We start from the raw sequence: 111,903 nt of genomic DNA, 5'->3' as shown, positions 1-111,903 counted from the left end.
ACTTCCGGTTCGTGCGCCATGCCAAGCTCATGGGCGGTCTTGCCGCCCTGCTGTGCGTGGCGTCGATCATCGGTTGCTTCTATCCCGGCCTTAATCTGGGCATCGACTTCCGTGGTGGTGCCACCATGGAAGTGTCCAAGCCAGCCGGTCAGGTGCTTCAGCTGGAGCGCGTGCGTGGTGCCGTGGGTGACCTCGGTCTGGGCGACGTTCAAGTTCAAGGTATCGACAGCGAGTCTGCGGCAATCATCCGTTTCCAGATCCCTGAAGGTCAGAACCAGTCCGAAGTTGTGGCGCGCGTCGAAAAGGCGATCAGCGACAGCGTGGGCGAGGTGACCTATTCGGGTGTCAGCGTCGTGGGTTCGAAGGTGTCTGGCGAGCTGTTCCGCTCGGGCCTGTATGCTCTGGCTGCCGCGATCTTCCTGATGTTCCTGTACATCTGGTTCCGCTTTGAGCCGCAGTTTGGCTTTGGCGCGATCATCGGTCTGCTGCACGACGTGATCCTGACCTTTGGTTTGGTCGTGCTGTTCCGCTTCGAGTTCAGCCTGAACACCGTGGCAGCCATTCTGACGGTTATCGGCTATTCGATGAACGACACCGTGGTTGTGTTCGACCGCCTGCGCGAAAACCTGCGCAAGTATAAGACCATGCCGTTGCAGGACGTGATCGACCTGTCGCTGAACGAGACCCTGACCCGTACCATCATGACCGGTGTGACGGCGGTGGGTGTGCTGGCCATTCTGGCCATCTTCGGCGGCGAGGCCCTGTTCAGCTTCTCGATCATCCTGATGCTGGGCATCATCATCGGCACCTTCTCGTCGATCTATGTCGGTACGCCGATCGTGCTTATGTGGGGCGTGCGTCGCGGGAACATCTCGCGCGGTGGCGACGATGACCTCAAGCCGGTGAAACTGGGCATGGCCAGCCGTCCCTAACGGTTCGTCGTGCTGAAACAATCAACCCGCCTGACCTTTTGGACAGGCGGGTTTTTTGTATCCGGTGACGCAGGACGCAGAAGCGGCTTGCGCCGCTCCGCTTCGTGCCGCATGGCAGGGGCAACATGACTTCTGTTGATCTTGATGCTCAGGTACGCGCGGCCGACCTCGACCGCTGGCTGTCCAGCCGGTTTGTCGATGACGGTCAAGCGCGGGCGGATCTGATAACCCTTTATGCGTTCGAGGCCGAACTGGTCGCTATTCCCACGCGCGTGACCCAGCCCTTGCTGGCAGAGATGCGATTTACGTGGTGGGCCGAGCAGATGGACGGGGTGTTCACCAATACACCGCGCGTCGGCCATCCTGTGTTGGAGGGCCTTACAGAACTGGTGAACCGCCGCGGATTGGATCGTGCGCCGTTTGACGCTCTGATCGGGGCGCACATCGGCCGTGTGCACAAGGCTCCGCACGATCTGGACGCCTTTTTCGCCGGCCCCATGGTGCTGGCAGCGCGCATATTGGGGGCAGGGGATCATGCATCGGCAGCTAGGGATGCGGGGCGTGTCTTCGGCATGATGCAGACAGGGCGGGAAGCAGAGGCCAAGGCGTTGAAGCCTGCCGCAAATGCCGCTCTGAAGTCTCTGCCAGCCAAGGCTTTTCCCGCCGTGGCCCACGCCAGCCTTTCGCGTCAGCAGGCCGAGCCGACCAAGCGGCTGCAACTGTTCTGGAACACGGTGAGGGGCCGTATCTAAGATGACCAACGCCAAACTTCGCCGACCCGCCGCCCTGTGGCTGGCGGTGACCACCCTGTTCGGTCTGGCCGGAACATTCGTCGGCCTGATGCCGGTCGTTCTGACATGGGCCGCCTATCGCGAGGGGGCCGTGGGACTGGGCATAGCCTTGCAGACGATGATCCCGTATTGCGCCCTGATGATCTGCCCGCTGGTGGCGTGGTGGCTACTGCTGCGGCGGCAATATGGTCTGGCCATCATCGTCGCGTCGCCGCCGATCCTGATGTGGATCGTGAGCGTCGCCCTGTCCCAACTGAGCTAAGCCCGCCTACATCGCGTTGAGCGGCAGTTTCAGAAACCGCGTCCCGCTCTCTTCGGGGGGCGGCAAGGCTCCGGCGCGGATATTCACCTGAAGCGCGGGCAGGATCAGTTTGGGTGCCGACAAGGTGGCGTCTCGGGCCTCCCGCAAGGCCACAAACTCGTCCTCCGTGCGCCCTTGGCCGATGTGGATGTTGCCGGATTTCTGCGCGCCCACGCTGGTTTCCCAGACATAATCGCTACGGCCCTGCGGCAGGTAGTCATGGCCGACGAATATGCGGGCTTCTTCCGGAAGCGCTAGGATCTTTTCGATCGAACGATAGAGCGTACGGGCATCGCCGCCGGGGAAGTCACAGCGCGCAGTGCCATAGTCCGGCATGAACAGCGTGTCGCCGACAAAGGCCGCATCGCCGATCACATAGGTGACACAGGCAGGCGTGTGTCCCGGCGTGTGAATCACACGGGCGCTCAGTTCACCGATCTGGAAGCTATCGCCGTCTGTATAGGTCTCGTCGAAGACAACGGCATCGTGACTGACATCGTGGGCTTCAAACAGATTGCCGAAGACTTTTTGCACCTTGGTGATGTGCTGACCTATGCCGATAGGTACGCCGGTACGGGTACGGATTTCGTCAGCACCCGTCAGGTGATCAGCGTGGGCGTGGGTTTCCAGAACGCGCACCAATTTGAGGCCACGCTCGGAAACCGTCTGCATAATGGCGTCGATCGATTGGGTTGATGTACGCGCCGCTGCGGCATCGTAATCAAGCACCGGATCGATAATGGCGGCATGTCGCGTTGCAGGATCAACCACCAGATAGCTGACTGTATTGGTCTGAGCATCAAAGAAGCCAGTCACCTCTGGGGTGGGGGTATGGGTCATGATGTCCTCCATTCGGATTACAACATATTAGGTATTGCTAATTTAGCAAGTTCTTATATATTGGCTGCATGGTTGATCTCACGCAAATGAGCCTCGAGCAGTTTCAGGAAAATGCCGGAGAGGCAGCAAAGCTGCTTAAGGCCCTGTCTAACGAAAGTCGCTTGATGATCCTGTGCCAGTTGGGCGAGGGCGAGAAGCAGGTGGCCGAGTTGCAACTGGGCTTGTCCCAGTCCGCGCTGTCACAGCATCTGGCGCGTCTGCGTGACGATGGACTGGTCGAGGCCCGACGACAGGGCACGGCTGTTTTCTACAGCATCAGCGATCCTTCGGCTTTGAAGCTGATCGGTACGCTGGCTGAAATCTATTGCCCGCCGAGCGCGGGCTAAGGCCGAAAGGAATTCGACAATGAATCCTCTTGTGAACCTGCAACCGCAGGACGTTGCTGCACGCCTGAAAGCTGGCAAGGCTGTGCTCGTAGATATTCGCGAGCCTGATGAATATGCCCGCGAACATATCGATGGCGCAGTGCTGGCTCCACTGTCGATCTTCGACAACACCAATCTGAATCTGGAAGCGGACAAGGACACCATCTTCATGTGCCGCAGCGGCAACCGCACCACCGGGGCGTGCGCGCGTCTGGATGCGCGTGTTTCCGGCATGGTCTATGTGCTAGAAGGCGGTTTGGATGGCTGGAAGAAGTCGGGCTTGCCCGTGAAGGTCGATACCAGACAGCCGTTGGAGCTGATGCGTCAGGTACAGATGGCCGCTGGCGGCCTTATTCTGGTGGGCGCAGTTCTGGGCACTGTCGTGCATCCGGGCTTTTATGGTCTGTGCGCCTTCGTGGGTGCTGGCCTGTTTCTAGCGGGAGCGACCGGTTTCTGTGGCATGGCGCGCCTTCTGGCGGTGATGCCGTGGAACCGCGCAATGAAGAAGGCCTAGGGCAATGGAGCCGATACAGTTCCTGCTGGCAGGCCTCAGCGGAGGGCTTGTTGCTCTGTTGCTGACGGTCTTCGGCGGGGGTGGTTCGGTTCTGGCGGTGCCGCTGTTGCTCTATGTTGTGGGGATAGCTGATCCTCACACCGCCATCGGCATCTCAGCAGCGGGCGTGGCCCTAAACGGCCTGACGGCACTGGCCGGGCAGGCACGGGCAGGGCGTGTCCGCTGGCCCTGCGCTGTTATGTTCGCCGTGATTGGCGCGACAGCCGCATGGATCGGATCCAGTGTCGCCAAGACCATCTCGGGAGACGCCCTGTTGATCGCCTTTGCAGTGGCTATGGCGTTGATTGGGGCGTCAATGCTGCGGCCAAAGCGGGATTTGGGAAACCCGGACGCGCGTTTGAACCGGCAGATGGTGCCGAGATTGGCCGGCGCGGCGACGGTAGTGGGTAGCGCAGCGGGCTTCTTCGGGATTGGTGGCGGATTTCTGATTGTGCCGGGCCTGGTATGGGCAACGGGCATGACGCTGGCCGCCGCGCAAGCGACCTCGCTGCTGAGTGTTGCGGCCTTCGGAGCCAGCACGGCAGTCAACTACAGCCTGTCGGGAATGATAAACTGGTGGGCCGTCTTGGCCATGGCCCTCGGCGGCGCAGTCGGCACATGGGCCGGTCTGCCGACTTCCAAGCGACTGGCGGATCATGCCGCGATTAGTCGTCGCTTGTTTGCAGGGATGATCCTGCTAGTCGCCGTCTATGTCTTCGTCAAAACCATAACGGGCGGCTGATCGCTCAGCCGCCCGTTCGGGGTTTTANNCCCCCCCCCCCCCCCCGTTCGGTGTTTTAGAAGTTCACGTCGCGCCATTTCTTCAGCGCATCGAGAGCACGGATGCTCTGCAGGCGCTTCTTGGCACGGCCGCGTTCCTTGGGATGGATACGCTTGCCGTCCTCATCAACCTTGGGCGCCTCCAGCGGCGGAAGCAGGCCGTAGTTGATGTTCATCGGCTGGAATTTCGAGCCTTCCATGTGTCCGCCGGTAATGTGCTCGACCAGCGCGCCCATAGCGGTTTCCGGCGGCGGCGCGTCAATCTGACGGCCCAGTGCCTGAGCCGCAGCCAGACGGCCCGTCAACAAGCCCATGGCGGCGCTTTCGACATAGCCTTCAACGCCCGTGACCTGACCGGCAAAACGCAGACGCGGCATGGCCTTCAGGCGCAGTTGCTTGTCCAACAGCTTGGGCGAGTTCAGGTAGGTGTTGCGGTGCAGACCGCCCAGACGAGCGAACTGTGCATTCTCCAGACCCGGGATCATGCGGAAGACCTCGGTCTGCGCGCCGTACTTCATCTTGGTCTGGAAGCCGACCATGTTATACAGCGTGCCCAGAGCATTATCCTGACGCAGTTGCACGATGGCGTGGCACTTTACGGTCGGGTTGCGCGGATTGGTCAGGCCAACCGGTTTCATCGGGCCGTGGCGCAGCGTCTCGCGGCCACGTTCGGCCATCACTTCGATCGGCAGGCAGCCGTCAAAATAAGGGACGTGCTCCCATTCTTTCGACACTGCGGTCGGGCTGGCCAGCAGGGCGTCGATGAAGGCGTCGTACTGCTCCTTGTCCATCGGGCAGTTGACGTAGGCCGCGGTCTCGCCGCTGGGGCCTTCCTTGTCATAGCGCGACTGCATCCATGCGACGTCGAAATTGATGCTGTCGGCGTGAATGATCGGCGCGATGGCGTCAAAGAAGCTGAGGCCTTCCTCGCCACCGAGTTTCAGAATCTCGCTAGCTAGGGCTTCGGACGTCAGCGGGCCGGTGGCGACAATGACATTGTCCCAGTCTTCCGGCGGAATGCCTGCGATCTCTTCGCGCACGATGGAGATGAGCGGGTGCTCCATCAGGCGCTTGGTCACAGCATCCGAGAAGCCGTCGCGGTCTACCGCCAGTGCGCCGCCAGCGGGAACCTGATGCTCTTGGCCACACGCCATGACGATCGAGTTCAGCTCGCGCATCTCTTGGTGCAGCAGGCCGACGGCGTTGTATTCCCAATCGTCCGAACGGAACGAGTTGGAGCAGACCAGTTCGGCCAGACCTGCGGTCTGGTGCGCGTCGGTGCGGACCTGCACAACCGATCCATCGGCGGCAGTTTCATCGCGGCGCATTTCGTGCAGTATGACAGGTACGCCCGCATTGGCGATCTGCCATGCAGCTTCGGAACCGGCCATGCCGCCGCCGATAACGTGTACGGGGCGAGGAGTAGAGGGGGTGGACATAGGCGCGCTTCTAGCGGGCTATGGCCTCGCTGTCATGTTGTTCGCTTGTGTCGTATGCAGGGATATCAACGGAGGCTGAAATGAATCACACAGACGCGCGCCCATTCGATATGGGTTTGGCCCTTAAGGAGACCTGGCGTCTGATGATCAAGAAGCCGCTCCATGTGTTTGTGTGGGGCCTGTTGCTGACCCTACCGTCAGTGCCTGTCTTCCTCGTTATGTACGGCGTCATGGGCAATCTGACGCTGGATCAGCTTGGCAACGAGAACGATCCGGCCATGCAAAGCGTGGCGATGCAGATCAACATGGTATCTTGGGCCGTTCAGATCGTGGCTCTGGGAGCCATGGTTCTGGTCAGCAAGGCTATCAACGAACACATCATTCGCAGCGATAGCACCCATGCGTGGTTTGGACTGAAGCCGGATATGCAAGCCGTGCGCAGCTTTGTGGTGCTGCTGGCTTTGTGGATCGGTTTCGCCATCGTGATTTTTCTGATCGCTCTGATCGCCGTGCTGATTGGCGCGGCGCTGGCGGCGGTGTCCGGCCAGATCGTAGGCGTCTTGGTCGGCATTCTCATCGGAGTGATAGGACTGGTGGGCCTCATCTGGGCTGCGATCAAAACATCGTTGATTTTGGCCGCCAGTGTCGGCCTGCGAGATTTTGCCTTTGTGCAGGGCTGGCAGGCTACCAAGGGCCATTTCTGGCCGCTGTTGGGGTTGGGCGTGATAGTGGCGTTGCTGTACATCGCGGTGGCTCTGGTGATGTACTTTATCGGCTTCATCGTCATCATCGCCGCCGTATTTGCCATGCACGGTTCACTGGATAGCGGACTGCCGATCAACGAAATAATCGGATGGGGCGGGGTGATAGGCCTGTGTATCGCCTATGCTTTGTTTGCTGCGATTTTCAGCGGCATAGCCTATGTGCTGGCCTTCGGTCCGTTTGCCTCGGCTTGGCACCAAATGGCTTGGCGTGCGGCCAATGCTTCTGCATCCGTACCGACGACTGCGCCCACGCTTTAAGTTTGTAGAGATTTATATGAGTTTTATACCGACCCAGACCGCGCTGGAGGGGTTTCGCCTGACACGGCGTGAGCCCAAAGCGCTCGTCGCGTGGGCGTTGGTCTACTTCGTGTCTATCGTCATCAGCCTGGTGCTCCGCCACCGCATTCTGGCGGTGCTGATGCAACAGATCACGACCCTGTCCAGCGGCACGACCATGGGCGAGGCGCAGCTGATGCAGCTTTTCCCGCTCTATGGGCAGATGATGGCGATCAACTTGCCGATTACCCTGATAGCGACGGCGGTAGTGCATACGGCCATTATTCGCGCGGTCATCGAACCCCAGCAGAGCCAGTACGGTTATCTGCGCATAGGTGCTGACGAACTGCGTATGTTGGCAACGAAGGTTCTTGAGGTTCTGATCCAGGGCGCGGCTGCATTCCTGGGGATGGGGCTGGTGGCCATGGTCGCGGCTTTGGGCGGGATGGTGCACACCGCCCTTTCGGTGCTGTCGGTTCTATTGTTGGTGCCGCTCGTCGCCGGTTTGGTTTGGCTGACGCTGAAGCTCGTACTGGCGGCTCCGGCCACCTATGTCGAGAAGAAGATCGGCATTGCCCGCAGTTTCCAGCTCACCAAAGGCCGTCTCGGGCCCTTGCTGGGCACGGGCCTCTTGGCGCTGCTGCTGTCCCTATTGGTCAGCTTCCTTGCTTCTCTGGTCTTCACGCCACTGAGCCTGATGACGGGCGGTATCGAGAACCTGCTGGTCGCGACGAGCGGTCCGGTTTTGGCCGGGTTGTTCGTCTGGTGTGTGGTGAACGCGATCGTCACATCGGCCCAGATCAGCATCGTGTATGCGCCGTTCGCGTCGGCTTATCGCGATATCGTCGGGCGCTAAGCCACAGATTTGCGATTGGAAATAAAATGGGGCGGGATGATCGGATCATCCCGCCCCATTTTTATTAGGCCTTTTGCTTGGCCTTTGCCGCCTTGGTCCGGGGGGCTGCCGTGGTCAGATCGGCCACGCGCGCCCTGCGACGTTGCTCGTGGCGGTCGAGCACCTCTTTCAGATAGCGGCCGGTCCAGCTCTTTGGATTTTCGGCCACTTCCTCTGGCGTGCCATAGGCGACAATCTCGCCGCCGCCGTCGCCGCCCTCGGGGCCGAAATCAAGCAGGTAGTCGGCCACCTTGATGACATCGAGGTTGTGCTCGATAACCACGATGGTGTTGCCGTTGTCGACCAGCTCTTGCAGCACTTCCAGCAGCTTGCGCGTGTCTTCGAAGTGCAGACCCGTGGTCGGCTCATCGAGGATGTAGAGCGTCTTGCCCGTCGCACGGCGCGACAGTTCCTTGGCCAGCTTCACGCGCTGGGCCTCACCGCCCGACAGGGTGGTGGCAGGTTGGCCCACCTTCACATAACCAAGTCCCACGCGCGTCAGCGTCAGCATCTTGTCGCGGATGGACGGCACGGCATCGAAGAAGCGACCGGCTTCCTCGACCGTCATGTCCAGAACATCCGAGATGCTCTTGCCCTTGAACAGGATTTCCAGCGTTTCGCGGTTGTAGCGTTTGCCCTTGCAGACGTCGCACGTCACGTACACGTCCGGCAGGAAGTGCATCTCGATCTTGATGACACCATCGCCCTGACAGGCTTCGCAGCGACCGCCTTTGACGTTGAAGCTGAACCGGCCCGGGCCATACCCGCGCGCCTTGGATTCCGGCAGGCCAGCGAACCAGTCACGGATCGGGTTGAACGCTCCGGTGTAGGTGGCCGGGTTCGACCGAGGGGTACGGCCAATCGGGGACTGGTCGATATCGATGACCTTGTCGAAGTGGTTCAGGCCTTCGATGCGGTCAAATGGTGCCGGTGCGGCCGAGGCATTGTTCAGGCGGCGCGCGGCGGCCTTGTACAGGGTCTCGATGGTAAAGGTGGACTTGCCGCCACCCGACACGCCGGTAATGCAGTTGAACACGCCGACAGGGATTTCGCCGGTGACGTTCTTCAGATTGTTGCCCGTGGCACCGGTGACCTTCAGCATCCGTTTGCGGTCGACAGGACGACGACCATCGACGGGCAGAGGGATTTCGCGGTCACCCGTCAGATACTGGCCCGTCAGGCTGTTCGGATTGGCCATGATCTGCTCGGGCGTACCCTCGGCGCAGACGTTGCCGCCGTTGACGCCTGCGCCCGGTCCCATGTCGATGACATAGTCCGCCGTCAGGATCGCTTCCTCGTCGTGTTCGACCACCAGCACAGAGTTGCCGAGGTCACGCAGACCTTGCAGGCTTTCCAGCAAGCGGGTGTTGTCGCGCTGGTGCAAACCGATAGACGGTTCGTCCAGCACATAAAGCACACCGGTCAGGCCCGAGCCGATCTGGCTGGCCAAGCGGATTCGCTGGCTTTCGCCGCCCGACAGGGTGCCAGAGGCGCGGGACATGTTCAGATAGTCGAGCCCGACATTGTTCAGGAAGCGCAGGCGGTCGGTGATCTCTTTCAAGATCCGGCGCGCGATTTCGATCTGCTTCTCGGTCAGGCTGTCTTCCAGCGTCGAAAACCACAGGAAAGCCTTGCTGATCGACAGTTCGGAAATGTCGGCAATATCCGAACCACCGACCTTCACAGCCAAGGCCTCGGGCTTCAGACGTTTGCCGCCACAGGCATCGCAGGGCGTTTCGGACTGATAGCGACCCAGTTCTTCGCGCACCCAGGCCGAATCCGTCTCGCGCCAGCGCCGCTCGAGGTTCGGCATTACGCCTTCAAACGGCTTGGCTACCTCGTATTTGCGGGCGTTGTCGTCATAGACGAACTTGATCTTCTCGCTGCCCGTGCCGTTCAGGATGACCTGTCGCGCCGTATCCGGCAGGTCGCGCCACGGCTTGTCCATCGAGAAGCCGAAGTGAAGCGACAGCGCCTGCAGGGTCTGGGTGTACAGCGGGGATTGGGTCTTGGACCACGGCGCGATAGCCCCCTTGTGCAGGGTCTTGTCGCGATCCGGTACAACCAGATCGGCATCGAACGCCAACTTCACGCCCAGACCGTCGCACTTCGGACAGGCACCAAACGGGTTGTTGAACGAGAACAGACGCGGTTCGATCTCGGTGATGGTGAAGCCCGACACCGGACAGGCGAAACGCTCCGAGAAGGTGAGGGTGCGCGGCTTGTCTTCACCCTCGGCAGGCTTGGCCCATTCAGCCACGGCCAGACCGTCTGCCAGACCCAGCGCGGTTTGCAGGCTGTCGGCATAGCGGCCCTCAAGGCCGGCCTTGGTGACAATGCGGTCCACCACGATGTCGATGTCGTGCTTGAACTTCTTGTCGAGGGTCGGTGCGTCCTCGATGGAATAGAACTCGCCATCGATCTTCAGACGCTGAAAGCCCTGACGCTGCCACTCGGCGATTTCCTTTTTGTACTCGCCCTTGCGGCCACGCACGACGGGGGCCAGCAGCAGGATGCGTTCTCCTTCGGGCAGAGCCACCAGCTTATCGACCATCTGACTGATGGTCTGGCTTTCAATCGGCAGGCCCGTGACCGGCGAATAGGGCACACCCACCCGCGCCCACAGCAGACGCATATAGTCGTGGATTTCCGTCACTGTACCCACGGTCGAGCGCGGGTTTTTGGACGTGGTCTTCTGCTCGATGGAGACAGCCGGCGAAAGGCCTTCGATCAGGTCCACATCCGGCTTGCCCATCAGTTCAAGGAACTGACGCGCATAGGCCGACAGGCTTTCGACATAGCGGCGCTGACCCTCGGCGTAGATGGTGTCAAACGCGAGCGAGGATTTACCCGAGCCGGACAGGCCGGTCATCACCACCAGCTTCTCGCGCGGAATATCGATATCGACATTCTTGAGATTGTGCTGACGCGCGCCGCGCACACGGATAAGGTTTTGCTTGTCGGTCATCAGGGCCCATGAACGCGGGGGACGGTAAGAAAGGTCCGGCGGACGCCGCTATATGGTGACTTATTTCCGGATTACATCAAGAACAAAATAGCAACTTTGGTCGCGTTCAGGGCGTCCAACCGCTATCTCGACGGATATAACGTTCGCCGTTGTCCAGCAGAACGCCGGCGGCATTGGCCACGCCCAGTTCCAGACTTTGCGCTATGCGTCGGGCACGCGCGATGAAATGCTCTGCGGCGATCGGCGGACACAAGGTGCGGGCCGTGTCCTCGAACAGTGACAGCCAGCGATCAAAGTGGCGCGCGTCGATCGGCAGCGGCATGTGTTTGGGCATGGGGCGGCCCTGATACACACCCGTTGACAGCGCAACCGATGACCAGAACAGCTTCATCTGCTCCAGATGCGGGCCCCAGTCGCTGATCTTGGCAGTGAACACAGGTCCAATCAGATCATCCTGCCGCACCCGATCATAGAAGCCATCGACCAGAGCATCGATCATCGGTTGGTCGATGCCGGTCTCCTGCATAATGCGGGCGGTCGCCGCCTCACGGCGAAGCTGCGCCTCCTGACGGTTTTCAGGCGTCTGGACAGAAAATTCGAGCGTGGGGCGCGGCGTGGTCATGGTGCTAAATAGGTGTGACTCTTGGGTTTTGGAATATTTCGGACCCGACCCAGGGCAATTGTCCCGTCTGCGTAGGACGTTTTTGCACTTGCACGGGCTGTGCCGAGACCCCATCCTCTGTGTCAGGCCACATTTGTGTAGGAGGCTCGAAGAACATGATCAGCGCAATGGCAACCGCAACACTGCTGTCCGCCACGCTCTTTATGGTGCTTCATGCCAACCAGCCAAAGGCCAAACGCGTCCGCGTCCGCACGCGTGACCCTCGTCTCGACAGGCGTCCGCGCGACTGACGGAGGCGCACTCTTTCAAAATCTGAATGCCAGCTTCGGTTCGGAGCGCGTAGGGCTTGTGGGTGCCAATGGCACCGGCAAGACGACGCTGCTTGATCTGATCACATCCAAACGTCTGCCCGATGAAGGGCATGTGGCGGTGGACGGTCGTGTCTGGCGCTTGGAACAGCAACTGACACCCGACGAGGGGGCCACAGTGGCAGCCGCTTTGGGCGTGGCCGGGGACCTCGCTATTTTGGCGCGCGTTCTGGATGGCGATGCCAGTGACGACGACTTGGATAATGCAGACTGGACGCTGGAAAGCCGTCTGGAGGCGGCTTTGGCCCGCGTCGGTCTTGACGGCATCGAACCACAGCGGCTTCTCGGCACACTGAGCGGAGGCGAGCGTGCACGCGTTGCCTTGGCCGGTATGATAATGGCTGCGCCGGATGTCGTTCTTCTTGATGAACCGACCAACCATCTGGACGCAGACGGGCGAGCGGCGGTGGCTGAACTGGTGGCCTCTTGGGAGGGCTGTCTGATTGTAGCCAGCCATGATCGCGACCTGCTGCGGCACATGGACCGCATCGTGGAGCTTAGGGCCGACGGGCTGGCCAGCTATGGCGGCAACTACGACGCCTATCGGATCCAACGCGATTTGGAACGCGCGGCGCTAGAGGCGCGTCTGGACCACAGCCGCAAGGCCTTGGAAGACGCCAAGGCGCAAGCGCAGCAAACCTATGAGCGGACAGAGCAGCGCGCCAGTGCCGGCAAGAAGGCCTCCGCGCGCGGAGACATACCTAAATTGCTGCTGGGGCTGCGCAAAAGTGCGGCGCAGCAATCGGGCGGCTCAGCCAAAGTCCATGCCCAGAAGATCGTAGACAGCCGCGCTGCAGATTTTGCCGAGGCTGAAGCCGCAGCGCGCCAGCAGCGCGAAGCAAGTATCCGTATAGCGCCGACCGGATTAGCTGCCGGTCGTGATGTGGCGCGGCTGGATAATGTGGTGGTTCGCCGTGAGGGTGTATCCGTGCTGAGCGTCTCATCGCTGCATCTGCGTGGACCGATGCGGCTGGGGGTGACCGGGCCTAACGGCGCAGGAAAGTCGACCCTGTTGGGCGTACTGTCAGGGCATGTCCGACCGGATGAAGGCACGGTGGTGCTCAGTGAAACCGCCGCCTATCTGGATCAGGACGTTAGCCTGCTGGATGAGCAAGAGACTGTCCGCGATGCATGGCTACGCCTGAACCCTGACAATACGGTACAGGATGCACAGGCTGCGTTGGCGGGCTTTCTGTTCCGCAATACATCGGCGCTGAAACGGATCGGTGAGTTGTCAGGCGGTGAGCGTCTGCGGGCGGGACTGGCGTGTGTTCTGGGCGGCAAAAGGCCTGCGCGTCTGCTGCTGTTGGATGAACCGACTAACCATCTGGACCTGCCATCCATTGCTGCCGTCGAAGAAGCCTTGTGCGCCTATGATGGAGCGCTGGTGGTGGTCAGCCACGACCGTAGTTTTCTGCAGGCGATCAATCTCGAAGACGAACTGGTACTGACGAGGCCTTAGCCCCAGGTCTCCGTTGAGCCGCGGCGACGGGCAACCACAGGCGTGGATGTAGGAAGGCGTGGGTTGGGCTCGGCCTCGGCCCTGCCGAACAGCCAGCCTTGCGCATGGGTGACGCCAAGCTCGGTCAGGGCTTGTGCCTGAGCTTCGGTCTCGACCATCTCGGCCACGGTCTGCATTTCCAGCGAGCGGCATAACTCGACCAGATGGGCGATCAAAGTGCGGCTACGGGCCTCGGCCTGGACATCCTTGACCAATGTGCCGTCGATTTTGACGAAATCCACGTTGAGGCCCCGCAAATAGTCAAAGCTGGCGGAGCCCGCGCCGAAGTCGTCAATACAAACCCGAATACCCACTTCGCGCAAAGAGGCCAGACGGCGGTTGGCAGAGGCCAGATCGGCCAAGGCTGCGGTTTCCGTAACTTCGACCAGCAGGCGAGAGCGCAGTTCCGGCGCAGAGGCCGTTAGGGCCAGTAGGGCGGTGATGTAGGCATCATTGGCTAGGGATGCGCCCGAAACATTCACGGCAATCTGCAACTTCCTCGAGGCGGAGGTGCGCAGACGCGTAACGGCCATTTCGGCGACCGTGCGATCAAAGGTCTCGATCAGGGCCAGTTCTTCGGCCATGCGGATGGCCGGACCGGGGCCGTGGCTGCGAGGAAAGCGCGACAGGGCTTCGTAGTGGTGGATGGCCCTTTCGCCTAGGCACACGATCGGCTGGTAATGCAGGGAAAACTCGCGATCGCGGACGAGAGTCCTGAAATGGTCAGCGTCGCGTAAGGTGCGTGCCAGAGTTTCGGCAAAATAGCTCTGTGGCGCTTCCATCGTGTCTTCGCGCAGGCAGGCTTCGATGGCAAAGCGCATGGCCCGCAATGCGGCGGCAGGATCACTGCCCAGAGCCGCCTGCATGGTGCGGGCTGTCAGCTCGATCCCGTTTACCTGCCCAACGGCGTTTATTTCTGCGCTCAGATCCAGCTGCGCGCCGGAAGGGCGGACCAGAGCGTAGCGGTCATTGGTGAGCTGGGTGGCACTGTTCCCGTCCAGTGAAAGACCCTGCAATACGCGAACGATATCTTCGTGCACCTTTTGGCGCGCGGCTGTCGGCAGCTGCTGGTCGCCATCAACATCTATAAAGGCCAGATCCAGACGTTGCAGGCCTTGTGGCGTCTCGTTCATCAGCCGGTGCCGCAGTTGAGCCATGAAGCCCTGCGGATCTTTGATCGGGCCGCTGACAGCCGGTGTGGGGGCGTTGGAGATATCGGCCTGATAGCTGAAGGCCAGAGACAGCGTCGGGGCCAGCTCGGGTAGGCAGAATGCAGATAGCTGTGCGCGGCGTATCTGGCCTTTGCCGCAGTCAATCGTGACGTCCACGCCCGATAGCCGCTGTGCAGGCTTCAGTCCCTCAAGGGCTTCATGGGCGCGCGCGGCACTCTCTGCATCGAAAACATCGATAAGGCGCGTGCCGACCCATTGTGCCATCGGCATGTGTGGAGCGGGGCCGGCGCCAAGCGCGAACCGTACGACACCGTGCTGGTCAACTTCTACCAGTGCATCAGCGGCCGCGAAGGCAAATCCGAGGAGGCGGGATGGAAGCGACATGTGCCGAGTTCGTTAAACGCCGGAATCAGCGAGGCAGGTCATCGAATAGCTCAAGCTTGGCCATAAGGAAAAGCGGCACATGACCTAGTCTTCGCTAAAATCGGAGCTAGTGATCACGGCGCATTCAGGCGGTTCGGTTCAATGCGACAGCGCGTCCGTCGCCTTGTGCAGCTTGCCCGCTGGCCCCGTATCCGGTGCCCAAGGCGCGGTTGCTGGCGACGTCAGTGGCGATGGCGCGGACGATTCCTTCAGATATGCGGCGGGCTGCCTCAACCGTTTCTGAATGGCGGGCGAGGATTTCATCAAACGCCTCGGTGGCCGCGATCAACGCCTTTTTCTCGTCCATGGACGCAGAGGCGATCAACGACGGATCGGCTTTGATCTGGGCGGACTCGCGACGGTACTGATTGGCCAGTTCGGCAGTCTCGGCCATGCCCGCCGCCATGTCGGCGGCGCGGTGGGCGCGCACCAAGGCCATCTCGTTTTCCAGACGCTGGGTCAGGCCTTCGGTCAGGTTCAGAAGACGCTGGATACGCAGCGATGCCATTTCTGCGGTCATACGAGACCCTCCTGAGCTTTCAGCATGTGGGACATGGCCTTGTCGGCGATGCCGACACCACCGGCGCGGGCGGTGTGTTTGGCCATTTCTTCGACCAGAAAACTGCGCCACATCTCTTCGCCGGTACCACCGCCAAAGGGCGCTTCGGTGCTGAGGCTCTCGAACATGGGCTTCAGCATTTGCGACAGGAAGCTGGCTTCGAAGGCCTCTGCTGTCTGGCGCATCTCCGCTTCGGTTTGTCCCTTACGGACGACGGGGTCTTGGGCGAACGGGCGCAGCAGGTGGGGGGAGACGGTATCCATCAGATCACCTCGATATCGGCTTGCAGCGCACCGGCAGCCTTGATGGCCTGCAGGATGGAGATCATGTCGCGCGGGCTGACGCCCAGAGCATTCAGACCGTTGACCAGAGAGGAAAGTGAGGTCTGGCCGCCAACGATCTGCATACGGCGACCGGTTTCTTCCTCGACCGTCACCGACGACTGAGGCGTTACCACCGTCTGGCCATTGGCAAAGGGATTGGGCTGGCTGACTTGCGGGTTTTCTTGAACCGACACGGTCAGATTGCCTTGGGCGATGGCGACCGTCGAAATGCGCACGGCGTCGCCCATGACGATCACGCCATTTACCTCGTCGATAATGACCTTGGCGGGGCTGTCGACCTGAACCGGCAGGTTCTCGACGCGGCTGAGGAAATGGGCCACGCCCATCTGCTGCGGCGCGCGCAGGGCGATCACAGTGCCGTTCTCGGCAAAGGCCGTATTCGGGAAGGTTTCATTAATGGCGGCGGCCATGCGCTGGGCGGTGGTGAAGTCCGGATTGCGCAGAGCCAGACGCAGGACCTGCATGTCTTGGAGGTTGAAGCCCGTCTCGCGCTCGACCACGCCGCCCGATGCAATGCGACCGGCCGTAGGCACGCCGCGCGTGATGGAGGAGCCCGAACCACCCGAAGCCGAAACCGCGCCCGTTTGAACGGCTCCCTGGGCTACCGCATAGACCTGGCCATCCGCGCCTTGCAGCGATGTCACCAGCAGGGTGCCGCCCAGCAGGCTTTTGGCATCACCCATAGCCGAGACGCTGACGTCCAGTCGCGCGCCCGGCATGGCAAACGGTGGCAGGTCTGCTGTGACCATGACTGCAGCCACATTCTTGGTGTTGAGGTTGGTGCCGCGGATGTTGACGCCTTGACGCTCCATCATGCCTTCCAGCGACTGGCGCGTGAAAGGCGAGTTGCGCAGAGAGTCGCCCGAGCCATTCAGCCCGACCACCAGGCCATAGCCCACCAACTGGTTGGTGCGGACACCCTCGACAGAGGCAATGTCCTTGATGCGCGATTGGGCCTGTACCGCAGAAGGCAGGGCCAAAACGGCAGCAACCGAGAGGGCTACGACAGGAGCCAGGACGGTGGTAAGAAACTTTTGCATGCGGCGGACATCCCGTGGAAGGCGTTCGCGATTAACCATGCGAGAAACGTGCCGTATAAAAAGTTCTGCGTTTTCAAGGTGTAGTCTGAGTTTCGAGCTTGCCGGAAGGCAGATTTTGCCGGGGCGTTAACCAAGATTTCAGCCCTATGGCACAGGTTACGACCCATGCAGGAGTGTTGGCGATGAAGGTCAATGGAGTAGGCGGTCCTACCGCAACCCCGACGTCCCGAACGACGGCGCGAACCGGCGCGGGCTTTAGCCTGCCGGGAGCCAGCGGCGCGTCGGCCACTCAGGCGGCTGCGGCCACAGCATCGACCGGCAATGTGGCCGGCGTCTCGGCCCTGATGGCTCTTCAGGGCATCGAAGATCCGACGGAGCGTCGTCGCCGTGCTATTCGTCGTGGCTCTAGCTTGTTGGACCGCCTGGACGAGTTGAAACTGACCCTTCTGGGGAGTGGCGGCGACAGTGTCGCCATACTGGACCGCCTGTCGCGGAACTTGGCCGAAGAGCGCGAAAAAGACGCCGATGAGGGTCTGAATACCGTTCTCGATCAAATCGACGTGCGCGCTGCGGTTGAATTGGCCAAGGCAGAGATGGCCCGTAGCCGCCGGTAGGTGACCGCGGCAACGGCCCGAGAAAGCGTCCGTAAGGTCAAGCTTTTAAAGGCAGAACGGCTATCTGTCGCACTTCATATGGCACCAGGCCCGATTATCCACTCAAAGCTGAACCTTTGCCGTATCACGGTGACGCGAATGGGTTGCGGTGGTTCACGACCTTCAATATAGGGCGCATGGCGTCTGTTGGGGGCGCGTTAGAATCGAGCGTTGAGGCCATGACTGCATTGGCGTCTGTAGTCCAACTTGAGTCTGAGACCTATCGGCCGTCCGACGACGAGCCGTTCATGAATGAACGCCAGCTCGCGTACTTCAAGGCCAAACTGTTGGCTTGGAAGGATGACATCCTGAACGAAGCGCGCGGCACGGTCACCAATCTGAAATCCGAGACCGAGAACCACCCTGATCTGGTGGATCGGGCCTCGTCGGAGGCGGATCGCGCCTTGGAACTTCGCACCCGTGATCGCCAGCGTAAGCTGATCTCCAAGATCGACGAAGCGCTACGCCGGATCGAGGATGGCTCCTACGGCTATTGCGAAGAGACCGGCGAACCGATCGGTCTGGGTCGCCTTGAGGCCCGCCCGACGGCAACCCTGTCGGTCGAAGCCCAAGAGCGCCATGAGCGCCGCGAGCGCGTTCACCGCGACGATTGAGATTTGGAGGCGGCCATACCTTGACGGTGTGGCCGTTTTCTTTTCCTCTCGTGAAGCGGTCGATTTATCCGGCAGGTGACGCTTTAATGGGTCGCGCGCCTTGACTTCGCCTCACGGTGGCGCGACCAAGCCGCCTCGTTTTGAGGTCAAAGGCTGTCATGTCCGTCAAGGTTCGTTTCGCCCCGTCGCCCACGGGTAAGCTGCACGTAGGGAATGTTCGCACCGCTCTGGTGAACTGGTTGTTCGCCAAGGGGCAGGGCGGCTCGTTCGTGCTGCGCATCGACGACACCGATCTGGTCCGTTCGACCAAGGAGTCGGAAGACAATATCGAGATCGACCTGAAATGGCTCGGTCTGGAATGGGATGAGCGCTACAACCAGTCCAAGCGATTTGACCGCTATGAAGAAGCTGCCGAGAAGCTGAAGGCTTTGGGTCGCTTGTACCCGTGCTACGAAACGGCTGATGAGCTGGATCGCCGCCGCAAGGTGCAACTGTCTCGCGGTCTGCCGCCCATTTATGACCGCGCCGCGCTGAACCTGACAGAGGAAGAAAAGGCCGCCTTTGAAGCCGAGGGGCGCAAGCCGCACTGGCGCTTCAAGCTGGAAGGTAAGCGCGTGTCGTGGGAAGATCTGGCCCGTGGTCATGCCGAGGTGGACACCGCCTCGATGTCGGACCCGGTGCTGATCCGCGAGGACGGGCTGTTCCTCTACACCCTGCCGTCGGTGGTCGATGACATCGACATGGAAATCACCCACATCATCCGCGGGGAAGACCACGTCACCAACACCGGTGCGCAGATTGAAATCTTCGAAGCTCTGGGTTCCAAGGTGCCGGGCTTTGCGCACATGCCGCTGCTGGTAGGAGCCGACGGTTCGGCTCTGTCGAAGCGTCTAGGCTCGCTGTCCATCATCGACATGCGCAATGACGGCTATGAGCCGATCGCTATCACCAGCCACCTCGGCAAGATTGGCACTTCGGACAATCTGGAGATCGCCGGTTCCATGCAGGAACTGGGCGAGGGCTTCAGTTTCTCCAAGATGGGCCGCTCGCCTGCGCGTTACGATGAGGCCGATCTGGGCCGTCTGAACGCTCAGGCGTTGCAAGCCATGGATTATGCGACCGCCAAGCCGCGTCTGGCCGATTTGGGCGTGGATCTGGGCGAAGACTTCTGGAACGCGGTGCGTCCGAACCTGCACTTCTTCAATGATGTGGTCGGTCTGGCCGCCATCATCAGCGGCCCGATCACACCGGTGATCGAGGATGCAGCTTTTGCCGAAGCCGCGCTGAAGTTGCTGCCTGAAGAGATTACCGCCGACGTCTGGTCGGTGTGGACCGGTGCCGTGAAGGCCGAGACTGGCGCCAAGGGCAAGGGCCTGTTCATGCCGCTGCGTCTGGCGCTGACCGGCCAACCGCACGGGCCTGACATGGGGGCCATCGTACCGATGATCCCGCGCGACAAGATCGTGGCCCGCTTGAAGGGCGAAGCGGCCTAGGGGCTGCTGGTAGATATAGAAAAGGCCGCCCCGAAAGGGCGGCCTTTTTTGTATCCCGCACCAAAGCGCGAAGCCTTGGCTATACCTGCCTTAGGCGTTGCAGGCGGCCAGTTCTTCGGCCGACAGCTCGTGGCCCTTATAGGCAAAGGCCGACACCTTGCCCATGCGGGCAACAACGCGACGGCAAGCACGGGTAGCCGGTTGGGCCGAACCGCCGGTCGCGGTGCATTCGGCACCTTCACAGCGCCAGGTGGCACCGTCGACGATCAAGCGACCCGAAGGGGCCGAAGCTGCGTCCACGAGAGTGGCGCGGGTAGCTGCCGGTGCATCTGCAACGGCGGGGGCGGCTGCGAACAAAGCAGCAGCAATGGCGATGGCACGCATCAATTGATTCTCCTGACCAAAAACCGGGGAGGCACACGCGAGGGATTTGTGCGTTGTTTTTGGCTACTGTCAACACAAGTGAACGGCGTTTTCTAAACAGTGTTCACTATGCCGCACTTTTTAACGAGGATCGTGGCGCACGTGCGGCGTTGATTCGGCGGATTTCATTAATTCGACAGCCTCAGCGACAGAATTGACCACCTGATACGCGTCAAGGAAGGAGGCGGGGGTCATACCGGCGTCTACCGTATCTTTGACTAGTTTGAAGAATCCGTCCCAAAAGCCGTCGAGGTTCAGGAAGATGACCGGCTTGGCGTGCAGGTCCAGACGTTTCCACGACAGCAGTTCGACCACTTCTTCGAGAGTGCCGATGCCGCCCGGAAACACGACGAAAACGTCGGATTCGTCGTACATCATCATCTTGCGTTCGTGCATGGAGGTGACGACCACGGTCTCCACCTCGTCGAACAGGCGTTCACGGCTGCGCAGAAAGCCGGGCATGATACCCACGACGCGCCCTCCGGCGGCATGGGCCGCGCGCGCTGCTCCGCCCATCAGCCCCACGCCGCCGCCGCCGTACACCAGTCGCCAGCCCGCCTCGGCCACCAAGGTGCCAAACTCGCGCGAAGCGGCGACATACTGCGGGTCATTGCCGTCCGACGAGCCGCAGAACAGGCACACGGAGCGACCGTCATAGGGATCTACGGTATTTTTCAGTTCGGCCATGTCGACTCTATCTATGGGGGAAGGGCAGGGTGCCCTTAAGCTACTCTGTGTAAGCCACTTCATAGCCGGAGCCAGAACAGCATGAAACGGTATCAAGGCCATAAATCTGCGTTCGTGATCGCGGCCTTGTCGGGTGCCTTTCTGATGGGGTGCGATGAGGCTGCCATGCCCGCGCCTGTCGAGAAACAGGATGAGCAGTGGCGCGAGCCCCCTTCGGTCACGGACGTGAACTGGAAGGGTGAGACCGCCACCGTGAGCGGCGTGGCCGATCCGGGCGGTCGTGTCGTGTTTATTGTGGAAAGCGGCCAATCCTACGCGGCAACAGCCGATACACAGGGTAACTTTAGCCTGTCTGTCATGGTGCCGCCCGAAGGTCTGCTGCTTCAGCCGCGTTTGCAAACGGGACGCTCTACTGTCGGAGGGCCGGGCCAGCTGTTTATTGCGCCGCGCGAGGTGGGATTGGCTGCGGTGCTGTTTCCCGGGGACCCGTCGTATCGGCTTACGGGGAACGGGCCGCTGGACGCGGTGGATCGTGACGGAGAGGCGCAGGTGATATCAGGCCGCGCAACAGGAGACAGGGCCACTCAGCTCGACGTCAACGGCCGGGCCATAGACGCCCATTCAGATGCAAACGGTCGCTGGGCCGTGGTTGTCCCGTCTTCCGGCGCGCCATCGCGCGTCGTCGTGGCTGGGCGCAGCTATGATGTGCCAGGACATAGCGCCGACACGTCTGATTTCAGCGGGCGAGTCGGCCATGGCTGGCTGGTGCGTCGAAATTTCGGGGATGGGGCTGTGCAATCCACTTGGTTCCCGCTGGATAAGTAGCGGAATGGTAATGAAATCTTTACCGTTAACCTTCTGTTAACCAAAGCAGATGGAACTAGCCATGTTCTCTTAATCTTAGAGGGCACCCACCATCACCGAATACCTTTCACCCGGCGCTCTCCAGCGCCGGGTTTTTTCTACCCCCGATGCCAATAGCGCACTCAGTAGACAGCAGAGGCTCGAACAGTTGCTGCGCCAGATAGCGCACGGCAGGCGCGACTACGCCATCGCCCATCAGGTGGTAGGCGTCATTGTAGTTGGCAGGCAGTCGATAGCTGTCAGGCAGGCCCATTAACCGCGCAGCTTCGCGTGTGGACAGCAGGCGTGTGCGTACGCGCCGTCCATCAACCACCATAATGATCTGGCGACTGGAACCGCCCGACGGCGTGCGTAGGCAGCCGGCCACGTTGTCAAAACGTACCTCGGCACGCTGCACCTTGTTGCCATCGGCATCGCGACGGGTACGGCGATAGATGCCGCCAACCATCCGGCGACCCGCACGCTTGGCGGCCACCACCTTGGCCTTGTTCACGTCCGACATCATGGCCAGCAGGGCGCGGGTCTCCTCGGCGCTGTGCCAATCCACGCTCTTGGGGCGATCCTCGACCACATCCGCGAAATCGAGCGCGCGACGGGCAGGGACAGGCAGGTTCCACCACAGCCATGACTGGCGGGTCTCTTCCGACAACCGGTTTACCGCGCGGCGCAGGGCGGGGGTGTGAAAGACGTGTGCGGCATCCGGCGCGATGAGGCTGTCGTCTATAGCCACATCGTCTCGCACGCCGATCACAAACAGGCGCGGGCGTGACTGTGGCACGAAGCGATCGGCATTGATGACCAGGGCCCCATAACGATAGCCATTGCGGGCAAAGGCGCTGCAAATGGTTTCAAAGTCGGCCCCCGCGCGCGAGGTCAGTGCGCCGCACACATTCTCGACAGCGACGATGGGGGGCGCGCGGCCTTCCGCACGCAGGCGGGCCATGATCGACCAGAAGACGTGGAAGGTGCCCGAACGCTCTCCGTTCAGCCCCCTGCCCATGCCGGCCAGTGACAGGTCCTGACAGGGAAAGCTGGCCCATGCCATGTCGGGATCGCCCGGCATGTGGGCTGTATCCAGATTGCGGATGTCGTCTACCAGCAGTTCGCCGCTGGTACCCCAGTTGGCCTGATAGGCCAGCCCCTTCTTGCCGTCGAAGTCGTTGGCAAAGGTGCAGCGCCACTCAGGGCCCAGCCCTTGCCGCACCATGCCGCCTCCGGCGAAGAATTCGTAGAATGTGGGCATGACCGCAGTTCAGGGGTGAATCAGTTGATATCGAGTGTGACCCCCTGATCCAGCCCCGTAAACCCGCACCCTTGGCTCATACGGCGTGTAATCCACGGCCAAGATCGGCAATCAGGTCATCGACATCTTCCAGACCGATATGAAGGCGCATGATCTCGCCTTCCAGCGGCGGCTGATGCTCGCGCCACGCCAGTTGGGATGTGTCATTGGTGATCAGGCTCTCATACCCGCCCCATGAGTATCCCATGCCGAACAGGCTGAGCGCTTTCATCAGGCGATGGGCGGCGGAGCGATCGCCACGGAGCACAAACCCTATCAGCGACGCCGCGCCATCGTACTGGCGCTGCCACAGGTCGTGATAGGGCGAGGAGGGCAGTGGCGCATACATGACGCGAGCTACCTGCGGCTGTTGCTCCAGCCATTGGGCGGCCTTCAGCGCCGAGCGCGCCTGGGTGGCATAGCGAAGTGGCATGGTACGGATGCCTCTAAGCGCCAGCCACGCATCGTCGGGTGACACATGCCAGCCGTGATCTTCAATCGCCTCGAAAATCAGGCGCGCCAGTTCGGGATCGCGTGTGGCGATGGAACCCATCAGCAAGTCGGAATGGCCACCTACATATTTGGTCAGCGCCTGCACGCTGACATCGGCACCGACAGCAAGAGGCTTCAGTGCGATGCCCGCGCCCCATGTGTTGTCCACCACGCTAAGCACGCCCTTGTCGCGGCAAAGGCCGAGCAGCCTTTCCAGATCCACCAGTTCAAACGTGAGGGACGCGGGGGTTTCGACGAGGAGAAGTCTGGTTCGCGCCGAGAAGCTGGCGGCTATCTCTTCGGCCGTCCAAGCCGCCGGATGGAAACGTGCCGTAATGCCCAAGCGTGCCAGCGTACGGGTCAGGAAACGTCGTGACGGGCCGTAAACTGCGTCTGTGCACAGCACCTCGTCGCCGGGTTTTAGCAGGGCGAGCAATGGGACGGTTACCGATGCCAGACCCGACGGTACGATGAATGCGTGTGTTGCCCCTTCCAGATCTGCCAGAACAGTACGCAACTGTCGCGCGGCAGTCCCCCCGTCCAAACCGTAGATCGGCCCATCGCGGTCAGAGCCCATCATCGCAGGATCGTCGCTGAGCATGGTCGAAGCCCGCTCGATCGGCGGATTGACCGGACGGCGGCCACGTCCACGTTCGGTAGCGGGAGAAATCAAGCGAGTGGAAAGACCAAGCTTGTCAGAAAGTTCGGACATAGGTTTCACTGTGTTGCGAATGTGCCCATAGAGGGCTCTAAAGCGAATGCAGACGCAAGCGCGGAGGATATGCTGATGACCAAGCCCGTCGTTGTCCGGCTCTTCGGAGCTATGGCTATGACCTTGGGGCTACTTGGTCTTTCAGCTTGTCAGCGAGGCGGGGAAGAGCCGCAAGGCGAAAATACCGTCTCGGCTGAAGACATCGCGGCTTTGCGTGAGCTGGGAGAGACCAGCCCGACCTTGGCGCGGGTCAAGGCGCGCGGCTATTTGAACTGCGGGGTCCACGGCAATCTGATGGGCTTTGCCTATAAGGACAATCGGGGCCAGTGGCGTGGCTTTGATGTCGACTTCTGTCGCGCGACGGCTGCCGCGGTTCTGGGTCGCCCCGATGCCGTGCGTTTCTATGCCTTGACCGCCGAGGAGCGTTTTCCGGCACTGGTCTCAGGTAAGGTGGACGTGCTTTGGCGAAATACCTCGTGGACCATGGAGCGCGATTCCACCGGTCAGGTCGCATTTGCAGGGATCAACTACTACGACGGTCAGGGATTCCTGACCCGTCGTGCCCTGAATCTCTCCAGTGCTGCCGAGCTTACCGGCGCGCGCATATGCGTCAATGGAAACTCGACCAGTGAACTGAATGTCGAAGATTATTTCCGTACACGCGAAATTGAATTCAAGCCGGTAATCCTCGACACCGAGGAAGCGGCCCGTCAAACCTATGCGCGAGAAGAATGCGACGCTCTAACCGGCGATATCTCGTCGTTGGCCGCAGCCCGTAGTGTGATGAATGACCCGCGACAGCATGTCATTTTGCACGATTTCATTTCCAAAGAGCCTTTGGGGCCGGTGGTCCGGGCAGGCGACGAGCGCTGGGAAGCAGTTGTTCGTTGGACGCTTAACGCATTGATTTCTGCTGAAGAATTGGGGGTCACCAAGTCCAATGTCGCGCGCTTGGCGCAGGACGGTGGTAGACCGGAAGTCAATCGATTACTGGGGCTTGAAGGAGACTTCGGTCCCAAGTTGGGTCTAGCCCGTACCTGGGCCAGGGACGCCATTGCGGCTTCGGGCAACTATGGCGAGATTTTCGAGAATAACGTCGGTCAACAATCAACGCTCGATTTGGATCGCGGATTAAACCAGCGATGGAACGCCGAACAGGGTGGCTTGATTTACGGACTGCCAATCCGCTAGGCGGCGAACTCAAGTTTTTATAGGGGGACTTATGGATCAGGCATCCAAAAAAGGGCTGCCGCTCCACGTCATGATGTTGATTGGCTTTTCCGTCGGCCTTATCGGCGGATTGCTGGTGAACAGCTTCGTGGGCAGCGAAACGGGATGGGTCTTGTGGATCACCACAAACATCACCGGCCCGATTGGTCAGATTTTCCTGCGCCTGCTCTTCATGCTGGTTCTGCCCCTGCTGTTCTCGGCGCTGGTCATTGGCGTCGCGGAAATGGGCGACCTCAAGGTGTTGGGGCGCGCGGGTATCAAAAGCCTGCTTTTCACTGTCTTCGTCTCCGCCATCGCCGTCGTCATCGGCATGGTTATGGTCAATCTGTTCCGTCCGGGGGCGGGCGTTGACCCGCTGGTCGCCCAGCAACTGCTGGAACAGGGCAAGGCCGGTGCCGCCAATATCGTGGAGAACTCCAAGTCTGCCGAGGCTGGTGGCAACTTCTTCATCGAACTGATCCCGACCAATGTCTTCCGCGCCGCGGCTGACAACGACATTCTGCCGGTCATGGTGTTCGCCATGCTGTTCGGCATCGGTGTGGTCATGGTCCGGTCCAGCGCCACCGATCACTTGCTGAAGTCGATCGAAGGCCTGTTCGAAGTGATGATGAAGCTGATCGGTCTGGTCATCAAACTGGCCCCGTACGCCATCGCCTGCTTGATGTTCAACCTGTCGGCGCTGTTCGGCTGGGACCTGCTGATGCGTCTGGCCGCCTTTGTGGGCGTCGCCGTGGGGGCCATGGCGATCCATATGTTTGTGGTCTATCCGCTGTTGGTTTGGACCATGGGCGGAATGAACCCGCTCAAATTCTTCAGCAGCATCCGCGAAGCGGTCGTGGTCTCGTTCTCGACGGCCTCGTCAAACGCCAGCTTGCCGGTGTCGATGCGGGTTGCCGAAGAGCAGTTGGGCCTCCCGCGCAAGATTGCCCGCTTCGTACTGACCGTGGGGGCGACAGCCAACCAGAACGGTACCGCCCTGTTCGAAGGTGTCACGGTTCTGTTTCTGGCCCAGTTCTTCGGCGTGGACCTGAGCCTGAGCCAGCAGTTCGTCGTGATGCTGATCTGTATTTTGGGCGGAGTGGGTACCGCCGGCGTTCCGGGCGGTTCGCTGCCGGTTGTTGCCATGATCCTTGGTATCGTCGGCGTTCCGCCGGAAGGTATCGGCCTGATCCTGGGTGTCGACCGTCTGCTGGACATGTGCCGCACCACGCTGAATGTCACGGGCGATCTGGTAGTCGCGACTGTAGTGTCTCGCGGCGAAGAGGATTCGCCGGACGAAGACACTCCGGCTGCGGTGACGGCCTAATCGGTTTCGATGGGGGTGTCCTCGCGGCTCCCCCATTCGGACCACGATCCGTCGTAGAGGCGGGCCGACTTGCCCAGCAGGTGCAGGCCCAGTGTCAGGATCGCAGCGGTGACGCCCGATCCGCAGGTGGTAATCACCGGACGGTTCAAATCCAATCCGACCTCTTGAAAGGCGGCCTCCAACGCGGGGCCGCTTTTCATCGTTTTGTCTGCATTCAACAGGTGGTCGAAGGGCAAATTGAATGCGCCTGGCATATGTCCACCACGCATGCCGGGACGGGGTTCTGGCACCTTGGCGTTGAATCGGCCCGCACCACGTGCGTCCAGAATCTGCGTCGGCGATGCCAGTGCGGCCCGCACGTCCTCCAGAGACGCCACCGCATCGCCGTCGTAGATTGCCTTGAACGTCACTGGCGACGGAGCTTGAGGGGCGGACGTCTCGACAGCGCGGCCTTCAGCCTTCCATTTGGGAAAGCCGCCATCCAGCACGGCTACGTGCTGTGCACCCATCAGCCGGAACATCCACCAGACGCGCGCTGCCGAAAAAAGTCCCTGATGGTCGTAGACCACGATCGTGTCGGTCTCGCGGATACCGAGCTGGCCTGCAGCTTTCGCAAAATGCTCGCCAGACGGCAGCATGTGGGGAAGGGGGCTATCGGGATCACTAATGCCGTCCAGATCGAAGAAGACCGCATTGCCAATGCGCTCGCGCACGAAATCGGCCCTGGCATCATGGCCATCCAGCCACCAGCTGGCGTCGATCAGCCGCACCTCCGGTTGATCAATGATGCGGGCGAGTTGTTCCGTCGAGATGAGGGGAGCATTCTGGATCATGGCCATGGTCTAACACGAGAAAGGCGTCTGGCTGCCGGTGGCGTCACCAATGTTTCGCGTGATAGGTTGAACAAAAGCCGTTGAATCGCCAACTACCGGTTTGACTATGCGAGACCCGCTGTCTTGCCTCCCATGTTGAAAGATCTCCCCGTGACCCGTCCGAACGCTGTCATCACTCTCTCCGAAGGCCTGCCGAAACCCGTGGTGATCGGCGGCGGCAACCGCATCGTCTTCATCGCTGGTCCATGCCAGATGGAAAGCCGCCAGCATGCGCTTGAGACGGCGCACCGCCTGAAGGAAATCGGCGAGCGTCTGAACGTCGGCATCATCTACAAGACCAGCTTTGACAAGGCGAACCGTACCAGCGCCAGCGCCGCGCGGGGTATCGGTCTGGCTGGCGCGATGCCGATCTTTGCCGAGATCCGCGAGACCTACGGCCTGCCGACCCTGACGGACGTGCACAGCGAAGCGCAAGTCGCGCCCGTTGGCGAAGTGGTCGATGTGCTGCAAATCCCGGCCTTCCTGTGCCGCCAGACAGACCTGCTACTGGCAGCCGCTGCTACGGGTAAGGCGATCAACATCAAGAAGGGTCAGTTCCTTGCCCCTTGGGATATGAAGAACGTCATCGCCAAGGTAACCGGTGCCGGTAACCCCAACGTTATGGCCTGCGAGCGCGGTGCTTCGTTTGGTTACAACACTCTGGTCAGCGACATGCGTGCCCTACCAGAGTTGAAGTCGATCGGTTGTCCGGTCGTGTTCGATGCGACCCACAGCGTGCAGCAGCCGGGCGGCCAAGGCACGTCGTCGGGCGGGCAGCGGCAGTTTGTTCCGGTGCTGGGCCGTGCCGCGGTCGCGGTGGGTGTGGACGCCGTCTTTATGGAAACCCACGAAGATCCGGACAACGCGCCATCGGACGGGCCGAACATGGTGCCGCTCGACAAGTTCGAGGCGCTGGCTGCCGAGCTGATCGCGTTTGACGATCTGGCGATCAAGGTGGGCGCTAAAGCCCTATTGGCTCATTCGGCTTAAATCCGTTAGTTCAGTCCAATGGCTGAACGCTCATTCGATCTTTTGACGCTGCAACGACTGTTGGAGCGTATTCGTGGCCTGAAGGTCGCCTGTGTGGGCGACCTGATGGTCGACCGCTTCGTTTATGGCGAAGTGAGTCGTATTTCGCCCGAGGCTCCCATTCCGGTGCTTAGGGCGCAGCGCACAGTCTCCATGCCCGGGGGCGTGGGTAATGTGGCCCGCAATATCTCGGCGCTGGGTGCTACGGCGCGTCTGGGTGCCATCATCGGAGCTGACGCGGCAGGGGCCGAACTGGCTGACCTGATCCAACAAGACGCAGGCGTCGAGAACTGCCTTTCCACGCCCGATAACGCCCGGACCATCGTCAAAACGCGCTATGTCTCCGGCGGCCAGCAACTGATGCGGTTGGATGAGGAAGACGGTCGCCATCCCGGATTTGCCGATCCCTCCGTGTTTAACGGTGCCAAGGCTATTCTGCTTTCAGACTACGCCAAGGGCGCGCTGGACGATGCTGCCATCAAGGCCGCTCTCGATGCTGGCCGCAATATGGGCGTGCCGGTCATCGTTGATCCCAAGGGTGCCGATTTTGCCCGCTATGGTGCGGTTGACCTGATCAAGCCCAATGCGGCTGAACTGGCGGGTGCTACGGGCATGCCGACCAAGACTGACGAAGAGGTCGAAGCCGCGCTGGCCTGCTTGTTCTCCAAGACGACGGCCAAGGCGGTCATGGTCACGCGAGCAGGCAAGGGCATGTCACTGGCTCGGCGTGGAGAGGCCGTGGTGCATTTTCCGGCCCGCGCGCTGGAGGTGTTCGACGTGTCGGGCGCGGGCGATACCTGTCTGGCCGCATTGGGCTTGGCGCTGGCCTCGGGCGAGAGCCTGGAAGTGGCGGCCCAGTTTGCCATTCTGGCGTCGGGCATTGTGGTCGGCAAAGCCGGCACCGCCGTGGTCACCCCCGACGAACTTCTGGAGGCTGAGCGCGATGGACAGAGCCTGGCAATTGGCACCGGTCTCCTGTCGCTTGACGACGTGGCTGTTCGGGTCGAGAGCTGGAAGAAGCAGGGCCTGCGTGTCGGCTTTACGAATGGCTGCTTTGATATTCTGCACCGCGGCCACGTTTCCTATCTGGCTCAGGCCCGCAGTTGGTGTGACCGTCTGGTGGTGGCGCTGAATACAGATGCATCCGTACGCGCTTTGAAGGGCGAAAGCCGTCCCGTCAATGATCTGGAAAGCCGTGCAGAAGTCATAGGCGGACTAGCCAGCGTGGATGCCGTCACCTGTTTTGCTGACCAGACGCCGATTAATATTATCAATCGTTTACGCCCGGATGTTCTTATAAAGGGTGCAGACTATACCAAGGACAAGGTCGTGGGGGCGACCGAGGTGGAAAGCTGGGGCGGAGAGGTCAAGCTGGCGCAATTTGCTGATGGTTATTCCACCACCCGAACCATTCAAAAAATGACCGGAGCCGAGGGATGAGCAAGCGCATAGTCGTCGTGACGGGAGGAGCCGGTTTTATCGGCTCGAACATCGTGGCGCGACTGTGCGACAGGGCAGAGTTTGACGTGGTGGTCGTTGACTGGCTGGAAACAGCCGACAGCGGCAAATGGCGTAATCTGTCCAAACATCCTGTGTGCGATATCTGGGCACCGGAAGAGCTGTTTGAAAAGCTGGATGCCGTCAAAAATCGCGTGACGGCCATCATCCATATGGGGGCCATATCCTCCACGACCGAGCCGGATGCCGATCTGACCCTGCGCACCAATTTCGGTCTGACGCGCGATGTCTGGAACTGGTGCGCACAGTCCGGTGTGCGGCTGATCTATGCATCCTCTGCGGCCACCTACGGTGATGGCGATCTGGGCTTTGACGACGACAATAATTTTGAAGCGCTGAGTTCGCTTCGTCCTCTAAATGCTTATGGCTACTCAAAATATCTGTTTGATCAATATGCGATCAAACAAGCAGAGGCCGACCATGCGCCACCGCAGTGGGTGGGACTGAAATTCTTCAATGTCTACGGCCCGAACGAATATCATAAGGGCAGCATGAAATCGGTTGTCGCGCAGATCTTCCCCGACGTGCAGGCGAGCAAGCCGGTCAAGCTCTTCAAATCCCATCGCGAAGGTTTTGAGGACGGGGGACAACTGCGGGACTTCGTCTATGTCGACGATATCGTCGACATCGTCGACTGGTTGATGGATCGCCCTGACATAAGCGGCATCTATAATGCGGGCTCGGGGCAGGCGCGGTCCTTCGCCGATCTGGCGCGCGCGACCTTGGCCGCCGCCAGCAAGGCTGAAGCTATCGAATATATCGACATGCCCGAGAGCATCCGCGACCGGTATCAGTATTTCACCGAGGCCCGCATGGAGCGTTTACGTGCTGCCGGATATGACAAGCCAATGACCTCCCTGGAAGAGGGCGTGCGTCGCTATGTGCAAGATTTCCTGTCGCAACCGGACCCTTACCGCTGATGGCTAGAAAACCGCTCACGGCCGGCAGATGGCTTGGTATCTTCACGGGCAGCATTGTTCTGGTGCTTCTGGTGGCGGTGCTGATCTGGCGGGGGGACATCCTGCGAGCCATGCTTGATCCACAGGTGCCGTTCCAGACCTATACGCCGCCGCCCGCGCCCGATTATGCCAACCGTTCGTCATGGGCGTTGTGGGATGCCAAGTCGGACCGTTCGGCTGACGCATCGGTATTCTTCGTCAGCTCCACCACCTTTAACGGCGGCAAGCACTGGAACAGCCCGATCGGCGACCGCACGGCCAATGCCTATTTGCATCGCGTCGTGCTGCCGAACTTTGCCGGACCATTTGCACTGTCGGGCGATGTAAGTGCGCCGTTTTATCGTCAGGGCAGCCTCTACACCCGCCTCAGTCTTCGTGATGATGCGCGCGAAGCCCGAGCCTTTGCCTATCAGGACGTGGAGGCCGCATTCGAGGCGTGGCTGAAGCGCCATCCGGACGGTCCAATATTACTGGCCGGTGTAGAGCAGGGGGCCGACCTGTTGGCACGCCTGTTGCGTGACCGGGTGGCTAAGGATCAAACGCTTAAAAGCCGACTGGTCGCTGCGTATCTGATGGACACTATCGTCCCGCAAGGTGCGATTGACCTGCCCGTATGCGCCACGCGCGATCAGGCGGGCTGCTTTGCGGCGTGGTCCATGATCGACGAGGGCAAGGAAGGCGTTGCCAGCCGCCGTATGCGCCGCGCCTTGTTCTGGGATGATAAGGGCCGACTGGAAGAAATCGGATCGGTACCGATTGTCTGCTTCAATCCCGTCAGCGGTGCGGCTGATAATGTGCCTACGGAGCCGCGGCGCCATCTCGGGGCGGCCAATGCCACCGGATTGGAATGGGGGCTGCGTCCGGCGTTTATTGACCGTCAGGTAGGGGCTGTCTGTCGCGACGGCTTCCTTCGCAATACGCGGCTGAAGACAGAGTCATTCCGTGAAAACCGTAGCTGGGCCAACCGTCGTAAGGCTACGCCCTACAATCTGTTCTATGCCGATACCGAGGCCGACGTTTTGGCCCGCCTGGCGGTGTGGAAAGCCAATCAAACCACCGATTTGACGCATTAGCCCCCAACCATGCTGAAACGCGGGCTAGACTTCTGGCCTCTGATCTCCGATTCGAAATCGTATGACCGTTCACACCACTCCGCCGGAAGGCGGCCGTATCGTCGAAGAACCGATGGCCGAGGCGCTGTCGCGCCGTTATTTGGCCTACGCCCTGTCCACGATCACCAACCGCGCCCTGCCGGACGTGCGTGACGGCTTCAAGCCGGTGCACCGTCGCATCATGTATGCGATGCACCAGATGCGTCTGAACCCGCAGTCTGCGGCGCGTAAATGCGCCAAGGTCGTGGGTGAGGTCATGGGTGGCTATCACCCGCACGGCGACGCCTCGATCTATGAAGCGCTGGTGCGTCTGGCGCAGGATTTTGCCCAGCGTTATCCGCTGGTCGACGGTCAGGGTAACTTTGGCAACATCGACGGCGATAGCGCCGCGGCCATGCGTTACACCGAATGCAAGCTGACGCCGGCGGCGGTTCTGCTGCTGGAGGGCATCGATCAGGATGCCGTCGATTTCCGCCCGACCTATGACGATCAGGACGAAGAGCCGGTCGTTCTACCTGCCGGTTTCCCGAACCTGCTGGCCAATGGTTCGTCGGGCATTGCCGTCGGTATGGCCACCTCGATCCCGCCGCACAATGTGGGCGAGTTGATCGACGCATGCCAGCTGCTGTTGGACAAGCCCAGCGCCGATGTTGACGAGCTGATGCAGCTGGTGCCGGGACCGGATTTCCCGACCGGCGGCGTGTCGGTCGAAGGGGCGGCCTCTATCCGCGAAGCCTATGCCACGGGCCGCGGCGGTGTACGCGTGCGCGCCCGCTGGGAGACCGAAGACCTCGGTCGCGGTGTCTGGCGCGTGGTCATCACCGAGATTCCGTATCAGGTGCAAAAGTCCAAGCTGATCGAACAGCTGGCTGACCTGATCGAAAACAAGAAGGCCCCGTTGCTGGCCGATGTGCGTGATGAGTCGGCGGAAGACATTCGTCTGATCCTCGAGCCGAAGAACCGCACCATCGAGCCTGACATGCTGATGGAAAGCCTGTTCAAGCTCTCTGATCTGGAATCGCGTTTCCCGATCAATATGAATGTGCTGGATGCTACGGGCACGCCGCGTGTCATGAGCCTGAAGGAATGCCTGCAAGCCTTCCTCGATCACCGCCGTGATGTGCTGAACCGCCGCTCGAACTGGCGCATTGAAAAGATCGAGAAGCGCCTGCACCTGTTGGAAGGTTTGCGTATTGCCTTCCTCAATCTGGATGAGGTTATTCGCATCATCCGTGAGGACGAGCAGCCCAAGGCGACCCTGATTGCGCGCTTCAACCTGACGGAAGTTCAGGCCGATTTCATTCTGGATACCCGTCTGCGTCAGCTGGCCCGTCTGGAAGAAATGGTCATCCAGCAGGAGTACGATAAGCTGGCCGAAGAGCTGGCCAATCTGAAGGCGCTGACCTCGTCTGAAGCCAAACAGTGGAAGGCCATCGGCAAGGAACTGCAGGCGGTCCGCAAGGCGCTGCTGTCGCCGCGCCGCACCACCATGGCAGACGCCGTGGATGCCTCGGCCTTCGTAGCACCGGAAGCCTTCATCCCGCGCGAAGCCATCACCGTCATTCTGTCCGATCGCGGCTGGATCCGCGCAGCCAAGGGCAAGGTAGACGATCCGTCAGAGCTCAAGTTCAAGGAAGGCGATAAGCTGGCCTTCCTCGTTCCGGCCTTTACGACGGACAAACTGCTGATCGGGGCCTCGGATGGCCGTATCTTTACGGTCGGGGCCGACAAGCTGGCCTCTGGCCGTGGCCATGGCGAGCCGCTGCGCTTGATGATCGACCTCGATGAAAAGGCCGAGATCATCAATGTGGTCGCGCACGAGCCGAACGCCAAACTGCTTGTCGCCTCGACGGCGGGCTATGGCTTTGTGGCCCCTGAGAATGATCTGCTGGCGCAAAAGCGCGGCGGCAAACAGGTTCTGAACGGCGAGATGAAGTCTATGCTGCGCGTCAGCGGCGATCACGTCGTCACCATCGGCGAGAACATCAAGACACTGATCTTCCCGATTGCCGAACTGCCGGAAATGGGCCGTGGCAAGGGCGTGAAGTTGCAAAGCTTCAAACAGGGCGGACTGGCCGATGTGGCCGTGTTCAATGCCGAAACCGGTCCGGAATGGGTCGACGGCGGTGGCCGCAAGCGCAAGTGGGACGACTGGCGCGATTGGCTGGGCAAGCGTGCCGGTGCCGGTCGCCAAGGCCCGCGCGGTATGCGCAAGTTCCGCTAGCGAAAATGAAGAAGGGGACCGATCCGGTCCCCTTTTTTTATGTTTCAGGTCAGGGGAGACGCTGCCAACCGAACAGTCCCAAAGCTTCCAGCGGACGATACTGGGCCTTGTAATCCATGGTTTTGGAGCCCTGTACCCAATAGCCCAGATAGACATAGGGCAGGGTGACGGTCGCGGCCTGGTGGATGTGGTCCAGAACAATATAGCGACCCAAGCTGCGCTGTGGCAGGGTCGGATCAAACGCGCTGTAGACCATCGACAGACCATCGCCCAACACGTCGATCAGGGCAAAACCGATCAGGCGGTTGTCTTCGGACGGCAGGCGGTATTCGCAGACGTGTGTCCGTACCACCGAATCCTCGATCATGGTGACGAAGTCGGCTTCGCCCATCTCGTTCATGCCACCGTGGGGATGGCGGGCGGCCAGATAGCGCTTCAGCAGATCATATTGCTCTGCGGTCGCAATCGGATCGACGATGCGGCGTTGCAGATCGCTATTGCGCTTGATCAGCTTTTTGGACGTGCGGTTGAGGTCAAACTCGGCCACCGGAATGCGCACGGATACGCAAAGGGCACAGGTCTCGCAGGCAGGACGATAGGCGATGTTCTGGCTGCGCCGGAAACCGGCGTGGGTCAGGCTGTCGTTGACGACCGCGCCTTCGCTGAGCGGCAGATTGGCGAAGATCTTCCGCTCCATCCGGTCCGGCAGATAGGCGCACGGCGACTCTGCCGTCACGAAGAAGCGCAACTGTCTGGAGGGGATATGCTGGGTCATCGCGCAGTTCTCGCACCCAAGGTTTGACCACGCGCGCGACGAACGACGGGGACGATCATTTCCGGATATAGCCCCCCATCCTTCATCTTTCGCAAGTGCCCACCTTTGGACTAGAGGCTGGTATCGGCTGGCAGGACCGGCGCTTCACGCAGCAAAACGATGGCGATGCGGCGATTGCCTGCCAGTGACGGGTCGTCAGGATAGAGCGGATCAGACCCTGCCTTACCTGCAACGGAATAGACGCGGTCCGGGTTCACGCCGGAGTTCTGCAAAATCACACGGGAGGCGTCGGCACGGGCCGATGACAGCGGCCAGTCGCCCGGTGCGTTGGCACGATTGGAACCCGCAACGGCGCTGGTGTGGCCGGTGATGCTGATACGGTTTGGCAGGCGATTGATTGCCCGCGATACGGCACGCAACAGGGTCTGGGCGCGCGGGTTCGGGCGGGCCGAGCCGTTCTCGAACATGGAGCGACCTTCCTGGTCGACCAGCTGGATGCGCAGGCCCTCTGGCGTTTGGTCAATGATCAGCTGTTTCGACAGTTCAGCCAGTTCCGGCATGGACTGCATGGCCTGACGCAGAGATTCGGCGGCGCTGGCGAAATCGGCAGCTTCGCGGCGGGCGATCTCGGCGCGCAAGGCGGCTTCGCTGGCAGAGGACAGGTCTGACGATTGACCCGCGGCCTCGGGCGATTCCGGCGCGGGCGGGGCCAACTGCTCGATGATCATATTCGATCCGGCACCCTTGGCACCTTCATCATCCCCCAGCGAGGTTCCGCCCAGAAGGCCGCCAGAGCCAGAGCTGGCGGCCGAAACCGACGAGGGCGCGAAATACTCTGCGATGCCGCGCTTTTGCTCCGGATCGGTCGTGTTGATCAGCCACATCAGCAGGAAGAAGGCCATCATGGCCGTGACGAAGTCGGCGTAGGCCACCTTCCACGCACCACCATGGTGGCCGTGTCCCTGCACCTTCTTGACCTTCTTGATCAGAATGGGGCGATCGCTTTGCGCCATGAGGTCCGTCTGCCTTAACTATAAGCTTGGCCCTAAATGCCACGCGGCCCGTTAAGAAGCTGTTGCGGCCTTTCGCGGGCTTGCCGCTGGGGGCAGGGCGGCCTAGTCAGGGGTGTGACCGGACTGATTGATAATACCGACGATTTTGATCCGCGCGCCTATCGCAGGGCGCTGGGCGGCTTTGCCACGGGCGTATGCGTGGTGACGGCGCATACGGTGGATGGCCCGCTGGGGATCACCGTAAACTCCTTCACCTCTGTGTCTCTGGAACCGCCGCTGGTGCTGTGGTGCATGGACATCAAGTCGGACCGTCACGACGCCTTTGCGGGCGCGGACCGTTTCGCCGTGCATATGCTGCCTGTCGAAGATCAGGCCATGTCGGATCGTTTTGCCTGGGGGGCGGCACGCCTGACCGAGCAGGAGTTCGAGACCGGAAATCCGGCCCCGCCGCGTCTGCGCAATGCGGTAACGCGTCTGGATTGCCTGACCCATGACCGCATCGTCATGGGTGATCATCTGGTGATCGTGGGGCGGGTGACGGCGTTTGATACACGGCCGGGGGATGCCCTGACCTATTTCCGTGGCCAATACGGCAGCGCGGTTGATCCGACAGCCTAGGGCTGCCGGATCGGACCTGACGCAATTTAGTCGTTCAACATACGCGCGGCAGTCGGCGCGAAATAGCTGATGATGCCTGCCGCACCGGCGCGCTTGAACGCGTGCAGGCTTTCCAGAATGACGCGATCCTTGTCCAGCCACCCCTTGGCGATGGCGGCCTGCATCATCGCGTACTCGCCCGACACCTGATAGGCGAAGGTCGGTACATGGAAAGTCTCGGTCACGCGCTGGACGATATCTAGATACGGCATGCCCGGCTTAACGATGACGGCGTCTGCGCCTTCGGAGATGTCCATGGCGACTTCGCGCAGGGCTTCCTCGGTGTTGGCGAAGTCCATCTGATAGGTCTTCTTGTCGCCCTTCAGCGCCGTGGCCGACCCGACCGCATCGCGGTACGGACCGTAAAAGCCCGAAGCGAATTTGGCGGCATAGGAGATAATCATCGTATCCTGATAGCCGTTGGCCTCCAGCGCATTGCGGATGGCCTGAATGCGGCCATCCATCATGTCGGACGGCGCGACGGCGTCGGCACCGGCGTGGGCGTGAATGAAGGCCTGTTCTTCAAGACGTTCGATGGTGGCGTCGTTGGCGATTTTATCACCTTCCATCACGCCGTCCTGACCGTGGTCTGTGTAACAATCCAGCGCCACATCGGTCATGATGCCGACTTCAGGAGCCGCATCTTTCATGGCGCGGATCACTTCGGGAATCAGGCCGTCCGGATCGGTCGCGCCCGAGCCGATGTTGTCCTTGGGCGTGTGAGCGATGTTCGGGAACAGGGCGATCATCGGAATACCGAGGTCGCGGGCCTCTAGAGCAGCGTTGACCGCTTCTTTTCGCGACAGGCGGAATACGCCGGGCATGGACTGCACAGCGACCTTGTCGTCCTCCCCGTCGTGCACCACGACCGGCCAGATCAGGTCGCTTGCCGTAAGCGTGGTTTCAGCCACCAGACGACGCACCCATGGGGCTGTCCGCAGACGACGCGGGCGGGCATAGGGGAAGGCAGCGGGCTGGAAGGGAGGAGTGCTCATGACAATAGTCCTTGGAACGCGAAGGCTTCTGCTAAACCAATCCGCAGCACGGCGCAAAACACGCTGAGAAACCGCTTCTTTCAGCGGATTCTAGTTACAGTGAAGCGTAGCTTTGGATGCGAACCATTATCAGTTGGTCGAACTGGGGCATTTTGTCCTGACGCGAACGTGGACATCGCGTTATCAAGGGCGCAAATAGGCCGCAGCCTTTATAAAGAAAAGAAACGCACTCGTGTTCGATTATAAATCCGCCTTTCAGAACTCTGTGGAGCAGGTGCGCGCCGAAGGCCGCTATCGCGTGTTCGCTGATCTGAAGCGGGTGCGAGGCCAGTTTCCGCGCGCTGTGCGTCGTCGTGAAGACGGCACCGAGCAGGACGTCGTGATCTGGTGTTCGAACGACTACCTCGGCATGGGGCAGCATCCGGTTGTGCTGGAAGCTATGCACGAGGCCATCGACACGGTGGGTGCAGGGGCGGGTGGTACCCGTAATATTTCCGGCACCACGCGTTCGGCTGTGGACCTCGAAGCCGAACTGGCCGACTGGCACAAGAAGGATGCGGCTCTGCTGTTCACGTCGGGCTACGTCGGTAACGAGGCAACGCTTTCGACCCTGCAGAAGATTCTGCCGGGGCTAATCATTTTCTCTGACGCTCTGAACCACGCCTCGATGATCGAAGGCATCCGCCACGGCGGCGGTCCGCGTCATATCTTCCGCCACAACGATCTCGAGCATCTGGAAGAGCTGCTGGCCGCCGCTCCGGCCGATGCGCCCAAGCTGATCGCGTTCGAGTCCGTCTATTCGATGGACGGCGATATTGCCGATCTGAAGGGCACTATCGCTCTGGCGCGCAAATACAATGCGCTGACCTATCTGGACGAAGTTCACGCTGTAGGCCTGTACGGTGCCACCGGCGCAGGCGTGGCAGAGCGCGACGGCGTGCAGGGCGAGATCGACATTATCGAATGCACCATGGGCAAGGCCATCGGCGTGATGGGCGGCTATATCGCTGCCGACGCCATGATCGTGGACGCAGTGCGCAGCTGGGCTTCGGGCTTTATCTTTACGACCTCGCTGCCGCCCGCACTGACTGCGGGCGCGCTGGCGTCGGTGCGTCATCTCAAGTCGCACCCTGAACTGCGTGAGCAGCACCAGGAACGCGCTCAGGCGCTGAAAGACCGTTTCGCGGCCAAGGGCCTGCCGGTCATGCCGTCGGAAAGCCACATCGTGCCGGTGCTGGTGGGCAACCCTGTCCACTGCAAGAAGATTTCCGACATGCTGCTGGACGACTACGGGATCTACGTCCAGCCGATCAACTATCCGACCGTGCCCAAGGGGACCGAGCGTCTGCGATTTACCCCGTCGCCCAACCATGACGACGACATGATGGACAAGCTTGTCGACGCCATGGACAAGCTGTTCTCGCACTGCAACGTGGCGCGGCGTCCGGTCGCCGCATGATGTCGCGCGATAGTGAACTCGGCGATGTGATCGTCGAGTTCGTGCGCAACGGGGCCTATTTAAAATGTTCGGCCATTCACGTCGCCAGCGGGCGCGAGGTGAGTGCGCTTGGTCCTGCATCCGATCCAAAAGGCGTGGAACGGGTGGCGATCGCCAAGCTGAAGCGGGTACTTGAAAAACGCTGACCCCCTAGATGTTGTGGTTATGGTCGGCGCAGCCTAGAAGGAAGCACCAACCAGCCGCTCAGCCTTGGGGATTCCCACAGTGACCGCATTCACCCACGATTCTTATTTTTCCCAGTCTCTGGCCGACGCCGACCCGGAAATCTTCAAGGGCATTCAAAGTGAGCTGGGACGCCAGCAGGAGCAGATCGAACTGATCGCTTCTGAAAACATCGTCTCCAAGGCGGTGCTGGAAGCGCAAGGCTCGGTCCTGACCAACAAGTACGCCGAAGGCTATCCGGGTCGTCGCTACTATGGTGGTTGCGAGTTCGTTGATATCACCGAGGATCTGGCCCGCGAGCGCGCCAAGCAGCTGTTCGGTGCCGAATTCGTCAACGTCCAGCCGCACTCGGGTGCCCAGGCCAACCAGGCTGTCTTCTTCGCGCTGCTGCAACCGGGCGATACCTTCTTGGGTATGGATCTCGCCTGCGGTGGCCACCTGACCCACGGTTCGCCCGCCAACCAGTCGGGCAAGTGGTTCCGTCCGGTGACCTATAAGGTCCGCGAAGACGACCACACCATCGACTATGACAACGTGGCCGAAATGGCTGAGCGCGAGAAGCCCAAGCTGATCCTTGCTGGTGCATCGGCCTACGCCCGTCAGATCGACTTCAAGCGCTTCCGCGAAATCGCTGACTCGGTCGGTGCCTATCTGATGGTGGATATGGCCCACTACGCCGGTCTGATCGCCGGTGGCGTCTATCCTGACCCGCTGCCACACGCCCACGTCGTCACCACCACCACCCACAAGACCCTGCGTGGCCCGCGCGGCGGCATGATCCTGTCGAACGATCTGGATCTGGGTAAGAAGATCAACTCGGCCGTCTTCCCGGGCCTGCAAGGCGGCCCGCTGGAGCACGTCATCGCTGGTAAGGCTGTGGCTTTTGGTGAAGCTCTGAAGCCCGAGTTCAAGGCCTATGCCCAGCAAGTGGTGAAGAACGCCAAGGCCCTGTCTGAAGTCCTGATCGAGCGCGGTCTGGCCATCGTCACCGGCGGCACCGACAGTCACCTGATGCTGGTCGATCTGCGTCCGAAGGGCGTGACCGGCAAAGCCACCGAGCACGAGCTCGAAAAGGCGCTGATGACCTGCAACAAGAACGGCGTGCCTTTTGACACCGCGCCGTTCACCGTTACCTCGGGTATCCGTCTGGGAACACCGGCTGGCACCACCCGCGGCTTTGGCGAGGAAGAGTTCCGTCAGATTGGTCACTGGATCGCCGACGTCGTTTCGTCGATGAACGGTGGCGACGAAGCCGATCCGGCTGTGATCGCTTCGGTGGCTGCGCAGGTACGCGAGCTAACCCATCGCTTCCCGATCTACCGCTAAGGGATTGATTTGAATGAAGTGCCCCTTCTGTGGAAATGGCGACACTCAGGTGAAGGACAGCCGGCCATCGGATGATGGCTCGGCGATCCGCCGCCGTCGGTCGTGCCCGCAATGCGGGGGGCGCTTCACCACCTTCGAACGTGTGCAGTTGCGTGAACTGGTCATTCTGAAACGGAATGGCCGCCGCACGCCGTTTGATCGCGATAAGCTGGAACGCTCACTGGGCATTGCCCTGCGCAAACGTCCGGTTCAACCCGATCAGGTCGAGCAACTGGTCAGCCGCATCGTGCGCCAGCTGGAAAGCCTCGGCGAAACTGAAATCCCGTCCAGCGTGGTGGGTGACTTCATCATGAAGGCGTTGAAGGGTGTCGATGAAGTGGCCTATGTCCGCTACGCCTCGGTGTACAAAGATTTCCGCCACACCAGCGACTTTGCCAAATTCCTCGGTGACGAGGGTTTTGACGAGAACAAGCTGAACGCCGGACAGGACTGATGCGCCCGCGCGTCACCCTGAAACTGGCGACGTCTCTGGACGGTAAGATCGCCATGGCCTCTGGTGAAAGCCAGTGGATCACCGGGCCTCAGTCACGCCAGCAGGGTCATCGATTGCGTGCCACCCACGACGCCATTCTGGTGGGCGTGGAGACCGTGTTAGCCGATAATCCGCAACTGACTGCTCGGCTGGAGGGCGAAACGCCAAAACAGCCGCTTCGCGTGGTGCTGGACAGCCAGTTGCGCACACCGGCCTCGGCGCATCTAGCGGACGGGGCCGTGATCTACACCGCCGCCGAGCCGCGAGACGTGGGACAGGCCGAGGTGGTCAGGGTTGAAATATCCACGGACGGGCGTCCGTCTATCGAGGCGGTCTTGGCCGATCTGTCGGCGCGCGGCGTGTCATCCTTGCTGATCGAAGGTGGGGGCAAGGTGGCTGCCAGTTTCCTGCGCGGCGGATTAATCGATGCCATTGAGTGGTTCCGTGCGCCGATGATCTTGGGTCAAAGCGGCCGTTCGGGTATTGCAGAGCTGGATTTCCTGAAACTTTCCGACGCTCCGCGTTTCCGGCGTCTTGCGGTCGAGCCCTTGGGTGACGACTTGTGGGAACGCTACGAGAAGGTCTGACTATATGTTTACCGGTATTGTTACCGACATCGGTCGCGTTCGCAGTGTGCAACGCACCAACCGCGACTGGCGCTATGAGATCGAGACCGTCTGGGATGTGTCGACGCTGGATCTTGGCGCGTCGGTGTCTCACGCAGGCTGCTGCCTGACGATTACCGAAAAGGGCGACGGCTGGTTTGCTGTCGAGGTATCGGCGGAAACCCTTTCGAAGACCAAGCTGGGCGAGTGGGCAGAAGGCTCGCGCGTCAATCTGGAACGTGCCGCCAAGCTGGGCGACGAAATGGGCGGCCATATCGTCTCGGGCCACGTCGATGGTCTGGGTACCGTTCGGGACATCACGCCGGAAAACGGCTCTCACCGCATCCGTTTTTCTGTGACCGAACCGATTCACCGCTTCATCGCCCCCAAGGGGTCGATCACGGTTGATGGCGTGTCGCTGACCGTTAACGAGGTCGAAGGCACCACCTTTGGCGTCAATATCATCCCGCATACGTGGGAAAACACGACCTTGGGGTCGCTAAAGGTCGGGGATAAGGTCAATCTGGAGATTGATATGCTGGCGCGTTACCTCGCCCGGTGGCAGGAGACGGCCTGATGCAACTGGCTTCCAACATGACCGACAGTCCGATCAGTTCGATCGAAGATATTATCGACGACGCCCGTAATGGCCGCCCCTACATCCTTGTGGATGCCGAGGACCGCGAGAACGAAGGCGACGTTATCATTCCGGCCCAGTTCGCCACGCCGGACCAGATCAACTTCATGGCCAAGCACGCGCGCGGCCTAATTTGTCTGGCCATGACCGCGGACCGTGCCAAACAACTGCGTCTGCCGCCGATGGCTGCGGAAAATCGCGAAAGCATGGGCACGGCCTTCACCGTCTCGATCGAGGCGAAGGAAGGCGTGACCACGGGCATCTCGGCGGCTGACCGTTCGCGCACGGTTCAAGTGGCGACCGACCCGACCAAGGGTGCCGACGACATCGTCTCGCCGGGCCATATCTTCCCGCTGGTGGCGCGTGATGGTGGTGTGCTGGTCCGTACTGGCCACACCGAGGCGGCTGTCGATATCAGCCGTATGGCGGGTCTGATCCCGGCGGGCGTGATCTGCGAGATCATGAATGACGACGGCACCATGGCCCGCATGCCGGATCTGGTTGCCTTTGCCCAGAAGCATGGCCTGAAGATCGGCACCATTGCCGACCTGATCGCCTACCGTCGTCGCACCGAACGCTTTATCGAGCGCGTGCTGGATACGCCGTTCGAGAGCGTTTACGGCGGCAATTTCCGCATGGTTGTTTATCGCAACACCATCGAAGGCCATGAGCATGTGGCGCTGGTGAAGGGGCGTATTACGCCTGAAACCGTCACCCGCGTGCGCATGCACCAGATCGACTTCGCGGCGGACCTGCTGGGCCATATCGAGGCCCGTCAGGACTATATCCCGCGTGCGCTCAAGGCGTTGAGCGAACACGATGGCCCCGGCGTTGCCGTATTCCTGCGCGATCCGGGCCTGCATCGCCTTTCGGAAAGACTGGTCGGCGGGGACAAACCCGCTGCCGCTGACCGTGCTCTCAAAAACTATGGCGTGGGCGCGCAGATACTGCTGGATCTGGGCGTGCGCGACATGACCGTAATGAGTTCCAACCGCCCCAATCCGACCGCGCTGGATGGCTATGGCCTGCGCATTGTCGGCTGGTGCGACATGGACGGAGAAGACCAATCCTAAACGACCCCTATCGCGTGCTCATTGTTGAAGCGCGCTTTTACGATGATCTGGCTGACGCCCTGCTGGATGGTGCGACCGACGCCCTGCGCGCCCAAGGCGTGCAGTATGACGTGGTGACTGTTCCCGGCGCGCTGGAGATCCCGACCGTGATCGCCATGGCCGAAGAGGCTGGTCGCCTGCCGACCGCCCCGCGCTATGACGGCTATGTGGCGTTGGGTACCATCATTCGTGGCGAGACCTATCACTTCGAGATCGTGGCCGACCAATCGGCGGCGGGCATCACCCAACTGGGTCTGAAGGGCATTGCCATCGGCAACGGCATTCTGACGACCGAAGACGAAGACCAAGCCTGGCACCGCGCCAAACGCAGCGAAGCCGACAAGGGTGGTTTTGCCGCCCGTGCCGCGCTGGACCTGATCAACCTTCGCAAGCGACTGGCGAAAGGACTGGCTTCGTGACCGACGTCCCTAAACCCGCAACCGTAGCCGAGGTCATGGCCCAACTGGCCGAGACCGAGAAAGCCAATGCCGAGCCGCAACTGACCAGCCGTCAGCGCCGCGCCCGCACCGTCGCCCGTCTGGCTGCCGTTCAGGCCCTGTACCAGATGGAACTGGTGGGGGAGCCGGTCGAGAAGGTGGTTCGCGAGTTCCGCAACTTCCGCTTTGACGGTGATATTGACGGCCAGACCATGGCCGAGGCCGATGAGGACTGGTTCGCTGACATCGTGCGCGGTGTGGTCGAAGACCAGGCGGGCATCGACACTCTGGTGAAGTCCCATCTGGCGTCCAACTGGCGCATGGAGCGTCTGGACTCGACCGTTCGTGCCCTGCTGCGCTGTGGCGCGTGGGAGCTGAAGCATAAGGTCGAAGTGCCGCGCGAAATCGTCATCGACGAATATGTCGAGCTGGCAAAGGCCTTCTTCGACGATTCCGAAGCCAAATTCGTGAACGCGGCGCTGGACGCCGTGGCTCGCGATGCCCGCGATTGACGTCGTCGGCGAATTCGAGACGATCCAGCGGCTGCTAAAGCCGCTGGCCCATCCCGAGTGGGCGAGGGGGCTGGTCGACGATGTCGCCGCCCTTCCGTCCCGCCCGGGGTATGACCTGATCCTGACCAAGGATGCCTTGGTCGAGACGGTCCATTTCCTTCCAGAAGATCCGCTGGACACGGTGGCGCAAAAGCTGTTGCGCGTGAACCTGTCCGACATCGCTGCTAAGGGCGCGGTGCCGTTCGGCTATCTTCTGGCCTGTCACTGGTCGGAGCGCTGCGGCTGGCCCGAGCGTGAGGCTTTTGTGGCGGGACTGCGCCGTGATCAGGCCATTTTCGATATTCATTTGATCGGCGGCGATACGGTGAAAACGCCGGGTCCGGCGTCGTTTTCTGTCACCATGATGGGCTGGGCCCCTGCGGGCACTGCGGTGCATCGTGGCGGGGCCAAATTGGGCGACGATGTCTATGTTACCGGCGTAATCGGTGACGGCTGGCTGGGGCTTCAGGCCTGTCAGGGTGCGCTGTCGCTGGCCGAGGAAAGGCTGGAGGCGCTTAGGGCGGCCTATCGCCTGCCAACGCCGCGGGTGGATTTTGCCGATGTGGTGGCAAAGTGGGCGACGGCCAGCTGTGACGTGTCTGACGGTCTATTGGCCGACACTGAGCGTCTAGCCAAGGCGAGTGGTGCGGCCATCGAGCTTGACCTCGCGGTCACGCCCATGTCGGCGGCGGCGCAGGCTTGGTACGAAACGCGCGTCGACGAGCAGGCCGCACTGGAACAGTTGGCGACCGGCGGCGATGACTATCAAATCCTGTTCACCGCCCGCGCAGGTCAAGAAGAGGCTTTGCGCCGCGAGGCCGAGCGCCGTTTCATCCGCCTGACCAAGGTGGGCAAGGTGGTGGCCGGCGACGGTCTGTCGGTGCAGTTTCGCGGCCAATCCATACTGCCAGCGCGAACCGGCTGGACCCACGACTAGGCCGGAAACCATATCCTAACGGGCAAGCGTCACAGTGGCGGCATGGACCGTCGTCTTTTCCTGTTTGCCGTCCCTGCCATAGCCTTGGCCAGCCGCGCCAATGCCGCGCCCGAGGCTGAAAAGCCGGCCGAGGCCGCTTGGGTGACCATGACAGGGCTAGGCCTGCCTATCGTGGTTGAAGATCGGGTGATCAACCACATCTTCGTTGAACTGAAATTGCACCTGAAACCGGGGCATCCGCTGGAACAGGTGCGAGCCAAGGATGCGGCTATGCGCGATGCGCTGGTGCGGGCAGGGCACGCCACGCCGTTCGTGCTGCCCACCAACTATAACCGGATCAATGAACAGGCGCTGGCCCGATCGCTCATGCAGATTGCTTCGCGAGAGGTTGGACGTGGTGTCGTTAAACGTGTCGAGGTTGTCAGGCAGACGCCACGTATGCGGGTGCGTAATCCGGCCCCGCTACCGCGCTCATAGAAAAAGAGCTCTGGCGGAAACCAGAGCCCTTGATCGTTTGGCTTGTAAGGTCGCGTCCTAGTCGCGGCGCTGTTGGCCCGGAACATCGTCCTCGGTGCGCGGCAGCTGGCCACGACCCACGTTACCCAGCAACTGCTCCAGAATGGTCAGCGAGCGGCCGCGGGTCGGGGTTTCGCGCTGGTTCATAGCGATCTTTTCACCGTCATCGAGACCGAGGGTGCGCACGTTGGACACGGCACCGGTGGCCTCGTTAAAGGTGATCTCCGTCACGGTGCGCTGGGTGACCTTGGGACGGTTATAGGTATAGCGGGCCGTCGATTGCGTCAGATAGTACCAGACGTTTTCCGGCTCGAAGGTCGAGGAAATCGAGGGCGAACCCAGCTTGGTCAGCACGGTCTCGCGGGTATCGGTGCCGACGACGATGTCTTCGGGCTTCTGATCGATGACCTGAAAACCCTGGGTGGCAACGATAGGCGCGCAGGCACCTGCCATCAGCGTCAGGGAAATCGCGGCGAGAAGCGTCGGTGTACGGTTCATCTTCTATGGGCCTCGGCGTAACAAGGTCTTTGACCTAGCCGTCGCAGCGCCTTAGTGCAACGGCACGGCGTAAAAGAGGGCCGTATTTTACATCATGCTGAAATCACTTCTAAGACGTCGCCCGCTGGAACGGCAGGCTCTCGACCTTTACGCACTGGCGGTTGAACAAGCACGCCAGCCCGCATTCTATACCGATCTTGCCGTGCAGGACCGGATCGATGCGCGATTCGAAATCTATACGCTGCACGTGCTTATGCTGTTTGTGCGCTTTCGCAAGGAAGGCGACCGTGGTGCCGAACTGGCTCAGAAGCTGTTCGATCACTATGTGTCGGCGCTGGACAATGTGCTGCGCGAACTGGGCGTAGGCGACGTTTCGGTCGGCAAAAAGATGCGCAAACTGGGCGAGGCGCTTTATGGCCGCATGTCCACCTATGAAAAGGCACTTTCGGATGGTGACATCGAGGCCCTGAAAGTGGCCATGGCCCGCAATATCTATGAGACGGACGATCTGTCCGTCGCTGATGCGCTGGCCCGCTATGCCATGGACAGCCACACCAAACTGGCCAGCCAGACTATCGCCGAAGTTGAACGCGCACCCGAATGGGCCCAGATCGTCCGATGACCAAACCTCTGCCTTATAGCGAACCGCTGCGCCTGCATCAGATTGGTGCGGGCCTGAACCGCACGCTGGAACCGACGGCTGAAGAACGCGCCCGTATCGCCAAATCGCTGGATCTGGTGTCACTGGACAGTTTTACGACCGAACTCACGGTGACGCCGACCGTGTCGGGCTGGCGCATCGATGGCCGCGTGAAGGCCGAACTGGTGCAGGCCTGCGGTCTGACGCTGGAGCCGGTACCTGATTCCATCAACCAGACCTTTCTGGTGAACCTGACCGAGCAGCCGTATGAGCCGGAAACGGACGAGAACGGCGAGATCGATCTGGAACTGGAAGATGATTTCCCCGACGTCGTCGAGGACGGCAAGATCGATCTGGGCCAATATGCTGTCGAGCAACTGGCCCTGACTTTGAACCCGTTTCCGCGTAAGGAAGGCGCTGTTTTCGAACAGCCGCCGGAGCCTGTCGAGTTGTCGCCGTTTGCCGTTTTGAAATCGCTGAAAGATGACAGCAAAGGTTGACCTAGCGTCGCCTTGGCTGCATCCACGCGTGGAATGCTTCCGCGCTCCTAACACTATTCCGTCGGCTTAACCGACGCTGGAGTCCATCTTCACTTGGCAACCCCGATACTGATTTCACTAGACGCCATGGGTGGCGACCACGGTCCTTCGGTCGTGGTGGGTGGTGTAAAGGCGTATCGCGCCCGCTATGACGCGAAGAACATCCATTTCCTGCTTCACGGCGACGAGGCGGCCATTCGCCAGCAGATGCAGGCCCATGGCCTGACCGATGCCGAATGCACGATCCGCCACACCGAAAAGGTGGTGGCTATGGATGAAAAGCCCGCTCAGGCCATGCGTCGCGGCAAGGGCTCCAGCATGTGGAACGCCATCGAGGCCGTGAAGACCGGCGAGGCCCATGCTGTGGTCTCGGCGGGCAACACCGGCGCGTTGATGGCCATCTCTAAGCTTATCCTGCGTATGGCCGCCAGCGGTCTCGAGCGTCCGGCCATCGTGGCCTCTTGGCCGACCCTGCGCGGCACCACGGCGGTGCTCGATGTAGGGGCTAATATCGGTAGCGATGCCAAACAGCTGATCGAGTTCGCTATCATGGGCGAGGCTTTCCAGAGCGCGGTTTACGGCGTCGATAAGCCGACTGTTGGTCTGCTGAACATCGGCTCCGAAGACATCAAGGGCAACGACGAGGTTCGCGAGGCCCACGCCCTGCTGCGCGAAGACAAGCTGCCCATCAACTATCACGGCTTTGTCGAAGGCGATGATATCGCCAAGGGCACGGTCGACGTGGTGGTGACTGACGGCTTCACCGGCAATATCGCACTGAAGACTGCCGAGGGTACGGCCCGCTTTATCGGCACCCTGTTGAAGGATGCCCTGAAGTCCGGCATCCAGTCGCGTCTGGGCGCGCTGATCGCGATGCCGGCGCTGAAGCAGATGGCCAGCAAGATTGACCCCAGCGCCGTCAACGGAGGCCCGCTGCTGGGTCTCAACGGTCTGGTCATCAAGAGCCATGGCGGCGCGACGCCGGAGGGTTACGGCAATGCCATCCGCGTGGCCGTTGATCTGGCCCGCAGTGACTATCTGACAAAGGTTGGCACCAATCTGGCCCGCATGGGCGAGGTGCTGGAAACCGCCGGCAAGGCGGAGGGGGACGCCGCGTGAGTGTGATTAGAACCGCAGTAACCGGTGTAGGCTCCTTCCTGCCCGAGCAGGTCATCACCAATGCCGAGCTGAGCAAGACGGTCGATACGTCAGACGAGTGGATCGTCGAGCGCACTGGTATCCGCCAGCGCCACAAGGCGCGTGATGATCAGCCCACCAGCGATCTGGCGGTCGAAGCCGCCAAACGCGCGCTGGAGGATGCCGGAAAGAGCGTCAGCGACGTCGATCTGATCATCGTGGCGACCACCACACCCGATAAAACCTTTCCGGCGACGGCGGCTCTGGTTCAGCAAAAGCTGGGCGCGCCGGTCGGCATTGCGTTTGACGTTCAGGCTGTGTGCTCGGGCTTTGTCTATGCGCTTAGTGTGGCCGATGGCTTCGTGGCGCGCGGCATGGCCAAATGCGCTCTGGTCATTGGTGCCGAAGAAATGACGCGCCTGATGGACTGGAACGACCGCACCACCTGCGTGCTGTTCGGTGACGGGGCAGGGGCCTTCGTGCTCGAACCGCGCGAGGGTGCAGGCACAAAGGACGATCAGGGCATTCTGGGCTTTGCCTTGCGTTGCGACGGCTCCAAGACAGACCTTCTGTATGTGGATGGCGGCCCTGCCACTACGGGTACTGTCGGCCATCTGCGCATGATCGGGAATCAGGTGTTCCGCCATGCCGTGGTGAATATCTCCGAGGCCATCGTCTCGGCAGCCAAGGCGGCAGACATCACGGTTCCGGAAATCGACTGGTTCGTTCCGCACCAAGCCAACCAACGGATCATCCGTGGCGTGGGCGAGCGACTGGGTCTGGACGAGAACCGCGTGGTCTCCACCGTGGACCAGCACGCCAACACTTCGGCGGCTTCCATTCCGCTGGCTATGGACGTGGCGATCAAGGATGGCCGCATCAAGCGTGGCGATTTGGTGGTTCTGGAAGCCATGGGTGGCGGTCTGACGTGGGGTGCGTGCGCTTTCCGTCTGTAATTTTTCAAAGAATGCTTTGAATTCTTGTCGTTTTGCCCTTCTATGTGTCCCTGATGCATAACGGGGAGACGCAAGTGACGGTCCAGCATACCCTCACCCGAGCCGATCTGTGTGATGCGGTCCACGAAGAAGTGGGCCTCTCGCGTCAGGAATGCTCCGGACTAGTAGAACGTACGCTTGAGTTGGTTGTTGAATCTCTTGAGCGCGGCGAGACCGTGAAACTCTCGGGGTTTGGCGTTTTTCAGGTTCGTGAAAAGCGCGCCCGCATGGGTCGCAACCCGAAAACCGGGGAACCGGCAGCTATTCATCCACGGCGTGTGATTAGCTTCCGAGCCTCCCAGATCATGAAATCCAAAGTCCACGACGCCGTCGTTGAAGAATAAGATTTGTCTAAAAGCCCAAAAGCGTTTCGGAGCATTTCAGAGGCCGCCGATGAAGTGGGTGTGCCCCAGCATGTTCTGCGCTTTTGGGAGACAAAGTTCGACTTCGTCACGCCTGTAAAACGGGCGGGCGGGCGGCGTTTTTATCGCCCCGACGATGTGGAGACGCTGAAGGTCATTCGGCGTTTGCTGCATGATGATGGACTGACCATCAAAGGCGTGCAGCGCCTGTTCAAGGAAAAAGGTCGCGCACAGCTGGCTGATTCGCCGCTGATCGAAGGCGTGGCCGAGTCGGTATCACCCCGATCGTCGTCTCAGACCGCTGCCGAGACGGCCAAGCTGGAGACCGTCCTGATCCAAATCGAGGCGGCGCGTACCCATCTGGAAACCGTATTGCGCCGTTAGACGCAGCTTATTGTTCATAAGCCGTTTTTTGGTTTGCCGAGCGGCCAATCCCCGTCTATACGGAGCCCCTTCGGAGCGTGGCGCAGCCTGGTAGCGCACTTGACTGGGGGTCAAGGGGTCGCAGGTTCGAATCCTGTCGCTCCGACCATTTCCTTCTCGAAGGAAACGGACATTAAAAAGGGCACCTCCGGGTGCCCTTTTGTGTATCTGGATGGTCGTTTTTAGACCGGATCTTTCGGATAGTTCTGCGGTTTGTCCGATGGCCTTTCCGCCCAGCGCAGTAGCGGGATCAACGGCACGCCCCAGCCGATACCGGCCACGGTGAAAAAGATCAGGTCTACCCACCAGATGTTCGGCAGCACGTCGGCCAGACTGACGACACCCCAGACCCAAAACGTCAAAAAGACCAGCACGGCCACACTGGCCACGAATCGGCGAAGGCGCGGCGGCATCAGCGTTTGTTCCTGAACATGAAATAGACCAGCATGGCGATGACGGCGGCAGCCACGGCCCAGATGGGCCAGATCCAGCTGTCATATTCGGACACTGCGAATACCCGCAGGGCCAGAAATGCACCAGCAACTCCGCCTGTGGCACCCACGATCATCATATTGGCCAAGGCCCGACGACCGGTGACCAAATCAGCAACCCAGGCCAACACCGCGATGGCGGCCAATGTGCTAAGCAGTTCGATATAGGGCATAAACCCTACCTCCACGGTTGCTGCGACGCTTTAAACGCCGAATGCGACTCGAAATCGCCACGCGACAGGGGCATACCCTCGGATCGCCGCCTCTTGAAAGAGGCGACACCATATCGGGGCAATAAACGGGCGTCGAATGATGCGAATTGGTGAGACGGATAATAACCGACCGGTGGCCATATGGCTGTTCTTTTGCGCGGCCCTGGTGTTTGCCATGGTCGTGGTCGGCGGCGTCACCCGTCTGACCGGATCGGGCCTGTCCATCACCGAGTGGAAGCCCATCATGGGATCTATCCCGCCGCTGAACCATGCGGACTGGATGGAGGCCTTTGAAAAGTACAAAGCGATTCCGCAGTACCAGTTGGTGAATGCCGGCATGACCCTGCAGGAGTTTCAGGGCATTTTCTGGTGGGAATGGATTCACCGCCTGCTGGGCCGCGCTATCGGGGTCGTATTTGCGCTGCCGTTCCTGGCCTTTGTTATCTTCAAGATGGTGCCCCGCCGCCTGATTTGGCGCTGCGTGGCGCTATTGGTTCTGGGCGGTCTGCAGGGTGTCATTGGCTGGTGGATGGTGTCTTCGGGCCTCAGCGAGCGTGTGGACGTCGCGCCTGAGCGCCTCATGACGCACCTCGGACTGGCGCTGTTGATCTTCTCCGGATTGATCTGGACCGGCATGGAGGCGTGGAGCGGATCGGCCCACAACCGCGCCCCTCGCGGCTGGAGCTGGGGTGCCGGCCTGTTGCTGGCGGCGGTTTTCCTTCAATGCCTGCTTGGTGCGCTCGTAGCAGGCTCCAAGGCGGGGATGGTCTATACCGACTGGCCGATGATGAATGGCGCTGTCTTCCCGCCGGTAGAGTGGGGGCAGGGCGCACTGGCCTTCCTGCATGATCAGGGGCTGGTGCAGTTCAATCACCGTTTGGTGGCTTACGGCCTGCTGATTGGCTCGACGGTTTACGCCATCAATGCTTGGCGCTGGCGTTTGGCCGAGGGCTCGGGCGCTGCGGCGTATCTGCTGGCGCTTTCGGTCTGGGTTCAAGCCGGTCTGGGCATCGTCACCTTGATGCACGCGGTGCCGATCACGCTGGGTGTTCTACACCAAGCGGTAGCCGCGATCGTGCTGGGGGCCGCCACAATGAACTTCTGGCTGGTGCGCCGTTCGCGTCCGCGTCTGTTTAACAGCGGCCCGCGCAGCACCGGCCTGTAAGATTGTCGGGCTAAGCCAGATAAAAAGCGCCGGAGGCTGAAGGCCTCCGGCGCTTTTTAATGTCACGAGCGCGCCGTACGGCGTGCGATCAGCGCAGAATCGACGGTCAGGCCGAACCAGATCGATCCGATCAGGACCAGCAGCCCGTAGTCTTTCGACGGCCAGAGAAACGGAATCACAGCCATCAGGGTGATCATGGCCGGAAAGATAGCGGCCCAGACGGCGGTTGCGGCTGCCATCGGATGAATCATGGCCGTTTGCGACCAGCCCATCTTTTTGCGCCACATGCGGTTCAGCGGAATGGCCGCTGCCGGCACCGCCACGGCGATAATCAGATATTTGAGCAGTTGGCCGGGCGCGCCAAACAGGGTGGCGCTGGCAATCAGGAGAGCCAGGGCGTTTGCCGTTGTGACAGCCAACAGCATGTTGGGCTCGATACGCATCAGGATTTGACCTTCACATAGGACCCCGGCGCGGGCTCGATCACCTTGAGCGGCCCAGCGGACGGATCACGCGCCGTTACCATTTTTCCGGAGTGGCCCGCCAGCCATTTGGCCCAGTGCGGCCACCAGCTTCCGGGATGGGCCTCTGCGGCGTCAAACCATTCCTCGGCGCTGTCGGGCAGGTCGGGATTGGTCCAGTGCTGGTATTTGTTGGCTTCGGGCGGGTTGATCACACCCGCAATGTGGCCCGATCCGGCGAGAGTAAAGGTGACCGGCCCGCCAAACAGCTTGGCCGAGCGATAGACCGAACGCATCGGCGCGATGTGATCTTCCTTGCTGGCCTGAAAGTAGAGCGGGATGGTTACGCGCGACAGATCAACCGCTTGGCCACCTAGTGTCAGCTCGCCCTTGGCCAAGGCGTTTTGCCCGTACATCTGGCGAAGATAGTCCAGATGAAGTGCCTTGGGCATGCGGGTCTGGTCGCTGTTCCACGCCAACAGGTCAAAGGCAGGCGGAGACTTGCCCATCAGATAGTTGGACACGAAGAACGACCAGATCAGATCATTGCTGCGCAGGGCGTTGAAGGTATCTGCCATGACGGCGCTGGGCAGCACGCCGCCCGCTTCATCCATGCGGCGCTCGATATCGGCCAGCCAGTGCTCGTCGGTGAAGATGGCCAAATCACCGGCTTCCACAAAGTCATGTTGGGCCGCAAAGAAGGTCGCGCTCTTGATGCGGGTGTCTCCGGTAGCGGCGGCCCGTCCCAGCGCGCCCCCCAATAGGGTGCCGCCGATGCAATATCCTACCGTATTGATCGAGGCCTCGCCCGTTTGTTCGATGACTTTATCGACCGCGCGGTGAATACCCTTGGTCAGATAGTCATCCAGATTGAAATGCGCCTTGTCCTTGTCCGGATTGACCCACGAACAGACGAACACCGTAAAGCCCTGTGCTGTCAGCCAACGCACCATGGAGTTCTCGGGGCGTAGGTCCAGAATGTAGAATTTATTGATCCACGGCGGGAAGATCAGCAGGGGCACGGCGTGCTGCTGGGCTGTGGTCGGCGTGTACTGGATGAGCTCGAACAGTTCATCGCGCCACACAACACTGCCCGGCGTGGTGGCGACGTTCTCACCGGGAGTAAAATTCTCTTCGTGGGTCTGGCGGATTTTGAGCGTGCCATTGCCACGCGCCAGATCGTCGGCAAAGTTCTGCATGCCCTTGACCAGCGACTCGCCATTGGTATCTGCCAGCGCCTTCAGGGCTACCGGATTGGAGGCCAGAAAGTTGCTGGGCGAAAAGGCATCTGTCAGCAGGCGGGTAAAGAACTCGGCCTTACGGCGGGTGCGCGGGTCCACATCATCCGCCGCGCGGATCAGCCCGTTCATCCAGTCCGACGTGGCCAGATAGGACTGGCGCATAAAGTCGAACATCGGGTTTTCCGACCACGCAGGGTCTTTGAACCGCTTATCGCGCGGGGCCTCGGTTTCGACGGTTTCGCCCATGGCGCGGCGCGTGGCGGTGCTCCACAGGTCCATATAGCGGCCAAACAGATCGGCCTGCGCCTGAAACAATCTGTCCGGCTTGGCCGCCAGACTGCTCATCACCGCGCCCATGGCCGGACCGATATTATAGGGATCAGGCGACAGGGCGGCTGGTCGATCAGCCTGTGCCAAGGCGGCTTCGGCCACGGCGGACTGGGCCAGCATGGCCGCCTTGGCCAAATTGACCGACAGCTGCTCCATCTGGCCCAGTTGTTCGGCGCTGAACGCATTTTGGGCGCGAGACGCCTCAGCCTGTGGTGCGGCTTCGGTCTGGGGAGGCGGAGGAGGCGCGGGCTTCTCGGTTGCCGCGCGTGGCTTTGGTGCAGGCTTCGGTTTGGCCGTGGGGGCCGGGTCAGCTTTGGTCGGCGCGCGCTTTGACGTGGCGGGTTTGGAACCCGCAGGTTTGACGGACTGCGCCTTGGCCGCGCGGGGTTTGGAAGGCGACTTGACCGGCTGTTTCGTCTCAGTGCCGTAGGTCGGGGCGCTGGGTCGTTTGGCCATGTTCGGTCCTCCTTAATCGGCCCATCTGCGGACGAGCCTTTCTCCTGACGCCATGATGGCATATGACCATGAATGAAATGAATGCGCGCGTCCTGAAAAAATCTGTTGTTCTGTCACTGCTGTGCGGTTCTGGCGCAGCGTTGCTGTCGGCCTGTGCCTTCAATCCGGTGACCGACCCGAACTCTCCGCTGGACGCCCGCATTGAGGCGCTGGTTGCCGAGAATGACCAGTATCCCAAGCTAGAAGATTTTCCGGCACCACCTGCCGATGTTCCCACGGCGGGTGATGTGAAGGCGCAGGTTCAACAACTCGCCGCGACGGAAAACCGCCTGTCGGGCGAAGTCGCCAATATCGACTGGCAGGACGATCAGGACCCCGAGGCCTATGCCGCGGCTGTGCGTCGCCGCGTGGACGAAGGCGTGGTCAATGCACCCACGCCCGAAACGCCCGCGGAGATCGAAGCCTTTGCCCAGCAACTGAGAGAGCGTGCAAAGGCCCCTCCGCCGATCGACAGGCCGATGCGCTAACCTCTTTATTGCGTCCGCTTTTGACGGTTGGCCGCCTTATTAGATTGTGCAGGCGTTCGCGCGTTGCGCGGCATCCGTGCAGATGCAATGCGAATCGCTTCTTTATAAACGGCCCAGTTTCAGACAGGTCACTTTATGGCTGACGGCGCATTAGCAGGCGGATTTCTCAACTTCAGGCAATCGCTGTCGGGACGGCAGTGGCGCATGCGACCGGCGGATCCGGCGGTTACGCGTGCCCATATCCAGACACTGGGTCTGGATGAGCCGCTAGCCCGCGCATTGGCTGCCCGCGAGGTCGCGCCCGATGACGGCATCCATTTTCTGAATCCGACGCTTAAGGCGCTGTTTCCCGATCCGTCCACCTTTATGGATATGGACGCGGCAGCCACGGCCATTCTGGATGCCTTGCAGTCGGGCGAGAAAATCCACGTCTTCGCCGACTACGACGTCGACGGCGCGTCCAGCGCGGCGCTGCTGGTGCGCTGGTTCCGGCATCTGGGCGCGGAGCTGCCGATCTATGTGCCCGACCGTTTGAAAGAGGGCTATGGCCCCAGCGCTCCGGCGTTTGACCGGCTGAAGGCGATTGGTGCCGATCTGGTCATTACGGTGGATTGCGGTGCGGCTGCCAATGAGGCGGTGGCCCATGCCGCGTCCATCGGCCTGAAGGTGGTGGTGATCGATCACCACATGATGCGTGAAGAGCCGCCATCCTGTCTGGCTGTGGTCAATCCCAACCGCCCGGGGTGTGCGTCGGGGCAGGGCAATCTGGCAGCGGCGGGTGTGGTGTTCGTTCTGCTGGCCGCGCTGAACCGCGAGGGCCGCAAACGCAATCTGTTCGCCCAGTGCGGAGAGCCGGATATCCGCCAATGGCTGGATCTGGCCGCTATGGGTGCGATCTGCGACGTCACGCGCCTGACGGGCTTTAACCGCGCCTTGGCCAGTTTGGGCCTGAAGGTCATGTCGAACTGGCGCAATCCGGGCTTGCATGCCTTGTTGGCGGCAGCAGGTACTGAGCACGGTCCCGCCAAATCCAACCACGTCGGCTTTATTCTGGGGCCGCGCATCAATGCGGGTGGCCGCATTGGCAAGTCCGATCTGGGTGCGCGCCTGCTGTCTACCGATGATGAGGCCGAGGCCCGCATGCTGGCCAAGGAGTTGGATGCGCTGAACCTCGCCCGCCGCGAGGTCGAAAGTGACGTGACCGAAATGGCCATCCGCCGTGTGGAATCCAGCGGTGCGCATAATGATGACAGCGCCGTCGTGGTTGTCGCGGGCGAAGACTGGCACCCAGGCATTGTCGGCATCGTCGCCGGGCGTCTGCGCGAGCGTTGGCGCAAGCCGGTTATTGTGATTGGCGTTGATCCAGTGACCGGTATCGGCAAGGGCTCGGGCCGTTCTCAGCCCGGAATGAATCTGGGGCGCGCCATTCAGCAGGCGTGGGAGGATGGCGTGCTAATCGCTGGCGGCGGGCACGCCATGGCGGCGGGGCTTACGGTCCTGGCGGACCGCATTGACGAACTGCGCGCCTATTTGAATGACAAGTTGTCGGGCGAGCAGGAGGCTGCGCAGGCTCTGGACTGGGTAGAGGTCGATGCCCTCATCGATCCGCGCGCCGCCACGCGCGAGCTGTTCGAGGCCTTTGAGCAGTTGGCCCCGTATGGTCCGGGAAATCCGGAACCGCTGTTTGCTATGGAAAACCTGCAGGTGCGTGAGCCCATGGCGATGAACGGGGGCCATGTTCGCTGCCGTTTGGTGGGGCCGGACGGGGCTTCGGTTCGGGCGATCGCATGGCGCTGTGCCGATTTGCAGACTGGCAAGACGCTTTTGTCAGGGCAGGGCGGGCTGTGCGTCGCCGGTCGTCTGAAGGCGGATGACTGGAACGGTCGTCGCGGCGTTCAACTCGAGATCGAGGACGTCGCCGACCCGCGTATGGCCTGATTATGAGCCTTTGCCGTTGGCACGTCGCAGGTCTTTGAAAAAAGACGCAGAAAATCGTTTTTGGGCAGTTGCCATTCTCGGATTCGGCGTCTATCTAACCGTCCTCCGCGCCGCGGTCCCTTCGTCTATCGGTTAGGACGTCAGGTTTTCAACCTGAAAAGAGGGGTTCGATTCCCCTAGGGACTGCCACGCGGGCCTGCCTTTCATCCTCGGATGAGGGGCAGAACATAAAGGCCTAGTTCGCGCTGTGGTCCCTTCGTCTATCGGTTAGGACGTCAGGTTTTCAACCTGAAAAGAGGGGTTCGATTCCCCTAGGGACTGCCACGCGAACTTGCCCTTTGATCGGTGTTCTTGCCGCTGGTTTCTTTGCGAAGAAATGACAGGGCAGGGGTTGCATCCGCATCAAGAGGCATGTAACAGGCCGCTCCTTCGCGCTGCGGTCCCTTCGTCTATCGGTTAGGACGTCAGGTTTTCAACCTGAAAAGAGGGGTTCGATTCCCCTAGGGACTGCCACGCGGTTATTTATTCCCTACAATCTAGGTTTGTTGAACGCATCAGTCGCCTGAGTGCGCCATTTCGCGTTTTCTGTACGCCTCAAGAGAGGCAATGCAACCTTGATACGTAAAACCATCATTTTTCACTCTGCGGGACAGTAAAGCTGTGTTACGTTTCGCTGTTCGTTCAGAATGACTGATTGTTTGCTTGGTAGGGTGCTTGGGGATGGACGATAACGAGACAGTTCGCGTCGAGGGGCGCGTGAAATGGTTTGATCCGGGGAAGGGCTATGGTTTCATCGTTCCTGACGAACCCACGATCACCGAGACAAAGGATGTGCTGCTCCATGTGAGCAGCCTGCGGGACAGCGGTCGCGATGATGCCGAAGAAGGCGCTCGCGTAACGGTTGAGTGCGCGCGCCGTGCAAAGGGCTGGCAGGTCGTACGCATCATCGACATAGCGGAAAGCCCTGAAGGCGTGCGGGCTGTGCGTCCGCTGGTTCAACGTCCGTCAGCGGCGGTCACCCCTGCGGGTGAAATGGAGCCGGCAGTGGTGAAATGGTTTAACCGCACCAAGGGCTATGGCTTCGTTGTTCGACATGCCGCCGAAGGCGATATCTTTGTCCATGTGGAGACCCTGCGTCGAAACGGGCTTGAAGATTTGTTGCCTGGTGACGCGGTCGATGTACGCTTTGCCGAGGGTCCCAAGGGACTGGTTGTGGCGGAAATCCGTCCAGCCCAGTAACATGGCCTCATTGTGAAGAGGTGATTCCTATGGCTCTGTCCCGTCGTGCCATCGTGGTTCTGGCTGCTGGTTTGATGCTTGGCGCATGCGCTGGCGCGAAGACTGTCACCGACGATAGAGGGCGTCCCCTGGAGCCGTTGACGGTCGTCACGGCTTCTGGCGACCACCAATTCATGGTCGAGATTGCCGACGATGAAGCCTCGCGGGCGCGTGGACTGATGTTCCGACCGCCGCTCGAGGATGATCGGGGGATGCTGTTCCAGTTTCCTGCAGCACGTGAGCAGTCCTTCTGGATGCGCAACACGCCCAGCTCGCTGGATATTCTTTACATCGATCCGCAGGGCCGGATCGTGTCCATCGCCAAGCACACAACGCCCTATTCAGAAGAGCCCATCCCTTCGCGGGGGGCGGCCAATGGCGTTCTGGAGCTGCGCGCCGGACGCGCAGATGAAATCGGGGCCAAGCCCGGCGACTTGGTTAAACACAGCTTCTTCAATAACTAACGCTGTGATATGATTTTTCCCTGTTGCCGTACGGATTTAACCGTGGCATCAGGGCGCATCCGTCGGTTCGGGGTATGGCGCAGTCTGGTAGCGCACCTGTTTTGGGAGCAGGGGGTCCAAGGTTCGAATCCTTGTGCCCCGACCACGGTAACTCCCCAAAAATCTTTCGCCTTAGGCCCAGCGGCCATTCAGTGCATAGCTGAATCCGATGGGCAGCGAGTTGCGAATTTGGGTGAAGAAGGCGGCCAGTTCGCCCAGTCCTGTCTTCGGTACATAGATAATATCGCCCCGCTGGATCATCGGCATGTTGGCGTTGCGATGGCGCAAGTCGATGGTCACCATCATGCGCTGGCCGTCTGGTGCGCGGCGGATCAAGGCAGCCTTGGAAGAGCGTCCGCTGGGTAGAATGCCGCCGGCCATGATCATGGCCTGATAGGCGTCCACATCCGCTAGCGGCAGATCATAGACGCCCGGGTTGCGCACCTGACCATCGACCCAAACCTTGCCCGGGGCCACGCGCCGGAGCGTGACCTCTACCGCCGGACGCAGCAGATGCTCGGCATAAGCGCTTGAAATTACGCTTTCGAGTTCGGAAACGCTGCGATCCGCTGCCATCACATGGCCGATCATGGGCAGTGATATCCGGCCATCAGGCCCGATGGCCAGTTGTCGGTTTAACTCCTGCGCGGATGGGAAGGCGATATCCAGTTCATCGCCGGCGAACAGGGCATATGATGACTGATCCGACCATGGGGAAAACGCGTCGGCGGGAATGTCATCGCCTGTTAGCGGCCGGGCAGAACGGCTAGACGCGCATCCGGCCAATATGGATGCCAAGCCGGTCATCATGATCCGTCGGTCCATGCTCAAAGCTCCCCCTAGACGTAAGTGCATTCTGTCCGCGCCTACATACACGCCGGTTATGTACCGATGATCGAAATTTATGGTTCACGGACGTTTAACGGTCTTGCCCCATTAAGAAACAGACTTAGCAATCGTCCGTAAGGAAATGCTCGCATGAACACGGCAGGGACAGGCACAAGACCCCGATACGGGGTGTTGGACGTTGTAGCTCTGCTGTTGCGGGAATGGATGGTCATGGGCGCGGTCTTTCTCGCGATCTGTGCCATCGGTCTGGGCGCGACCTTTCTGCTCAAAAAAACATACACGGCCGCTGCCAGTCTGTTTGTCGGCGTAGGTCAGGAATATGTCTATCAGGCCCGCGTCGGCACGTCGCAGCCGTCGATTCCGCCGTCAGCTGCCGAAGTCGCCCAGTCCGAAGCGGCCATTTTGAACAGCCTCGAGGTCAAGCAGCGCGTCGTGCGCGCCATGGGCATCGAGAGTTTTCAGGACAAGCCGGTTACCAACCCTACGGCCGAAGACGAGGCCAAGGCGGTTAAGGCCATGACCAGCGCACTGAGCGTCGACATCACGCCGCTGAGCCCGGTCATCGCCCTCAGCTATAAATCGGATGATCCCCGCCGCTCGGCGCAGGTTTTGAACACGGTTATTGATCAATATCTGACCTATCGCCGCGAAGTGTTTCAGGACCGCGCGACGCCAGCCATTCGGTCGCGACGCGAAGCCTTTGAAGACGAGCTGGAAACCGCCGACCGGGCCTACGAAGAATTCCTGCGCAGCCACCAGATCGGGGATTTCGCGACCGCGCGTGCCACGCTGGCGGCCAGCTATCAGACAATCTTCACCGAGCGACTGTCTGTTCAGGCTCAACTGAACCAGACGGCGCAACGGCTGACCACGCTGTCGAACCAGTTGTCCAATATGGATCGCGAAATCCCGTTACAGCAGGATTTGAATGTGTCTGCACAGGACCAGATTCTGCAGCTTCGCACCCAGCGCGAACAACTGTTGTCACGCTATCAGGCTGATGCAGCGCCGGTTCAGGAAATCGAAGCGCAGATCCGCCGTCTGCAAACCTATGTCGATACAGGCACTGCGGTCGGGGCCAAGGAAGTGAGGGTTGGTCCCAACCCGGTATGGGTGCAGCTGGAAGCGCAGCGCGCAACGACCGCAGCCGAGCGCGATTCACTTGGCGCACGTCTGGCGGTGCTGGACCGACAACTGGCTGAAATCAACCAGCGCCAAGCGCGCCTCAATGATCTGGAGTCACGCAATGCGACCCTGTCAGGTAATCGCGAAGTGCTGAGCCAGTCTGTGCGGGAGTTCCAGCTTCGCGAGGCCCAAAGCCGCGCCGACAATGAACTGGTGACCGCTGGCGCAGACAATGTAACCGTTATCGAGCGCGCCCAGCCGCCGGCTGAAGGCAAATCGCTGAAACTGCCGCTGCTGGCTTTGGTCATCCTATTCGCAGGCTTTACGGCACTGAGCGTTGGCTTATTGCGCGTCTTCTTGCGTCGCGGGGTCTGGACGCCGTCATCGGCAGAGCGGACGTTTGGCGTACCGGTTCTTGCTGTGGCCCCCGCAAAGTAAGGCGCAGCATGGATGGCGTGCTATTTTGTCGACCGACAGTAGTTCGGTACTGATTCGTATGGTCGATCTTACAGCAGAGATGGCGGGTCTTTGGACGGCACTTGGTGCTGCGCCATCCCATCGTGGCCGTCTTGTGCTGTTTACCAGCGGGCGACGGGGCGAGGGCGTTTCGATCATTTCGCGAGAGTTTGCCCGTCTGGCCGCTGCCCGCGCGCGCAAGCCGGTGTGGCTGGTCGATGCCGATTTGACGGCTCAGGAACAGGTCCAAGTCATGAGCCGTGAGCCGCAACGCTTTGGCCGCGCGGGCGAATCTGTTGTGGGATCGCCGGACGGATCCAGCTTTTTTGCGATTATTCCGCCGCTATTGAACCGCGAGCGTCAGCCTGTGCGTCCGGCTCGCCTGTTGTCGGCCAAGCCGTTTTTGGGACGACGGCTATTTGTTACCCACTTCCATTCCGAATATTTGACGGCCAGCCATAAGGCCGTGGTGTTGGGGCAGGGGGATTATTGGGACGCTTTGAGCCGACATAGTGAAACCGTCGTCATCGACGCACCTGCGGGCGATGTGGCGCTGGCCTTGGCTCCCTATGCCGACGCTGTTGTGATGGTGGTGCGCGAAGGGCTGGACGTGGCCGAGCATCTGATCTTTAAGTCCCAGCTTGAAGCTACAGGGGCTCAGGTTAAGGGCATCGTACTGAACCGGACCACCTATCAGCCCCCGAAAATTCTTAAAAATCTGATCGGTTAGGTCCGGCGGGCAAGTTCAGCTTGTCCGTAAAGTCTTAGTTCCAAGTTCTTGAACCATAATAGCTTTCCTAGTCCCTCAATGGCTTTGCGGAACTGGGCGTAGGCGGAGGGTCTACGCGTGATCCACATCATCAGGCCCATACTCCCGTGGAATATCAGCTGGGCCACGCCAATAGCCATCCATCGTGCGACGGCGAACGGTTTTCCCTGCTGGGCAGATGTCTGGCTGGGTCCTTGTCCATAGGCGAAGGCCCGTTTCATCACGTAATTTAGGGTGGCTCGATGCGTCGGTGCATGTTCGTCCACCCAGGCATCGGCGGCCCATGCATAGACAGCGCCTTGCGCAGACAATCGGGCAAACAGAATGTCGTCTTCGCCCCCGGTTTCATTGGCTTCCACGGCAAACGGAACGGGGCTGGACAGCGCCGTGGACACCCGCATCAGACTGTTGCCGCAGCCATAGGATCGATCGATTACGACGCTGGAGGTCGGCCCTTTCCGGCTGAAAAACTCTTCTATGAAAGCTCTTTGGGCGGCGGGCGCACCGGGGGCTTGGCCGCGAATAGGACCGAAAACCACGTCGGCCGCAGTGGTGGCCTGAGTGTGTAATAGGCCGCTCAACCAATCAGGGCTGGCGGTCTCGTCGTCGTCCAGAAAGGCAATGAACGCCGCATCCTGAGCTGCCGCAACGCCGGCGTTCCGCGCATTTGCGACGCCGGGATCTGGCGCGTGCACCAAAATCACCGGAAACGGTGCGGTTTTGATAAATGTTCGGACCACGTCGGTAGCGCTGGCCTGAGGATCGTTATCCACCACAATGACGCGTTGGATGAGCGATAGGTCGCGCTGGGCGGCAATGGATTGCAGAGCGGCGCGAAGGCTGTCGGGGCGTCGAAAAGTCGGGACAAGAACGGTCGCCATCACGAGCGGGCATCCTTCGACAGGGCCTGAGCGTAAAGGGCCGCTCGGAAAACGCGCAGGCTAAAGGCGCGTAGGCGCACAGGAAGCCATTCCGCGCGGGCCATGAACTCGGCGACGAAGGCCACGGGCAAAGCCATGTGGCGGTCTTTAATGGCGGTCGCGGCCCTGTAAGAGGGGTAGGATGCGACGATTTCAGGGTGCAACCCGGCTACGCGCGCAAAGTTTGGTGCCGACTGGCGATATTTTTTGATCAGGGCGTCGACCGTATCCAGCCCCATATGTGTCGCCGGAATATCGGGATGGGCGATCGTATGCAGGGCTGAAATTCGCATGCTCCACTCGACGTCCTCCCAGCCCCATCCGTTAAAGCTGTCGTCAAAAGCGTGGGCATCAAACACATCACGCCGGATCAGCAGATTGGAAGTGAAGAGGTGTTTCTCGGCCTGCTGTTGTCGCACCTCGGCGGGTAGGCAGTCGGATCGGAGTGCCATGGCGCGATGTACGCGAAACGCTTTGTGTGTGGAGGCTTGAAGCAGGCTGAAGCCGCCGAAAGCCACCGGTAGATCGGACTGCTCCACCAAATCCACCCAAGTGGAGAGGAACAGGGGACTGTCCGGCATCATATCGGCATCCAGGAACAACAGGTGGCTGCCCCGCGCGTGTTCTGCCAGCAGATTCCGTCCTTTTGCGCGGCCCAGATTATCGGTGCGCGTGATTAGTCGTGCTGCCAGTGGAAGCGTGGCGATTAGCGCCTTTAGATCACGGGTCAGCGATGACGAGTTTGTGCCGTCGTCCAGCACCACGACCTCAACGCGTGTAGCCAGCTGATCCCCTTCGCGCGACAAGGCGGTGAGCAGGGGCGTTGGATCATCGCGCAAGAAGGGTATCAGGACCGAAAGCTGCGGTTTTACGTCCGCCCATTTGGCGTTGACTGTGTCAGCCATGCGGGGCCTGCCGAAGATTGAGCGTATGTCCAAGGTTGGCCAATAAATCGCGCAGACCTGCCGCGTTCATTGCGTAGGCGCAGCCCAGATATGTCGCCGCCCCTGCGGCCGATTTGGTGATTAGCTCCAGCAGCCCCCCCCAGTCGGGGAGCACGTAGACGATGGCGGCCATCGGTACGCAGCACACTCCGCAGGATAAGAGGGCTCTTGTCTGCAACGGCATAGCGATGACGCCCCTAGCGCCCACGACGGAGGCTATAATGGCCACGGCAAAGCTCAGCAGCGTAGCCAATGCGGCACCGTAAATCCCGAGGCGGGGTATAAGCACAACGTTGAAGGCAATGTTGGCGACCGCAGGGACGGCCATGACCGCCAGCAGTCGGTCGGTTCTCTTGCCCAGCACGAAGGCCTGATTGAAATAGTAGAATAAGAGTCCTGATAGAAAGCCCGATGCCGCGATCAACGGTGTGACGCTGGCAGAGGCCTGTCGCAGTTCGGGCCCGATGAGTACGTCAGCGAGTGGTCGCGCCACCAGCGCTACGCCCACGGCCGCGGGCAGGGCAATCAGGATCACGGTTTGACCGTGTTGGAATGCCGCCGCGCGTAAAGCGGAATGGCCGTCTTTTTCCAGCGCCATCACCATGGCGGGAACACCGGCCATGCCAAGCCACACAAACAGGATATCCAGCGTGCGGTTCGCGAGGCTGTAGCTGGCATGGTAAGCCCCCACGGCGGCCTCATCCATGAACCACGCCAGCATGAAACGGTCGGTAGAGTTCAGCACCACAGCCATGCCCAGCGACATGGAAATCGGATACCCATAATGGATAGCGCGGCGAAGGAGGTCGCAGTTGAACCTGCCATTCTTCATAACGGCCCTGTCCTTGGACAGGACCAACGGCAGAGCTAACAAAGGTGCAACAAGAAAACCTATCAGAGGTCCTGCGGCACCCGCTCCGAGCATAATCGCCGCAACGCCCAGGCCGAAGACACCGATTACAAACCAGATGTCGATAGCCGCCGCTGTGCGGACATCGCCACGCGCTCGGAAACCTTCCTTGGCCATGATCAGCGCACTGCGCAGGGGTATGCCGACCAATGCCAGCAGTACCGGCCACACCATGATGGCGGGCAGCGGCTCGAACACTAAAAGCGCGATACAAACAGGGACCAGAGCCAGACTGGCCAGGCCGAGCGCTCGGTAGAGCGTGGAATAGAGGTCAGCGAGATCGCGCGGCGTGCTTTGCGCGGGCCAGAACCGCGCCATGGCCGCCTCTGCCCACGAAAAAAGGCCTACGTGGACAAGCGTGAATACAGAAAACGCCAAGGCGTAGGTGCCGTATTGTTCAGGCGTCAGTAGGTGGGTGAGAACCCATATCGAGGCTACGCCTACCAGGCCTGAAATGATGTTGGCAGGCAGATAGCCCAACAGACCGCGTAGAAACATCAGCGTGCCGCGATCTTGTCGCCCAGCAACACCGGCACGGTGCGCAGCATGATCCACATATCCAGCCAGAAGCTTTGGCGGTCGATGTATTCGATATCCAGTTGAACGCGCGCGCGAACTTCTGCTGCGGTATGCAACGGGCCACGCGAGCCGTGAATGGCGGCCCATCCGGTCAGGCCCGGTTTGATGCGGTGCCGATGCGCGTATTCAGCGACAATCGAAGCCGACTGGACGGCACCGGTTTTCATTCCGATCGCATGTGGGCGGGGGCCGACCAGGCTCATCTCGCCCAGGATCACATTTATCAGTTGTGGCAGTTCGTCGATGCTTGTTGCGCGAAGGAACCGGCCGATACGGGTGACGCGGTCGTCATCCACCGTCACTTGGCGCGAAGCCGTAGCGTCGGCGGTCTCGTGCCGCATGGTGCGAAACTTCCAGACCGTGATGATCTCTTGGTTAAAGCCATGGCGTTGTTGACGGAACAAGGCCGGGCCGGGGCTGTCCAGACGCACCAAGAGGCCGATCACCATCAGCAGTGGGGCCAGAACAGCCAGCGCAAGCGTACCAAATACCAAATCTTGCAGCCGTTTGAAAAACGCGCTGCGGTCCGCATTGATCGAGCCGCTGAGACGCGCTACCGGCGTGCGCGCCAAACGGGCCATGGCATCTGACGGCAGTGCAGCGCCACGATCGCGGAATACGACCAAAACCTGATTTGGCAGGATCGATAATCGACGCGTGATGTCGCGTATGCGATCGCTGGCACTGGGAGATATCGCCACAGCGATGGTGTCTATGTAGGGAACGACATGGCTTTGAATGAGCTGGTCAACACTCCCCAGCACGGGGACGCCCAAGACGCTCTCTGGAGCGCGTGCCCGACGATCATCAAACACGGCGATGACGTTCATGTCGCGATGTTCCAGTGCGTGCTGGATCAGTTGTTGGGCCTGTTCTGTCGCGCCCACTACGACAATGTTAGGGATCAGGGCTCCGCTGTGACGACCGCTCTGCACGGCGGTGGCCCACACCAAATGCAGGCCGCCCATTAAAAACGCGAGCAGCAATAACCATTGCGCCAGATGGGGCAGGGCAGTGGGTTCGAATATCCACTGCAGGCCTATGCCGGGTATCGCACCCGCGATCATGCCGCCCGTCATCAGGGCCGCATGGCTGAGTATCCCTCGGGTCCGGTTGAACCCGTAAAGATCGAGACTGCGCACGAAAGCGAGAGCGCCGAACAGTGCCACGGCGTATGGCAGGACGACGCCTATCGGCACAGTGGCCAAGGCCGCCATACTCGTATGATCTGCAAGCCAATACAGCGTCAGCGCAACAGACAGGGCTATGTCGATACCACGATATATAAATATGCGAAGGCGCAAGGCTTCGCGTCGGCGCGCGCTGACCCAAGCCGACGGACGAAATGGCCCGCGGCGATTCATGTCTGAATCAGCAACTCCGTGCGAATCGCGCAGAGGCTCTTGGGGAGCCAAACTTGGCACCTCAGGATGTGTTATAGCCCCGGCGTTAATGTCATCACCCCTGCAAATTCCCGTTTCAACGGTCCTTATTGCAGTGAAATCTGAATATGACACCACGAAGTTCGGTTAATGTGTGGAAATCTCGAAAACCCCGTTGCGAAGCGGGAACTTACGGGCTATCCACGCGGCCTGCCGGAGACGTGGCCGAGTGGCTGAAGGCAACGGTTTGCTAAATCGTCGTACCCTGTAAGGGGTACCGAGGGTTCGAATCCCTCCGTCTCCGCCAGATACCTTTCCCTACAAGAATACAGACGTTTGAGGCGAGCCGCTGGCTCGCCCCTGAAAAGTCGCCGGTGCTTAAAAGCGCTGCGTCAGGCTCAGGCTAACCACTCGCCCTCGCGGGTCTGCGACAACCGGATCGTAGGCGAGGAAGAACTGCGCCAGGGGTGGTGCTTTGTCGAAAATGTTGACCGCGCCGATGGAAAGGTCGAGGTCCGGATTGACCGTGTAGCGGTAGATCAGGTCCGCTGTGGTCTGGCTGGCGATTGAAGTGTCCGTGATGCCTGCACGGTCATTATGGTAGCCGCTGGTATAGTGGATCAGTCCGGTAAGAGCGTGACGGTCATTGCTCCATGAAGCAGCAAACTCGCCTCTGTTCTTTGGCAAGGACCGCCCCAGCGTGTTCAGATTAGTGGAGCCCACACCTGACACGGCGGGCGATTGCGCGTTCACGCGGATGTCGTAACGGTCGACCAGCGTCCATTTCGCACTCGTGCTGAGCTGGCCTTCCAAAAGCGGACGATGATATCGGGCGGTGAAATCCATGCCCGAGGTTTCGATGGACGAGGCGTTGACGAAATAAAGCTGCACCATGCTGATCGCACCACTGGTGGAACGGGTCACGCGGCGTTGGGCGGCTGTACCGGACAAGCCTGCGGCATCGTCGGCGGCGGCGCGATCGATGATCGGCTGGGGCGCTTCCTTGATAACCAGATCGCTGTAGTCGATAGACCAACCATCGATGCTGAAATCGAGGCCCTGCAAGGGCGTCCATAGAACGCCGAGTGACAGGTGTTCCGACGTCTCGGGGGCAAGTTTGCGGTCGCCGGACGTCAGCGTATTGACGAAGACAAAGCTGCCGCGATCCAGCACAGAGGGTTGGGATGCCAAGGCCCCTTGGGTGGTGAAGACTGACGGCGCGCGATAGCCCTTGCCCCATGAACCACGGAACGACAGTGCATCAGTGGCGTCCCATCGTGCCGCCAGTTTAGGGCTAAACTTGCCGGACTGGCCGTCATAGGATTCATGGCGACCGGCTAACTGGATTTCCAAGAGATTCTGCAGCGACAGCCGCGCCTCGCCATAAGCCGCGAGCGTTTCCTGATTGCCCTCGAAATCGGGCGCATAGCCTGCGGTCAGCAGATCTCCCGCGTTGACCGCGTCGCTCCAGTCGTGTCGGAAGTTACTGCGGCGATATTGAAGGCCGCCCGCCAGATCAAGATAGCCGCCTGACCATTGGGCGGCACGTCCCTGAACGCTGCCATCCAGCGTAATAAGTTCGGAACGTCCACGTAAACGCGTCCAACCTGAAAGGCTGTCTTTCAAGGCCTGGCTGTTAGCTGTGCCGGTGCCCAGATCGGCGCTGCCGAACGGGTTGTAGAAATGGCAAGCACCTGCACCAGCAGTACCCATGGCCAGATCGCAGCCGGTTCCGCCAAAACCGTTCAGGGCGTTTTGCAGGGCATTGCCGAGTACGTCGGGCTTGTCATAGGCAACGCTCTGGCGGCTCATGCTGGCGTTAAGATCCCAGCGCCAGTCATTATTGAGCGCACCGGAGGCGCCGCTGGCCAGTCGCCATGTGTCATAATCAAACTCGGCCGCCGATGCGCCCGCGGCCCCGCCTGACAAGCGTCCACGGAAGGCGACCTCTTCCCCGAACGGATTGTCGGGATGAGTGGCCGGAACGGACAATGTCCGTGACAGAATGGGTAGGGAGGGGGACTGGCGTGCCCGCGTATGTGTCGTTGACCACAGAGCCTGCGCCCATATGTCGACCTCGCCGACATGCTGGCGATAGTCGGCCATCAGTTGCGTGCGGGTTTCCTCCGGCACCAGATCAAAGAAGTCGGAGTAATCAAATCGGCAAAAAGTATCGGTAGGACCGTCGCGATAGCTGCCGGGGAAGGCCGGGTTCACACAATCTGGATCGGAAGCAAAGCTTTGGCTCGACGGGCGGAAGTATGATCCCGGCTGGCCGTAGCTTGAGACGGCGCTCCACGCCGCACGGCCATAGTTTTCGGCTTGGGTAAAGTCGCGCTCGTCCGACCCCAGCGCCGAGCGATGAAAGCGCGAGGCGGCCAAGGTCATGTGGCCTTGCCCGATAGGGAAGCTGCCAATGCCCTCCACAACGGTCTCTTCGGAGCCATCGGTGAAAGCATATTTGGCGCGTATTTCGGGGCGCGCCACGCGGGTGCGGGTAATGAAGTTCACGACGCCTGCGACGGCGTCCGAGCCATAGACGGCTGATGCGCCGTCTTTCAGGACATCAATTCGTTGCAAAGCAATGGACGGCATCAGCGAGTTGATGTCGACGAATGCCGAGCCATCGGTGGCAACCACGGCGCTATTGGTCCAGCGCTGGCCATCCACCAACACAAGCGTCGACCCAAGACCGAGATTGCGAAGATTGAACTGGGCCGTTCCGGAGCTTTGCGGATTGTTCATCTGATCGATTTGGGCTTCTGACCCCGAGTTCGCAGCGAACAGTCGCAAGACGTGCGACATGTCTGCTGCCCCTGCGGCGTCGACTATGTCCAATGTCAGCGTGTCGACAGCAGCCAGTCGATCTCCACCTGCTAGACGTGAGCCCGTCACGATAACTTCGGACACGCGCACGCCTTCATCATTATCGATTATCTGGGCGGCCGCGGGTGCGCACAGGCACGCGCTCATCAGAGCGGAGGCGGCTCCGGTCGTGAGAAGACGGGTCAGGGCAGGGGTGGCGTTCTGCATTATCGATAAAGACGGAAACCTGTTTGACAATGCGGCGGTCTTTGGCTCAAGGGCGCAGCTATGTCTTCGAAAAACGCCATAGATTATCGATAATGCGTGAGCCGACACTCGCCGAGCGGATTGCCGAAACCTTGGCCCAGCGCATCATCGTGGGCCAGTTGCAACCCGGGGAACGCCTGCGCCAGGAGGTGTTCGCCTATGAGTTCAGTACTAGCCATGTCCCGATCCGCGAGGCCTTTTTGCGTCTGGAGATCCGCAAGCTGGTGGTTAGCGAGCCGCGCCGAGGGGTGCGCGTTGCGCCATTGGAAGATCAGGACGCGCGCGAGATCATGAAGATGCGCGCGGCCCTTGAGGTCATGGCGATCCGCGGACTGACCGGCAAGCCCGGTCCGCGTCAGCTGGCCAAGATCAACGAGGCGTTAGTGGCGGGTGACAATGCAGATGATCTGGTGGCTTGGGAGGCCGCCAACCGTGCCTTTCACACATCCTTGGCCGAGCTGTCGCGTATGCCACGGCTGGTGGCCACGGTGGCCGATCTTAATGTGGCTTTCTCCCGTCAGGTTTTTTCGCAGCAAAAGAACGATCAATGGAAGCCGCGTTCGAACCATGATCATCGCCGGATCTATGAGGCGCTGTGTGCCGCCGACGTTGAAACAGCGGCGTATCTTCTGGAAAACCACATATTGGCGGGCGAGCGCTATCCGGAGCGGCGCTTACCGCTGGCGAAGGACTGAAAGGGAATTGCACCATTATCCCTACTGTTTGCAATATTCATCCGACTTGGTGCAATTCTAGAGCTTTAATTGCCGATCGCACGGATCGTTTGTCGTAATGGTGTAAGAATCTTGCCGCAATTTTGATTTTTTCCTTGCTCATTTCGCAGATGCGATAAAAAGTTTGCACATGCGTAATCACAAGGGGGATACCGAAGTGTCGCATGTACAAACACAAGGGAAGGGTCTCCTCGCCCTGTCCTGCTTTTTAGGCGCTCTAGCCGCAGCAGGTGCCGCATGTGCAGCACCTGGCGCGGAGCTCGCCACCACCATTACTGAAGTCGCTACAACAGCGTCGGAGCAGGCTCCGGCGCTGTTTTCACATCAGGTTCCTCTCGAACTGAATGAAGCGTCCACGGCGTGGCTGGGTACATCGACGGCCTTGGTGCTGTTGATGACTTTGCCGGGCCTAGCGTTGTTCTATGGCGGCATGGTGCGCCGCAAGAACGTTATCGCCACAATCACCCAGTCTGTCGCCGCGTTCGCGGTCGTCACTCTGGTCTGGTTCGTTGCGGGGTACTCGATCGCCTTCGGGGTTAACCCAGATGAAGGCCTGAACCGCTTTGTTGGCAGTCTGGACGCTGTATTCCTGAACGGCGTCACCAAGGATACGGCGTATGCGGCACTGCCGGGTATTCCAGAATACCTCTGGCTGTCGTTCCAACTGACATTTGCCATCATCACGCCTGCTCTGATCACCGGTGCCTTTGCCGAGCGGATCAAATACTCCGGCCTGCTGCTGTTCATCGCCCTGTGGTCTCTCATCGTCTATGCGCCGATCGCCCACTGGGTGTGGGGCGGTGGCTTCCTCGGGGCCGATGGCGTGCTCGACTTCGCCGGTGGCGCAGTCGTTCACGTAAACTCGGGCGTGGCGGGCCTGGTGTGCGCCATCTTCCTCGGGGCTCGCAGAGGTTATGGCGTAGAGCCGATCACAGCACACAACCCTGTGCTGACCATGATCGGTGCCTCGCTTCTGCTGGTGGGCTGGATCGGTTTCAACGCCGGTTCGGCAGGCGCAGCCGACGGTCTGATGGGCGTTGCGCTGATCAACACCCTGCTGGCCGCTGCTGCCGGTTCGCTGAGCTGGAAGTTCATCGAACGCATCGAAAAGCGCAAATGGTCGCTGATCGGTGTGCTGTCGGGCGTCGTGGCCGGTCTGGTCGCGATTACGCCGGCGGCGGGCTTCGTCGATCCGAAGGGCGCAGTCATCATCGGCCTGATCGCCGGTCCGGTTTGCTACGTCTCCTCGGTCTGGCTGAAGAAGCTGCTCAAATATGACGACAGCCTCGACGCCTTTGGTCTGCATGGTGCGGGTGGTCTGGTTGGCGCTCTGCTGACCGGTGTGTTCGCCTCTACGGCCATCAATGACCTGTCGGAAGGTGCGACTGTCTGGGCGCAGTTCATGGGTCTGGTCTGGACCATCGTCTGGAGCGCCATTGGCACCCTCATCGTGCTTGTGATCTGCAAATACACCGTTGGTCTGCGCGTGAAGGAGGAGGTCGAAGACGAAGGTCTGGATACCCACCTGCACGGCGAGGCGCTGGAAGCGCACTAATCTACCTGTCCGGTTCCGGCACCACCGGGACCGGACACCCTATAAAGGCCGGCCCCCTGAATAAGCAGGGTGGTTCAAGGCCGCTCGATCTTCTCCCCAGTAACGCTTTTCCAAGTCATCCGAGGACTATCCGGTCTTCGGCAGAGTTCGCGTGCGTCCAAATCTAACGATGTGGGATACGTCATGAGACCAGCGTTTATTGCCGCCACTGTCGCGGCCACCTTCGCCCTTTCCTTGCCGCTGACAGCGCAAGCACAGGAGACCCAACCGGAGTTCTCCTTCAACGCAGCGATCACCAACGACTATGTGTGGCGCGGCGCAAGCCAATCCAACGAAGATCCAGCCCTGCAAGGTGGCATCGACGTCACCTACGGCAGCTTTTACGCGGGCACTTGGGCCTCCAGCGTCGACTTCGGTGATGGCACCGATGCCGAATGGGATTTCTATGCGGGCTTTAACGCCACGACCGGAGCTATCGATTGGGACCTGGGGGTCACCTACTACACCTATGTAGGTGAGCCTGATGAGGCCGATTACCACTTCGTAGAGTTCAAGGTGGCGGCATCACACACCTTTGACCAGTTCACCCTCGGGGCTGCTGTCCACTTCTCGCCCGACTTTTACGGGGTGGATGAAGAAGCCACCTATCTGGAAGGCACCGCCGAATACGCCATCAATGACCGGTGGAGTTTATCGGGTGGGGTAGGCCGCCAGTTTCTGGATGTCACGGGCGACTATACCGCGTGGAATCTGGGCGTTGGCGTCAATCTGACCGACAAGGTTGCGCTGGATGTCCGCTACTGGGATGCGTCGGTAGACGGCCCCCTAACCGATGCGCGGGTGGCAGCCACCTTGGGGGTCGCTTTCTGATCATCAACTTTCATTGATGGTAATAGCTGTGGAACAACGCCGCACCTTACGCTAGGTGATCTTGGCACAGGGATCATCAGGGGCTAACGCTAGGGTTCCTAACGTCTAAGGGATGACGCTCTATGGCTGATGTGGCCGCAATCACCGCTAAAATCCAAGAAGCTATCGCCGCTAACGGCAGCTTCGGCAAGACCATCAAGCTCGACCTGGGCGAAGCTGGCAAAATCTTCATCGACGGCATCAACAACACCGTCACCAACGACGATAACGCCGCCGATGCGACCGTCTCGCTGAAGCTGGAAGACTTCATCGCCCTGGCCGAAGGCCGTCTGGACCCGATGATGGCCTTCATGCAAGGCAAGCTGAAAGTCGCTGGCGACATGATGCTGGCTCAAAAGCTGGCTCCGCTGCTCAAGGGTCGTTGATCCTTGGCCGCTTAGGCCAAAAAGTTCGAAGGCGCGGTTCCTCACGGGATCGCGCCTTTTCTTTTTCAAGCTGACGTCAGATCAGCTGAACGGAGGGATGCAGGAATGGATTTCAAACACTCGGACCGCGCGCTGGAATGGCAGGACAAGCTTTCGCGCTTTATGCAGGCGCATGTGATCCCCCGCGAAGCCGAGCATTTTGCGGCGGTCCACGCCAATCCCAAGGTGCAGTCGCCGGTGATGGAGGCCTTGAAAGCCGAGGCCCGTAAGGCCGAGCTTTGGAACATGTTTCTGCCGGGAGACCACGGGGCGGGTCTGAACAATCTGGAATATGCGCCACTGGCCGAAATGATGGGCCGCCATCTGTGGTCGGCCGAAGTGTTTAACTGTAATGCGCCCGACACCGGCAATATGGAGGTGCTCCACCTCTACGGAAACGCGCAGCAGCAGGAGCGCTGGCTTAAGCCGTTGATGGCGGGTGAAATCCGCTCGGCCTTCCTGATGACCGAACCGGCGGTGGCGTCATCTGACGCGACAAATATCGAGACCCGCATCGAGCGCGATGGCGACCATTACGTCATTAATGGCCGCAAATGGTGGTCCACCAATATGGCGCATCCGAATCTGGCCGTGACCATCGTCATGGGCAAGACGGACTTTGACGCGCCCGTACACCAGCAGCAGAGCCAGATCATCGTGCCCGCTGACACGCCCGGCTTCCGTGTCGAGCGCATGCTATCGGTGTTTGGCTATGACGAGCTACCCATAGGCCACGCCGAGGTGGTGCTGGAGAATGTGCGGGTGCCGGTCGAGAACTTGATCGCCGGTGAGGGCAGGGGTTTCGAGATCGCCCAGGGGCGCCTTGGACCGGGCCGAATCCATCACTGCATGCGTGTGATCGGGGCGGCGGAACGGGCGCTGGAGCTGATGGTGGATCGCCTGCTTTCGCGCACGGCCTTCCGCAAGACATTGGCCGAGCATTCGGTTTGGGAACAGCGCGTGGCCGAGGCGCGCACCAATATTGAAATGTGCCGCCTGCTGGTTCTGAAGGCCGCGTGGATGATGGACGAGGTCGGGGCCAAGGGTGCCAAGTCCGAGATCGCCCAGATCAAGGTGGCGGCCCCCCGCATGGCGCTGCAAGTCATCGACGATGCCATTCAAGCCTTTGGTGGAGCGGGCGTTTCGTCCGATACGCCGCTGGCCGAACTCTACGCCACTGTGCGCACCCTGCGTATCGCCGACGGGCCGGATGAAGTGCACAATCGCACCATTGCGCGGCTGGAGTACGCTGCGCGCGGCGGACGTCGCTAAGACTAATCGCTGATCCTGAGAGGGGAACCAGCCCCTCTCAGGATACGTTTCTTGACCATACGCGCGACCACAAGCGCGGCATGGGACCGGGACGTCATGCGCAATGCGACACAGCCCTTTGCGGGGGCTGATCATCAGGACAGCCTTATCGCGCGTTACCGGGCTGAACGACAGCGTATGCTGGACCTCGTCGAGGGTTTGAGCGCTGAAGACCTTGCGGCCCAGTCCATGGAGGATGCCAGCCCCGGAAAATGGCATCTGGCCCATACCAGCTGGTTTTTCGAGGCGATGATCCTTTCGCGCGAAGACGGGTACCAGCCGTTTGATCCGCGCTTTCAACGCCTGTTCAACTCCTATTACGAAGCGCTGGGGGAGCGCGTGGACCGGTATCAGCGCGGACTGATGACGCGCCCCGATCTGGATGATGTGCTGGCCTATCGCCGCACAATTGATCAGCGAATGACAGACCGCTTGATGCATCCCCTGAGTGAAGAAGAAACCTATCTTCTGGAACTGGGTCTGAACCATGAGCAACAGCACCAAGAGCTGTTGGTTCAGGACCTGACACATCTCTTCTCGCTGAACCCTCTGGCTCCGGCTGCGTGGTCACATGAGCCGCGCACTGCCCCCCTACAGCCCCCCAAAGGCGGGCGCGTAGGCTTTGAAGGAGGTCTCGTCGCCATCGGCAGTGATCCGATGGACGGATTTGCCTTCGATAATGAAATGCCACGTCACCGCCAATGGCTGAATGGCTATCGTTTAGCCCGCGATCTGGTGACGCAAGGCGACTGGCTGCGTTTTATGGCCGATGATGGCTATGCCCGCGCCGAGCTCTGGCTCGCTGACGGCTGGGCCAAGGTTCAGGCCGAGGGCTGGACGGCACCGGCCTATTGGCACCAGACCAAGGATGGCCGATGGGAGGTCTTTGGCCCGACCGGCGTTCAGGACGTCGATCCGTCCAGACCCGTGCGCTACATCAGCTTTTATGAGGCAGATGCCTATGCCCGGTGGGCCGGTGCCCGCCTGCCGACCGAGGCTGAATGGGAGCATGCTGCGACATCACGGCTCGACGCCTTTTCCAACCTCGACACCGAGGTCTGGCAGTGGACCGCCAGTGCCTATGCCCCCTATCCGGGGTTCAGGCCGACGGAAGGCACAGCGTCCGAGTACAACGGAAAATTTATGGCCAACCAGATGGTGCTGCGCGGCGGCAGTTTCGCTACGCCGCGCGATCATGTGCGCCGCGGGTATCGAAACTTCTACTACCCGCATCAGCGCTGGGCCCCCACGGGGCTGCGTCTGGCCTACGATATGACCCAAGACGACAATGAGACGAACCGCGCCTTCAAGGCAGATCTGATTGCTGGACTGTCGGCATCACCCAAGGCCGTGCCGCCCAAATGGTTCTATGACGAGGCAGGATCGCGCCTGTTTGAGGACATCACCCGACTGGAAGCCTATTACCCCACGCGGCAGGAAGCGGCGCTACTTCGCGAGATCATGCCGAAATGGGTTGAGGCATTTGGCCCTGATGCGGTGCTGGTCGAATTTGGCTCTGGTGCCAGTGAGAAGACCCGTATCGTACTGGATGAGGCGGCCAAGAGTTTGGCGACCTATGTGCCGCTGGATATCAGCGAAACGGCTTTGTACGAGGCAGCTGATGCTATCCGGGCCGATTATCCCGATTTGAAGGTCGTGCCGGTCGTAGCTGATTTCGAAAACCTGCCGGAACTGCCGGAAGGTTTGGGGCAGGGGCGTCGCATCGGCTTCTTCCCCGGTTCGACCATCGGCAATCTCGACCGCGTGCAAGCCGAAGCCTTGATGAGCCGCGCCCGTCAGATGTTGGGACCGGACAGCTATTTCATCCTGGGTACCGATCTGATCAAGGATGAACAGACGCTGGTTCGGGCCTATGATGACCCTGAAGGCGTGACCGCCCGCTTCAACAAGAACCTGTTGGTGCGCGCCAATCGTGATCTGGGGGCAAACTTCGACGTCGACGCATTTTCACATCATGCCGTCTGGAATGCCGGTGAAGCACGAGTGGAGATGCATCTTGTCGCCACGCGACCGATGCAGGTCATGATTGACAGTGTGGTGTTTCGATTTGCCGCCGGCGAAACCATACACACCGAAAGCTCGCGCAAGTTCGACAAGGAACGCGTGCAGGCCTTGGCTGCCTCGTCCGGCTGGACGGTTAAAGCTTTCGCCGCAGGTCCGGCGCCCTCTGTCGCCGTGAGTTTGCTGGCCTAGAGTCTCGCTGGCACCCGGACACCAAAAAGGGCGGTGCCAGATCGACACCGCCCTTTTCAGCGTTTGAAAACGATAGGGAGTTTAGGACACCTTGCCCGATGCTTGGGCATTGGCCGATGCATCGGCAGCCGGAGCGTTTTTGTTGCGCGCGCCATGCGAGGACTCACCACCCTTACGGCCCGCTTGAGCTGCCAGGTTGCGGTCCTGCGAGAAGCTACGCTTTTCAGACGGCACACTCGCGCCACCCTTGCGTGCGATCTCGCGCTGACGCTCCGGATCCATGGAAGCAAAACCCCGCTTGGAAATACCAGACGCGCGGGACGGCGAAGTATCAGCCATGTCGCAAACTCCATTCAAAAGACTGTGGCACTACACAGCTTAGAAGTTGGAACGGCCGCTAAGGTTCCGCAGTTTTCCCAAAGTTGTACAACTTTTACGATTGCTTATCGTACTTACGTTCGGATTAATAATCGCAACGCCGAATTCTATGCGGGGCCTGAAGCCGGTCGAGCCAGCGGCGTGCCCCTCAAAGCCGTATCTGAGACGAAGGGATTGCTGCGACGCTCGTGGCCAAATGTAGAGTGCGGACCGTGACCGGGTACAAAGGTTACGTCGTCGCCCAGCGGCCAAAGCTTGGTTACAATTGCGTTCAGCAACGCTTGGTGATCGCTTTGCGGAAAATCGGTCCGGCCGATCGATCCTTGGAAAAGGACATCTCCTACCTGAGCGAATCGCGCAGCACGGTTGAAAAAGATCACATGTCCCGGCGTGTGGCCGGGGCAGTGGTAAACCTCCCACAAGGTTTCGCCCAAGGTGACGGTGTCGCCATCTTCCAGCCAACGGGTGGGGGTGAAACTGCGCGCATCGGGCAGGCCCCACTTCAGGCCTTGTTCGGGAATCATGTCGATCCAGAACTTGTCCGCCTGTTGCGGGCCAATAATGTCCACGCCTGACAAATCCTGCATGTCCTGCGCGCCACCGGCGTGATCCAGATGGCCATGGGTGATCCAGATGGCGTCGAGCGTGAGACCACGCCGGTTGATTTCAGCCAAAATAGCGTCGGCAGAGGCACCGGGGTCAATCACGGCGGCCTTCAGGGTCTTGGTGCACCACACCACAGTGCAGTTCTGCTGGAGAGGGGTGACGGGGCTGACGAAGACGCCAATCGGGGCAGGTGATGTGCTCATGACCCATCCAAATAGCGAGGCTTTCTTGCCAAAGAAACCCGTGCGCGTTGACGTAGGCGGCTCATATCGACATAAGGGCGGGCTTCGAGGTGCCGCTCCGATGGGCGGTCCTTTTGCTTTATTCCACTCGCGCGCCTTTTGGGCGTCGCCCCAGAGCGTCAGATATCCGACCATGCAAGTCGTCGAAAAGTCGAACGAAGGCCTCAGCCGCGTGATCGCGGTGACCGTTCCTGTTGCCGAGCTGAACGAAAAGCTCGAAGCCCGTATCAAGGAAGTCGCCCCGCAGATGAAGCTGAAAGGCTTCCGTCCGGGCAAGGTGCCGGCCTCCTACGTGAAGAAGACCTTCGGTCGTGACTTCATGGGCGAAATCATCAACGCCTCGCTGAACGAAACTAGCCAAGGCGCTCTGGACGAGCTGAAGGTTCGTCCGGCTGCTCCGGCCGAGATGAAGCTGGTCTCGGACATGGACAAGGTGGTCGCTGGTGAAGAAGACCTGACCTACGAAATGTCGCTGGAGATCATGCCGGAATTCACTCCGGTTGATCCGAAGACCCTGAAGCTGTCGCGCCCGACCTATGAAGCTTCGGACGAAGACCTGGAAGAGGCCCTGAAGGAACTGGCTTCGCAAGCCAAGTCCTACGAGGACAAGAAGGGCAAGACCGTCAAGGCTGCTGACGGCGACCAACTGACCATCGACTTCGTCGGCAAGATCGACGGTGAAGCCTTCGACGGTGGCTCGGCCACCGACGCTGATCTGGTCATCGGTTCGAACCGCTTCATCCCGGGCTTCGAAGAGCAACTGAAGGGTGCCAAGGTCGGCGAAGAGAAGACCATCGAAGTCACCTTCCCGGAAGACTACCAAGCCGCTCACCTGGCTGGTAAGGCCGCAACCTTCGACGTGACCGTCAAGGCCATCAAGGCTGAAGTCGAAACCGCTATGGACGACGAGTTCGCCAAGCGCATCGGTCTGGAATCGATCGACAAGCTGAAAGAGCTGCTGAAGGCCAACCTGAACCAGCAGTACGCTGGCGCAGCCCGCTTCAAGCTGAAGCGCGCCCTGCTGGACGTGCTGGACGAAGGCCACGACTTCGCTCTGCCGCCGAAGATGGTGGAAGCCGAGTTCGACGGCATCTGGGCTCAGGTTTCGGCTGACAAGGACGCTGGCCGTCTGCCGGAAGACGATGCCAAGAAGTCGGAAGACGAGCTGAAGGCCGAGTACAAGAAGATCGCAGAGCGCCGCGTGCGTCTGGGTCTGGTGCTGGCTGAAATTGGCCGCGCCAACAACGTGACCGTCTCGGACCAAGAGCTGTCGAACGCCATCATGGCCGAAGCCCGCAACTATCCGGGCCAGGAGCGTATGGTTCTGGACTTCTATCGTCAGAACCCGAACGCCGCCGCTCAACTGCGAGCTCCGATCTACGAAGAGAAGGTCGTGGACCTGATCGTCTCGGTCGCAGACGTGACCGACGCTCCGATCACCAAGGAAGAGCTGCTGAAGGACGAAGACGAAGCCTAATCGGTTTTTCTCTTTTTCGAAAATCGAAGGGCGGGGCTTAAGCTCCGCCCTTTTATTTTTACCGTTTTGACGGAGACGGGGGTTACAATCGCATGGTTTAGGTAGGAGCTGCACCAGAGCGAAACCTAAAATGCGTCGAGCTGGTATAGCACTCGGCCCGATGGCGGGAGCCCATTCTTCGCCACCGAAAGTGTTTGCTTGTTTGTAACTATGTTCGATCAGCGAGGTGTTGCTAAAAGCCGTCCTGGATCGAGGAGAAGCTTTTATGCTTTTGGCGTTCGCAACGGCAGCTCTGATAATGTTCTCGGGTGATGCGCAGCAGGAGCCGACGCGTCTGGAAGATGTCACGGTCACCGCAGAGGCAGGCCGGCATGCCGCGCGCGTACGAGTCGAAAGCTTCGTTCAGCAGGCCACCCGTTCACCACGCGGTCGCCCCTTAGCGCGCTGGGACGCTCCGGTCTGCATTTCCGCAGTGAACTTCCAGCGCCAGTTCAGTCAGGCCCTAATTGATCGAGTGGCCCGTCGAATGTTGGAAGCTGGTCTCGACATAGAGGAGACCGGCTGCAAGCCCGACCTAATGATCATAGGCAGTGATGATGGACAGGGACTAGCTCGCCGGATGGTCGCCGACTTCGCACAGGGGTTTCGTCCTTCGCGGGCAAATACCGACCTTGGAAGCGCCGCATTGAGAGCGTTTCAAGAATCAGATGCTCCTATTCGTTGGTGGCACGTGAGCATTCCTGTCGTTAGCGACACGGGAGAAGAGGCCATTCGACTGGACGGCGAGGATGCACCGCAAGTTCGTGTGCGGGACGCCTCGCGCCTGCGTTCTAATATACGTGATAAGATGCACCGCGTTGTTATCATCATTGAACCCGGGCGTTTAACGGGTGTTCGTGGCACGGCGCTGGCCGATTATGTGGCGTTTATCTCGATGGCGCAGGTGGACCCTGTCACACGCATGGAAGGGTTTCCGACGATCCTGAACCTGTTGGATGATCCTGCGGGCTACGATTCTATGACTGAATGGGATCAGGATTTCCTCGCAGGCCTCTATGATGTCGTCCAGCCACGGGTCACTTCAGAGCAGCAGCGAGGAGATATTGCCGCAGCGGTCTTGCGCCGTCGCGACGCCGTGGCCAAATCTGATGCCCAACCGGTGCCGCAGGATTAAACTGTCTGCGCCCTTGCATACTCCCGTTGGTGGGATGCTAATCTGACCGGCGAAGCAGGGTGGCTATGAGTCGCCCCGAGATTCTCGAAAAGGCCCACATGCGCGATCCGATCGACTACATCTCCAATAATCTCGTTCCTATGGTGGTGGAGCAATCCAGCCGTGGCGAGCGGGCGTTTGACATCTTTTCGCGCCTGTTGCGTGAGCGGATCATCTTCCTGACCGGCCCGTTCGAAGACGGGATGGCCTCGCTGATCTGCGCCCAGCTGCTGTATCTGGAATCGGAAAATCCGAAGAAAGAGATCAGCATGTACATCAACAGCCCGGGTGGTCAGGTGACCTCGGCGCTGGCGATCTATGATACCATGCAGTACATCCGCTCGCCGGTATCGACCGTGGTGATGGGCATGGCTGCCTCGGCTGGTTCGCTGATCCTGACGGCGGGTGAAGCCGGTCAGCGCATTGCTCTGCCGAACGCGCGTGTGATGGTCCACCAGCCTTCGGGTGGTTTCCGTGGCACGGCTTCAGATATCGAACGTCACGCCGAAGACATCATCCAGACCAAACGTCGTTTGAACGAAATCTATGTGCACCACACCGGTCGCACCTATGAGGAAGTGGAGCGCACGCTGGACCGCGACCACTTCATGACTGCCGAAGAAGCCAAGGCCTGGGGCATCGTGGACCACGTCTACGACCGTCGCACCCAAGCCGATGCCGATGGCGTAAAGGCTCCCTAAGCACGGACACTATTTCCGACAGTAGACGGGGCGGTTCGATTATCGAGCCGCCCCGAATCGTGTTTGGACATCATCCGTCACGGCGAGGGGACCTTTTGCATGTTCGACAGTGGTTTGAAGTACGGTCTGGTTACGCGTGCCCTGCATTGGGCCATTGCGGCTCTGCTGATCTATCAACTGGGCGGCGTAGTCGCAGGTGCCGCGTTGGGCGAGACCCCACTGACCGAAGCTTGGGGATCGCTGCACAAGCCCGTGGGCTTGCTATTGTTCATATTGGGCGTGCTGCGCGCCTTATGGGGGCTGATAAACCTGCGGCGTCGCCCGCCGCTGCATCACGGTCTACTCGGCAAGCTGGCCGTGGCTGGCCATCTGGTGCTGTACGGGTTGCTGCTATTCGTGCCGGGCGTGGCGTTGATCCGGCAATATGGCTCGGGGAGAGCCTTCGAAGCCTTCGGTGTGACGATCATGCAGGGCGGTCATGACCGAATCGAATGGATGACCAAGCTGGGTGGTGACTTCCACGGCGAGTTTGGGTGGGTGCTGCTCGTGGCGATCCTGATGCACATCATCATGGCGCTGGTTCACCAGTTTGTCTGGAAGGACGGAACGCTGAAGCGGATGGCCTGATCGGATTCTGTGCTATCAGGCGGCCATGAACTACACGAACGAAAGCCGTGGCACGATCGAGGTCGACGGCGAAACCTATGTTTGGGAAATCCGTCGCCAACCGCGTCCTGTCGGCAAGAAGGAGTGGGAGGGTATGGCCGTCTGTTTCCGCCATCAGGAATTCAAGCGTGAAGCCGTGGCGCAGTATCCGATGGTTTACCGCCCCAATGGCTCGCCCAATCTGGAAAAACAGCGCGTTGATCTGGATGTGCTGAAAAACACGGTCCGCTCGATCATCGAGGCCGGATGGGATCCGGCCTCGCGTGGCAAGGTGGTCAACTTCGACGTGGACGCCGAGGGGAACTAAGGCTCCGGACAGGGATCAGGGCTTGGCAGTGAAAACCTGAAAGCCCTTTTCCTCGGCGGCGGCGATCATCTGCTCGTCGCCCGATGTATCGCCATAGGCGGCCAAAATACGCACATCGTCTCCATAGACGGCGCGTATGCGATCAACCTTCTCGCCGCACCGGCAATTGGCGCTGGCAAACCGGCCGGTGATGCGGTCGTTGGCGTCAAACTCCAGCCGTGTGCCGATCAGGTTTTCCGCGCCGAGACGCTTGGCAAACGGCGCGATGGTGATTTCCGGTGAGGCCGTCACGATCACGCGGTGTACGCCCTTGGTACCCCAGTCATTCCAGCAGGCGAGGGCGTCGGGACGCATGAATTGCTCGAAAACAGATGTCATGTAGCGCTCGGCATCAGCAGCCAATTGTTCGCGCGACACGCCTTTCAAGAAAACCTCGACCGAGGCAGCCTTTATGGCTCCGCGGTCACGGTCGAACACATATCGCATTGCCGCGGGGATCAGCTTGACCATTCCTAACCCCCAAGCGGCCGGTCCGGCACGCCATTTCAGGAAATCAGTGAAACTGTCCCGAATCGAAAGGGTACCGTCAAAGTCGAAAGCGACGATTTCTTTCGGCAGGCCATTGTCTTGCGCCATAATTTTCTTTCCGGGGGACTGGCGGAAAGCAGATGCAATTCCCATCTGCTGATCAGCCCATCTTCCCCAATATCAATCCGTTACGCCAGCGATCTGTATCGTCTGGGTGTCAAAGAGGGTTGTGGCGGAACCTCTGATGGGTGATTGTTATTTTTTGAAGACCTTGCTGCTTAGATTCTACGATCTAACATCAGGGAAGTCGCCTTTTCCCCCAATCCCGGTGGAAATGGCGGAGAGTGAGATGGGTCTATGACCAAAGCCGCCGGCACCGACGCCAAAAGCACGCTCTACTGCTCTTTCTGCGGAAAGAGCCAGCATGAGGTCCGCAAACTGATTGCGGGCCCGACCGTGTTCATCTGCGATGAATGCGTCGAGCTGTGCATGGACATCATCCGCGAAGAGCAGAAAATCACGCTCAAGACGTCGAAGGATGGCGTTCCGACGCCGAAAGAAATCCGCGACGTCCTGGACGATTATGTGATCGGCCAATCGCACGCCAAGAAGGTGCTGTCGGTGGCGGTTCACAACCACTACAAGCGCCTGGCCCACGCGGCGAAGAACAACGACGTCGAACTGGCCAAGTCGAACATCATGCTGATCGGCCCGACCGGTTCGGGTAAGACGCTGCTGGCCCAGACGCTGGCGCGCATTATCGATGTGCCGTTCACCATGGCTGACGCCACCACCCTGACCGAGGCCGGTTACGTGGGTGAAGACGTCGAAAACATTATTCTGAAGCTGCTTCAGGCCTCCGACTACAACGTCGAGCGCGCCCAGCGCGGCATCGTCTACATCGACGAAATCGACAAGATCAGCCGTAAGTCTGACAACCCCTCGATCACCCGTGACGTTTCGGGCGAGGGCGTTCAACAGGCTCTGCTGAAGATCATGGAAGGCACGGTCGCTTCGGTGCCGCCGCAAGGTGGCCGCAAGCATCCGCAGCAAGAGTTCCTGCAAGTCGATACCGCCAACATACTGTTCATCGTCGGCGGCGCGTTCGCTGGTCTCGAGAAGGTGATTTCGGCTCGTGGCGATGGCGTGTCCATCGGCTTTGGTGCCAAGGTCAAGGAAGTTGACGAGCGTCGTACCGGCGAAATCCTCAAGGGCGTCGAGCCGGACGATCTGATGCGTTTCGGTCTGATCCCGGAATTCATCGGCCGTCTGCCGGTTCTGGCGACGCTGGAAGACCTGGACGAAGAAGCGCTGATCAAGATCCTGACCGAGCCGAAGAACGCTCTGGTCAAGCAGTACAAGCGCTTGTTCGAGATGGAAAACGTGAACCTGACCTTCACGGACGACGCCCTGTCGGCGGTTGCCAAGAAGGCCATCACGCGCAAGACGGGTGCGCGCGGTCTGCGCTCCATTCTCGAAGGTGTTCTTCTGGAGACCATGTTCGACCTGCCCAGCTTCGAGGGCGTGGAAGAAGTGGTGGTCAATGCCGAGGTCATCGAGGGCCGCGCCCAGCCTCTGTTGATCTATTCCGAGACCAAGAAGAAAAAGGCCGATCCCGCCGCCTGATCGGTGTGACGCCAAAAAACGGGGCAGGGCGGTCCAATCGGGCCGCCCTGTTGCGTTTAGGGCCCACATTTACCCTCGAAATCCCGACTCCTGTGAGTGGTTCCAAGGCAAAGCTTGAACCGCGAGGTTTGAGAACCACATAGTTTTATGAAAGCCGCCAGTGGCGGGCCGAGTCGGAACGAAAGGTGCCATTCTGGGTACCTCTCCTACGACCCGAGCGGGCCGGAGATTCACAAAGGCCCCGGAAAGTAAGCACCATGACCGAGAGCAAAATCCTCCCAGTCCTGCCGTTGAGAGACATCGTTGTCTTTCCGCACATGGTCGTGCCGCTGTTTGTCGGCCGCGAAAAGTCCGTGCGCGCCCTTGATGAGATCATGAAGGGCGAGAAGCAGATTCTGCTCGCCACCCAAAAGAACTCGACCGACGACGATCCCGCCGTTGACGCCATCTATCCGACCGGCGTCTTGGCCACTGTGCTGCAACTGCTGAAGCTGCCCGACGGCACCGTAAAGGTGCTGGTGGAAGGCAAGTCGCGCGCGCGTCTGATACAGTTCACGGACCGTCAGGACTATTATGAAGCCGAAGCCGAAGAGATTGCGGACGAAGAGGGCGACGCCGCCCAGTCTGAAGCTCTGGTGCGCGCGGTTGTCGAACAGTTCGAAAACTACGTGAAGCTGAACAAGAAGGTCCCGCCCGAGGCCCTCAGCTCCATTCCGCAAATCACCGATGCTTCCAAGCTGGCTGACAGCGTGGCGGCCCATCTGGCCGTGAAGATTGCAGAAAAGCAGTCGCTGCTGGAGACCGTCAGCATTCCGGCACGTCTGGAGAAGGTCTATGGCCTGATGGAGGGAGAAATCTCCGTCCTGCAGGTCGAGAAGAAGATCCGTTCGCGCGTGAAGCGCCAGATGGAGAAGACCCAGCGCGAGTACTATCTGAATGAGCAGATGAAGGCCATTCAGCGCGAACTGGGCGAAACCGACGACCAGCGCGACGAGCTGATGGAACTGGAGAAGCGCATCGCCAAGGCGCGCTTGTCCAAGGAAGCCCGCGCCAAGGCCGATGCGGAGTTGAAGAAGCTGCGCAACATGAGCCCGATGTCGGCGGAGTCGACCGTGGTCCGCAACTATCTGGATTGGCTGCTGTCGATCCCGTGGAGCAAAGCCAAGGCCAAGCCGATCGATCTGGACAAGGCCGAAGCCATTCTCGAGGCCGATCACTACGGTCTGGAGAAGGTCAAGGAACGCATCATCGAATACCTCGCTGTGCAGGCCCGTACAGGCTCGCACAAGGGCCCGATTCTGTGCCTCGTTGGCCCTCCGGGTGTGGGTAAAACCTCGCTGGCACAATCGATCGCCAAAGCGACGGGGCGTGAATACGTCCGTATGTCGCTGGGTGGCGTACGTGATGAGGCCGAAATCCGTGGTCACCGCCGCACCTATATCGGCTCCATGCCGGGCAAGATCATCCAGTCGATGAAGAAGGCGAAGACAACCAACGCCTTCATCCTGCTGGACGAGATTGACAAGCTGGGTGCCGACTGGCGCGGTGATCCGTCTTCGGCTCTGCTGGAAGTGCTGGATCCGGCCCAGAACTCGACCTTCGGTGACCACTATCTGGAAGTCGATTACGACCTGTCGCCCGTCATGTTCGTCACCACGGCGAACAGCCTGAACATGCCGCAGCCGCTGCTGGACCGCATGGAGATCATCCGTGTCTCGGGTTACACCGAGGACGAGAAGGTCGAGATTGCCAAGCGTCACGTTCTGCCCAAGCAGATGAAAGATCACGGCCTGAAGGGCGGCGAGCTGATCATTCCGGAAGACACGATCCGCGACCTGATCCGCTATTACACTCGCGAAGCGGGTGTCCGTAACCTTGAGCGTGCTCTGGGTGGTCTGGCCCGTAAGGCAGTGCGCGAAATGGCCAAGACCAAGGCCACCTCGATCACCGTCGATACGGCCAAACTGGCCGAGTACGCCGGCGTGCGGAAATTCCGACACGGCGAGACCGAGTCCGAGGATCAGGTTGGCATCGTCACCGGTCTGGCCTGGACCGAGTTCGGCGGCGACATCCTGACCATCGAAGCCCTGAAGATGCCGGGTCGCGGTCGCATGACCGTCACTGGCAACCTCAAGGACGTGATGAAGGAGTCGATCTCGGCGGCCGCATCCTATGTCCGCAGCCGCGCGCTGAGCATTGGCGTGAAGCCGCCGGTCTTTGAAAAGACCGACATTCACGTGCACGTTCCGGATGGTGCGACGCCCAAGGATGGTCCGTCGGCGGGTGTGGCCATGACGGTGGCCATGGTGTCGGTGCTGACGGGTATTCCGATCCGCAAGGACATCGCCATGACGGGTGAAATCACCCTGCGTGGTCGTGTCACGGCGATCGGCGGTCTGAAAGAAAAGCTGCTGGCCGCTCTGCGCGCTGGCGTGAAGACTGTACTGATCCCGCAAGAGAACGAGAAAGACCTCGAGGACGTGCCGGAAAATGTGAAGGCCGCTCTGGAGATCATTCCGATCTCGACCGCCGACGAGGCTCTGAAGTGGTCGCTGACGGGTACGCCGCAACCGGTGGAATGGGATGAGGTCGCCGAGCCGTTGAACCCCGCGCCGGTGACTACGGGCACGGGTCAGGCACCGTCCATCAGCCACTAAGGCCTAGACGTCAAAGCTATAGGAAATGCGGCCTGAGTGATCGGGCCGCATTTTTTATTTCCCCAACAGCGCTATACGAATGGCCGGTGCATAGATTTGTTTGGGGGATAGTCGTGAGTAAGTCGGAAATCATCGGTCGTATGGCGCAGGCTTCGGGAATCAGCCGCGATCAGGCCAAGCTGGCTCTGGAGGCGCTGACGGATCACATCGCCATGACCTTGAAAGACGGTCGCGATGTGCGAATCACCGGCTTCGGCAGCTTCCATCTGTCCGAACGCGCCGAAGGAACGGCCCGAAATCCACGTACTGGAGAGACTGTTTTCCGCCCCGCATCGCGCACAGCGCGATTTAGAGCTGGGGAAGGATTAAAAAGCGTCTTGAACGGATAGCAAATCAAGGGCAAAGAGGCGGTCCGCAGCGGCCAAGGCCGAATGCGAACGGGCGGCTAGCTCAGCTGGTCAGAGCATCTCGTTTACACCGAGAGGGTCGGGGGTTCGAATCCCTCGCCGCCCACCATCCTAAATCCCGAAATGCTGATTATTGACTCTGGCGTTGTGTCGGATGGAAGGCTGCCATACACGTCAGCATCCAGGCTCGGTCAGTTTTACGAATGTAGTTCGTGACGCAGCAGCGCAGCGACGAGTGACAGCCAATGAGCTTGTTTTTACCGCTGTGAGTCACGTACTTGAAGCTGAGAACGCGCAAGCAGCTTAGACCTGCGAGTCCGATTTAATGGGAACCGAGTCCAATAATATCGGCACCATAAATTCGGTCCGAACCCCAGTCTCACTGTGAGTCTCAGAAAACTGGGACTCTGACACGAGTTCTAATCCTCAGAACTCCAGCACATTTCGCAGACTGCACAGGTTCGGAAAGTGTTGCAGCCATAAATGGCTGTTTTAACGGCAAGATAGATACAGATTCAGTAATGTAGCCGTTGCAGTCGTCGCCTGCATTTGTGTTGCAAGTCCGAAATCGCTTGGGCGATTTGTGAGGTGTGAAGAGTGTGAAAACACTAGGCTTCAATAGCTTGTGGATAAGCGGCAAAAGCGAGACGAGCGTCCGCTTCTGACTCTTTGCAGCCACTAGGAAGGTCCGCATTTCGCGGCCTGATGCGTTTCTTGAACACCATCTCCAGTGTTTCGACCGGAATGTGTGCCGCTGGAAGCGAGAGCCGGTGGGAGACGTCGCCTCCGAATCGTTTGAATAACAATGAAATGGTAATGGGGGCTCAGGAATGGACGACTATAAACCGTTAACGGTGGAGAGATACGCCGCAGATGCGGCAAGAACGGACCGCGGTGTGGAAGGCCAATCGCTCGCCTTTCCCCTTCTCGGGTTATTCGGAGAGGTAGGAAGCCTACTGAGCGAACTGAAGAAAAAGCAACGCGATCCTGCCTCATATCGCAGCCATTCCGACGCCGTTGCCGAGGAGTTGGGAGACGTCCTTTGGTATCTCGCGGCAGTGGCGCGACGCGGGGGAGTGGCCCTTAGCGCTATCGCCGCCCATATCTATAGACAAGATACTCAGTGGAGAGGTGTCGGCGATCCGACGCTGACCTTTGAGGCGCTCCAACCTCATCCGATCGCGCCGGGAGGCGAGCCGACCGCCAACTTCGAGGAAACGTTACTTAATCTCTCTTCTGACGTGGGCCAGCTCATCGGGGATTTCCAGGCTCACCGACTTGAGGTCGATGAGAGCCTTCTGCCTACTCGACTGGCGACGATCTTTACTCGTCTGCTGCGGGCGTCGCGCGAGGCTCGCCTGACCTTGGAGGGGGCGGCTGTCAAGAACACCTACAAAATCTTTGATAGATGGCCGGAGAAGAGGGAGTATCCGGAGCCGTTCGACGCTGACGCGGACCCTGACGAACAACTACCGCGTCGGCTGGAGGTAGAGGTCTATGAGAAGCGTGTAGGGGGTAAGGACTATGTTTTTCAACGCTGTAACGCTCTATTCATTGGCGACCGCCTCACCGATAATTCTTTAGAACCCGATGATTATCGGTTTCATGATGTTTTCCACTACGCGTTCGTCGCCGTGCTCGGGTGGTCGCCGGTGACACGGGCATTGATGCGTTTGAAGCGCAAGAGCCAGCCGCAGATCGACGAAGCCGAGGACGGTGCTCGAGCAATTCTGATTGAGGAGGGCGTCTCGACTTGGGTGTTCGGACAAGCTCAGCGGCTAAACTATTTCGAGGGGGTCGAGATAGGGAAAATGCCATTGGATCTGCTCAAACAGATCAAGCAATTCGTGGCAGGCTACGAGGCGGACCGTCTACCCCTGTGGCTTTGGGAGGAGGCAATCCTCCAAGGATACGAAGTCTTCCGATATTTGCGTCAGCACCGCCGCGGCCGGGTGATCTTGGATTTCGAGGCCCGTTCTTTGTGTGTAGAACCTCTCGCATCATGACACCTACCGGCTTTTTAGATGCGCTCCAAAGCGTCTCCCTTCCGAATGTTTTCAATCCCTGGCGCGACCAGTGCGCCGACTACGACCGGGTCGACGCGCCTTTGTTGCGTCGAGAAAACCTGCGCCTTTTCCTGGAACGGGCGGTTGAGGTGGACAATGCCACCATGTGGATCGGACGAGACCTCGGCTATCGTGGCGGACGGCGGACCGGGGTGCCCCTGACGGATGAGGTGCATCTCTCCTCGGCTTCTGCCCTTATGGGCGACATCAAATTAGTCAGGGCCACCGAGGGGCCGGTTGTGGCGGAGCGGACTGCGGCGGTCGTTTGGAGCGTTCTGCGGAGAGTGCAGCGGCCCACTATGCTGTGGAACGTCTTTCCTTTCCATCCGCACCTTGCCCAAGATCCGATGTCGAACCGATCTCATACCCGTGTGGAGCGAGATGTAACATGGCCCTTTCTGGAAGCGTTAATCGAGATGGTGCAGCCGGCTAAGATCGTGGCAATAGGTCGGGACGCCAGCCAAGCCCTAGGGGAGCTCGGCGTCGCATGTGATGCGGTGCGGCACCCCAGCTACGGTGGCCAAGCCGAATTCGTGGCGGGCATGCACGCAATCTACGGGGTCGCCAACATCCAACCTAGCTTCGCCGAGCTAGAACTACCTTCTACGTTCATCTAGAGCATCACAGTCGGCCAACATACCCTTAATGGCGGCGCGCGAGGCGGTTTGCTTGGTGCGATTGCGGGGCTGGTCGATAATCGCGTGCGACGAGACGACGGTCAGGGCTCCAACCTGAAGATTCGCCTCTTGGGCTACGAAGGCCATCAGCCGCCCCAGACCGATCAGATTACCGAGCAGTTTCTCAATATAATAGTGATTGCGGTACAGCACGGTTAGATGCAGCAGATCTCCCTTAGTCGTCCGTTCAGGTTTGAAGCTAGCGTGGCTCAGGCACTGACCACCATAGGGAGATCGGTCGACATCGCGCAAAGGGTCGAAGACTGAGAGCTCGAACTTGTTGAGCGCTTTGACTGAGGGATCCTTCAGACGGTCGACGATGTTGTCCAGCTGATTGAAAGCAACGCCTCCATCAGGACGTGGCAGATTGATCATCCGCTCGAAATAGTAACCGGACCAACGGTCTCCCCCGCGCGCGGCCGCGGGCAAAACATAATCTACGAACCGAGTGTAAAAGTCCGGCGATCCGTACCGTCGATGCAGCGCGGCGGGGAACAGCGTATTGGCCACCGTCTCGATCGGCTTAGCGTTCCACTGTCTGAGGAAGTTGTCCACGAGCGTTACCGCGGGATCGGCGAGGGTGGACCGCGCAAGCGGATCGGCTATGTCGATGATGACGTTCTGGGCCTCATGGCCCGGACAATCGTCAACTGCCTGGACCGCGGCGCGCCACGCGCTGAAACAATCAGGCTGCGGCGGAATGGGCAGATACATGATCGTCCTCTTCGAGAAGAGCGAAACCGTAGAGGCGAGTCTCGACATAGTTCCGTGTCAGCCAAGCATAACCGGCGACACCCCAGCCGGTGCCCCAACTATTTCGAACCAGGATGGCCGGGGCTCCGGCCATCTCGCCGTGCCCAACTGCTAGAACAGCATGGCCTAGTGCTGGATCTCCGACCTCGCCGGGCGCTGGGCATACAACCCCAGCGGCGTCCGGTCGGTAGAAGCTGGCGGAGAGCTTCAGTAAGATCAGCGCCGGCCGGTTAGACTGAAGGGCGTCAATGATTGCGGTCCAGCCGAAGGGCAAAGCCTGCCCATTGCGGGTGAACCGTTCGCCATTTACCGGCGGCCTACCCCAAGCGTCGTTCGCGGCGGGCGTCGGGTCATAGGGCCAGTGCTCTTCGGCGGGCTGGCCGTCTTCACGCAGGGCGTCCAACATGAAGTCCAGACCCGCGCCTGAAGAGGGCGGAAAACCTGCGCGCATCTGGGCATGGTAGAAGGCCGCCTCGCAGGACAGTGGTACCCAGCCAGGACGCATCGCAGCGTGGAGATCGCTGGCCGCGAAGGCTAGACAGGTCGGACGTGGACCTTGGTCACGAGCCGAACCGAAGCGATGGCGCAAATCAGTTTTGATATCTATGACTCCCATCTTAGGCTGCCGCCAACCAACGGCGACGTTCCGCGCGTGAAAGGCCAGACACCTCGGGGCCTGATAAGTCGAAGGTCACAGCTAACGCAGCGATCGGCGGGTCCTTGAGCCAGGGTCGGCTCTGGCGCAGATCTAAAGCCCCCTCAACATCCTCGCCGTTAGGTCCCGCCAGAACCTCACGCTCGATTGGAGCGCCGATACTGTCCATGGCACCAACAAGCCGGGTGTCGCGGAGGACGACTAGGCCGCTGGCCTGAAGAGTGTCGAAATCCCAGAGATAGCCGGCCGAGCCGAGTTCCTGGACACGGATGACGAACAGGTCTCCGCGGCTTCCATCGATCCTTCCGCCTTGATCCTTCTCGGTTATAAGCCATACGTCGCCGTGATAAGACGTGGGGGTGAAGTCGCCGAGGAGCTCGGCCTTTAAGATCCGAGGCTTGGTCGCCAAGACGGTCTCGCGCTGGGCAGCATCGAGTAGGTCGTAGCGTTCCAAGGTGCGAGTCATGGCCTCGAAGCTCACGCCTAGGCGAAGCGCCAGCTGATAAACGACTAGCGGACGTTCGAGATCAACAGCCCGCCAACCCTGCCTGGCGCAATGGGCTGTTATCAGCCAGCGGGGCATCAGCAGGGCTGCGGCGAAGGCGTCGGCCTCTGTCTCTTGGAAGCCGGGACTGAGATCGCGACCGGGCGCGCGTCGCAAGACCTGTACCTCGTCATCGAGACTTGGCCGATGTCCGAGGGTCGAATGTCCCAGCTCATGCGCGGCGGTGAATCGCTGGATGCTGAGCGGGCGTTGTGTGGTGATCATAATTCCCGGAATGGGGTCGTTGATGAACGCACCCAGAAGACCGTCCAAAGGTCTAACCATCAGGGGGGTATCGAGCGCCGCGATCAGATCAAATACATCTATGGCACCCGGCTGGGCTTCCAGTTGGGCGCGAAGATCGAACTTTCTATGCAGCCGTCCGGCGGCCGCCACTCCGTTCCTTACAGCCTCCTGATAATTCCTCGCCATTTGTCAGTCCGTCTTTCGAGCACGCGCCAAAAGAAACTCTGTGAAGCGGCTCAATTCCTCCCGGTCTTTTTGCGACAAGTCGGCTGCCTGGCGCGCCAGATGGGCTACATCGGGAGGCAAATCTGGCGGTCCTTCGCTTCCGGTTAGATACCCCACGGACTGTCGATAGAGACGAGCAAGACGGGTAAGTTCGATTGCTTCCACACGTCGCTGCCCGCTTTCAATCCCTGTAAGGGCCGTGCGGGGCAGCTTAAGATGCGCGGCCACCTCATCCTGCTTAAGGCCGAGATACTCCCGCGCCTCACGAAGCCGTTCCCCCAAGCTACGACGGGCTTGTTCGTCGTCCTCCATTATGCACCAGCCGGATAGTTTTTTTTCCAGGCCGCCTCAAGCCTTGGCATCATGTGATCCAAGGCGGCCTGGATAGAATCGTAGCCACCCGTCTGGACGATATTCTTGGGCTCGAACCCGAGAATGTCCTCAAGCGCCAAGGTCACGTCTACGACCGTCAGGGAATCTAGTCGGATTTTAGTGGTGAGTAGGGCACCCGGGGTATCGGGAGGCGTCAGCCCCTGCAGTTTAAGCTCACTTTCCGCCAGGGAGGTCAGCTCTGCCAACAAGCAGGCGCTCGTCTCCTGGACGGGAAACGGCTTGATATCAGGCTTGTCCTTGATTTGGCTCATGGCTGATCCTCCAACATAATACCAATGTAATGTTAGAAAATCGAACATGCAACCTTTGCTTTAGCGATAGCGAAAGAAAGTGGACGGATGCGCCATTCCTAGGGCGACAGTTTTTAGCAGCACATGTGAGGCATCCGCCCGGCGATACGAATGTCAGTCCACCCTAGCCCGAGCAGTCCAGTTCAACTGGCAACCCGTCCGCTCACTTGGCATTGTGCAGTCAGACCACGTCATGACATTCCTGCCCGACGGTTAAGAACTCTGGTCGGCGGTCAAAATTAGCTGTCGCTTAGCGGTGACGGAATGTCTTCGCTCCGGAGCGAACTTAAGGTCCGCGTTTGGCGCAGGCCCGACAGAAAGAGGGAGTAAGGCCAGCTGGGCAGCGAGACCACCTCATATGAGGCTGCCCGAAACTGCGGTCTGTCGGCGAAGCAGGGGATTGCCGTAGACGGCCATAGCGAGACCGCGAGCCGGATCGTGGGCAAAGGCGCGATCAACGATCGCGTTGGCTTTGAATACGGCGTCGATCAGGCTGTCCCCAGCCATCCAATGCTCTAGGAAGGCTGGCAGCCAGTGCGACGGCACGCGGGCGTCCAGCGGCCAAGGGGAGGCGACGACAGCTGCGCATCCCCGATCGAGAATTTGCTTGGCCAGGCCGACTGTGGTGTTGGCACCCGGATGTCTGTCGGCGCGACCCGCGCTGCAGACGAACAGGATGACGACGCCGACATTGCGTAGGGCGTTGGCCAGATCGAGGGCACCGACTCGAAGAACGCCTTCATCCGACACAACCTGAAAGAATTTGCCGTCCGGGTGAACGCCGCCGTGCGCGGCGATCACCGCGAGACTGGCGCCAGCGAAGGTGGCTGGGAGGTGGGGGCCGTGATCGGTTAGAAAATCGTGATCACCCAGAGTGGCTTCGAGGCGTTGGGCGATCATCGGCAGCGTCTCGCTGTCGTCGCCGCCGACCGCGGTGGAAATCCAGGCGCAAGACCGCCCGTCGCCGATCATGCCCTTTGCCATGGCGCGACCCAGCCAGGCGAGCGAGGGTGCGGCGGCCAAGGGCCGCGTCCGTCCGGCGAAGTCGTCGTCGATGAACAAAAGATTGGGCGGGAAGGCCTGTAGATCGATGTCGGCGACGATCACCACACGCCCTTCCGGGAGCGCGCTGACCCTCAGGTCGGCGGTCGTTGTGTAGAACAGATTGGCCGAAGTCTCATCAATCCCATAAGCATAGGGGAAATCGACGGACCAAGCGTTGAGGCGTGCCTGGGTGATGACGGCTTCAGGCTCGCGAACGGGTTGTGCGAACATCCCGTTGGAGGTCGTGACCGTCACGAGCCTTCCCGCTTCGTCGAAACCCGCCTGGACTACGGTCAACCCGGCCTTAGACAGGGCCGCAGCGGTATCCGCAGGTTCACTCGTCGTTTTCGGCGGTGGCGGCGGCGCTGCCGCTTCATCCCACTCGGGCAGCGCCACGCCGCGGTCCGTCAAAAGCTCCAGCGCCAAAGACGTCTGTTCAGCGTCCGCGATGAAGTCGTTGTCCGATAGGGCGCGGGCGGCGAGCACGGCGGCGTAGCGGCCGTCGAATCCTGCATCGTCGGAATAGCGGGTGGCGCCAGCGACGCCTGCGACGGCAAGCAGGTCGGCGGCGGACGGCGTGGTCGCAGCCATGGCCTCCATCAGGTGCCCAAGGGCGCCTTTGGCCTCCCGCCGCGCCCTTTCGAACAAGGCCTCTGCGCTCGCCGGGACGGAGATCTTTCGCAGACGGGCGACGCGAAGCGCCTGACCGAGGAGCACGCCGGCCGGCGCGGTTCCTCCGTTGCGTTCGAAGGCCGCTTCGAGATTGGCGGCGGCGTCGACCAGAAATTGTTCGAAGGCGTTGGCGTTCGCGTCGAGCGCGAACATCGCTTTCTGCCGGATTTGCAGCGCCAGTGTATCCAACTGATGGCCGTATTGATCCTGATGGCCCATCCGATCCAGCAGGGTGCGCGCCTTGCCGATGGCGGTCATCGCCTGATCCATCAGGCCGCAATCGCGGAAGATTCGCGCGAGGCCCGCGACTTCCTGGTAGATTTCCTCCTCGTCCCCCGAAACGTCCGCTGCGAACGTACAGGCGATGGCCATCAGGGCCTCGAACTGGATTCCGCAACGATTGTAAATATCCGCCATGGCGAACCAGGCCAGGCGGCGGCGGCGCGGACTCCCGGCTCCGTTCAGCAGGGCCAGTTCCGCCAGGTCGCGCGCTTCCTGCGCTTCGCCGGAACTGGCCAGCTTTCCGGCCACCAGTCGGATCATGCGCAGATCATAGTCGGGATCGGAGGTGTGGGGCACCGCGGCCGCGCCGAGAGCGAGCCAGCGAAGCAGATCCTTGTTGTCCGCCTCGTCGCCTGCTGGGGCATAGTTCAGATAGGCGACGATCGCGGAGACGACCTCGTCCGCGGGTTCGGTCATGAGCGCCTTGGGCAGGGAAAGCCGTCCAATGACGACGGGCTGTTCCGACGACAGGAAGGCGAATGCCTGCTCCAGGAAAGCCTTGCGGTCCATCAGCCAGTCCATCCCGGCTGTTCCCAGCGCGCTCCCTTTGCGAAGGGCTACTGGTCGGGACGCGAGGCGAAGCACGACGACCGCCAGGACCGCCAGTCCTGTGGTTCCGGACAGGGACGGTTGGACCAACGCGATGAGTCGAACCCGAAGATTGCGATTGGTCGGATCTTGCGCCAGCCGTTGGATCAGTTCCAGGACCGCGTCGGCGAAACGCTCCATGTCGATGAGGCCTCCGCCGTCGGATCTCGCCGAAAGAAGGATCTGTTCCAACGTCCGCAGGAGAAGGCGTTCGCCGCGTTGCTGCTGGTTGTTCGTCTTCGGCAGAGGAACGGCCAGGTCGAAGGCGTGGACGACGAGATTTCGGGCCAGGGCGTCGCCGACGCAGGCCATCCGATAGGCATCAGCTAGGGACTGGTTCTCGCCGGCGCTGGCGATCAGCCCCTGATAATCGGGAACTCCGTCTCCGGCGAAGGCCTTCGACAGGGCCCGAAAATACAAAGCACTCGCCTCATCGCTCGGTTGTTCCTCGGCGACGGCCGCCGCCGCGTCGTGATCGCGAGCGAGCAAAGCGTCTCTTTGCCGGCGGTCTCTCAAGCTTGCGCTGCCTGGAAACAACGCCTGAAGACGCTCCGCCGCCTGGACTTCAAGCGCCGTCGCGCCGATATCTTCGGCTGTGGCGAGCGCGCTTTCCAGATCCTCCCGATTAGCCAGAACTTCGATCGCAGGCGCAAGGATTTTAGCGGCGAGGCCGGATGCGTTGGCGTCCTCCGCGATCCGGGCCAGCTTAACGCGGGCGTTCCCGTTCAGCTGGCCGTCGAGATCAATCTCCTTTCGGATAAGGTGCAGTGCTTGTTCGAAATGCCCCGCCTTATGCAGAAGCTGGACCTTCAAAAAGGCTTTGTGAGTCTCAAGGGACTGCGGAAGTGTGTCCAGGTCCTTGAGCGCCCGGCCTAGCCGCCCGTCGCGGATCCAAGCGTCCCATTGATCCGCGTGTTCCGATAGATAGGTCGATGGATCATTTTCCATCCCCCCTCCCATGACTCCGCACCCGTCGATAGAAAGAAGAAGGTCTGACAGTTCAGCTCGGCGCGGGGTGAACTCGCCGACGTCCAGCGCGACGTAGAGAGTTTTCTCACGGGCCAGGAGAGTGATCCGGGCCGCGAGTCCATGAATCTGAGGTGCCCAAACATCCTCCGCCTGAAGTGGAGTTACGGCACCCGGGGCGATGTACGGATCGATGGCGTCGTCACGATAGCCGCTAGCGTCCATTACCAGGATCGCCGTCCGTTCCGGTTGGACGGTGACAAGATCCGTCACAGTCTGAGCCCAGCGGTCCTTGGCCGCCACCACGGCGACCTTATGCTCGAACCATGCGTCGGCGTTTGTTACCGGCTCGCCTTCCAACCGCTCGAGACTGTTCAGAAATTCTGTTCGAAGCAAGTCGCGCGAACTATCGAGATCAGATCCCGGCGGGACGACCACCATATAACGTAGCAGGGCGGGCGTGCCGTCCATCATTCGGATCGCGGTCAAGATCGCGATAAGTGCTCCAGCGCGATTCTGGATAGGGCCGCCACCGATGCAGAGAATGTCCGAGCCGCCGAGCACGTTCGGAGCCTGCTGCACGAACGCGCCGATCTGTTCCAGCAGGCTCTTATCGTGATCCACCGGCTCCGCTTTGCCAAGAGCAGTTATGGAAGGATCCACTGTCAGAGGATCGCCCTCCGCTTTGGGAGGATGCGTTGAGGCGGAGTTGTCCGGTAATGTCATCGTTTAAGCCTAGCAGTGCAGGACGTGCTCGTCGCGATTCAACTGCGCAGTACTTCCCCGATTGTCGTCTTTCAAATCAAGGTCCCTTCGTAGTCGCTGCAGAAGCGCAGCGCTCTCCCCGGCATCCTCCGTAAAACGCGTCCTGCATCGATGTCCGCATTCCGGAATCGAGCCAACGTCCGCTCATGGCGCTAGGCAGACATTACTCTAGCTTACTGATATCGAAGGCGGAGCCCCAGTAGGTTTCTTTCCCCCTTCCAATCTCTGTTATCGCTCTGGAGAGGTCGCCATGCGCGCCTAGTGCCTCGTCCGCGAGGGCGATCATTCTTGGGTTTGGCGTGCAATAGGGCGCTACGAATCGCAGGCGTGCGGCCAGTTGTGCCGGCGAAGGTCTGGCTCGATCAAAGGCGATGATAAAGGCGGCGGCTGGTGAGCGGCTGACGCCTGCCCAACAGTGGATGAGCAGGGGGCCTTGTGCCCGAGAACTCCGGCCAAACTCTATGATGGATTTGATGTTGTCTGGTGAGGGTTCAATCAGACCCTGGCGGGGTTCGGCTATGTCGTTGAAGCGCAGTTCCAGATGATACGGGGCTAGGCGCTGAAACCCCGTGGACTCGGCCGACGGAGAGATCAGGCTGAGAATATGGCTAGGGCGGCGGGCGCGAGCGATCGCCTCTACGTCATGTAGGGGGCAGACGATTATGCTCATGACAGAATGGCAGCCATCGCCAATAGGAACCCGATCTCGAAGGCTTGCTCGATGGCACCCAGGACGTCACCGGTACGGCCGCCTAACAGACGCCAAGCGACACAAGCTGGAATAGCGGCCACGGCGATGCCCACGGCCACGCCTATTGCCGCCTGAAAAGGCGAGAAGGGGAGCAAAGCGAACGCTCCAATAGATATAGCGATGGCCACATTCCATGCCGTCGTCCTGTCCGGCTTGCCCTCCTTGGCCATGCCCGGATCGCCGCCGTATGGCATAATGGCCATGGCTAGAACTGCGGTTGAGCGCCCCATGGCGTTAGCCGCCAATACACCGAACAACCCGAGCAAAGGGCTGGTCGAAGCGAGCGTCCCGACGCAAAGAATACGCAATGCGAGGTTCATGAAGAGAACGGACGCGCCATAGGTGCCGAGGCGACTGTCCTTCATGATTTCGAGGCGGCGGCTTCGTGTCTGGCCACCGCCGATGCCGTCGGCGGTATCGGCCAGTCCGTCCTCGTGGAAACAGCCAGTCAACGCCATGCCCGCAGCCACAGCCAAAACAGCAGCTATCCAAGGGCTCCAGATCAGACTTGCTAGCCAAAGCACACAGCCTGAAACGCCACCGACCATCAACCCTACGGCGGGATAGTAGCGAGCGCTCTGCTGTATCCATTCGGGTTGAAAGTCGTCTAGCTGCGGGGTCGGTACGCGGGTCAGAAACTGGACCGCACAGATGAACAGCTTGGTCTCTTTTACGATCATCAAGAAGCACCCAAAACTTCCACAAGGGTGGCGACGTCGGTCGTGATCGCGCAGGCGCTCCTGATGATCGGCACAGCGAGCAGGGCGCCTGTGCCTTCACCAAGGCGCATATCTAGATCAAGCAAAGGGCGCACGTTGAGCGCGTCAGTGATAGCCTTGTAGCCAGGCTCGGCGGAGGTGTGGGTGAAGATGCAGAAGTCCTGCGCGTGAGGTGCCAACCGGATCGCTAGAAGGGCCGCTGACGAGCAGATAAACCCATCGATAAGAACCGGCACTCGGCGCTTGGCGCATTCAAGAATAGCGCCCGCAATCTGACCAATTTCGAACCCGCCGAATTCTACCAGAACGTCCATTGGGTCTGATGCATTACTGCGATCGGCGGCCCTTGTAAGTACGGCGCGCTTGATGGCCATGCCTTCATCGGAATGACCTGCTCCCGGACCGATACATCGGTCAAGCTCTTCACCCGTCAGGCGATGAATGAGCAACGATGCCGAGGAACTGTTGCCAATGCCCATCTCTCCCAAGGCGATAATGTCGGCCCCTTTGTCGATGACGTCGACAGCGACTTGTGCGCCATAGTTCAGTGCCAGCTGCGCCTGTTGGAGCGACATAGCAGGCTCTACGGAAGCGTCATTAGTGCCTCGACTGACCTTGCGATGGATTAGGTCATCTCGGCCATTTAGATCAGCGGCGACACCTGCATCGACTACATGGACGCTAGCCCCCACCACCTTGGCAATGGCGCTGGCGGAAGCTCGTCCTGCCAGAAGGCTGTCCACCATTGAGACCGTCACACTGGCGGGAAATGCTGCCACTCCCGAACGCGTGAGGCCGTGGTCGCCTGCGAAGACGATGAGGGCTGGATCGTTGATTTTGGGTTGGCTGCATTGCTGCATCAGCCCGATGCGCACCGCTAGCTCTTCCAGCCGTCCTAGAGACTTCGGTGGCTTGGCCTTTCCATCAAGGCAGGCCTCGATCTCTGGCCTGATTGACTGATGGAGGGCAGGGAAGTCGAGTAGGTGTGAGATCGTCATTTACGGCAAGCCAGTTGGTACAGATGATCGAGGTCGAGGTGTTGTTCGAGCGTGGCGGCTATGGCGTCGAGTGCGGCATCAACCACGGCGGTATGGTCAGGAGCGGGGGGTATTGTCCGAGTTAGGCCCAGTATGCCTGCGCGGGCTTTGGAGCTATCGAACACGCCGTGAATGTAGAGCCCGTGGACAAGGCCGTTAAGCGATGTTGCACCGTGAGGTTTGCCATCAATCAGGGCGACGGGCCTCTCTGTGTCGGCACCGAACGTCTGGCCTACGTGGATTTCATAGCCCGTGAAGTCTGAGCCACAGGCGGTGATCTGGCCTTTGACCTGTTTCAGCGTTTTCGAGGGATGCAGTGTGGTCTCGACGTCGAGCAAGCCCAAGCCGCGACACGAGCCAATTTCGCCTTCTAAGCCGTGCCGATCATGGATGTAATGGCCCAGAAGTTGATAGCCGCCGCAGATGCCAAGCACGCGCTTGTTGCGGCGGACGTGGGAAAGGATGTCGATGTCCCAACCCTGCGCCTTGAGAAACGCCATATCCGCAATAGTGGCCTTCGTGCCGGGAAGAATGATCCAGTCGCTATCTTCAGGAATGGTTTGGCCCGGCGGAACGAATTGAAGATCAAAGTGTGGGTCGGCAGCCAAGGAATCGAAATCATCGAAATTGGCGATGCGTGACAACATCGGGACGGCGATGCGCACCTGACCGTCCGGCTGAGCCTCTGAGGAAGTTTGCAGCACGACTGCATCCTCGGCGGGCAGTCGGCTAGCCTCAGTAAGCCATGGCACCATACCCAGATCGTGCCATCCGGTCAGGTCGGCAATCTGCTCGCGGCCTCGATCGAACAGGCTTGGATCACCCCGAAACTTGTTGATGATAAAGCCATGGATCATGGCGGCGTCTTCAGGATCAAGCACCGTCTTGGCTCCAACCAGAGCGGCAATGACATGGCCGCGGTCGATGTCGCCTACGAGGACAACCGGGACCTTGGCCGCGCGGGCGAACCCCATATTGGCGATGTCTCCTTGGCGCAGATTGATCTCGGCGGGGCTGCCTGCGCCTTCGACGATGACGAGGTCGGCTTCTGAGTTCAGGCGCTCGAAACTGTCCAGAACGACATCTAGCAAGGCAGCTTTGCGCTGCTGATATCCGATGGCCTTCGAGTGACCCTCGACCTGACCTCTAACAACCAACTGAGCGCCCGTGTCGCTGTGGGGTTTGAGAAGGACGGGGTTCATATGAACAGTTGGCGGTGTCCGGCATGCAGCGGCCTGAAGAGCCTGCGCCCGGCCAATTTCTCCTGTCAGCCCACGATCGTCAGGTTGGGTGACCGCGGCATTGTTCGACATGTTTTGCGGCTTGAACGGACGCACTGTCAGGCCGCGATTGGTGAAGGCCCGGCACAGGCCCGCCACAAGCACGGACTTACCGACATCCGATCCGCAGCCCTGGATCATCAGAGACGCCATAGAGCACCTGCGAGGACCAAGATGATGGTGAGCAAGCCGAGGGCGAGAAGGTAGATGACAGCGCCGTTTTTCATGTCCATTGCCGTAGGAGCCGATCCATTACCAAAGCTCGGGCGCTCGCAAAGGACTCCGTCGTAATGGACTGCTCCTCCCAGTCGAACTCCCAAGGCTCCGGCCATGGCGGCCTCTGGCCAGCCCGCATTTGGAGATGCGTGTTTGGCGGCGTCTTTCAGCATGACACGCAGGGCCTGTGACGCAGTTCCTCGGGCGGCACACGCCATTACGATCAACAGGCCAGCGATACGGGCCGGTATCCAGTTGGCGATGTCATCGGTTTTCGCCGCGGCCCAGCCGAAGGCGCGCCATCTCGGCTCCATGTGGCCGATCATGCTGTCCGCTGTGTTGATGGCCTTATAGGCAAACAGTCCGGGCAGACCCCAGATGGCGAACCAGAACACGGGGGCAACGACGCCATCGTTGAAGCTTTCAGCCAGACTTTCCAAAGCTGCAGCCGAGATGTCTGAGGCGTTCATGGTCGCGGTATCACGGCCAACAATCATGGACACGGCGTGCTTGGCAGCTTCCAAATCGTTTTGCGAGAGCGGGCGCTGAATGGCAACGAAGTGCTGATGCAGACTGCCCGCAGCCAGACCAAATATGCCAAGAAGGGCGCATAGGTAGGGCGCGATGTCGGGCAGCCATGCCGTTAGCCCGCACTGGACAACAAGCCCGACCACAGCAGCTGAAACTGCCACAACCAACAAGGCCAATACCCCGCGCCATCGCTTGGTGCGTTCAGGCACTGGATTTAGGTTCCAGCGCCGATCCAGCGCCCCGATCAAAGCGCCCAGTGCAACAACCGGATGCGGTATTCGGCCGGGCCAGCGGATGAAGAACTCCAGCCAGAGCGCACCTGCTACCAACCAAAGCCAAGGGAGGTCATGCACGAGCCAGGGTCTCCAGCACGTAGCCATTGTTGCCCTTCAATAAAGCAGTGCTGATCCCGTAAGCCTGTTCAAGGAACTCGGAAGCCAAGACCTTGCTAGGCACGTCGTCGGCCAGCACCTTTGCATCACTCAGCAGAATGACCCGATCCGCGGCCTTTAGAGCTAGAGTGAGATCGTGCAGCGTTAGAATGACGCCACGCCCGTCCTTATGAGCAAGCTCTCGGAACAGGGCTACGACGTCGAGGCAGTGACCCGGATCAAGCCCCGCCAAAGGCTCGTCGGCAAGCAACCATTGGGGATCTGTCGCCAAGGCTCTTGCCAACAGAAGCCGCGCCCGCTCGCCGCCTGACAGAGTGGAAACGGGGCGGTTGGCAAACTCTGATGTAGAGGTGCGTACCAACGCGTCACGGACAGCAGCGGCATCCTTAGCCGTCCGTCCCCACGGTCCGCAGTGAGGCGTGCGGCCCAAGCCCACGAGGGTTTCGCCATCAATCTCCCAAGCCAGTTCCGAATGTTGGGGAAGGTAGGCGATGCGTTTAGCACGCTCTTGTGGCTTCAGGTCCAGTAGGGGCGTGGCATCGAGGTGGACCTTGCCCAGATCGGGGCGACGCAGTCCGGCCAAACAATCGAGCAGGGTGGATTTACCCGCACCATTCGGACCAATGATGGCGGTGACCTGTCCGCGCTGTACCGAGAGGTTGATCCCCTCAAGCACCGACCGCGAGCCGAAGGTGACACAGAGGTCTGACGTCTTGATCTGGCTCATACGATTTTCCGGCGCATGGAGATGAGGAGGGCGAGGAAGAAGGGCCCTCCCAATGCCGCCATGGCTACGCCCAGCTTCACTTCGTTGGGAGCAGGCGTCAGTCTGACGAGAATATCGGCGGCCAGAGTGAGCGCCGCACCGCCAATCGCAGACGGGATAAGCAGCGCGCCGGGTTTGGACTTTACAAAAGGACGCAGCAGGTGTGGGGTGATCAGTCCGACAAAGCCGATGACGCCTGTCACGGCCACGGCTGATCCGATGGCAAGGGCTGCTCCCACAACAAGGGCAAGACGCGTTGCGCCAAGGTTGATGCCGAGCCCCTTGGCTCCGGTCTCGCCGAGGGTCAGAGCATCGAGGGCTCGGCCCTGAGACGCGAGCAGGATCAGCCCAAGCATCATGCCCGGTGCGGCGATCTTCAGATCATCAAGGCTGCGGTCCGCCAGTGAGCCCATCAGCCAGTTGATGATCTCGTTCACGGCCCACGGATTGGGCGCGAGGTTCAGAGCAAGTGCGACGCCAGCGCCCGCCACGGTCTGTATTACCACACCGGCCAGAATGAAGGTCACGATGCTGCTCGTTGAGCCAGCAAGAGCCAGCAGCAAGGCCACGCCAAGGGCAGCCCCCGCCATGGCCATCATGGGCAGCACCCACGGCTGACCACCAAAGCTGCCCATATAGAATGTCGTGACCGCCCCCAGCGCAGCCATGCTGGAGACGCCCAGCATACCGGGGTCGGCAAGCGGATTTCGCGTATAGCCCTGCATGGCGGCACCGCCCAATCCCAGCACAGCACCCACCATGACGGCCAAGAGTGTTCGAGGGAGCCGCAGCTCCACTAGAATGGCCCATGATGGATCGCCCGGAGTTGCCAGCCATTGGTGCAGAGGAACCCAGACCTTGCCGGCATAAAGGCTTCCTAAACAGAGCAGCGCCACAAAGGCGAAGAGCCCGCCGTAGAGAGCGGCAGGATGGATCGACGCTGACTTCATTGAAGGGCCTCCAGCGCCTGCTGTCGTGCGCGGACGAGTGCTGTGGCGGTATCGATCAATACAGGCCCGCCGCAGTAGAGAAGCTTTTCGGGGAACTCGACCTGCACCATCCGGTGCGAGATTGAGTGCAGGGCAGGGTGGAGCATGATCCGTTCAGCCCATGACCTCGCGCCCTGTGATCCCGCTCCGCTCAGGAGAACTTCGGGCGGATTGGCGATGATCTGTTCAAGGGACAGATTTCCCCATTTCCCGACACCATACCGACCAGCCACATTATCGAAGCCCGCGATCTCCATCATTTCGGACATCAGCGTGCCTTGGCCCGCGGCAAAGCCGTTGGGTTGGAACACCACGGCTTTCAGCCGCCTCTCGTTTGGCCGGATGCGGCACAGTTCAATTTGGCGCGTAATTTCTAGGCTCAATACAGAAGCGCGGCCCGCATGGCCTGTCAGTGCGCCAATACGATCAACCTGCTCGAGACTTTCCCCAATGGTTTGAGGGACGCCAAACAGCTCAACAGCTATCCCTAGACGCGTCAGGGCATTTCGCGTGGCCCGTGAACTGTGCTGACTGCTCAGCACAAGATCTGGGCGCAGCGACACAATCTCTTCTGCCGTCTCGTGGGTGATGGGCAGGGTCTGGGCGAGCGAATAGATGTTCGACTGTTGCGAAATACGCGAAAAATGGCTGATGGCCGCAATCTGATGCCTTGGGGCCAACCGAACGAGGATGGCGTCCAGGCAGGGGTTCAGAGATACAACGCGGCGTGGGAGCGAGGCTGCAGCCGACGCAGGCCAAGCCATACTGGCCATGCCGGCAAGGAGGGTAACGCGTCGGCTGACAATCATAGCTCTGCCTCCAGCGCACGGTGCAGACGGTAAAAGTCATCCGGCCGTGGCAGGCCGAAGCGCAACACGTCAGGCGTATGGTCGAACGGTCGCGTCAGGACCCCGCGTCGGCATAGCTTCCAGAACCAATCATGGGCGCGGGAGTGTCGGGCCAGCCTGAACAGACAGGTGCCACCGATCACCTCGAAGCCAGACGAGATTAGCGCTTCATCAAGTTTTACCGCTTGTCCTTGGAGCGATGCGAGGGTCGCTTCGCTCCAAGCCGGATCGGCATAGGCCTGCCTGCCCATGGTGATTGCGTCTGCGGAGACGGGCCAATCGCCTGTCAGGGCCCTCAGCGAGGCTTTGAACGCCGGGGAGGCAATCGCGAAGCCCAGCCGGACACCTGCCAGACCGAAGAACTTTCCAAACGATCTAAGGACAATAAGCCGATCGGAGATGACATCCGCCATGGAGTTTTCAGGTGAGCATTCCCCGAAAGACTCGTCGATCACCAGCCAGCGCCCTTGGGTTTCACGCTTTCGCAGGATGCGAAGCAGCTCGGCCTTGCTGAAAACATACCCGTCGGGGTTGTTGGGATTGACGATGACCAGCACATCGGAGCCCGAACTGTACGCCTGATGATTGCTTATCGTCATGGGGGCGAGAAAAGCCGCTCGCCATGTCTCTGCATGTGCCCCGTAGGTCGGACCGACAATATCGACCGTGACCTTACCCAGAAGTACGGGCAGCAGGCGAATGACGGTCTCGGCTCCAGATGCGCCTGCAACACGTTCCGGTTTAGCGTTGAAAAAACGTGCCGCCGTGGCCTCTAACGCAGCCAGTTCCAGTGGATCAGGCAGGCGGCCACGTTCCGCCGCACTGGCGGGCTGTGCCGGATAGGGCACCGGATTGATGCCGGTCGACAGATCAAGCCAAGGCTCAGTCACCTCGGGGTGGGCGTAAGAGGCGGCCCGAAGGCCGCCTCCATGCCGTATCGCCTCTTTATGCGGGCGGACGGATAGCATGACGCATCAGAACCGGATGCGGACGCCACCGAATACGCCACGGTCGGCCGTGCCGTAGTTCTGGACGATCTGATACTGCTCGTCGAACAGGTTCTCGACGCGACCATAGACCTCGAGGGTTTCGTTAATCGGGTATGAGACGCGCAGGTCCACGAGGGTGTAGGCGTCCAGCGTGCCGGTGTTGGCGTCGTTGGTGAAGGTCTCGCCCGAATAGCGCACCGCCACGCCGGTCTTCAGGCCGCTGGCAAAGGCATAGTCAGCCGAGAAGTTGGCCATATGCTCTGGGCGGCGGGTCAGCTGCTTGCCCTTGTTGGTGCCCGAGGCGCTGGTGGCGTCGGTCCAGGTGTAGTTAGCAGCGACCTTGAAGGCGGGCGTTACGTCATAGACGCCGCTGACTTCGATGCCTTGAGCCTCGGTCTTTTGGACGTTGGCGTAATAGCCCCAACGCATCGCGCCGTTCACGACACAAAGCGGATCAGCCGTGCTGGAGCAGCCATTGTAGCGGATCTCATTATCCGCCTCGCGGTTGAAGTAGGTCACGGCGACGGTCGCCTTATCCAGCAGCTTTTGCTGGACGCTGACTTCCCAAGCGTCAAACTCTTCCGGCTGCAGGGTCAGGTTGCCGTATTCGCTGTAAAGCTCGTACAGGCCCGGCGCGCGGAAGCCTTGGCCCCAGCTGGCACGAAGGACGGTATTGCCTTCGTTGAGCGTCCAAGCTGCAGCGACTTGGCCAAGGGCATTGTCGCCGTACTGGGCGTGGTCATCATAACGCACGCCAGCTGTCAGGTTCAGCGAGGGCAGAGTCGCCCACTGGAACTGGACATAGGCGCTGTCGAGATCTGCGCGGCCCGTGCCAAAGGCCGGCTTGGTCGTGCTGTTCGACGGCGAACGGGTCCGCATCTCGGCGCGCTCTGACTCAACACCAAAGGTCGCACTGAGGTCCGAGGTGAAGGCGAAGCTGCCTTGATAATCCCAGCGCGTGTTCTCTCCCTTGGCCTCGAAAGTCGAGGTTTCGATGGTGCGGGCTGGGTTGGTGTTGTTGCGCTGGGTATCGGTGTAGGCATAGCCGATGCGGTTACGCAGGCGACCATCCAGCAGATCGAAGTTCAGACCCGCATAGGTAACCAGCTCTTCGGTATTACCGAACTCGCGGCTGTCGCCATTGTAGGCATCGAAGTCATTGGTACCGTCGGAATAGACCGCGCGCAGGTCAAGCGAAGCGTTGTCGGTCAGTTTGAGGTTCAGTCGGCCCGAGACGCTGTTGTTTTCGTAGCCGTCATCCTCTGTGCCCGTGGCATAGGCCGAGAAGCCGTCAGTCTCATAGCGGTTCGCTGCCAGACGCCAGCTGAGACGGTCATTTGACCCACCGATACCGCCACGGAAATACTGGGTGCCGCGCGATCCCACTTCGGCACTCAGGCCACCTTCGAAGGCCTGCGTTGGCTCGGCGGTGATGATGTTCACCACGCCGCCGATGGCTTGGCTGCCCCACAGGGTCGACTGGGCACCGCGTAGGATTTCGATACGGCCCGCGTCGCCTACCAGCAGGTTGCTGAAGTTGGCACCGCCTTGGGTGGAGGAGGGGTCGTTCATCTTCACGCCGTCGATCAGGACGACAGTGTGGTGCCCCTCAGCGCCGCGGATGTTGACGGTCGTTGAGGTACCGACGCCGCCGTTGCGGGTGAAGCTGACGCCCGGGGTACGGGCCAACATGTCCGGAACAGCCGTCGCTTGCGCGGATTCCAGCGCAGCCTTGGTCAGTACCGTGACTGAAGCCCCTACCTTGTCGATCGACTGGGCCGAACGGTTGGCCGTGACGATGACGTCGTCAACGGTCGTCGCGACGGTAGCCGCAGTCGGCGCTGCAGCCTGTTGGTCGAGTTCGGCGGCCAGCGCCGGCGAAGAAAGAAGAACGGCAAGGCCCGCAGCCGGGAAAAGAAGCCTGTTCAATGTGACATCCCCACATGGATGCGCACAGCGAGACAGACCACGCCTGTGTTTCAAGACACGCGCAATCGCCCGCTGAACGCGGTTGAAAACGATGTCGTCACACGAGTTACCTCGACCACTTGGCTCTTCCCGGCCGCGTGGAGAACGACGGCGGCAGGTAGGTCTCCTGGCTTGCGGATCAACGCCGATGCACGTCGCCTTCCCAGGGACATCTGGCCGTAGCCAAGTCAGTCTCCAGTGGCATATGACGTGCGGGCTAGCCGCTCACAGTTGCGGGAACAGCCGGAGTTTTTAACTCCGTTCCCTTTTAATCCCCGTTAAGGGGAACCTGACGCAATTCGGCAGTAGGACTGTCCATGGCTCAGGTCAACCGGAGATTTTTGATGTCGTACACTCTGGTGCTTGGCGGCGCTCGCTCAGGAAAGAGCCGATATGCCCAGCGTGCCGCCGAGGCTGCAGCGACAACAGCAGGCACCAAACCCATCGCCATTGTGACGGCACAGATCTACGACGACGAGATGGCTGAACGGGTCGCCAAACATCGCGAAGAGCGCGGCGATGAGTGGGAAACAATCGAGGCACCGCTTGATCTACCTCAGGCTATCGAGGCCTTGGAGGAGGGCCACGTGGCGGTCATCGACTGCATGACGCTCTGGCTGACCAACTTGATGCTGGCCGAGAAGGACATTGCTCAACAGACGCGCGATCTCCTCGCCGCCCTGACGAGCACACAGGCGGAAATCTGGGTGGTCAGCAATGAGGTCGGTTGGGGTATCGTGCCGGACAATGCGCTTGCCAGACGGTTTCGCGACGAAGCTGGTCGCTTGAACCAAGCCTTGGCAGAGAGCGGCAAGCAATCGGTTCTGATCGTGGCGGGTATGAAGCTGGACCTCACCCGCCCATAGGCATCAATCGACGGTGATCATGCCTTCTGGCGGAATACGCACGAGGAAATGCCCCTTCACGCCTTCCGGCCAGTTTTTGTAAGGCACGACGCCCTCAAGGCTTTGATCATAGTGTTGCGCAAACTCCGCCAAGGCTTGCGCCGATTCAGGTGTGGGTTCGAAGTTGGCGAGGACATAGCCGACCTTGCCGGGCGCTCTCAAATGTATCGTGCAGTGCTGGGAGCAAGCGAACAGACAGGCCATGGGTTCGACGCTGATCGAAGCCGTCTCAAGCGCGTCCGTCGCATCCTTCACATGACGAAAAAGAGCGGCACCACCACGCTCGCCAGAGGCATTCAACGGCTCATCAGCTTTGAACTTACACGTCGAACAAACAACGATTGAAGTGCCGCCATTTGAGGCGCGCAATATCGACATCACATACAATCCTGAGGCATGGGGCGCAGCACAACAGCACCCCAAATCCGCGTTTCCGATTCTCTATCGGGTCGTGGTCAGGATAGGCACATGACCACAGAGATCGACAACAGCCAGCTTCGACATAAAGAAAAAATGACGAAGATTCAGGCCGTTAAGGCCAAAATCTTAAGCACAAAGACAGTCGAAAAAGGCTTGGTAATTGTCCATACCGGTGCAGGGAAGGGTAAGAGCACCGCGGCATTGGGCATGGCGCTGCGCATGATGGGTCACGGCATGAAGGTGTCGATCATCCAGTTCATTAAAGGCGCAATGGACACCGGTGAGCAGGCAATTTTCGATGCGTTTCCGGACCTCGTGGAAATGCGTCCAATGGGCGAAGGCTTCACCTGGGACACTCAGGATCGTCAACGCGACATCGAGCAGGTTCGTGAAGCTTGGGAGGCCTGCAAGGCTCGCATTATGGATCCCGATTGGAAGATGGTCATATGCGATGAGCTCAACATCGCTATCCGGTACAACTACCTTCCTGTGGACGAGGTGCTGGAATTTCTGGCCCAAAAACCTGACGACACTCACGTGATCATCACGGGCCGAAACGCCCATGAACGTCTGATCGAAGCCGCTGATCTGGTCACTGAAATGGGTCTGGTCAAACACCCGTTCAGAGCCGGGGTAAAAGCCCAGGCCGGGATCGAGTTCTAATGCCGTCTCAACAGATCGAGACAATCGAGGCCGAGGAGATGTCCGCCCTCATCAGGCTCAAGAACGTCGGACTAGGATACGAACTGGATATTTCAGCTGCCATAGAGCGCAGTCTGCTGCTGCGGATGCGCATAGCCGAGGTGGCTGCGTTGTGTAAGCGAATGTCTCGTAAGGCCACACAAATCCAATCCGACGAAGCCTATCGCGTAACCGTCACAGCAGATAACGTCGTTAGCGCGGGCTATAAGCTCGCTAAGGCACTCACCAAAATTAACAACCGTAGCCTTACGTCCGCTGAGATATGCGAGGCGTTGGGCATCTCCAATCTCGAACGCATAAGATGGACGAAATCAGGCCGGCTGGTATCAGCTGGTAAAGAAGAGATCGGCCGCTCAGGATCCGTAAAATCCGACCTATACCGTCCTCGAGATATCGTCTCGATTAGCTCGGATCAGATTGCAGATTGGCGGACTGTTTAAGGCCTATGCTTCAGGGCTACTACCGACTGATCGTGGCTAGCCTGTAGATTCAGCCAAAACTCAGTCGACGTACCAAACACTCTACCAAGCTTTGAAGCCAGATCGAGCGAGATGGATAACTCCTCTCTCAGAAGCTTTCGGACCACAGTATCGTCTGATAGACCCAGCGCACGAGTTAGGGCTTGGGCGTCTAGTTTATACTCGGGAAGGTAATCCAAGCGGAGATGCTCGCCTGGGTGAGCGAGTGGTGTTGATAGGCATGAATAGTCGCCATCCCACGCTATAGAGTCGGATTGACGTGACCTGACGTGACCCCCTGAAACTCCTCCAGGAATAGCTAGAGTCCGCCCTAACGAAGGACGGACAGAATGAAGCGATCAAGGTTCACG

At 60.2% G+C, this 111,903-nt stretch carries 111 protein-coding genes, 7 tRNA genes and 1 riboswitch (1 of these 119 only partly in view); of the genes, 71 read left to right on the top strand and 47 right to left on the bottom strand.

Annotated elements, in window-relative coordinates; genetic code table 11:
* From secF to B3B04_RS04435, 3 genes are all read left to right on the top strand, one after another.
* A protein-coding gene (gene secF / locus B3B04_RS04445; protein WP_292040297.1) for a protein translocase subunit SecF crosses the window boundary here: on the top strand, nt 1-932 show its 3' portion. 49 nt of this gene lie to the left of the window's left edge; 932 of the gene's 981 nt are visible here — the last part of the coding sequence; its start codon lies off the left edge, out of view; the stop codon is at nt 930-932.
* A 125-nt stretch (nt 933-1,057) separates the two neighbouring features.
* Complete coding sequence (locus B3B04_RS04440) at nt 1,058-1,684, top strand: squalene/phytoene synthase family protein (RefSeq protein ID WP_292040296.1); 627 nt, start codon at nt 1,058-1,060, stop codon at nt 1,682-1,684.
* Between the two features lies 1 nt (nt 1,685).
* Complete coding sequence (locus tag B3B04_RS04435; protein WP_292040295.1) at nt 1,686-1,985, top strand: hypothetical protein; 300 nt, start codon at nt 1,686-1,688, stop codon at nt 1,983-1,985.
* Nucleotides 1,986-1,991: 6 nt separating this feature from the next.
* On the opposite strand, the gene B3B04_RS04430 is transcribed toward B3B04_RS04435, so the two are convergent.
* Nucleotides 1,992-2,864: an MBL fold metallo-hydrolase gene (locus tag B3B04_RS04430; RefSeq protein ID WP_292040294.1), complete on the bottom strand. Its 873-nt coding sequence runs from the start codon at nt 2,862-2,864 to the stop codon at nt 1,992-1,994.
* A 68-nt stretch (nt 2,865-2,932) separates the two neighbouring features.
* Here B3B04_RS04430 and B3B04_RS04425 point away from each other — a divergent pair, with 68 nt between their 5' ends.
* The 3 genes from B3B04_RS04425 to B3B04_RS04415 are packed head-to-tail and all read left to right on the top strand — an operon-like array spanning nt 2,933 to nt 4,584.
* On the top strand, nt 2,933-3,250 hold the full coding sequence (locus B3B04_RS04425) for an ArsR/SmtB family transcription factor (protein WP_292040293.1): 318 nt from the start codon (nt 2,933-2,935) through the stop codon (nt 3,248-3,250).
* 19 nt (nt 3,251-3,269) lie between these two features.
* The gene (locus tag B3B04_RS04420) at nt 3,270-3,803 is read left to right on the top strand and encodes a rhodanese family protein (RefSeq protein WP_292040292.1); all 534 of its coding nucleotides are present in this window, start codon (nt 3,270-3,272) and stop codon (nt 3,801-3,803) included.
* Nucleotides 3,804-3,807: 4 nt separating this feature from the next.
* Nucleotides 3,808-4,584, top strand: a complete 777-nt coding sequence (locus tag B3B04_RS04415; RefSeq protein ID WP_292040291.1) for a sulfite exporter TauE/SafE family protein — start codon at nt 3,808-3,810, stop codon at nt 4,582-4,584.
* 55 nt (nt 4,585-4,639) lie between these two features.
* Here B3B04_RS04415 and trmFO read toward each other — a convergent pair whose 3' ends face one another.
* Nucleotides 4,640-6,061 (bottom strand): methylenetetrahydrofolate--tRNA-(uracil(54)-C(5))-methyltransferase (FADH(2)-oxidizing) TrmFO, encoded by a 1,422-nt coding sequence (trmFO, locus tag B3B04_RS04410; RefSeq protein ID WP_292040289.1) that lies wholly within the window; start codon nt 6,059-6,061, stop codon nt 4,640-4,642.
* A gap of 80 nt (nt 6,062-6,141) precedes the next feature.
* On the opposite strand from trmFO, the gene B3B04_RS04405 reads away from it, so the two are divergent.
* Nucleotides 6,142-7,083 (top strand): hypothetical protein, encoded by a 942-nt coding sequence (locus B3B04_RS04405; protein ID WP_292040287.1) that lies wholly within the window; start codon nt 6,142-6,144, stop codon nt 7,081-7,083.
* 16 nt (nt 7,084-7,099) lie between these two features.
* A complete protein-coding gene (locus B3B04_RS04400; protein WP_292040285.1) occupies nt 7,100-7,957 on the top strand; it encodes a hypothetical protein in 858 nt (285 codons plus the stop codon).
* Nucleotides 7,958-8,021: 64 nt separating this feature from the next.
* Here B3B04_RS04400 and uvrA read toward each other — a convergent pair whose 3' ends face one another.
* Both uvrA and B3B04_RS04390 read right to left on the bottom strand, forming a co-directional pair.
* Nucleotides 8,022-10,964 carry an excinuclease ABC subunit UvrA gene (gene uvrA / locus B3B04_RS04395; protein ID WP_292040283.1) on the bottom strand — a complete coding sequence of 981 codons (2,943 nt, stop codon included), beginning with the start codon at nt 10,962-10,964 and terminating at the stop codon, nt 8,022-8,024.
* A 106-nt stretch (nt 10,965-11,070) separates the two neighbouring features.
* On the bottom strand, nt 11,071-11,586 hold the full coding sequence (locus B3B04_RS04390; protein WP_292040281.1) for a group III truncated hemoglobin: 516 nt from the start codon (nt 11,584-11,586) through the stop codon (nt 11,071-11,073).
* A gap of 255 nt (nt 11,587-11,841) precedes the next feature.
* On the opposite strand from B3B04_RS04390, the gene B3B04_RS04385 reads away from it, so the two are divergent.
* Nucleotides 11,842-13,416 carry an ABC-F family ATP-binding cassette domain-containing protein gene (locus B3B04_RS04385; RefSeq protein WP_292040279.1) on the top strand — a complete coding sequence of 525 codons (1,575 nt, stop codon included), beginning with the start codon at nt 11,842-11,844 and terminating at the stop codon, nt 13,414-13,416.
* On the opposite strand, the gene B3B04_RS04380 is transcribed toward B3B04_RS04385, so the two are convergent.
* The 4 genes from B3B04_RS04380 to B3B04_RS04365 all read right to left on the bottom strand — a co-directional run bounded on the left by B3B04_RS04380 (nt 13,413) and on the right by B3B04_RS04365 (nt 16,993).
* Complete coding sequence (locus B3B04_RS04380; RefSeq protein WP_292040275.1) at nt 13,413-14,891, bottom strand: EAL domain-containing protein; 1,479 nt, start codon at nt 14,889-14,891, stop codon at nt 13,413-13,415. The two genes, B3B04_RS04385 and B3B04_RS04380, sit on opposite strands and share 4 nt — an antisense overlap.
* A 244-nt stretch (nt 14,892-15,135) precedes the next feature.
* Nucleotides 15,136-15,570 (bottom strand): flagellar basal-body protein FlbY, encoded by a 435-nt coding sequence (locus B3B04_RS04375; RefSeq protein WP_292040273.1) that lies wholly within the window; start codon nt 15,568-15,570, stop codon nt 15,136-15,138.
* Entirely contained in the window at nt 15,567-15,872 is a 306-nt protein-coding gene (locus B3B04_RS04370; protein WP_292040272.1) for a rod-binding protein, read from the bottom strand. The genes B3B04_RS04375 and B3B04_RS04370 overlap by 4 nt, the downstream gene beginning before the upstream one ends.
* Entirely contained in the window at nt 15,872-16,993 is a 1,122-nt protein-coding gene (locus B3B04_RS04365) for a flagellar basal body P-ring protein FlgI (protein ID WP_292040271.1), read from the bottom strand. Before B3B04_RS04365 ends, B3B04_RS04370 begins: the two co-directional genes overlap by 1 nt.
* A 182-nt stretch (nt 16,994-17,175) precedes the next feature.
* On the opposite strand from B3B04_RS04365, the gene B3B04_RS04360 reads away from it, so the two are divergent.
* The 3 genes from B3B04_RS04360 (at nt 17,176) to gltX (ending at nt 19,753) form a co-directional block, all read left to right on the top strand.
* Nucleotides 17,176-17,607, top strand: a complete 432-nt coding sequence (locus tag B3B04_RS04360; RefSeq protein WP_292040269.1) for a flagellar assembly protein FliX — start codon at nt 17,176-17,178, stop codon at nt 17,605-17,607.
* 218 nt (nt 17,608-17,825) lie between these two features.
* Complete coding sequence (gene dksA, locus B3B04_RS04355) at nt 17,826-18,260, top strand: RNA polymerase-binding protein DksA (RefSeq protein ID WP_292040267.1); 435 nt, start codon at nt 17,826-17,828, stop codon at nt 18,258-18,260.
* 158 nt (nt 18,261-18,418) lie between these two features.
* The gene (gltX, locus tag B3B04_RS04350; RefSeq protein WP_292040266.1) at nt 18,419-19,753 is read left to right on the top strand and encodes a glutamate--tRNA ligase; all 1,335 of its coding nucleotides are present in this window, start codon (nt 18,419-18,421) and stop codon (nt 19,751-19,753) included.
* Between the two features lie 90 nt (nt 19,754-19,843).
* Here the strand turns inward: gltX and B3B04_RS04345 are convergent, their stop codons facing one another.
* On the bottom strand, nt 19,844-20,137 hold the full coding sequence (locus tag B3B04_RS04345) for a CC_3452 family protein (protein WP_292040265.1): 294 nt from the start codon (nt 20,135-20,137) through the stop codon (nt 19,844-19,846).
* Between the two features lie 120 nt (nt 20,138-20,257).
* The gene (locus B3B04_RS04340) at nt 20,258-20,863 is read right to left on the bottom strand and encodes a TIGR00730 family Rossman fold protein (protein ID WP_292040263.1); all 606 of its coding nucleotides are present in this window, start codon (nt 20,861-20,863) and stop codon (nt 20,258-20,260) included.
* A gap of 81 nt (nt 20,864-20,944) precedes the next feature.
* Between B3B04_RS04340 and B3B04_RS04335 the strand changes: the two genes are divergently transcribed.
* Nucleotides 20,945-21,688, top strand: a complete 744-nt coding sequence (locus tag B3B04_RS04335) for a hypothetical protein (protein WP_292040262.1) — start codon at nt 20,945-20,947, stop codon at nt 21,686-21,688.
* A gap of 106 nt (nt 21,689-21,794) precedes the next feature.
* Here the strand turns inward: B3B04_RS04335 and B3B04_RS04330 are convergent, their stop codons facing one another.
* Both B3B04_RS04330 and metC read right to left on the bottom strand, forming a co-directional pair.
* A complete protein-coding gene (locus tag B3B04_RS04330; protein WP_292040259.1) occupies nt 21,795-22,970 on the bottom strand; it encodes a DNA cytosine methyltransferase in 1,176 nt (391 codons plus the stop codon).
* 76 nt (nt 22,971-23,046) lie between these two features.
* Complete coding sequence (gene metC, locus B3B04_RS04325; protein WP_292040257.1) at nt 23,047-24,213, bottom strand: cystathionine beta-lyase; 1,167 nt, start codon at nt 24,211-24,213, stop codon at nt 23,047-23,049.
* Nucleotides 24,214-24,288: 75 nt separating this feature from the next.
* Between metC and B3B04_RS04320 the strand changes: the two genes are divergently transcribed.
* Nucleotides 24,289-25,404: an amino acid ABC transporter substrate-binding protein gene (locus B3B04_RS04320; protein ID WP_292040254.1), complete on the top strand. Its 1,116-nt coding sequence runs from the start codon at nt 24,289-24,291 to the stop codon at nt 25,402-25,404.
* A 31-nt stretch (nt 25,405-25,435) separates the two neighbouring features.
* On the top strand, nt 25,436-26,749 hold the full coding sequence (locus B3B04_RS04315; protein WP_292040251.1) for a dicarboxylate/amino acid:cation symporter: 1,314 nt from the start codon (nt 25,436-25,438) through the stop codon (nt 26,747-26,749).
* On the opposite strand, the gene sseA is transcribed toward B3B04_RS04315, so the two are convergent.
* The gene (gene sseA, locus B3B04_RS04310) at nt 26,746-27,582 is read right to left on the bottom strand and encodes a 3-mercaptopyruvate sulfurtransferase (RefSeq protein WP_292040249.1); all 837 of its coding nucleotides are present in this window, start codon (nt 27,580-27,582) and stop codon (nt 26,746-26,748) included. The genes B3B04_RS04315 and sseA overlap by 4 nt on opposite strands.
* A 150-nt stretch (nt 27,583-27,732) precedes the next feature.
* On the opposite strand from sseA, the gene kdsA reads away from it, so the two are divergent.
* The 5 genes from kdsA to parC all read left to right on the top strand — a co-directional run bounded on the left by kdsA (nt 27,733) and on the right by parC (nt 34,463).
* Nucleotides 27,733-28,611, top strand: coding sequence for a 3-deoxy-8-phosphooctulonate synthase (kdsA, locus tag B3B04_RS04305; protein WP_292040246.1), 879 nt, complete (start codon nt 27,733-27,735; stop codon nt 28,609-28,611).
* 18 nt (nt 28,612-28,629) lie between these two features.
* Nucleotides 28,630-30,090 (top strand): D-glycero-beta-D-manno-heptose 1-phosphate adenylyltransferase, encoded by a 1,461-nt coding sequence (rfaE2, locus tag B3B04_RS04300; RefSeq protein WP_292040244.1) that lies wholly within the window; start codon nt 28,630-28,632, stop codon nt 30,088-30,090.
* A complete protein-coding gene (rfaD, locus tag B3B04_RS04295) occupies nt 30,087-31,088 on the top strand; it encodes an ADP-glyceromanno-heptose 6-epimerase (RefSeq protein ID WP_292040242.1) in 1,002 nt (333 codons plus the stop codon). Before rfaE2 ends, rfaD begins: the two co-directional genes overlap by 4 nt.
* Nucleotides 31,088-32,200 (top strand): DUF3089 domain-containing protein, encoded by a 1,113-nt coding sequence (locus tag B3B04_RS04290; protein ID WP_292040240.1) that lies wholly within the window; start codon nt 31,088-31,090, stop codon nt 32,198-32,200. Before rfaD ends, B3B04_RS04290 begins: the two co-directional genes overlap by 1 nt.
* 61 nt (nt 32,201-32,261) lie before the next feature.
* A complete protein-coding gene (gene parC / locus B3B04_RS04285) occupies nt 32,262-34,463 on the top strand; it encodes a DNA topoisomerase IV subunit A (protein WP_292040238.1) in 2,202 nt (733 codons plus the stop codon).
* Between the two features lie 49 nt (nt 34,464-34,512).
* Here parC and B3B04_RS04280 read toward each other — a convergent pair whose 3' ends face one another.
* The gene (locus B3B04_RS04280; RefSeq protein WP_292040236.1) at nt 34,513-35,238 is read right to left on the bottom strand and encodes an arginyltransferase; all 726 of its coding nucleotides are present in this window, start codon (nt 35,236-35,238) and stop codon (nt 34,513-34,515) included.
* A gap of 110 nt (nt 35,239-35,348) precedes the next feature.
* Nucleotides 35,349-36,251 (bottom strand): flagellar motor protein MotB, encoded by a 903-nt coding sequence (locus tag B3B04_RS04275; protein ID WP_292040233.1) that lies wholly within the window; start codon nt 36,249-36,251, stop codon nt 35,349-35,351.
* A gap of 114 nt (nt 36,252-36,365) precedes the next feature.
* Between B3B04_RS04275 and B3B04_RS04270 the strand changes: the two genes are divergently transcribed.
* Nucleotides 36,366-36,869 carry a flavin reductase family protein gene (locus B3B04_RS04270; protein ID WP_292040231.1) on the top strand — a complete coding sequence of 168 codons (504 nt, stop codon included), beginning with the start codon at nt 36,366-36,368 and terminating at the stop codon, nt 36,867-36,869.
* Nucleotides 36,870-36,895: 26 nt separating this feature from the next.
* On the opposite strand, the gene hemB is transcribed toward B3B04_RS04270, so the two are convergent.
* Nucleotides 36,896-37,903: a porphobilinogen synthase gene (gene hemB / locus B3B04_RS04265; protein ID WP_292040230.1), complete on the bottom strand. Its 1,008-nt coding sequence runs from the start codon at nt 37,901-37,903 to the stop codon at nt 36,896-36,898.
* 232 nt (nt 37,904-38,135) lie between these two features.
* Here hemB and hemA point away from each other — a divergent pair, with 232 nt between their 5' ends.
* The 11 genes from hemA to B3B04_RS04210 all read left to right on the top strand — a co-directional run bounded on the left by hemA (nt 38,136) and on the right by B3B04_RS04210 (nt 46,198).
* Complete coding sequence (gene hemA, locus B3B04_RS04260; RefSeq protein WP_292040229.1) at nt 38,136-39,362, top strand: 5-aminolevulinate synthase; 1,227 nt, start codon at nt 38,136-38,138, stop codon at nt 39,360-39,362.
* A complete protein-coding gene (locus B3B04_RS04255) occupies nt 39,359-39,547 on the top strand; it encodes a DUF6898 family protein (protein WP_292040227.1) in 189 nt (62 codons plus the stop codon). Before hemA ends, B3B04_RS04255 begins: the two co-directional genes overlap by 4 nt.
* 79 nt (nt 39,548-39,626) lie before the next feature.
* Nucleotides 39,627-40,910: a serine hydroxymethyltransferase gene (glyA, locus tag B3B04_RS04250; RefSeq protein ID WP_292040223.1), complete on the top strand. Its 1,284-nt coding sequence runs from the start codon at nt 39,627-39,629 to the stop codon at nt 40,908-40,910.
* A gap of 13 nt (nt 40,911-40,923) precedes the next feature.
* Nucleotides 40,924-41,403 carry a transcriptional regulator NrdR gene (gene nrdR / locus B3B04_RS04245; RefSeq protein ID WP_292040221.1) on the top strand — a complete coding sequence of 160 codons (480 nt, stop codon included), beginning with the start codon at nt 40,924-40,926 and terminating at the stop codon, nt 41,401-41,403.
* The gene (gene ribD, locus B3B04_RS04240; protein WP_292040219.1) at nt 41,403-42,029 is read left to right on the top strand and encodes a bifunctional diaminohydroxyphosphoribosylaminopyrimidine deaminase/5-amino-6-(5-phosphoribosylamino)uracil reductase RibD; all 627 of its coding nucleotides are present in this window, start codon (nt 41,403-41,405) and stop codon (nt 42,027-42,029) included. Before nrdR ends, ribD begins: the two co-directional genes overlap by 1 nt.
* Before the next feature lie 4 nt (nt 42,030-42,033).
* Nucleotides 42,034-42,624: a riboflavin synthase gene (locus tag B3B04_RS04235; RefSeq protein ID WP_292040217.1), complete on the top strand. Its 591-nt coding sequence runs from the start codon at nt 42,034-42,036 to the stop codon at nt 42,622-42,624.
* Nucleotides 42,624-43,757: a 3,4-dihydroxy-2-butanone-4-phosphate synthase gene (gene ribB / locus B3B04_RS04230; protein WP_292040215.1), complete on the top strand. Its 1,134-nt coding sequence runs from the start codon at nt 42,624-42,626 to the stop codon at nt 43,755-43,757. Before B3B04_RS04235 ends, ribB begins: the two co-directional genes overlap by 1 nt.
* A gap of 14 nt (nt 43,758-43,771) precedes the next feature.
* Nucleotides 43,772-44,215, top strand: a complete 444-nt coding sequence (gene ribH / locus B3B04_RS04225) for a 6,7-dimethyl-8-ribityllumazine synthase (RefSeq protein ID WP_292040213.1) — start codon at nt 43,772-43,774, stop codon at nt 44,213-44,215.
* Between the two features lie 35 nt (nt 44,216-44,250).
* Nucleotides 44,251-44,745 (top strand): transcription antitermination factor NusB, encoded by a 495-nt coding sequence (gene nusB, locus B3B04_RS04220; RefSeq protein WP_292040468.1) that lies wholly within the window; start codon nt 44,251-44,253, stop codon nt 44,743-44,745.
* Nucleotides 44,732-45,721 (top strand): thiamine-phosphate kinase, encoded by a 990-nt coding sequence (gene thiL / locus B3B04_RS04215; protein ID WP_292040211.1) that lies wholly within the window; start codon nt 44,732-44,734, stop codon nt 45,719-45,721. Before nusB ends, thiL begins: the two co-directional genes overlap by 14 nt.
* Nucleotides 45,722-45,763: 42 nt before the next feature.
* Nucleotides 45,764-46,198 carry a hypothetical protein gene (locus B3B04_RS04210; RefSeq protein ID WP_292040209.1) on the top strand — a complete coding sequence of 145 codons (435 nt, stop codon included), beginning with the start codon at nt 45,764-45,766 and terminating at the stop codon, nt 46,196-46,198.
* A gap of 57 nt (nt 46,199-46,255) precedes the next feature.
* On the opposite strand, the gene B3B04_RS04205 is transcribed toward B3B04_RS04210, so the two are convergent.
* On the bottom strand, nt 46,256-46,735 hold the full coding sequence (locus B3B04_RS04205; RefSeq protein ID WP_292040207.1) for an outer membrane protein assembly factor BamE: 480 nt from the start codon (nt 46,733-46,735) through the stop codon (nt 46,256-46,258).
* 94 nt (nt 46,736-46,829) lie between these two features.
* Here B3B04_RS04205 and B3B04_RS04200 point away from each other — a divergent pair, with 94 nt between their 5' ends.
* The 7 genes from B3B04_RS04200 (at nt 46,830) to B3B04_RS04170 (ending at nt 50,940) form a co-directional block, all read left to right on the top strand.
* Entirely contained in the window at nt 46,830-47,357 is a 528-nt protein-coding gene (locus tag B3B04_RS04200) for a ubiquinol-cytochrome C chaperone family protein (protein WP_292040205.1), read from the top strand.
* Complete coding sequence (locus B3B04_RS04195; protein ID WP_292040204.1) at nt 47,354-47,875, top strand: YceD family protein; 522 nt, start codon at nt 47,354-47,356, stop codon at nt 47,873-47,875. Before B3B04_RS04200 ends, B3B04_RS04195 begins: the two co-directional genes overlap by 4 nt.
* Before the next feature lie 93 nt (nt 47,876-47,968).
* Nucleotides 47,969-49,033, top strand: a complete 1,065-nt coding sequence (gene plsX, locus B3B04_RS04190; RefSeq protein WP_292040202.1) for a phosphate acyltransferase PlsX — start codon at nt 47,969-47,971, stop codon at nt 49,031-49,033.
* Entirely contained in the window at nt 49,030-50,007 is a 978-nt protein-coding gene (locus B3B04_RS04185) for a beta-ketoacyl-ACP synthase III (RefSeq protein WP_292040200.1), read from the top strand. The genes plsX and B3B04_RS04185 overlap by 4 nt, the downstream gene beginning before the upstream one ends.
* A gap of 74 nt (nt 50,008-50,081) precedes the next feature.
* Complete coding sequence (locus B3B04_RS04180) at nt 50,082-50,390, top strand: integration host factor subunit alpha (RefSeq protein ID WP_292040199.1); 309 nt, start codon at nt 50,082-50,084, stop codon at nt 50,388-50,390.
* A gap of 3 nt (nt 50,391-50,393) precedes the next feature.
* Entirely contained in the window at nt 50,394-50,792 is a 399-nt protein-coding gene (locus B3B04_RS04175) for a MerR family transcriptional regulator (protein ID WP_292040198.1), read from the top strand.
* 71 nt (nt 50,793-50,863) lie between these two features.
* Nucleotides 50,864-50,940: transfer RNA gene (locus B3B04_RS04170), tRNA-Pro, on the top strand.
* A 73-nt stretch (nt 50,941-51,013) separates the two neighbouring features.
* Here the strand turns inward: B3B04_RS04170 and B3B04_RS04165 are convergent.
* On the bottom strand, nt 51,014-51,244 hold the full coding sequence (locus B3B04_RS04165) for a DUF2842 domain-containing protein (protein ID WP_292040197.1): 231 nt from the start codon (nt 51,242-51,244) through the stop codon (nt 51,014-51,016).
* Nucleotides 51,244-51,495 carry a transglycosylase gene (locus B3B04_RS04160; RefSeq protein ID WP_292040196.1) on the bottom strand — a complete coding sequence of 84 codons (252 nt, stop codon included), beginning with the start codon at nt 51,493-51,495 and terminating at the stop codon, nt 51,244-51,246. The genes B3B04_RS04165 and B3B04_RS04160 overlap by 1 nt, the downstream gene beginning before the upstream one ends.
* A gap of 136 nt (nt 51,496-51,631) precedes the next feature.
* Here B3B04_RS04160 and B3B04_RS04155 point away from each other — a divergent pair, with 136 nt between their 5' ends.
* Entirely contained in the window at nt 51,632-52,699 is a 1,068-nt protein-coding gene (locus tag B3B04_RS04155) for a COX15/CtaA family protein (RefSeq protein ID WP_292040195.1), read from the top strand.
* A 62-nt stretch (nt 52,700-52,761) separates the two neighbouring features.
* Here the strand turns inward: B3B04_RS04155 and B3B04_RS04150 are convergent, their stop codons facing one another.
* Complete coding sequence (locus B3B04_RS04150; protein ID WP_292040194.1) at nt 52,762-53,142, bottom strand: hypothetical protein; 381 nt, start codon at nt 53,140-53,142, stop codon at nt 52,762-52,764.
* Entirely contained in the window at nt 53,142-55,187 is a 2,046-nt protein-coding gene (gene phaC, locus B3B04_RS04145; RefSeq protein ID WP_292040192.1) for a class I poly(R)-hydroxyalkanoic acid synthase, read from the bottom strand. Before phaC ends, B3B04_RS04150 begins: the two co-directional genes overlap by 1 nt.
* Before the next feature lie 62 nt (nt 55,188-55,249).
* Between phaC and B3B04_RS04140 the strand changes: the two genes are divergently transcribed.
* From B3B04_RS04140 to B3B04_RS04105, 8 genes are all read left to right on the top strand, one after another.
* The gene (locus B3B04_RS04140; RefSeq protein ID WP_292040190.1) at nt 55,250-55,714 is read left to right on the top strand and encodes a hypothetical protein; all 465 of its coding nucleotides are present in this window, start codon (nt 55,250-55,252) and stop codon (nt 55,712-55,714) included.
* A 135-nt stretch (nt 55,715-55,849) separates the two neighbouring features.
* Entirely contained in the window at nt 55,850-57,652 is a 1,803-nt protein-coding gene (recJ, locus tag B3B04_RS04135) for a single-stranded-DNA-specific exonuclease RecJ (RefSeq protein WP_292040189.1), read from the top strand.
* A 114-nt stretch (nt 57,653-57,766) separates the two neighbouring features.
* Nucleotides 57,767-57,841, top strand: a tRNA-Glu gene (locus B3B04_RS04130).
* Nucleotides 57,842-57,901: 60 nt separating this feature from the next.
* Nucleotides 57,902-57,976, top strand: a tRNA-Glu gene (locus B3B04_RS04125).
* A gap of 114 nt (nt 57,977-58,090) precedes the next feature.
* Nucleotides 58,091-58,165 (top strand) — tRNA-Glu (locus B3B04_RS04120).
* A gap of 207 nt (nt 58,166-58,372) precedes the next feature.
* Nucleotides 58,373-58,891 carry a cold-shock protein gene (locus B3B04_RS04115; protein WP_292040187.1) on the top strand — a complete coding sequence of 173 codons (519 nt, stop codon included), beginning with the start codon at nt 58,373-58,375 and terminating at the stop codon, nt 58,889-58,891.
* 29 nt (nt 58,892-58,920) lie between these two features.
* A complete protein-coding gene (locus B3B04_RS04110; protein ID WP_292040185.1) occupies nt 58,921-59,394 on the top strand; it encodes a DUF192 domain-containing protein in 474 nt (157 codons plus the stop codon).
* A 68-nt stretch (nt 59,395-59,462) separates the two neighbouring features.
* A tRNA-Pro gene (locus B3B04_RS04105) sits at nt 59,463-59,539 on the top strand.
* A gap of 26 nt (nt 59,540-59,565) precedes the next feature.
* Here B3B04_RS04105 and B3B04_RS04100 read toward each other — a convergent pair.
* A complete protein-coding gene (locus B3B04_RS04100) occupies nt 59,566-60,258 on the bottom strand; it encodes a polysaccharide biosynthesis/export family protein (RefSeq protein WP_292040183.1) in 693 nt (230 codons plus the stop codon).
* Nucleotides 60,259-60,411: 153 nt separating this feature from the next.
* On the opposite strand from B3B04_RS04100, the gene B3B04_RS04095 reads away from it, so the two are divergent.
* Nucleotides 60,412-61,845: a GumC family protein gene (locus B3B04_RS04095; RefSeq protein ID WP_292040181.1), complete on the top strand. Its 1,434-nt coding sequence runs from the start codon at nt 60,412-60,414 to the stop codon at nt 61,843-61,845.
* 58 nt (nt 61,846-61,903) lie between these two features.
* Nucleotides 61,904-62,593 (top strand): hfsB, encoded by a 690-nt coding sequence (locus B3B04_RS04090; protein ID WP_292040179.1) that lies wholly within the window; start codon nt 61,904-61,906, stop codon nt 62,591-62,593.
* Here B3B04_RS04090 and B3B04_RS04085 read toward each other — a convergent pair.
* From B3B04_RS04085 to B3B04_RS04070, 4 genes are read right to left on the bottom strand one after another with little or no spacing between them, the layout of a single operon-like run.
* A complete protein-coding gene (locus B3B04_RS04085) occupies nt 62,590-63,513 on the bottom strand; it encodes a glycosyltransferase family A protein (protein ID WP_292040178.1) in 924 nt (307 codons plus the stop codon). The genes B3B04_RS04090 and B3B04_RS04085 overlap by 4 nt on opposite strands.
* A complete protein-coding gene (locus B3B04_RS04080; protein ID WP_292040176.1) occupies nt 63,513-64,457 on the bottom strand; it encodes a glycosyltransferase family 2 protein in 945 nt (314 codons plus the stop codon). Before B3B04_RS04080 ends, B3B04_RS04085 begins: the two co-directional genes overlap by 1 nt.
* Entirely contained in the window at nt 64,450-65,961 is a 1,512-nt protein-coding gene (locus tag B3B04_RS04075) for an oligosaccharide flippase family protein (protein ID WP_292040174.1), read from the bottom strand. The genes B3B04_RS04080 and B3B04_RS04075 overlap by 8 nt, the downstream gene beginning before the upstream one ends.
* Nucleotides 65,904-67,349 carry an exopolysaccharide biosynthesis polyprenyl glycosylphosphotransferase gene (locus tag B3B04_RS04070; protein ID WP_292040172.1) on the bottom strand — a complete coding sequence of 482 codons (1,446 nt, stop codon included), beginning with the start codon at nt 67,347-67,349 and terminating at the stop codon, nt 65,904-65,906. Before B3B04_RS04070 ends, B3B04_RS04075 begins: the two co-directional genes overlap by 58 nt.
* Nucleotides 67,350-67,582: 233 nt before the next feature.
* On the opposite strand from B3B04_RS04070, the gene B3B04_RS04065 reads away from it, so the two are divergent.
* Nucleotides 67,583-67,674 (top strand) — tRNA-Ser (locus tag B3B04_RS04065).
* A 71-nt stretch (nt 67,675-67,745) separates the two neighbouring features.
* Here the strand turns inward: B3B04_RS04065 and B3B04_RS04060 are convergent.
* Nucleotides 67,746-70,400 carry a TonB-dependent receptor domain-containing protein gene (locus B3B04_RS04060; protein WP_292040169.1) on the bottom strand — a complete coding sequence of 885 codons (2,655 nt, stop codon included), beginning with the start codon at nt 70,398-70,400 and terminating at the stop codon, nt 67,746-67,748.
* A gap of 29 nt (nt 70,401-70,429) precedes the next feature.
* Here B3B04_RS04060 and B3B04_RS04055 point away from each other — a divergent pair, with 29 nt between their 5' ends.
* From B3B04_RS04055 to egtB, 6 genes are all read left to right on the top strand, one after another.
* Nucleotides 70,430-71,134: a GntR family transcriptional regulator gene (locus B3B04_RS04055; protein ID WP_349679361.1), complete on the top strand. Its 705-nt coding sequence runs from the start codon at nt 70,430-70,432 to the stop codon at nt 71,132-71,134.
* A 169-nt stretch (nt 71,135-71,303) separates the two neighbouring features.
* Nucleotides 71,304-72,728 (top strand): ammonium transporter, encoded by a 1,425-nt coding sequence (locus tag B3B04_RS04050; protein WP_292040164.1) that lies wholly within the window; start codon nt 71,304-71,306, stop codon nt 72,726-72,728.
* Between the two features lie 183 nt (nt 72,729-72,911).
* Entirely contained in the window at nt 72,912-73,598 is a 687-nt protein-coding gene (locus B3B04_RS04045) for a TorF family putative porin (protein WP_292040162.1), read from the top strand.
* 122 nt (nt 73,599-73,720) lie between these two features.
* Nucleotides 73,721-74,023 (top strand): SCP2 sterol-binding domain-containing protein, encoded by a 303-nt coding sequence (locus B3B04_RS04040; protein ID WP_292040102.1) that lies wholly within the window; start codon nt 73,721-73,723, stop codon nt 74,021-74,023.
* Nucleotides 74,024-74,128: 105 nt separating this feature from the next.
* Complete coding sequence (locus tag B3B04_RS04035) at nt 74,129-75,334, top strand: acyl-CoA dehydrogenase family protein (protein WP_292040101.1); 1,206 nt, start codon at nt 74,129-74,131, stop codon at nt 75,332-75,334.
* A 96-nt stretch (nt 75,335-75,430) separates the two neighbouring features.
* The gene (gene egtB, locus B3B04_RS04030; protein ID WP_292040466.1) at nt 75,431-77,587 is read left to right on the top strand and encodes an ergothioneine biosynthesis protein EgtB; all 2,157 of its coding nucleotides are present in this window, start codon (nt 75,431-75,433) and stop codon (nt 77,585-77,587) included.
* An 81-nt stretch (nt 77,588-77,668) separates the two neighbouring features.
* On the opposite strand, the gene B3B04_RS04025 is transcribed toward egtB, so the two are convergent.
* Nucleotides 77,669-77,926, bottom strand: a complete 258-nt coding sequence (locus tag B3B04_RS04025) for a general stress protein (RefSeq protein WP_292040100.1) — start codon at nt 77,924-77,926, stop codon at nt 77,669-77,671.
* Nucleotides 77,927-78,072: 146 nt separating this feature from the next.
* A complete protein-coding gene (locus B3B04_RS04020; protein ID WP_292040099.1) occupies nt 78,073-78,774 on the bottom strand; it encodes an MBL fold metallo-hydrolase in 702 nt (233 codons plus the stop codon).
* 172 nt (nt 78,775-78,946) lie between these two features.
* Here B3B04_RS04020 and tig point away from each other — a divergent pair, with 172 nt between their 5' ends.
* From tig to B3B04_RS03995, 5 genes are all read left to right on the top strand, one after another.
* A complete protein-coding gene (gene tig / locus B3B04_RS04015; protein WP_292040098.1) occupies nt 78,947-80,290 on the top strand; it encodes a trigger factor in 1,344 nt (447 codons plus the stop codon).
* Between the two features lie 226 nt (nt 80,291-80,516).
* Nucleotides 80,517-81,464, top strand: a complete 948-nt coding sequence (locus B3B04_RS04010) for a hypothetical protein (protein ID WP_292040097.1) — start codon at nt 80,517-80,519, stop codon at nt 81,462-81,464.
* A gap of 98 nt (nt 81,465-81,562) precedes the next feature.
* Nucleotides 81,563-82,204, top strand: coding sequence for an ATP-dependent Clp protease proteolytic subunit (locus B3B04_RS04005; protein WP_292040463.1), 642 nt, complete (start codon nt 81,563-81,565; stop codon nt 82,202-82,204).
* Nucleotides 82,205-82,303: 99 nt separating this feature from the next.
* Nucleotides 82,304-82,831: a cytochrome b gene (locus B3B04_RS04000; protein WP_292040096.1), complete on the top strand. Its 528-nt coding sequence runs from the start codon at nt 82,304-82,306 to the stop codon at nt 82,829-82,831.
* A gap of 25 nt (nt 82,832-82,856) precedes the next feature.
* Complete coding sequence (locus B3B04_RS03995; protein WP_292040095.1) at nt 82,857-83,177, top strand: hypothetical protein; 321 nt, start codon at nt 82,857-82,859, stop codon at nt 83,175-83,177.
* A gap of 15 nt (nt 83,178-83,192) precedes the next feature.
* On the opposite strand, the gene B3B04_RS03990 is transcribed toward B3B04_RS03995, so the two are convergent.
* Nucleotides 83,193-83,813 (bottom strand): HAD-IB family hydrolase, encoded by a 621-nt coding sequence (locus B3B04_RS03990; RefSeq protein WP_292040094.1) that lies wholly within the window; start codon nt 83,811-83,813, stop codon nt 83,193-83,195.
* A 249-nt stretch (nt 83,814-84,062) separates the two neighbouring features.
* Between B3B04_RS03990 and clpX the strand changes: the two genes are divergently transcribed.
* From clpX to B3B04_RS03960, 6 genes are all read left to right on the top strand, one after another.
* A complete protein-coding gene (clpX, locus tag B3B04_RS03985; RefSeq protein WP_292040090.1) occupies nt 84,063-85,331 on the top strand; it encodes an ATP-dependent Clp protease ATP-binding subunit ClpX in 1,269 nt (422 codons plus the stop codon).
* A gap of 257 nt (nt 85,332-85,588) precedes the next feature.
* Nucleotides 85,589-87,988, top strand: coding sequence for an endopeptidase La (lon, locus tag B3B04_RS03980; RefSeq protein ID WP_292040089.1), 2,400 nt, complete (start codon nt 85,589-85,591; stop codon nt 87,986-87,988).
* 113 nt (nt 87,989-88,101) lie between these two features.
* A complete protein-coding gene (locus B3B04_RS03975; protein ID WP_292040086.1) occupies nt 88,102-88,377 on the top strand; it encodes an HU family DNA-binding protein in 276 nt (91 codons plus the stop codon).
* A 50-nt stretch (nt 88,378-88,427) separates the two neighbouring features.
* A tRNA-Val gene (locus B3B04_RS03970) sits at nt 88,428-88,504 on the top strand.
* Between the two features lie 721 nt (nt 88,505-89,225).
* The gene (locus B3B04_RS03965) at nt 89,226-90,401 is read left to right on the top strand and encodes a nucleoside triphosphate pyrophosphohydrolase family protein (RefSeq protein ID WP_292040084.1); all 1,176 of its coding nucleotides are present in this window, start codon (nt 89,226-89,228) and stop codon (nt 90,399-90,401) included.
* Entirely contained in the window at nt 90,398-91,078 is a 681-nt protein-coding gene (locus B3B04_RS03960; protein ID WP_292040082.1) for a uracil-DNA glycosylase, read from the top strand. Before B3B04_RS03965 ends, B3B04_RS03960 begins: the two co-directional genes overlap by 4 nt.
* Here the strand turns inward: B3B04_RS03960 and B3B04_RS03955 are convergent.
* The 15 genes from B3B04_RS03955 to B3B04_RS03890 form a co-directional block, all read right to left on the bottom strand.
* Nucleotides 91,058-91,852, bottom strand: a complete 795-nt coding sequence (locus B3B04_RS03955) for a hypothetical protein (RefSeq protein WP_292040081.1) — start codon at nt 91,850-91,852, stop codon at nt 91,058-91,060. The genes B3B04_RS03960 and B3B04_RS03955 overlap by 21 nt on opposite strands.
* A complete protein-coding gene (locus tag B3B04_RS03950) occupies nt 91,824-92,297 on the bottom strand; it encodes a C1 family peptidase (RefSeq protein WP_292040079.1) in 474 nt (157 codons plus the stop codon). Before B3B04_RS03950 ends, B3B04_RS03955 begins: the two co-directional genes overlap by 29 nt.
* A 211-nt stretch (nt 92,298-92,508) precedes the next feature.
* On the bottom strand, nt 92,509-93,522 hold the full coding sequence (locus B3B04_RS03945) for an ImmA/IrrE family metallo-endopeptidase (protein WP_292040078.1): 1,014 nt from the start codon (nt 93,520-93,522) through the stop codon (nt 92,509-92,511).
* Nucleotides 93,523-93,525: 3 nt separating this feature from the next.
* Nucleotides 93,526-93,873, bottom strand: a complete 348-nt coding sequence (locus B3B04_RS14585; protein ID WP_313442661.1) for a helix-turn-helix transcriptional regulator — start codon at nt 93,871-93,873, stop codon at nt 93,526-93,528.
* Nucleotides 93,873-94,205, bottom strand: a complete 333-nt coding sequence (locus B3B04_RS03940) for a hypothetical protein (RefSeq protein ID WP_292040077.1) — start codon at nt 94,203-94,205, stop codon at nt 93,873-93,875. Before B3B04_RS03940 ends, B3B04_RS14585 begins: the two co-directional genes overlap by 1 nt.
* A gap of 393 nt (nt 94,206-94,598) precedes the next feature.
* Nucleotides 94,599-98,420, bottom strand: a complete 3,822-nt coding sequence (locus B3B04_RS03935; RefSeq protein WP_292040076.1) for a CHAT domain-containing protein — start codon at nt 98,418-98,420, stop codon at nt 94,599-94,601.
* 807 nt (nt 98,421-99,227) lie between these two features.
* Nucleotides 99,228-99,992 carry an adenosylcobinamide-GDP ribazoletransferase gene (cobS, locus tag B3B04_RS03930; RefSeq protein WP_292040075.1) on the bottom strand — a complete coding sequence of 255 codons (765 nt, stop codon included), beginning with the start codon at nt 99,990-99,992 and terminating at the stop codon, nt 99,228-99,230.
* Nucleotides 99,992-101,029 (bottom strand): nicotinate-nucleotide--dimethylbenzimidazole phosphoribosyltransferase, encoded by a 1,038-nt coding sequence (gene cobT, locus B3B04_RS03925; protein WP_292040074.1) that lies wholly within the window; start codon nt 101,027-101,029, stop codon nt 99,992-99,994. The genes cobS and cobT overlap by 1 nt, the downstream gene beginning before the upstream one ends.
* Entirely contained in the window at nt 101,026-102,501 is a 1,476-nt protein-coding gene (locus B3B04_RS03920; protein WP_292040073.1) for a cobyric acid synthase, read from the bottom strand. The genes cobT and B3B04_RS03920 overlap by 4 nt, the downstream gene beginning before the upstream one ends.
* Nucleotides 102,489-103,475, bottom strand: coding sequence for an adenosylcobinamide-phosphate synthase CbiB (gene cbiB / locus B3B04_RS03915; RefSeq protein ID WP_292040072.1), 987 nt, complete (start codon nt 103,473-103,475; stop codon nt 102,489-102,491). The genes B3B04_RS03920 and cbiB overlap by 13 nt, the downstream gene beginning before the upstream one ends.
* Complete coding sequence (locus tag B3B04_RS03910) at nt 103,441-104,214, bottom strand: ABC transporter ATP-binding protein (RefSeq protein WP_292040069.1); 774 nt, start codon at nt 104,212-104,214, stop codon at nt 103,441-103,443. The genes cbiB and B3B04_RS03910 overlap by 35 nt, the downstream gene beginning before the upstream one ends.
* Nucleotides 104,211-105,203 (bottom strand): FecCD family ABC transporter permease, encoded by a 993-nt coding sequence (locus B3B04_RS03905; protein ID WP_292040067.1) that lies wholly within the window; start codon nt 105,201-105,203, stop codon nt 104,211-104,213. The genes B3B04_RS03910 and B3B04_RS03905 overlap by 4 nt, the downstream gene beginning before the upstream one ends.
* A complete protein-coding gene (locus B3B04_RS03900; protein ID WP_292040066.1) occupies nt 105,200-106,051 on the bottom strand; it encodes an ABC transporter substrate-binding protein in 852 nt (283 codons plus the stop codon). Before B3B04_RS03900 ends, B3B04_RS03905 begins: the two co-directional genes overlap by 4 nt.
* Complete coding sequence (locus tag B3B04_RS03895) at nt 106,048-107,058, bottom strand: threonine-phosphate decarboxylase (protein WP_292040064.1); 1,011 nt, start codon at nt 107,056-107,058, stop codon at nt 106,048-106,050. Before B3B04_RS03895 ends, B3B04_RS03900 begins: the two co-directional genes overlap by 4 nt.
* Before the next feature lie 6 nt (nt 107,059-107,064).
* On the bottom strand, nt 107,065-109,008 hold the full coding sequence (locus B3B04_RS03890) for a TonB-dependent receptor plug domain-containing protein (protein ID WP_292040063.1): 1,944 nt from the start codon (nt 109,006-109,008) through the stop codon (nt 107,065-107,067).
* A gap of 139 nt (nt 109,009-109,147) precedes the next feature.
* A riboswitch (cobalamin riboswitch) is annotated at nt 109,148-109,355 on the bottom strand.
* Nucleotides 109,356-109,364: 9 nt separating this feature from the next.
* Between B3B04_RS03890 and cobU the strand changes: the two genes are divergently transcribed.
* A complete protein-coding gene (gene cobU / locus B3B04_RS03885) occupies nt 109,365-109,913 on the top strand; it encodes a bifunctional adenosylcobinamide kinase/adenosylcobinamide-phosphate guanylyltransferase (protein WP_292040061.1) in 549 nt (182 codons plus the stop codon).
* Between the two features lie 3 nt (nt 109,914-109,916).
* Here cobU and B3B04_RS03880 read toward each other — a convergent pair whose 3' ends face one another.
* A complete protein-coding gene (locus B3B04_RS03880; protein ID WP_292040060.1) occupies nt 109,917-110,330 on the bottom strand; it encodes a DUF1636 domain-containing protein in 414 nt (137 codons plus the stop codon).
* Between the two features lie 90 nt (nt 110,331-110,420).
* On the opposite strand from B3B04_RS03880, the gene cobO reads away from it, so the two are divergent.
* Nucleotides 110,421-111,035 carry a cob(I)yrinic acid a,c-diamide adenosyltransferase gene (gene cobO / locus B3B04_RS03875; protein WP_292040059.1) on the top strand — a complete coding sequence of 205 codons (615 nt, stop codon included), beginning with the start codon at nt 110,421-110,423 and terminating at the stop codon, nt 111,033-111,035.
* A complete protein-coding gene (locus tag B3B04_RS03870) occupies nt 111,035-111,514 on the top strand; it encodes a hypothetical protein (RefSeq protein WP_292040057.1) in 480 nt (159 codons plus the stop codon). Before cobO ends, B3B04_RS03870 begins: the two co-directional genes overlap by 1 nt.
* On the opposite strand, the gene B3B04_RS14645 is transcribed toward B3B04_RS03870, so the two are convergent.
* Entirely contained in the window at nt 111,511-111,798 is a 288-nt protein-coding gene (locus tag B3B04_RS14645; RefSeq protein WP_409516042.1) for a HigA family addiction module antitoxin, read from the bottom strand. The genes B3B04_RS03870 and B3B04_RS14645 overlap by 4 nt on opposite strands.
* Nucleotides 111,799-111,903 lie beyond the last annotated feature (105 nt).

Origin of the sequence: Brevundimonas sp. UBA5713, assembly GCF_002419815.1 — a bacterium.
Classification (GTDB): Bacteria; Pseudomonadota; Alphaproteobacteria; order Caulobacterales; family Caulobacteraceae; genus Brevundimonas.
This window is presented reverse-complemented; position numbering and strand designations above follow the sequence as displayed.

Bases quoted from the DNA above. Each gene is read 5' to 3' on its own strand.
- ribB (WP_292040215.1), top strand. From the start codon at position 42,624: ATGCAACTGGCTTCCAACATGACCGACAGTCCGATCAGTTCGATCGAA.
- B3B04_RS03900 (WP_292040066.1), bottom strand. From the start codon at position 106,051: ATGATTGTCAGCCGACGCGTTACCCTCCTTGCCGGCATGGCCAGTATG.
- B3B04_RS04345 (WP_292040265.1), bottom strand. From the start codon at position 20,137: ATGCGTGCCATCGCCATTGCTGCTGCTTTGTTCGCAGCCGCCCCCGCC.
- B3B04_RS04080 (WP_292040176.1), bottom strand. From the start codon at position 64,457: ATGGCTGACACAGTCAACGCCAAATGGGCGGACGTAAAACCGCAGCTT.
- B3B04_RS04205 (WP_292040207.1), bottom strand. From the start codon at position 46,735: ATGAACCGTACACCGACGCTTCTCGCCGCGATTTCCCTGACGCTGATG.
- B3B04_RS04275 (WP_292040233.1), bottom strand. From the start codon at position 36,251: ATGGCGCAAAGCGATCGCCCCATTCTGATCAAGAAGGTCAAGAAGGTG.
- B3B04_RS03995 (WP_292040095.1), top strand. From the start codon at position 82,857: ATGAACTACACGAACGAAAGCCGTGGCACGATCGAGGTCGACGGCGAA.
- B3B04_RS04380 (WP_292040275.1), bottom strand. From the start codon at position 14,891: ATGGCACAATGGGTCGGCACGCGCCTTATCGATGTTTTCGATGCAGAG.
- B3B04_RS04110 (WP_292040185.1), top strand. From the start codon at position 58,921: ATGGCTCTGTCCCGTCGTGCCATCGTGGTTCTGGCTGCTGGTTTGATG.
- B3B04_RS04165 (WP_292040197.1), bottom strand. From the start codon at position 51,244: ATGCCGCCGCGCCTTCGCCGATTCGTGGCCAGTGTGGCCGTGCTGGTC.
- nrdR (WP_292040221.1), top strand. From the start codon at position 40,924: ATGAAGTGCCCCTTCTGTGGAAATGGCGACACTCAGGTGAAGGACAGC.
- cobU (WP_292040061.1), top strand. From the start codon at position 109,365: ATGGCTCAGGTCAACCGGAGATTTTTGATGTCGTACACTCTGGTGCTT.
- B3B04_RS03945 (WP_292040078.1), bottom strand. From the start codon at position 93,522: ATGGCGAGGAATTATCAGGAGGCTGTAAGGAACGGAGTGGCGGCCGCC.
- B3B04_RS04340 (WP_292040263.1), bottom strand. From the start codon at position 20,863: ATGGCCGAACTGAAAAATACCGTAGATCCCTATGACGGTCGCTCCGTG.
- sseA (WP_292040249.1), bottom strand. From the start codon at position 27,582: ATGATCCAGAATGCTCCCCTCATCTCGACGGAACAACTCGCCCGCATC.
- B3B04_RS03950 (WP_292040079.1), bottom strand. From the start codon at position 92,297: ATGTTGGACGCCCTGCGTGAAGACGGCCAGCCCGCCGAAGAGCACTGG.
- B3B04_RS04100 (WP_292040183.1), bottom strand. From the start codon at position 60,258: ATGGACCGACGGATCATGATGACCGGCTTGGCATCCATATTGGCCGGA.
- B3B04_RS03870 (WP_292040057.1), top strand. From the start codon at position 111,035: ATGCCGTCTCAACAGATCGAGACAATCGAGGCCGAGGAGATGTCCGCC.
- B3B04_RS04420 (WP_292040292.1), top strand. From the start codon at position 3,270: ATGAATCCTCTTGTGAACCTGCAACCGCAGGACGTTGCTGCACGCCTG.
- metC (WP_292040257.1), bottom strand. From the start codon at position 24,213: ATGTCCGAACTTTCTGACAAGCTTGGTCTTTCCACTCGCTTGATTTCT.
- thiL (WP_292040211.1), top strand. From the start codon at position 44,732: ATGCCCGCGATTGACGTCGTCGGCGAATTCGAGACGATCCAGCGGCTG.
- B3B04_RS04050 (WP_292040164.1), top strand. From the start codon at position 71,304: ATGCGTAATCACAAGGGGGATACCGAAGTGTCGCATGTACAAACACAA.
- nusB (WP_292040468.1), top strand. From the start codon at position 44,251: ATGGCCCAACTGGCCGAGACCGAGAAAGCCAATGCCGAGCCGCAACTG.
- B3B04_RS04060 (WP_292040169.1), bottom strand. From the start codon at position 70,400: ATGCAGAACGCCACCCCTGCCCTGACCCGTCTTCTCACGACCGGAGCC.
- gltX (WP_292040266.1), top strand. From the start codon at position 18,419: ATGTCCGTCAAGGTTCGTTTCGCCCCGTCGCCCACGGGTAAGCTGCAC.
- B3B04_RS04390 (WP_292040281.1), bottom strand. From the start codon at position 11,586: ATGACCACGCCGCGCCCCACGCTCGAATTTTCTGTCCAGACGCCTGAA.
- parC (WP_292040238.1), top strand. From the start codon at position 32,262: ATGACCGTTCACACCACTCCGCCGGAAGGCGGCCGTATCGTCGAAGAA.
- B3B04_RS04255 (WP_292040227.1), top strand. From the start codon at position 39,359: ATGATGTCGCGCGATAGTGAACTCGGCGATGTGATCGTCGAGTTCGTG.
- B3B04_RS04085 (WP_292040178.1), bottom strand. From the start codon at position 63,513: ATGGCGACCGTTCTTGTCCCGACTTTTCGACGCCCCGACAGCCTTCGC.
- B3B04_RS04160 (WP_292040196.1), bottom strand. From the start codon at position 51,495: ATGCCCTATATCGAACTGCTTAGCACATTGGCCGCCATCGCGGTGTTG.
- B3B04_RS03940 (WP_292040077.1), bottom strand. From the start codon at position 94,205: ATGAGCCAAATCAAGGACAAGCCTGATATCAAGCCGTTTCCCGTCCAG.
- B3B04_RS04440 (WP_292040296.1), top strand. From the start codon at position 1,058: ATGACTTCTGTTGATCTTGATGCTCAGGTACGCGCGGCCGACCTCGAC.
- B3B04_RS04025 (WP_292040100.1), bottom strand. From the start codon at position 77,926: ATGGCTGATACTTCGCCGTCCCGCGCGTCTGGTATTTCCAAGCGGGGT.
- lon (WP_292040089.1), top strand. From the start codon at position 85,589: ATGACCGAGAGCAAAATCCTCCCAGTCCTGCCGTTGAGAGACATCGTT.
- clpX (WP_292040090.1), top strand. From the start codon at position 84,063: ATGACCAAAGCCGCCGGCACCGACGCCAAAAGCACGCTCTACTGCTCT.
- B3B04_RS03960 (WP_292040082.1), top strand. From the start codon at position 90,398: ATGACACCTACCGGCTTTTTAGATGCGCTCCAAAGCGTCTCCCTTCCG.
- trmFO (WP_292040289.1), bottom strand. From the start codon at position 6,061: ATGTCCACCCCCTCTACTCCTCGCCCCGTACACGTTATCGGCGGCGGC.
- B3B04_RS14585 (WP_313442661.1), bottom strand. From the start codon at position 93,873: ATGGAGGACGACGAACAAGCCCGTCGTAGCTTGGGGGAACGGCTTCGT.
- B3B04_RS04005 (WP_292040463.1), top strand. From the start codon at position 81,563: ATGCGCGATCCGATCGACTACATCTCCAATAATCTCGTTCCTATGGTG.
- B3B04_RS04035 (WP_292040101.1), top strand. From the start codon at position 74,129: ATGGATTTCAAACACTCGGACCGCGCGCTGGAATGGCAGGACAAGCTT.
- B3B04_RS04280 (WP_292040236.1), bottom strand. From the start codon at position 35,238: ATGACCCAGCATATCCCCTCCAGACAGTTGCGCTTCTTCGTGACGGCA.
- rfaE2 (WP_292040244.1), top strand. From the start codon at position 28,630: ATGGCTGAACGCTCATTCGATCTTTTGACGCTGCAACGACTGTTGGAG.
- B3B04_RS03990 (WP_292040094.1), bottom strand. From the start codon at position 83,813: ATGGCGCAAGACAATGGCCTGCCGAAAGAAATCGTCGCTTTCGACTTT.
- B3B04_RS04095 (WP_292040181.1), top strand. From the start codon at position 60,412: ATGAACACGGCAGGGACAGGCACAAGACCCCGATACGGGGTGTTGGAC.
- B3B04_RS04365 (WP_292040271.1), bottom strand. From the start codon at position 16,993: ATGCAAAAGTTTCTTACCACCGTCCTGGCTCCTGTCGTAGCCCTCTCG.
- B3B04_RS04000 (WP_292040096.1), top strand. From the start codon at position 82,304: ATGTTCGACAGTGGTTTGAAGTACGGTCTGGTTACGCGTGCCCTGCAT.
- B3B04_RS04320 (WP_292040254.1), top strand. From the start codon at position 24,289: ATGACCAAGCCCGTCGTTGTCCGGCTCTTCGGAGCTATGGCTATGACC.
- B3B04_RS03965 (WP_292040084.1), top strand. From the start codon at position 89,226: ATGGACGACTATAAACCGTTAACGGTGGAGAGATACGCCGCAGATGCG.
- B3B04_RS04020 (WP_292040099.1), bottom strand. From the start codon at position 78,774: ATGAGCACATCACCTGCCCCGATTGGCGTCTTCGTCAGCCCCGTCACC.
- B3B04_RS04115 (WP_292040187.1), top strand. From the start codon at position 58,373: ATGGACGATAACGAGACAGTTCGCGTCGAGGGGCGCGTGAAATGGTTT.
- recJ (WP_292040189.1), top strand. From the start codon at position 55,850: ATGGCTGACGGCGCATTAGCAGGCGGATTTCTCAACTTCAGGCAATCG.
- B3B04_RS04070 (WP_292040172.1), bottom strand. From the start codon at position 67,349: ATGAATCGCCGCGGGCCATTTCGTCCGTCGGCTTGGGTCAGCGCGCGC.
- cobO (WP_292040059.1), top strand. From the start codon at position 110,421: ATGACCACAGAGATCGACAACAGCCAGCTTCGACATAAAGAAAAAATG.
- B3B04_RS03920 (WP_292040073.1), bottom strand. From the start codon at position 102,501: ATGGCGTCTCTGATGATCCAGGGCTGCGGATCGGATGTCGGTAAGTCC.
- B3B04_RS04375 (WP_292040273.1), bottom strand. From the start codon at position 15,570: ATGACCGCAGAAATGGCATCGCTGCGTATCCAGCGTCTTCTGAACCTG.
- dksA (WP_292040267.1), top strand. From the start codon at position 17,826: ATGACTGCATTGGCGTCTGTAGTCCAACTTGAGTCTGAGACCTATCGG.
- B3B04_RS03910 (WP_292040069.1), bottom strand. From the start codon at position 104,214: ATGAGCCAGATCAAGACGTCAGACCTCTGTGTCACCTTCGGCTCGCGG.
- B3B04_RS04435 (WP_292040295.1), top strand. From the start codon at position 1,686: ATGACCAACGCCAAACTTCGCCGACCCGCCGCCCTGTGGCTGGCGGTG.
- B3B04_RS04315 (WP_292040251.1), top strand. From the start codon at position 25,436: ATGGATCAGGCATCCAAAAAAGGGCTGCCGCTCCACGTCATGATGTTG.
- B3B04_RS04400 (WP_292040285.1), top strand. From the start codon at position 7,100: ATGAGTTTTATACCGACCCAGACCGCGCTGGAGGGGTTTCGCCTGACA.
- cobS (WP_292040075.1), bottom strand. From the start codon at position 99,992: ATGATCGTAAAAGAGACCAAGCTGTTCATCTGTGCGGTCCAGTTTCTG.
- B3B04_RS04055 (WP_349679361.1), top strand. From the start codon at position 70,430: ATGCGGCGGTCTTTGGCTCAAGGGCGCAGCTATGTCTTCGAAAAACGC.
- hemB (WP_292040230.1), bottom strand. From the start codon at position 37,903: ATGAGCACTCCTCCCTTCCAGCCCGCTGCCTTCCCCTATGCCCGCCCG.
- B3B04_RS03880 (WP_292040060.1), bottom strand. From the start codon at position 110,330: ATGTCGATATTGCGCGCCTCAAATGGCGGCACTTCAATCGTTGTTTGT.
- ribD (WP_292040219.1), top strand. From the start codon at position 41,403: ATGCGCCCGCGCGTCACCCTGAAACTGGCGACGTCTCTGGACGGTAAG.
- B3B04_RS04150 (WP_292040194.1), bottom strand. From the start codon at position 53,142: ATGCGTATCGAGCCCAACATGCTGTTGGCTGTCACAACGGCAAACGCC.
- B3B04_RS04155 (WP_292040195.1), top strand. From the start codon at position 51,632: ATGATGCGAATTGGTGAGACGGATAATAACCGACCGGTGGCCATATGG.
- B3B04_RS04425 (WP_292040293.1), top strand. From the start codon at position 2,933: ATGGTTGATCTCACGCAAATGAGCCTCGAGCAGTTTCAGGAAAATGCC.
- B3B04_RS04210 (WP_292040209.1), top strand. From the start codon at position 45,764: ATGGACCGTCGTCTTTTCCTGTTTGCCGTCCCTGCCATAGCCTTGGCC.
- B3B04_RS04235 (WP_292040217.1), top strand. From the start codon at position 42,034: ATGTTTACCGGTATTGTTACCGACATCGGTCGCGTTCGCAGTGTGCAA.
- rfaD (WP_292040242.1), top strand. From the start codon at position 30,087: ATGAGCAAGCGCATAGTCGTCGTGACGGGAGGAGCCGGTTTTATCGGC.
- B3B04_RS04200 (WP_292040205.1), top strand. From the start codon at position 46,830: ATGCTGAAATCACTTCTAAGACGTCGCCCGCTGGAACGGCAGGCTCTC.
- B3B04_RS04405 (WP_292040287.1), top strand. From the start codon at position 6,142: ATGAATCACACAGACGCGCGCCCATTCGATATGGGTTTGGCCCTTAAG.
- B3B04_RS03905 (WP_292040067.1), bottom strand. From the start codon at position 105,203: ATGAAGTCAGCGTCGATCCATCCTGCCGCTCTCTACGGCGGGCTCTTC.
- B3B04_RS03895 (WP_292040064.1), bottom strand. From the start codon at position 107,058: ATGCTATCCGTCCGCCCGCATAAAGAGGCGATACGGCATGGAGGCGGC.
- B3B04_RS04415 (WP_292040291.1), top strand. From the start codon at position 3,808: ATGGAGCCGATACAGTTCCTGCTGGCAGGCCTCAGCGGAGGGCTTGTT.
- uvrA (WP_292040283.1), bottom strand. From the start codon at position 10,964: ATGACCGACAAGCAAAACCTTATCCGTGTGCGCGGCGCGCGTCAGCAC.
- B3B04_RS04335 (WP_292040262.1), top strand. From the start codon at position 20,945: ATGAAACGGTATCAAGGCCATAAATCTGCGTTCGTGATCGCGGCCTTG.
- B3B04_RS04040 (WP_292040102.1), top strand. From the start codon at position 73,721: ATGGCTGATGTGGCCGCAATCACCGCTAAAATCCAAGAAGCTATCGCC.
- B3B04_RS04370 (WP_292040272.1), bottom strand. From the start codon at position 15,872: ATGGATACCGTCTCCCCCCACCTGCTGCGCCCGTTCGCCCAAGACCCC.
- B3B04_RS04360 (WP_292040269.1), top strand. From the start codon at position 17,176: ATGAAGGTCAATGGAGTAGGCGGTCCTACCGCAACCCCGACGTCCCGA.
- phaC (WP_292040192.1), bottom strand. From the start codon at position 55,187: ATGGCCAAACGACCCAGCGCCCCGACCTACGGCACTGAGACGAAACAG.
- egtB (WP_292040466.1), top strand. From the start codon at position 75,431: ATGCGCAATGCGACACAGCCCTTTGCGGGGGCTGATCATCAGGACAGC.
- B3B04_RS04290 (WP_292040240.1), top strand. From the start codon at position 31,088: ATGGCTAGAAAACCGCTCACGGCCGGCAGATGGCTTGGTATCTTCACG.
- B3B04_RS04430 (WP_292040294.1), bottom strand. From the start codon at position 2,864: ATGACCCATACCCCCACCCCAGAGGTGACTGGCTTCTTTGATGCTCAG.
- B3B04_RS04045 (WP_292040162.1), top strand. From the start codon at position 72,912: ATGAGACCAGCGTTTATTGCCGCCACTGTCGCGGCCACCTTCGCCCTT.
- cbiB (WP_292040072.1), bottom strand. From the start codon at position 103,475: ATGGCTACGTGCTGGAGACCCTGGCTCGTGCATGACCTCCCTTGGCTT.
- B3B04_RS04330 (WP_292040259.1), bottom strand. From the start codon at position 22,970: ATGCCCACATTCTACGAATTCTTCGCCGGAGGCGGCATGGTGCGGCAA.
- B3B04_RS04195 (WP_292040204.1), top strand. From the start codon at position 47,354: ATGACCAAACCTCTGCCTTATAGCGAACCGCTGCGCCTGCATCAGATT.
- tig (WP_292040098.1), top strand. From the start codon at position 78,947: ATGCAAGTCGTCGAAAAGTCGAACGAAGGCCTCAGCCGCGTGATCGCG.
- cobT (WP_292040074.1), bottom strand. From the start codon at position 101,029: ATGACGATCTCACACCTACTCGACTTCCCTGCCCTCCATCAGTCAATC.
- B3B04_RS03955 (WP_292040081.1), bottom strand. From the start codon at position 91,852: ATGTATCTGCCCATTCCGCCGCAGCCTGATTGTTTCAGCGCGTGGCGC.
- B3B04_RS04140 (WP_292040190.1), top strand. From the start codon at position 55,250: ATGACCATGAATGAAATGAATGCGCGCGTCCTGAAAAAATCTGTTGTT.
- B3B04_RS04090 (WP_292040179.1), top strand. From the start codon at position 61,904: ATGGTCGATCTTACAGCAGAGATGGCGGGTCTTTGGACGGCACTTGGT.